The organism is Streptomyces yatensis (assembly GCF_018069625.1).
In the GTDB taxonomy this organism is placed as follows: Bacteria; Actinomycetota; Actinomycetes; order Streptomycetales; family Streptomycetaceae; genus Streptomyces; species Streptomyces yatensis.
This window is the reverse complement of record NZ_CP072941.1, coordinates 1611812-1723648: the sequence shown is the minus strand read 5'-3', so window position 1 is coordinate 1723648 and position 111837 is coordinate 1611812. Positions and strand designations below refer to the sequence as shown.

The 111837-nt window shown below is 72.3% G+C and carries 106 protein-coding genes and 3 pseudogenes (2 of these 109 only partly in view); 52 read left to right on the top strand and 57 right to left on the bottom strand.

Going from position 1 to position 111837, the window contains the following annotated elements:
• The 5 genes and pseudogenes from J8403_RS06435 to J8403_RS06420 form a co-directional block, all read left to right on the top strand.
• Positions 1-390 carry the 3' portion of a glycosyltransferase family 4 protein gene (locus J8403_RS06435; RefSeq protein WP_211122289.1) on the top strand. The gene continues 828 nt to the left of window position 1, outside the view, so the window shows 390 of its 1218 coding nt (coding positions 829-1218); the start codon falls outside the window, past its left edge; it ends in the stop codon at positions 388-390.
• 78 nt (positions 391-468) lie between these two features.
• A complete protein-coding gene (locus J8403_RS06430) occupies positions 469-1308 on the top strand; it encodes an undecaprenyl-diphosphate phosphatase (protein ID WP_211122288.1) in 840 nt (279 codons plus the stop codon).
• The gene (locus tag J8403_RS06425) at positions 1305-2876 is read left to right on the top strand and encodes a hypothetical protein (protein ID WP_246585724.1); all 1572 of its coding nucleotides are present in this window, start codon (positions 1305-1307) and stop codon (positions 2874-2876) included. Before J8403_RS06430 ends, J8403_RS06425 begins: the two co-directional genes overlap by 4 nt.
• Before the next feature lie 57 nt (positions 2877-2933).
• Positions 2934-3011, top strand: a pseudogene (locus J8403_RS43485) (dehydrogenase); the annotation flags it as partial.
• 125 nt (positions 3012-3136) lie between these two features.
• A pseudogene (locus J8403_RS06420) lies at positions 3137-3724 on the top strand (phosphatase PAP2 family protein); the annotation flags it as partial.
• A gap of 87 nt (positions 3725-3811) precedes the next feature.
• Here the strand turns inward: J8403_RS06420 and J8403_RS06415 are convergent.
• Both J8403_RS06415 and J8403_RS06410 read right to left on the bottom strand, forming a co-directional pair.
• A complete protein-coding gene (locus J8403_RS06415; protein ID WP_211122287.1) occupies positions 3812-4495 on the bottom strand; it encodes a response regulator transcription factor in 684 nt (227 codons plus the stop codon).
• Positions 4492-6030, bottom strand: a complete 1539-nt coding sequence (locus J8403_RS06410) for a sensor histidine kinase (RefSeq protein ID WP_211122286.1) — start codon at positions 6028-6030, stop codon at positions 4492-4494. The genes J8403_RS06415 and J8403_RS06410 overlap by 4 nt, the downstream gene beginning before the upstream one ends.
• Before the next feature lie 253 nt (positions 6031-6283).
• On the opposite strand from J8403_RS06410, the gene J8403_RS06405 reads away from it, so the two are divergent.
• The 5 genes from J8403_RS06405 to J8403_RS06385 all read left to right on the top strand — a co-directional run bounded on the left by J8403_RS06405 (position 6284) and on the right by J8403_RS06385 (position 13365).
• Positions 6284-6616 (top strand): plasmid stabilization protein, encoded by a 333-nt coding sequence (locus tag J8403_RS06405; protein ID WP_211122285.1) that lies wholly within the window; start codon positions 6284-6286, stop codon positions 6614-6616.
• Between the two features lie 125 nt (positions 6617-6741).
• Positions 6742-7218, top strand: a complete 477-nt coding sequence (locus J8403_RS06400) for a DUF6098 family protein (RefSeq protein WP_211122284.1) — start codon at positions 6742-6744, stop codon at positions 7216-7218.
• Positions 7219-7354: 136 nt separating this feature from the next.
• Complete coding sequence (locus J8403_RS06395; RefSeq protein ID WP_093466757.1) at positions 7355-7981, top strand: YigZ family protein; 627 nt, start codon at positions 7355-7357, stop codon at positions 7979-7981.
• 174 nt (positions 7982-8155) lie between these two features.
• The gene (locus J8403_RS06390) at positions 8156-9448 is read left to right on the top strand and encodes an exonuclease SbcCD subunit D (RefSeq protein WP_246585723.1); all 1293 of its coding nucleotides are present in this window, start codon (positions 8156-8158) and stop codon (positions 9446-9448) included.
• Positions 9445-13365: an AAA family ATPase gene (locus J8403_RS06385; RefSeq protein WP_246585722.1), complete on the top strand. Its 3921-nt coding sequence runs from the start codon at positions 9445-9447 to the stop codon at positions 13363-13365. The genes J8403_RS06390 and J8403_RS06385 overlap by 4 nt, the downstream gene beginning before the upstream one ends.
• Positions 13366-14181: 816 nt before the next feature.
• Here the strand turns inward: J8403_RS06385 and J8403_RS06380 are convergent.
• Positions 14182-15864 (bottom strand): DUF885 domain-containing protein, encoded by a 1683-nt coding sequence (locus tag J8403_RS06380; RefSeq protein WP_211122283.1) that lies wholly within the window; start codon positions 15862-15864, stop codon positions 14182-14184.
• Between the two features lie 73 nt (positions 15865-15937).
• On the bottom strand, positions 15938-16432 hold the full coding sequence (locus tag J8403_RS06375) for an Lrp/AsnC family transcriptional regulator (RefSeq protein WP_093466761.1): 495 nt from the start codon (positions 16430-16432) through the stop codon (positions 15938-15940).
• A gap of 95 nt (positions 16433-16527) precedes the next feature.
• On the opposite strand from J8403_RS06375, the gene J8403_RS06370 reads away from it, so the two are divergent.
• On the top strand, positions 16528-17832 hold the full coding sequence (locus tag J8403_RS06370; RefSeq protein ID WP_425519884.1) for a trans-sulfuration enzyme family protein: 1305 nt from the start codon (positions 16528-16530) through the stop codon (positions 17830-17832).
• On the opposite strand, the gene J8403_RS06365 is transcribed toward J8403_RS06370, so the two are convergent.
• Together J8403_RS06365 and J8403_RS06360 are read right to left on the bottom strand one after the other, a co-directional pair.
• On the bottom strand, positions 17771-19036 hold the full coding sequence (locus J8403_RS06365; RefSeq protein ID WP_211122281.1) for a GNAT family N-acetyltransferase: 1266 nt from the start codon (positions 19034-19036) through the stop codon (positions 17771-17773). The genes J8403_RS06370 and J8403_RS06365 overlap by 62 nt on opposite strands.
• Positions 19037-19159: 123 nt before the next feature.
• Positions 19160-19693 carry a DUF1990 domain-containing protein gene (locus J8403_RS06360; RefSeq protein ID WP_211122280.1) on the bottom strand — a complete coding sequence of 178 codons (534 nt, stop codon included), beginning with the start codon at positions 19691-19693 and terminating at the stop codon, positions 19160-19162.
• Positions 19694-19890: 197 nt separating this feature from the next.
• Between J8403_RS06360 and J8403_RS06355 the strand changes: the two genes are divergently transcribed.
• A complete protein-coding gene (locus J8403_RS06355; protein ID WP_211122279.1) occupies positions 19891-21489 on the top strand; it encodes an alkaline phosphatase D family protein in 1599 nt (532 codons plus the stop codon).
• A gap of 107 nt (positions 21490-21596) precedes the next feature.
• Here J8403_RS06355 and J8403_RS06350 read toward each other — a convergent pair whose 3' ends face one another.
• Together J8403_RS06350 and J8403_RS06345 are read right to left on the bottom strand one after the other, a co-directional pair.
• Entirely contained in the window at positions 21597-22427 is an 831-nt protein-coding gene (locus J8403_RS06350; protein ID WP_211122278.1) for an alpha/beta fold hydrolase, read from the bottom strand.
• A gap of 184 nt (positions 22428-22611) precedes the next feature.
• Entirely contained in the window at positions 22612-23358 is a 747-nt protein-coding gene (locus J8403_RS06345) for an SDR family oxidoreductase (protein ID WP_211128103.1), read from the bottom strand.
• A 201-nt stretch (positions 23359-23559) separates the two neighbouring features.
• On the opposite strand from J8403_RS06345, the gene J8403_RS06340 reads away from it, so the two are divergent.
• Positions 23560-24306, top strand: a complete 747-nt coding sequence (locus J8403_RS06340; RefSeq protein ID WP_211122277.1) for a GntR family transcriptional regulator — start codon at positions 23560-23562, stop codon at positions 24304-24306.
• Between the two features lie 305 nt (positions 24307-24611).
• On the opposite strand, the gene J8403_RS06335 is transcribed toward J8403_RS06340, so the two are convergent.
• Positions 24612-25832 (bottom strand): ROK family protein, encoded by a 1221-nt coding sequence (locus J8403_RS06335; protein ID WP_211122276.1) that lies wholly within the window; start codon positions 25830-25832, stop codon positions 24612-24614.
• A gap of 148 nt (positions 25833-25980) precedes the next feature.
• Here J8403_RS06335 and J8403_RS06330 point away from each other — a divergent pair, with 148 nt between their 5' ends.
• A complete protein-coding gene (locus tag J8403_RS06330) occupies positions 25981-26421 on the top strand; it encodes a hypothetical protein (RefSeq protein ID WP_211122275.1) in 441 nt (146 codons plus the stop codon).
• A gap of 68 nt (positions 26422-26489) precedes the next feature.
• Positions 26490-26715, top strand: a pseudogene (locus J8403_RS06325) (Sua5/YciO/YrdC/YwlC family protein); the annotation flags it as partial.
• A 5-nt stretch (positions 26716-26720) separates the two neighbouring features.
• Here J8403_RS06325 and J8403_RS06320 read toward each other — a convergent pair.
• A complete protein-coding gene (locus J8403_RS06320; RefSeq protein WP_211122274.1) occupies positions 26721-27578 on the bottom strand; it encodes a hypothetical protein in 858 nt (285 codons plus the stop codon).
• Positions 27579-27772: 194 nt separating this feature from the next.
• Here J8403_RS06320 and J8403_RS06315 point away from each other — a divergent pair, with 194 nt between their 5' ends.
• Positions 27773-28678: a hypothetical protein gene (locus J8403_RS06315; RefSeq protein ID WP_246585721.1), complete on the top strand. Its 906-nt coding sequence runs from the start codon at positions 27773-27775 to the stop codon at positions 28676-28678.
• Here the strand turns inward: J8403_RS06315 and J8403_RS06310 are convergent.
• From J8403_RS06310 to J8403_RS06295, 4 genes are all read right to left on the bottom strand, one after another.
• Positions 28585-29765, bottom strand: a protein-coding gene (locus tag J8403_RS06310) for an IS3 family transposase (protein ID WP_211121232.1) whose coding sequence is annotated in 2 segments (ribosomal slippage) — positions 28585-29478 and positions 29481-29765 — 1179 coding nt in all. Because the reading frame shifts where the segments join, the coding sequence is not laid out codon by codon here. The two genes, J8403_RS06315 and J8403_RS06310, sit on opposite strands and share 94 nt — an antisense overlap.
• 318 nt (positions 29766-30083) lie before the next feature.
• The gene (locus J8403_RS06305) at positions 30084-30848 is read right to left on the bottom strand and encodes a Shedu anti-phage system protein SduA domain-containing protein (protein WP_211122273.1); all 765 of its coding nucleotides are present in this window, start codon (positions 30846-30848) and stop codon (positions 30084-30086) included.
• A gap of 533 nt (positions 30849-31381) precedes the next feature.
• Entirely contained in the window at positions 31382-31993 is a 612-nt protein-coding gene (locus J8403_RS06300) for an ATP-binding protein (RefSeq protein WP_246585720.1), read from the bottom strand.
• Positions 31990-32322, bottom strand: coding sequence for a recombinase family protein (locus J8403_RS06295; protein WP_246585719.1), 333 nt, complete (start codon positions 32320-32322; stop codon positions 31990-31992). Before J8403_RS06295 ends, J8403_RS06300 begins: the two co-directional genes overlap by 4 nt.
• Positions 32323-32552: 230 nt before the next feature.
• Between J8403_RS06295 and J8403_RS06290 the strand changes: the two genes are divergently transcribed.
• On the top strand, positions 32553-33716 hold the full coding sequence (locus J8403_RS06290) for a helix-turn-helix transcriptional regulator (RefSeq protein WP_211122271.1): 1164 nt from the start codon (positions 32553-32555) through the stop codon (positions 33714-33716).
• Positions 33717-33728: 12 nt separating this feature from the next.
• The gene (locus J8403_RS06285) at positions 33729-34448 is read left to right on the top strand and encodes a 5-formyltetrahydrofolate cyclo-ligase (protein WP_211122270.1); all 720 of its coding nucleotides are present in this window, start codon (positions 33729-33731) and stop codon (positions 34446-34448) included.
• A 19-nt stretch (positions 34449-34467) separates the two neighbouring features.
• On the opposite strand, the gene J8403_RS06280 is transcribed toward J8403_RS06285, so the two are convergent.
• The 4 genes from J8403_RS06280 to J8403_RS06265 all read right to left on the bottom strand — a co-directional run bounded on the left by J8403_RS06280 (position 34468) and on the right by J8403_RS06265 (position 38676).
• A complete protein-coding gene (locus J8403_RS06280) occupies positions 34468-35595 on the bottom strand; it encodes a DUF3644 domain-containing protein (RefSeq protein WP_246585718.1) in 1128 nt (375 codons plus the stop codon).
• Between the two features lie 217 nt (positions 35596-35812).
• Complete coding sequence (gene mug / locus J8403_RS06275) at positions 35813-36355, bottom strand: G/U mismatch-specific DNA glycosylase (RefSeq protein ID WP_211122269.1); 543 nt, start codon at positions 36353-36355, stop codon at positions 35813-35815.
• Between the two features lie 8 nt (positions 36356-36363).
• Positions 36364-37797 (bottom strand): adenylosuccinate lyase, encoded by a 1434-nt coding sequence (gene purB / locus J8403_RS06270; RefSeq protein ID WP_211122268.1) that lies wholly within the window; start codon positions 37795-37797, stop codon positions 36364-36366.
• 108 nt (positions 37798-37905) lie between these two features.
• A complete protein-coding gene (locus J8403_RS06265; protein WP_211122267.1) occupies positions 37906-38676 on the bottom strand; it encodes an SGNH/GDSL hydrolase family protein in 771 nt (256 codons plus the stop codon).
• Positions 38677-38742: 66 nt separating this feature from the next.
• Between J8403_RS06265 and J8403_RS06260 the strand changes: the two genes are divergently transcribed.
• Together J8403_RS06260 and J8403_RS06255 are read left to right on the top strand one after the other, a co-directional pair.
• Positions 38743-38973, top strand: coding sequence for a hypothetical protein (locus tag J8403_RS06260; protein WP_246585717.1), 231 nt, complete (start codon positions 38743-38745; stop codon positions 38971-38973).
• A 122-nt stretch (positions 38974-39095) separates the two neighbouring features.
• Entirely contained in the window at positions 39096-39320 is a 225-nt protein-coding gene (locus tag J8403_RS06255) for a hypothetical protein (protein WP_014056689.1), read from the top strand.
• Between the two features lie 62 nt (positions 39321-39382).
• On the opposite strand, the gene J8403_RS06250 is transcribed toward J8403_RS06255, so the two are convergent.
• The 9 genes from J8403_RS06250 to bioB form a co-directional block, all read right to left on the bottom strand.
• A complete protein-coding gene (locus tag J8403_RS06250) occupies positions 39383-40387 on the bottom strand; it encodes a hemolysin family protein (RefSeq protein ID WP_211122266.1) in 1005 nt (334 codons plus the stop codon).
• Positions 40384-41748 carry a hemolysin family protein gene (locus J8403_RS06245; protein WP_211122265.1) on the bottom strand — a complete coding sequence of 455 codons (1365 nt, stop codon included), beginning with the start codon at positions 41746-41748 and terminating at the stop codon, positions 40384-40386. Before J8403_RS06245 ends, J8403_RS06250 begins: the two co-directional genes overlap by 4 nt.
• 82 nt (positions 41749-41830) lie before the next feature.
• Positions 41831-42256 (bottom strand): GNAT family N-acetyltransferase, encoded by a 426-nt coding sequence (locus J8403_RS06240; protein WP_211122264.1) that lies wholly within the window; start codon positions 42254-42256, stop codon positions 41831-41833.
• A 52-nt stretch (positions 42257-42308) separates the two neighbouring features.
• The gene (locus tag J8403_RS06235) at positions 42309-43256 is read right to left on the bottom strand and encodes a TIGR03621 family F420-dependent LLM class oxidoreductase (protein WP_211122263.1); all 948 of its coding nucleotides are present in this window, start codon (positions 43254-43256) and stop codon (positions 42309-42311) included.
• A gap of 137 nt (positions 43257-43393) precedes the next feature.
• Positions 43394-44206 (bottom strand): ABC transporter ATP-binding protein, encoded by an 813-nt coding sequence (locus J8403_RS06230; protein WP_211122262.1) that lies wholly within the window; start codon positions 44204-44206, stop codon positions 43394-43396.
• A gap of 163 nt (positions 44207-44369) precedes the next feature.
• Positions 44370-45053, bottom strand: a complete 684-nt coding sequence (locus J8403_RS06225; RefSeq protein ID WP_211122261.1) for a class I SAM-dependent methyltransferase — start codon at positions 45051-45053, stop codon at positions 44370-44372.
• Positions 45054-45124: 71 nt separating this feature from the next.
• Positions 45125-45829 carry a dethiobiotin synthase gene (gene bioD, locus J8403_RS06220; RefSeq protein WP_211122260.1) on the bottom strand — a complete coding sequence of 235 codons (705 nt, stop codon included), beginning with the start codon at positions 45827-45829 and terminating at the stop codon, positions 45125-45127.
• 102 nt (positions 45830-45931) lie between these two features.
• On the bottom strand, positions 45932-47248 hold the full coding sequence (locus tag J8403_RS06215) for an adenosylmethionine--8-amino-7-oxononanoate transaminase (protein WP_211122259.1): 1317 nt from the start codon (positions 47246-47248) through the stop codon (positions 45932-45934).
• Complete coding sequence (gene bioB / locus J8403_RS06210; RefSeq protein ID WP_211122258.1) at positions 47241-48488, bottom strand: biotin synthase BioB; 1248 nt, start codon at positions 48486-48488, stop codon at positions 47241-47243. Before bioB ends, J8403_RS06215 begins: the two co-directional genes overlap by 8 nt.
• A gap of 169 nt (positions 48489-48657) precedes the next feature.
• On the opposite strand from bioB, the gene J8403_RS06205 reads away from it, so the two are divergent.
• The gene (locus J8403_RS06205) at positions 48658-49863 is read left to right on the top strand and encodes an 8-amino-7-oxononanoate synthase (protein WP_211122257.1); all 1206 of its coding nucleotides are present in this window, start codon (positions 48658-48660) and stop codon (positions 49861-49863) included.
• A gap of 66 nt (positions 49864-49929) precedes the next feature.
• Here the strand turns inward: J8403_RS06205 and J8403_RS06200 are convergent, their stop codons facing one another.
• Both J8403_RS06200 and J8403_RS06195 read right to left on the bottom strand, forming a co-directional pair.
• Entirely contained in the window at positions 49930-50166 is a 237-nt protein-coding gene (locus J8403_RS06200; RefSeq protein WP_093466793.1) for a DUF397 domain-containing protein, read from the bottom strand.
• Positions 50167-50175: 9 nt separating this feature from the next.
• Positions 50176-51045, bottom strand: a complete 870-nt coding sequence (locus tag J8403_RS06195) for a helix-turn-helix domain-containing protein (protein WP_211122256.1) — start codon at positions 51043-51045, stop codon at positions 50176-50178.
• A gap of 278 nt (positions 51046-51323) precedes the next feature.
• Between J8403_RS06195 and J8403_RS06190 the strand changes: the two genes are divergently transcribed.
• Entirely contained in the window at positions 51324-51752 is a 429-nt protein-coding gene (locus J8403_RS06190) for an ATP-binding protein (protein WP_211122255.1), read from the top strand.
• A 6-nt stretch (positions 51753-51758) separates the two neighbouring features.
• On the opposite strand, the gene J8403_RS06185 is transcribed toward J8403_RS06190, so the two are convergent.
• From J8403_RS06185 to J8403_RS06170, 4 genes are all read right to left on the bottom strand, one after another.
• Complete coding sequence (locus J8403_RS06185; protein ID WP_211122254.1) at positions 51759-53009, bottom strand: nucleotidyl cyclase domain-containing protein; 1251 nt, start codon at positions 53007-53009, stop codon at positions 51759-51761.
• Between the two features lie 157 nt (positions 53010-53166).
• Positions 53167-53640 carry a C40 family peptidase gene (locus J8403_RS06180; protein WP_211122253.1) on the bottom strand — a complete coding sequence of 158 codons (474 nt, stop codon included), beginning with the start codon at positions 53638-53640 and terminating at the stop codon, positions 53167-53169.
• Positions 53641-54148: 508 nt separating this feature from the next.
• On the bottom strand, positions 54149-54457 hold the full coding sequence (locus J8403_RS06175; RefSeq protein ID WP_211122252.1) for a hypothetical protein: 309 nt from the start codon (positions 54455-54457) through the stop codon (positions 54149-54151).
• A gap of 5 nt (positions 54458-54462) precedes the next feature.
• Positions 54463-55098 carry an ATP-dependent Clp protease proteolytic subunit gene (locus J8403_RS06170; RefSeq protein ID WP_211122251.1) on the bottom strand — a complete coding sequence of 212 codons (636 nt, stop codon included), beginning with the start codon at positions 55096-55098 and terminating at the stop codon, positions 54463-54465.
• Between the two features lie 81 nt (positions 55099-55179).
• On the opposite strand from J8403_RS06170, the gene J8403_RS06165 reads away from it, so the two are divergent.
• The gene (locus J8403_RS06165) at positions 55180-55494 is read left to right on the top strand and encodes a type II toxin-antitoxin system Phd/YefM family antitoxin (RefSeq protein WP_211122250.1); all 315 of its coding nucleotides are present in this window, start codon (positions 55180-55182) and stop codon (positions 55492-55494) included.
• 48 nt (positions 55495-55542) lie between these two features.
• Here the strand turns inward: J8403_RS06165 and J8403_RS06160 are convergent, their stop codons facing one another.
• Complete coding sequence (locus J8403_RS06160) at positions 55543-56496, bottom strand: M28 family metallopeptidase (protein ID WP_211122249.1); 954 nt, start codon at positions 56494-56496, stop codon at positions 55543-55545.
• A gap of 323 nt (positions 56497-56819) precedes the next feature.
• Between J8403_RS06160 and J8403_RS06155 the strand changes: the two genes are divergently transcribed.
• The 7 genes from J8403_RS06155 (at position 56820) to J8403_RS06125 (ending at position 63761) form a co-directional block, all read left to right on the top strand.
• Positions 56820-57122: an urease subunit gamma gene (locus J8403_RS06155; RefSeq protein ID WP_211122248.1), complete on the top strand. Its 303-nt coding sequence runs from the start codon at positions 56820-56822 to the stop codon at positions 57120-57122.
• A gap of 16 nt (positions 57123-57138) precedes the next feature.
• Positions 57139-57450, top strand: a complete 312-nt coding sequence (locus J8403_RS06150; RefSeq protein WP_211122247.1) for an urease subunit beta — start codon at positions 57139-57141, stop codon at positions 57448-57450.
• Positions 57443-59164, top strand: a complete 1722-nt coding sequence (locus J8403_RS06145) for an urease subunit alpha (protein ID WP_211122246.1) — start codon at positions 57443-57445, stop codon at positions 59162-59164. The genes J8403_RS06150 and J8403_RS06145 overlap by 8 nt, the downstream gene beginning before the upstream one ends.
• Positions 59165-59714: 550 nt before the next feature.
• The gene (locus J8403_RS06140; RefSeq protein WP_211128099.1) at positions 59715-60374 is read left to right on the top strand and encodes an urease accessory protein UreF; all 660 of its coding nucleotides are present in this window, start codon (positions 59715-59717) and stop codon (positions 60372-60374) included.
• Between the two features lie 59 nt (positions 60375-60433).
• The gene (ureG, locus tag J8403_RS06135) at positions 60434-61126 is read left to right on the top strand and encodes an urease accessory protein UreG (protein ID WP_211122245.1); all 693 of its coding nucleotides are present in this window, start codon (positions 60434-60436) and stop codon (positions 61124-61126) included.
• Positions 61123-61980 carry an urease accessory protein UreD gene (locus J8403_RS06130; RefSeq protein WP_246585716.1) on the top strand — a complete coding sequence of 286 codons (858 nt, stop codon included), beginning with the start codon at positions 61123-61125 and terminating at the stop codon, positions 61978-61980. Before ureG ends, J8403_RS06130 begins: the two co-directional genes overlap by 4 nt.
• A gap of 128 nt (positions 61981-62108) precedes the next feature.
• Positions 62109-63761, top strand: a complete 1653-nt coding sequence (locus J8403_RS06125; RefSeq protein ID WP_211122244.1) for an alpha/beta hydrolase — start codon at positions 62109-62111, stop codon at positions 63759-63761.
• 79 nt (positions 63762-63840) lie between these two features.
• Here J8403_RS06125 and J8403_RS06120 read toward each other — a convergent pair whose 3' ends face one another.
• Complete coding sequence (locus J8403_RS06120; protein WP_211122243.1) at positions 63841-64896, bottom strand: NAD-dependent epimerase/dehydratase family protein; 1056 nt, start codon at positions 64894-64896, stop codon at positions 63841-63843.
• Positions 64897-65162: 266 nt separating this feature from the next.
• On the opposite strand from J8403_RS06120, the gene J8403_RS06115 reads away from it, so the two are divergent.
• Genes J8403_RS06115 through J8403_RS06095 form a run of 5 tightly spaced genes read left to right on the top strand, consistent with a single transcriptional unit; the run spans position 65163 to position 69569 of the window.
• Positions 65163-66710, top strand: a complete 1548-nt coding sequence (locus J8403_RS06115; protein ID WP_211122242.1) for a sensor histidine kinase — start codon at positions 65163-65165, stop codon at positions 66708-66710.
• Entirely contained in the window at positions 66703-67122 is a 420-nt protein-coding gene (locus tag J8403_RS06110; RefSeq protein WP_211122241.1) for a roadblock/LC7 domain-containing protein, read from the top strand. The genes J8403_RS06115 and J8403_RS06110 overlap by 8 nt, the downstream gene beginning before the upstream one ends.
• Positions 67119-67481, top strand: coding sequence for a DUF742 domain-containing protein (locus J8403_RS06105; protein ID WP_211122240.1), 363 nt, complete (start codon positions 67119-67121; stop codon positions 67479-67481). Before J8403_RS06110 ends, J8403_RS06105 begins: the two co-directional genes overlap by 4 nt.
• The gene (locus J8403_RS06100) at positions 67462-68112 is read left to right on the top strand and encodes a GTP-binding protein (RefSeq protein WP_211122239.1); all 651 of its coding nucleotides are present in this window, start codon (positions 67462-67464) and stop codon (positions 68110-68112) included. Before J8403_RS06105 ends, J8403_RS06100 begins: the two co-directional genes overlap by 20 nt.
• Complete coding sequence (locus J8403_RS06095; protein WP_211122238.1) at positions 68109-69569, top strand: cytochrome P450; 1461 nt, start codon at positions 68109-68111, stop codon at positions 69567-69569. Before J8403_RS06100 ends, J8403_RS06095 begins: the two co-directional genes overlap by 4 nt.
• A gap of 49 nt (positions 69570-69618) precedes the next feature.
• On the opposite strand, the gene J8403_RS06090 is transcribed toward J8403_RS06095, so the two are convergent.
• The 5 genes from J8403_RS06090 to J8403_RS06070 all read right to left on the bottom strand — a co-directional run bounded on the left by J8403_RS06090 (position 69619) and on the right by J8403_RS06070 (position 74186).
• Positions 69619-69774, bottom strand: coding sequence for a hypothetical protein (locus J8403_RS06090; RefSeq protein ID WP_165449210.1), 156 nt, complete (start codon positions 69772-69774; stop codon positions 69619-69621).
• Between the two features lie 117 nt (positions 69775-69891).
• The gene (locus tag J8403_RS06085) at positions 69892-70842 is read right to left on the bottom strand and encodes a cytochrome c oxidase assembly protein (RefSeq protein ID WP_211122237.1); all 951 of its coding nucleotides are present in this window, start codon (positions 70840-70842) and stop codon (positions 69892-69894) included.
• A gap of 119 nt (positions 70843-70961) precedes the next feature.
• The gene (locus J8403_RS06080) at positions 70962-71987 is read right to left on the bottom strand and encodes a 6-phosphofructokinase (protein WP_078639266.1); all 1026 of its coding nucleotides are present in this window, start codon (positions 71985-71987) and stop codon (positions 70962-70964) included.
• 199 nt (positions 71988-72186) lie between these two features.
• Positions 72187-72915: a type 1 glutamine amidotransferase gene (locus tag J8403_RS06075; RefSeq protein WP_078639265.1), complete on the bottom strand. Its 729-nt coding sequence runs from the start codon at positions 72913-72915 to the stop codon at positions 72187-72189.
• Between the two features lie 32 nt (positions 72916-72947).
• Positions 72948-74186, bottom strand: a complete 1239-nt coding sequence (locus tag J8403_RS06070) for a Mur ligase family protein (protein WP_093466832.1) — start codon at positions 74184-74186, stop codon at positions 72948-72950.
• A 186-nt stretch (positions 74187-74372) separates the two neighbouring features.
• On the opposite strand from J8403_RS06070, the gene def reads away from it, so the two are divergent.
• Positions 74373-74930, top strand: coding sequence for a peptide deformylase (def, locus tag J8403_RS06065; RefSeq protein WP_211122236.1), 558 nt, complete (start codon positions 74373-74375; stop codon positions 74928-74930).
• Positions 74931-74975: 45 nt separating this feature from the next.
• Here the strand turns inward: def and J8403_RS06060 are convergent, their stop codons facing one another.
• Positions 74976-75632, bottom strand: coding sequence for a TetR/AcrR family transcriptional regulator (locus tag J8403_RS06060; protein ID WP_078639262.1), 657 nt, complete (start codon positions 75630-75632; stop codon positions 74976-74978).
• 192 nt (positions 75633-75824) lie between these two features.
• Between J8403_RS06060 and J8403_RS06055 the strand changes: the two genes are divergently transcribed.
• Positions 75825-77051 (top strand): acyl-CoA dehydrogenase family protein, encoded by a 1227-nt coding sequence (locus tag J8403_RS06055; RefSeq protein ID WP_211122235.1) that lies wholly within the window; start codon positions 75825-75827, stop codon positions 77049-77051.
• A gap of 22 nt (positions 77052-77073) precedes the next feature.
• Here J8403_RS06055 and uppS read toward each other — a convergent pair whose 3' ends face one another.
• From uppS to J8403_RS06030, 5 genes are all read right to left on the bottom strand, one after another.
• The gene (gene uppS / locus J8403_RS06050) at positions 77074-77892 is read right to left on the bottom strand and encodes a polyprenyl diphosphate synthase (RefSeq protein WP_211122234.1); all 819 of its coding nucleotides are present in this window, start codon (positions 77890-77892) and stop codon (positions 77074-77076) included.
• 104 nt (positions 77893-77996) lie between these two features.
• Positions 77997-78809 (bottom strand): SAM-dependent methyltransferase, encoded by an 813-nt coding sequence (locus J8403_RS06045; protein WP_211122233.1) that lies wholly within the window; start codon positions 78807-78809, stop codon positions 77997-77999.
• A gap of 65 nt (positions 78810-78874) precedes the next feature.
• On the bottom strand, positions 78875-79480 hold the full coding sequence (locus J8403_RS06040; RefSeq protein ID WP_211122232.1) for a hypothetical protein: 606 nt from the start codon (positions 79478-79480) through the stop codon (positions 78875-78877).
• 173 nt (positions 79481-79653) lie between these two features.
• Positions 79654-79893 carry a DUF397 domain-containing protein gene (locus tag J8403_RS06035; RefSeq protein ID WP_211122231.1) on the bottom strand — a complete coding sequence of 80 codons (240 nt, stop codon included), beginning with the start codon at positions 79891-79893 and terminating at the stop codon, positions 79654-79656.
• 1 nt (position 79894) lies between these two features.
• Positions 79895-80761: a helix-turn-helix domain-containing protein gene (locus J8403_RS06030; protein WP_137968651.1), complete on the bottom strand. Its 867-nt coding sequence runs from the start codon at positions 80759-80761 to the stop codon at positions 79895-79897.
• 278 nt (positions 80762-81039) lie between these two features.
• Between J8403_RS06030 and J8403_RS06025 the strand changes: the two genes are divergently transcribed.
• Positions 81040-82443, top strand: a complete 1404-nt coding sequence (locus tag J8403_RS06025) for an NsdA family TPR-like regulatory protein (RefSeq protein ID WP_211122230.1) — start codon at positions 81040-81042, stop codon at positions 82441-82443.
• A 115-nt stretch (positions 82444-82558) separates the two neighbouring features.
• Here the strand turns inward: J8403_RS06025 and J8403_RS06020 are convergent, their stop codons facing one another.
• A complete protein-coding gene (locus tag J8403_RS06020) occupies positions 82559-83374 on the bottom strand; it encodes an SDR family NAD(P)-dependent oxidoreductase (protein WP_211128097.1) in 816 nt (271 codons plus the stop codon).
• Between the two features lie 610 nt (positions 83375-83984).
• On the opposite strand from J8403_RS06020, the gene J8403_RS06015 reads away from it, so the two are divergent.
• A complete protein-coding gene (locus J8403_RS06015) occupies positions 83985-84410 on the top strand; it encodes an ATP-binding protein (RefSeq protein ID WP_246585715.1) in 426 nt (141 codons plus the stop codon).
• Positions 84407-84916: a hypothetical protein gene (locus tag J8403_RS06010; protein WP_211122228.1), complete on the top strand. Its 510-nt coding sequence runs from the start codon at positions 84407-84409 to the stop codon at positions 84914-84916. The genes J8403_RS06015 and J8403_RS06010 overlap by 4 nt, the downstream gene beginning before the upstream one ends.
• Positions 84917-85180: 264 nt before the next feature.
• Here the strand turns inward: J8403_RS06010 and J8403_RS06005 are convergent, their stop codons facing one another.
• Together J8403_RS06005 and J8403_RS06000 are read right to left on the bottom strand one after the other, a co-directional pair.
• Positions 85181-86047, bottom strand: a complete 867-nt coding sequence (locus tag J8403_RS06005) for an NAD(P)H-binding protein (protein ID WP_211122227.1) — start codon at positions 86045-86047, stop codon at positions 85181-85183.
• On the bottom strand, positions 86040-86462 hold the full coding sequence (locus tag J8403_RS06000) for a nuclear transport factor 2 family protein (RefSeq protein WP_211122226.1): 423 nt from the start codon (positions 86460-86462) through the stop codon (positions 86040-86042). Before J8403_RS06000 ends, J8403_RS06005 begins: the two co-directional genes overlap by 8 nt.
• Positions 86463-86577: 115 nt before the next feature.
• Between J8403_RS06000 and J8403_RS05995 the strand changes: the two genes are divergently transcribed.
• From J8403_RS05995 to J8403_RS05980, 4 genes are all read left to right on the top strand, one after another.
• Positions 86578-87189: a TetR/AcrR family transcriptional regulator gene (locus J8403_RS05995; RefSeq protein ID WP_211122225.1), complete on the top strand. Its 612-nt coding sequence runs from the start codon at positions 86578-86580 to the stop codon at positions 87187-87189.
• 223 nt (positions 87190-87412) lie between these two features.
• A complete protein-coding gene (locus J8403_RS05990; RefSeq protein WP_211122224.1) occupies positions 87413-88267 on the top strand; it encodes a caspase family protein in 855 nt (284 codons plus the stop codon).
• Positions 88268-88365: 98 nt separating this feature from the next.
• Positions 88366-90474, top strand: coding sequence for a SpoIIE family protein phosphatase (locus tag J8403_RS05985; protein WP_211122223.1), 2109 nt, complete (start codon positions 88366-88368; stop codon positions 90472-90474).
• 46 nt (positions 90475-90520) lie between these two features.
• Entirely contained in the window at positions 90521-91666 is a 1146-nt protein-coding gene (locus J8403_RS05980; protein ID WP_211122222.1) for an asparaginase, read from the top strand.
• A gap of 149 nt (positions 91667-91815) precedes the next feature.
• On the opposite strand, the gene J8403_RS05975 is transcribed toward J8403_RS05980, so the two are convergent.
• Positions 91816-92811 carry a GlxA family transcriptional regulator gene (locus J8403_RS05975; protein ID WP_211122221.1) on the bottom strand — a complete coding sequence of 332 codons (996 nt, stop codon included), beginning with the start codon at positions 92809-92811 and terminating at the stop codon, positions 91816-91818.
• Positions 92812-92844: 33 nt separating this feature from the next.
• Complete coding sequence (ligD, locus tag J8403_RS05970; protein WP_211122220.1) at positions 92845-93849, bottom strand: non-homologous end-joining DNA ligase; 1005 nt, start codon at positions 93847-93849, stop codon at positions 92845-92847.
• A gap of 78 nt (positions 93850-93927) precedes the next feature.
• On the opposite strand from ligD, the gene J8403_RS05965 reads away from it, so the two are divergent.
• A complete protein-coding gene (locus J8403_RS05965; protein ID WP_211122219.1) occupies positions 93928-94998 on the top strand; it encodes an ATP-dependent DNA ligase in 1071 nt (356 codons plus the stop codon).
• 115 nt (positions 94999-95113) lie between these two features.
• Here J8403_RS05965 and J8403_RS05960 read toward each other — a convergent pair whose 3' ends face one another.
• Together J8403_RS05960 and J8403_RS05955 are read right to left on the bottom strand one after the other, a co-directional pair.
• Entirely contained in the window at positions 95114-95782 is a 669-nt protein-coding gene (locus J8403_RS05960) for a dienelactone hydrolase family protein (RefSeq protein ID WP_211122218.1), read from the bottom strand.
• 39 nt (positions 95783-95821) lie between these two features.
• On the bottom strand, positions 95822-96607 hold the full coding sequence (locus J8403_RS05955; protein WP_059146221.1) for a sigma-70 family RNA polymerase sigma factor: 786 nt from the start codon (positions 96605-96607) through the stop codon (positions 95822-95824).
• Between the two features lie 162 nt (positions 96608-96769).
• Between J8403_RS05955 and J8403_RS05950 the strand changes: the two genes are divergently transcribed.
• Positions 96770-97363 (top strand): HhH-GPD-type base excision DNA repair protein, encoded by a 594-nt coding sequence (locus tag J8403_RS05950; protein ID WP_211122217.1) that lies wholly within the window; start codon positions 96770-96772, stop codon positions 97361-97363.
• A 77-nt stretch (positions 97364-97440) separates the two neighbouring features.
• Here J8403_RS05950 and J8403_RS05945 read toward each other — a convergent pair whose 3' ends face one another.
• Positions 97441-98409: an alpha/beta hydrolase gene (locus tag J8403_RS05945; protein ID WP_211122216.1), complete on the bottom strand. Its 969-nt coding sequence runs from the start codon at positions 98407-98409 to the stop codon at positions 97441-97443.
• A 572-nt stretch (positions 98410-98981) separates the two neighbouring features.
• Between J8403_RS05945 and J8403_RS05940 the strand changes: the two genes are divergently transcribed.
• Entirely contained in the window at positions 98982-100802 is a 1821-nt protein-coding gene (locus tag J8403_RS05940) for an ABC transporter ATP-binding protein (protein WP_211122215.1), read from the top strand.
• A complete protein-coding gene (locus J8403_RS05935; protein WP_211122214.1) occupies positions 100799-102541 on the top strand; it encodes an ABC transporter ATP-binding protein in 1743 nt (580 codons plus the stop codon). The genes J8403_RS05940 and J8403_RS05935 overlap by 4 nt, the downstream gene beginning before the upstream one ends.
• A 45-nt stretch (positions 102542-102586) precedes the next feature.
• On the opposite strand, the gene J8403_RS05930 is transcribed toward J8403_RS05935, so the two are convergent.
• The 3 genes from J8403_RS05930 to J8403_RS43480 all read right to left on the bottom strand — a co-directional run bounded on the left by J8403_RS05930 (position 102587) and on the right by J8403_RS43480 (position 107154).
• A complete protein-coding gene (locus tag J8403_RS05930) occupies positions 102587-103363 on the bottom strand; it encodes a DeoR/GlpR family DNA-binding transcription regulator (RefSeq protein ID WP_211122213.1) in 777 nt (258 codons plus the stop codon).
• An 87-nt stretch (positions 103364-103450) separates the two neighbouring features.
• Complete coding sequence (gene pdxA, locus J8403_RS05925) at positions 103451-104506, bottom strand: 4-hydroxythreonine-4-phosphate dehydrogenase PdxA (RefSeq protein WP_211122212.1); 1056 nt, start codon at positions 104504-104506, stop codon at positions 103451-103453.
• Entirely contained in the window at positions 104503-107154 is a 2652-nt protein-coding gene (locus J8403_RS43480) for a four-carbon acid sugar kinase family protein (RefSeq protein WP_246585713.1), read from the bottom strand. Before J8403_RS43480 ends, pdxA begins: the two co-directional genes overlap by 4 nt.
• Before the next feature lie 236 nt (positions 107155-107390).
• On the opposite strand from J8403_RS43480, the gene J8403_RS05910 reads away from it, so the two are divergent.
• The 4 genes in view from J8403_RS05910 to J8403_RS43475 are tightly spaced (at most 3 nt apart) and all read left to right on the top strand, a layout consistent with a single transcriptional unit that may run on beyond the window.
• Positions 107391-108965 carry an ABC transporter substrate-binding protein gene (locus J8403_RS05910; RefSeq protein WP_211122211.1) on the top strand — a complete coding sequence of 525 codons (1575 nt, stop codon included), beginning with the start codon at positions 107391-107393 and terminating at the stop codon, positions 108963-108965.
• Between the two features lie 3 nt (positions 108966-108968).
• On the top strand, positions 108969-109898 hold the full coding sequence (locus J8403_RS05905; protein WP_211122210.1) for an ABC transporter permease: 930 nt from the start codon (positions 108969-108971) through the stop codon (positions 109896-109898).
• Position 109899: 1 nt separating this feature from the next.
• Positions 109900-110859: an ABC transporter permease gene (locus tag J8403_RS05900; RefSeq protein ID WP_211122209.1), complete on the top strand. Its 960-nt coding sequence runs from the start codon at positions 109900-109902 to the stop codon at positions 110857-110859.
• Positions 110856-111837, top strand: the 5' portion of a protein-coding gene (locus J8403_RS43475; RefSeq protein WP_246585712.1) for an ATP-binding cassette domain-containing protein. The gene runs 626 nt beyond the window's last position; 982 of the gene's 1608 nt are visible here — the first part of the coding sequence; its start codon is at positions 110856-110858; its stop codon lies off the right edge, out of view. Before J8403_RS05900 ends, J8403_RS43475 begins: the two co-directional genes overlap by 4 nt.

Here is a 111837-nt window from a genome sequence, read left to right as displayed (position 1 = left end):
TCGATCGTCGCCTCCGCCTCCGACGCGGAGTCCTTCGGCATGACGCTGGTCGAGGCGATGCGCTGTGGCACACCGGTGGTCGCCACCGACTGCCCGCTCGGCCCCGCCGAGATCATCAACGAGGGCGTCGACGGCCGTCTGGTCCCCATGGGCGACCGGCAGGCGCTGGCCGCCGCACTGTGTGACCTGATCGCCGACGAACCCGGCCGCCGCCACATGGGCGAGGCCGCCCGCGCCGCGGCCCGCCGCTTCGACCCGGCCCACGTCGCCCACGCCTACGAGGAACTGTTCGGCGACCTCGCCGCCACGCGTTCCTCCCGGGCCTGGCAGCGCCGCAAGGCCCGCTGGCGCAACCGCGCGGGCCGGGCCCTGCGCCGCCTGCGCCGCTAACCCCCCGGCGACCACCCCTCACCGTGCCGGTTCACCCCCGGACACGGCCCGCTCGCTTCACCACAGAAACGGATCCAGATGAGTAGTGCCATCAGCATCGGCCAGGCGACCCTCCTCGGCATCGTCGAAGGCATCACGGAGTTCCTCCCCGTCTCCTCCACCGGCCATCTGAAGATCACCGAAGGGCTGATGGGCATCCCGGTCGACGACACCTCCGTGGTCGGCTTCACCGCCGTCATCCAGGTCGGGGCGATCGCCGCGGTGCTGATGTACTTCTTCAAGGACATCGTGCGGATCGTCTCCGCTTGGGGCCGCGGCCTCGCCCACCGCGAACAGCGGTACCACCACGACTACAAGTTCGCCTGGTGGGTCATCTGCGCCACCATCCCGATCGTGATCGTGGGCCTGGCCGCCAAACCGTTCATCGAGGGCCCGCTCGCCTCCCTGTGGGTGGTCGCCGGTTCCCTCGTCGTCGGGTCCGGTGTGATGTGGGTGGCCGACCAGATGGGCCGTCACAAGCGCGGCGAGGACGACACGAGCTTCAAGGACGCCATGCTGGTCGGCTGCTCGCAGATCCTCGCGCTGCTCTTCCCCGGCTTCTCACGCTCCGGCGCCACCATGTCCACCGCGCTCATCCTCGACCTGGACCGGGTGGCCGCCACCCGCCTGTCCTTCTTCCTCGGCATTCCGGCGCTGACCGGCGCGGGTCTGTACGAGCTGAAGGACGCTGTCGGTGCCGGGGTCGGTGCCGCCCCTCTCGTGGTGGGCACCGCTGTCTCGTTCGTGGTCGCCTACGCCTCGATCGCCTGGCTGCTGAAGTTCGTTGCCAAGCACTCCTTCAATGCCTTCGTCATCTACCGCATCGCGATCGGCCTGCTGCTGTTCGGCCTGCTCGGTACCGGGGTGCTCACCGCGTGATCGTTTCGAGTACGGTCCTGCGACCGCCCCGCCGGCTGCCGTGGCCGGCGCTGGTCGCCCTTGCCTATGCGGTGACCCAACTCGTCTTCGTCGTACCGCACTTGGGGCTGGGCTGGGACGAAACGGTGTACCTCTCCCAGGCCGACCCGCACCGCCCGGCGGCGTACTTCAGCGCCCCGCGCTCGCGCGGCATCAGCCTTCTGGTCGCCCCCGTCCTCGCCGTCACCGACTCCACCACCGCGCTCCGGGTCGTCCTGGCGCTGCTGTCCGCCGCCGCCCTGTACGCGGCCTACCGCGTCTGGCAGCCGCTGCTCGGCCCGAGGCGGACCGCCCTGGCCGCGTTGCTGTTCGCCGGTCTGTGGACCACCCTGCTCTACGGGCCGCAGGCCATGCCCAACCTGTGGGTGGCCCTGTCCGCGGTGGCGGCGGTCGGCTGGTTCCTGCGCGCCACACATCCCCCTGCGGGGCGGCGGGCACCGCTCGGCCTGGGCGCCATGGTCGCGGCCGCCACCTGCTTCCGCTTCTCCGACGGCGTCTGGCTCGCCCTGCCCCTGCTCGCGGCGTGTGCGATCGTCCCGGCCTGGCGGCGCCCGGCACCCGCGCTCGCCGTGGCCGGCGGGTTCGGCGTGGGTGGCGCCGAGTGGATCGCGGAAGCGTACGTACGTTGGGGCGGGGTCGGCGCCCGGCTGCACGCCTCCAGCGCCACCGAGGGCGGCATGGGCGCCCGCTGGGCGGGCGGCATGGCATGGCGCAGCCTCAACGGCCCCCTGCTCTGCCGCCCCTGCCACAGACCACTCGTGCACCCCGAACTCACCCTGTGGTGGCTGGCCCTGCCCATCCTCGCCCTCATCGCCTGCGTCCTGGCCTGGCGTGCCCGGCGCGGCGCGGTCACCGTGCTCCCTGCCGCCTGCGCCTCGGCGCTGAGCATTCCCTACCTGCTGCTCATCGACTACTCCGCGCCGCGCTTCCTCCTGCCCGTCTACGCCCTGCTCTGCCTCCCGCTCGCCACGCTGGCCGCACACGCCGCACGCGCCATCCGCCCACCCCGCGCCCGCGCCCTGGCCGCCGGGCTGGCAGCCGCGCTGCTCGCCCTGCACCTCTCCGCGCAGTACCACGTGCTCGACCGCAACACGGCCGACGCCCGCGCCACCGCCGCCCGCTACCGCACCGCCGCCCACGACCTGCGCCGCCTCGGACTCACCCCGCCCTGCCTGGTCAGCGGCGTCCATGCCCCGCCCATCGGCTACGACACCGGCTGCGCCTCGACCAACGTCCGCGGCAACAACCGCAACACCACCGCACACGCCCTGCTGCACCGCGCCGCCCGAGAACCCACCGCCGCCCTCGCCAGGAACCGCTCCGGCCCTCCCCACTACGCCCGCACCTGGACGCCCAGCCTCCTGCCGGGCACCGGGCTCACGGCCTACCTGCCTTCCCGGTCCCCGGGGCCGAGGCATGACCGAAAACGGCTTCCACGCCCATTCCCGCAGGTCAGACCTGCCACGCATGCCTTCTGGCCAGGCGGCGCGGAGAGACACGGGTCAGTGGTCCTTCAGCAGAAGGTGTAGCAGCGTCACGACACCGGGCCGAGGTCCTCGGTGTCGAACCCGGCAAGGCGTCGAACGGCGATCCGGCTCGCCACCCTGCCGGACGACGGGCCGCGCGGTGGCTTCTTCGACGACGGGGGTGTCGTGCCCTGGTGATATGACGGGCCGGCGTGGCGCTTCCGGGAGCCCGCCGGGGTGTGTCAACCCCGACGAAGGTCAGGTGCCCGTCCTCGCCGTTCGCCAGAGGTGGCGGGCGTTCGCCGTTCCTACGGTCACTGGCCATGGAATCAAGGACGCGATACGGCTTCGGCCGTCGGTTGTCGGCCTCGGTGGCGCTGTGCGCCGCCGGGGCGGGAGCGGTGATGTGGCTGTCGCCCGGTGGGCTGGGCGACGCGGATCGGGTGGAGGTCACGCGCGGCGCCTCGGCGTCGGCGTACCGCGAGGTGACCGATGCGGTGGCCGGGGCGCCCTCGTGGGCGGGGTCGCTGCTGGAGGTGGCCACCGCCGGCACGCTGGTGGCGCTGGGGGTGCTGCTGCTGTGGACGGGGTGGTCGGCCTTCCGGCGCGCGGACGCCTCCGGCGTGGCCGGAGTCGTCCTCACCGGGATCGGCACCGTGGCCGCCTACGCGGCCAGCGAGGCGGTGAAGCTGGTGGTGGACGAGGAGCGGCCGTGCCGGGCGGTACGGGGAGTGGCGGCGTTGGCGGAGTGTCCCGAGGCGGGGGACTGGTCGTTTCCGAGCAACCACGCCACCCTGGCCACCGGGATCGCGGTCGGGCTGACGGTGCTCAGGCCCCGTCTCGCCGCCGTGGCGCTGCCGTTGGCGGGGGTGGCGGCGCTGCTGCGGGTGGCGGTGGGGGTGCACTATCCGCACGATGTGGCCGCCGGTGCGCTCATGGGCGCCGCCGTGGTGGTGGCGACGCTGATCGTGGCGAGTCGTCCGGCCGCTCGGGCGGTGTCAGCGCTGTGCGGACGCCGGTGGGGGAAGGATCCCGGCCTCATGGGCCACCACGGCGGCGGCCGCCCGGTTCTCCACACCCAGCCGGGACAGGATCGAGCTCACATGGGCCTTTACCGTTCCCTCCACCACATGGAGCCGACGGGCGATCTGACCGTTGGACAGCCCGCCGCCCAGCAGGGCCAGCACCTCACGCTCCCGGGCGGTGAGGGCGCCGACCCGCTCGCGGGCGGCGGCGCGGCGGTCGGCAAGGGCTCCCGCGCCGCCGGAGGCGAGATGCGCCACGACGCGGGCCGCGACCTTCGGTGACAGATAGGCGGCGCCATCGGCCACCGCGCGCACCCCCGCGATCAGCTCCTCCGGTTCACCGGACTTGATGAGGAAGCCCGTGGCGCCGCCGCTCAGCGCCCGGAGGATGTAGTCGTCCTCGCCGAAGGTGGTCAGCATGATGACGCCGGTGGCCGGCGCCGTCCGGTGGATCTCCCGGGCGGCCTCGATCCCGCCGGAGGCGGGCATGCGGATGTCGAGCACCGCCACCCGGGGGCGGTGGCGGTGCACCAGCTCCACGGCCTGGTGGCCGTCGCCGGCCTCGGCGACCACGGTGATGTCCGGATCGGTGATGAGCACCGCCCGGATGCCCGCGCGGATCATCGGCTCGTCGTCGGCGATCAGGACCCGGATCATCGGACACCCTTCCCGGTGAAGGCGTCGGCGGTCACCAGGGTGCCGTGCCGGAAACACAGCCGGTAGACGTCCCCGGACCGGTCGTCGAAGGGGTCGGCCGTCATCGCGTAGTACTCGCAGACAAGCCCGGTTCCCCTCGGTTCGGCCGCCGTCGGCCGGTGGCCGGTCTGGCGCTCGGGCAGATACTCCGTGATCCGGTCACGGTCCTGTCCGATGCGCAGCCGGGCGTAGTCGTCCGGGGCCAGCACCGACTCCCGGGCCCTCAGTGTGTCCCACACCCGCAGCGCCCCGATCAGCAGGGCGCCCGCGACCAGGGGCACCATGACGGCCGCGAACAGCGTGCGGCCGAGCCGGCGGCGGGCGCGCCGGTGGTCATCCGCCACCTCGCCGCACCTGTTGCCGGGGGCATCGGTGCCGCACCTGTTGTCGGGGGCGTCGGTGCCGTCGGCGTTGCTGGGGGCATCCGTGCCGTCCGCGTTGCCGGGGGCGTCCGGGGTGTGGGGCGTGGCCTGTGCCGCCCGCCGCGCCGTGGGGGTACGGGGAAACGTGGCGCGGACGGCGAAGCCGCCCGACTCGGGGCCGTAGCCGAAGGTGCCGCCCGCCAGCCCGACGCGCTCGTCCAGGCCGATCAGACCGAAGCCCGCGCCGCCCGAGCGGACGGCGACGGCGGTGGGCGCGGGGCCGTTCGCCACCCGGACCTCGGTCTCCTCCGCCGTGTGCAGGACCCGCACGGCCGCCTCCGCGCCGGCCGCGTGCTTGGCCACATTGGTCAGCGCCTCCTGCACCACACGGTGCACCGCGCGCTCGATGTCCGGCGGCAGTTCGCCGGGCTCGCCGTCGATCCGCAGCCGGACCGTGAGCCCCGCCGCCGACGCCCGCTCGACCAGCTTCGCCACCCCGGCGCCGCCCGGCTCCGGCGGCGCTCCGTCCGGCTCCTGGCGCAGTACGCCGATCACCTCGCCGAGCCGGTCCACGGCGGCCGCCGCCCTGGCCCTGATGTCGCGGGCGGCCTCCCGGTGGCCGTCCGCCAGCCCGGGCGCCAGCTTGAGGGCCCCGGCCGAGAGGGCGATCAGACTGAGCTCATGGCCCAGGACATCGTGCATGTCCTGGGCGATACGGGCCCGTTCCCGCAGCCGGGCCTGCGCGGCGATCAGCCGCTGCTCGCGCTCCAGCCGCGCGGCCCGCTCCCACCCCGCCCGCACCAACTCCCGGTACTGACGGCAGAACCGCCCCACGAACCACGGCAGTACGACCACCCCCGCCACCACCGCCACGAACCGGTCGGCCCAGGTGATCCAGGACGGCACCGCGGCGACCGCCACCACAGCGCCCGCGACCACCCCGACCAGCCCCACCGCCGTGGACCACGTCCGCCCGGGCCGCCACCCCGCCGTGAAGGCGCACAGCGCCGTGGGCACCACCCACCACAGACTGACCACGCTCAACCCGGCGGCGGCGACGGTGGCCGCGAGCGGAAGGTGCCCGGTCCAGCGGGCCGCGGGGCGGCCGGTGAATCCGGTTCTGTGTGTCGTCATGTCCCCCACCTGCGTGATGTCCCCCACCTGCGTGATCAGCCGACTCGCAGAGGTGACCTTACGAAAACCGTGGACCGGCGGACACTGCCGAAAGACCAATCCCCACCTGCGCATCCCGCATGGCATCCGGCCGACGCCCAGGAGACGCATGCTGGTTATGGGGGCGGAAGTGGGGGGAACCCGACTCATGCGCTCGGCAATCATCAACCGCCGACCGCGGCCGACCGAGGGGGCGGAGGGAGAGGAAGAGACCATGCCCGCAGGATCCAGCCGTAAGCGTGAACGGCAGTACGAGCACATCAAGGAAGGCGCCGAGCAGCGCGGTGCCTCCACCGGCCGGGCGAAGGAAATGGCCGCCCGTACGGTGAACAAGGAGCGCGCCCGCACGGGCGAGTCCAAGTCCGCCAGCAAGACCTCGACCAAGGACCCGAAGTCCGCGCCGCAGCGTGGCGGCCAGCGCTCCGGCAACCGGACGGGCCCCAAGGGCCCGACGCGCGACCAGCTCTACAACGAGGCCAAGCAGCGCGGCATCGAGGGCCGCTCGAACATGACCAAGGACCAGCTGGCCAGGGCCCTGGGCCGCTGACCCGGATACCGCCGCCCCTTCCCGCGGTGCGCCGCCCACCCCGCGTCCGACAGCGGGGCCGGGCGGCGTCCGCCTGGCGGGGGCGGGCGATTGGCGGAGACGGCTGCGGGTACTCAAGGGCGATCATGCCAGGCCGGACACTCCCCACCTACACCGCTCTGCACCAGCTCGTGGAGCTGATCGAGCAGGGCGCTCCCGTCTTCGTCCGCTGGTCACGAGGGCCCCAGGCGGACCTGGACGGGAGCGCGGCCAGCCGGGACGGGCTCACCGGCACCAAGCTGCCGGGCCTGTCGGCCAACCCCCTGGCCTTCGAGGAGTGGGCGAAGGATCTCCCCACGCCCCTGTGGGTCGCCCGGCGGCTGTGCGACTACATCCACCTCCGGGACGAGGACCAGGGCCCCGCCGATGTCCACCCCTGGGTGCTCAAGGGGGAGGAGGCCGGCCGGGGGCCGGACAACGAACCCCTGGTCCGCGATGTGGAGCCCGTCGCCTGGATCGCCGAGAGCGTGATCGCCGAGGCCGAGGACGTGGTGGCCCGCCAGCAGGGCGAGTGGGGGCCGTTGCACAGACCGGCCAGGTTCGGCCGCGGTGAAGAAGGCTGAGGCCGGGACGGCACGGCGGGACCAGTCGGGCGACCGTACCCGCGCGACCAGGGCCGTCGGCGACCGCCCACGTGTGTCCAGCCGGCGGCAGCACACACGTGATCGGCGCACAGGGGCCGGGACATAGGGTGGCCTGATGCAGGAGCGGTACCGGACGGTCGCGCGCGAGGGCGTGCACGAGATCGAGATCAACAGATCGCGCTTCCTCTGCACGCTCGCGCCCGCCGCGACCGAGCAGGAGGCGCAGGACGTCATCCAGCGCGTCAGGAAGGAGCACCCCACCGCCACCCACAACTGCTTCGCCTATGTCATCGGCGCGGACGGCGGTGTGCAGAAGGCGAGCGACGACGGGGAGCCGGGCGGTACGGCCGGGGTGCCGATGCTGCAGATGCTGCTGCGCCGCGAGGTCCGGTACGCGGTGGCCGTCGTCACCCGCTACTACGGGGGCGTGAAGCTCGGCGCGGGCGGTCTGATCCGGGCCTACGGCGGCGCGGTCGGCGAGGCGCTCGACACACTGGGCACCGTCACCCGGCAGCGGTTCCGGCTGGTGACCGTCACCGTCGACCACCAGCGGGCCGGAAAGCTGGAGAACGACCTGCGGGCGACGGGGCGGGCGGTCCGTGAGGTCCGCTACGCCGAGGCCGTGACCATCGAACTGGGCCTGCCCGAGGCCGATGTGGACGCTTTCCGCGACTGGCTGGCGGACGCCACCGCCGGCACCGCCGCACTGGAGCTCGGCGGCGAGGCGTACCAGGACACCTGAGAGCGGGCGGTCTCCGGAATCCCGGGAACCGACACGGGTGGGAAATACGAGGTCCGTGAGAGACCGGGCGCCGACCGCGGCTAACGTGGTCGTGCCCGCGCCGTACGCACGCCGCGGGCGTGATGCTGGCCACTGGGGTGGAGGAAGGACAGAAGTGCAGGTCGGAGATCGCTTGTGAGAATGCTGCACACCTCCGACTGGCACCTCGGACGGTCCTTTCACCGGGTCAGCCTCCTTGCCGCGCAGCGGGAGTTCATCGACCACCTCGTCACCACCGTGCGCGAGCGGCACATCGACGCGGTGCTCGTCGCGGGTGACATCTACGACCGGGCCGTGCCGCCGCTGGCCGCCGTCGAGCTCTTCGACGACGCCCTGCACCGGCTCGCGGACCTCGGCGTGCCCACGGTCATGATTTCCGGCAACCACGACTCGGCCCGCCGTCTCGGCGTCGGCGCCGGGCTGATCGACCGGGCCGGCATCCACCTGCGCACCGACCCCGCCGGATGCGCCACCCCCGTCGTCCTCTCCGACGACCACGGCGAGGTGGCCTTCTACGGTCTGCCGTATCTCGAACCCGGCCTGGTGCGCGAGGAGTTGGGCGCCTCCGCGGCCGGTCATACGGCGGTGCTGGGCGCCGCCATGGACCGGGTGCGCGCGGACCTCGCCACCCGGCCGTCCGGCACCCGCTCCGTGGTCCTCGCGCACGCCTTCGTCACCGGTGGCGCGGTCAGCGACAGCGAGCGGGACATCACGGTCGGCGGAGTCGCCTCCGTACCCGCCGATGTCTTCGACGGCGTCGACTACGCCGCGCTCGGCCACCTGCACGGCTGCCAGACCATCACCGAGCGGATCCGCTACTCGGGCTCCCCGCTCGCGTACTCCTTCTCGGAGGCGGCGCACCGCAAGTCCATGTGGGTGGTGGAGCTGGGGACGGCGGGCGAGGCGCCGTCCTGCGAACGGGTGGACTGCCCGGTTCCGCGGCCGCTGGCCCGGATCCGCGGCCGGATCGAGGAGCTGCTGGACGACCCGGACCTCGACCGCCACGAGGAGGCGTGGGTCGAGGCCACCCTGACCGACCCGGTGCGGCCGCATGAGCCGATGGCCCGGCTGGCGCGGCGCTTCCCCCACGTCCTCACGCTGGTCTTCGACCCCGAGCGGCCCCCCGAGGATCCGCTCGCCTCGTACGCACAGCGGCTGCGCGGCCGCTCGGACCGGCAGATCGCCGAGGACTTCGTGGCCCATGTGCGGGGCGGCCGCGGCCCGGACGAGGCGGAGCGCGCGCTGCTCGGCGACGCGCTGGAGGCCGTACGGAGCGAGGCGCACGAGGGCGTGGTGCCCGGTGAGGACAACGGCGCCGGAGCGACGGCGACGGCGCGGGCGACCGCGGGGGCGCGGGCGACCGCGGGAGCGACTGCGGGGGCGCGGGCGGCGACTGCGGGAGCGACGAGGGGGGAGGTGGCGCGATGAGGCTGCACCGGCTCGCCGTCACGGCCTTCGGCCCGTTCGGCGCCATCCAGAAGATCGACTTCGATGAGCTGTCCGCCGCCGGGCTCTTCCTGCTGCACGGGCCGACCGGCGCCGGCAAGACGTCCGTCCTGGACGCGGTCTGCTACGCGCTGTACGGCCAGGTGCCCGGCGCCCGCCAGGGCAACGGGCTCTCGCTGCGCAGCGACCACGCCGAACCGCTGACCCCGACCGAGGTCGTCCTCGAATTCACCGTCGGCGAGCGGCGCCTGGAGATCACCCGGCGCCCCGAGCAGCCCCGCCCCAAGAAGCGGGGCACCGGGATGACGCGGGAGAAGGCGCAGACCCTGCTGCGCGAGTACACCCCGGCCGCCGCGCCCGCCTCCGCATCCGGGCCGGGGCAGTGGAAGGCACTCAGCCGCTCCCACCAGGAGATCGGCGAGGAGATGGCGCAGCTGCTCGGCATGAGCCGAGAGCAGTTCTGCCAGGTGGTGCTCTTGCCGCAGGGCGACTTCGCCCGCTTTCTGCGCGCGGACGAACTGGCGCGCGGCAAGCTGCTGGGCAAGCTGTTCGACACCGGCCGCTTCGCCGCCGTCGAAGAACGGCTGGCGGAGCTACGGCGGGCGGCGGAGAAGCAGGTCGCGGCCGGGGACGAGCGGCTGCTCGCGCTCGCCCACCGGATGGCGCAGGCGGCGGGCCGCACCACGGAGCTCGACGGGCATCCGCTGCCCCAGCCGGCCCCCGGTGAGCCGGGGCTGGCCGACGCCGTCCTGGAGTGGGCCGCCGTCGCCCGCACCGGTGCGCGCGAACGGCGGGACATCGCGCTCTCCGCCGTAGACGCGGCCGAGGCGGCCCACGACGCCGCCCAGCGGGCCGCCGACGCGACACGCGAACGGGCCGAGCTGCAGCGCCGCCATGCCGAGGCCCGCCGCCGGGCGGACGACCTCGAACGGCAGCGCCCCGACCACGACCGGCTGCGCGAGCTGCTGGAACGAGCCCGCGCGGCCGACGCGGTGGTCCCCGCGCTCGACCTGCGCACCGCCGCCGTCCGCGACCACCGCACGGCCGAGGCCGCCGAACGCCAGGCCCGCGCCCGCCTGACCGCCGAACCCGGCCTGGCCGCGACGGCCCTCGCGGCGACCCCGGCGATCCCGGCGATCCCGGACATCCCCGACCAACGCACACCCCCCGCCCCGACGCCATCGCCCGGCACCACCGTGCCCGCACAGGGCACCGCGTCCCCGGACGAGACCACCGGGCACGCGAGTGCGGAAGGTGCCCGGGCCGAGGTGGCTCCTGACGAGCACGCCCCGGGCGACGTGCCGCCGCGCCGGGCGCCGTCCGGTGAAGCGGGAACGTCGGCCACCGACGGACCCGGTCCGCGGGGGCGCCCCCTCGCGCAGGCCGTGAGGGACGGCCGCACGGGAACGGGCGCGCCGGGCTCGGGCGCGCCCGGCCGGGCGGAGGGCGCTGCCTCGTACGGGCCGGACCAGGTGCCGGGGGCAGGTGCGGGCGCGTCGGGTGGGTGCGCCGCCGGCCGGGCTACGGCTGCCGGGAACGGTGCGGTAGATGGGCAGGTCGGTTCCGGGGCAGGAGGGGGCTCCGTCCCGGGTGGGCCGGGCCGGGCGGAGGGCACCCTCGCGGGTGTGCCGGATCGGGCGCCGGAGACTGACCCTTCTGCAGGTGGGTGCGCCACCGGCCGGGTCACCACTGCCGGCGACGAGGGGGCGGGTGAGCAGGCCGGTTCACGGGCGGGTCTGCCGGGTCAGGCGTCGTCCGGCGCTGCCGCCGCCTCGGGCGGGCCTGGCGTGTCGCATGCGCGACCTGGCGGCGGCGAAACCACCGCCACAGGGGCGCGGGATGCGGGCGCCTCGCACCCCACCGCGTACGACGCCGGTCGTGGCGGGGCGGCGGCGGGCGCGGCCCGTGCTGGTGACGGGCCGTATGGGGGGCGGGACGCGCGTTCGCCGGGCTCGGACGCGTCCGCGGTGCTCGGCAAGGCCGATGCCGAGTGGCTGAGGCGGGTTGAGCGGCGGGTGCGGGAGGAGCTCGGGGCGTTGGGGGCCGCCCGGCGGGGGGAGGCGCGGGCGGAGGCCGTGGTCGGCGAGATCGCCGCGCTGGACCGGGAGGCCCGCGCCGACGACGAGGCGATCCAGGAGGCCGCCGAGTGGCTGGCCGGGTGGGAGGAGACCCACCGGGCGCATCAGCGGCGGGTCGAGGCCGCGCAGGAGGCAGCCACCCGGGCCGAGCAGCTCGGCGGGCGGATCGAGCCCGCCGAGCGGCGCCTCGAGGCCGCCCGGCGGCGGGACCGGCTCGCCGGGCAGGAGCGGCAGGCGCGGGAGGAGCTGTTGCGGGCGCGGGAAGGCGCCGCCGCCGCGCGGCAGAACTGGCTCGACCTCAAGGAGGCCCGGCTGCGCGGCATCGCCGCCGAGCTGGCGGCCGGGCTGCGCGCCGGAGAGCCCTGCGCGGTGTGCGGGGCGACCGAGCACCCGGGCCCGGCCCGGCCCGGGGCCGGGCATGTGGACCGTACGGCGGAGGAGACCGCGCTGGCGGACTCCCAGCGCGCCGAGGAGGTCCGCGAGGAGGCCGAGCGCACCCGGAACGCGCTGCGGGAGGCCCACGCGGGCGCGGAGGCCACGGCCGAGGGCGAGGACGCGGCCGAACTCGACCTGACCCTGGCCGAGTTGCGGGCCGCGTACGCCGAGGCCCATGACGCGGCGGCCGACGGGCACGCCGCCCGCGAGGCCCTGGACCGGGCCGAGGGCGAGCACGCACGGCGTACGGCCCAGCGGCAGGAGGCCGAGCGGCGGGCGGCCGCCCGCACCTCGCGCCGCGAAACCCTGGCCCGGGAGCGGGCCGCGCTGCTGGCGGAGCTGGAGCAGGCGCGCGGCGCGGACGCCACCGTCGCCGAGCGGGCGGCGCGGTTCGAGCGGCAGGCGGGGCTGCTGGCCCGCGCCGCCGAGGCGGCGCGGGGTGCCGAGGCGGCCGCGAACCGCCTGAAGGAGGCCGACGCCCGGCTCGCCGACGCGGCGTACCGGGCCGGGTTCCAGACCCCGGAGCAGGCCGCCGAGGCCGTGCTGCCCCCGGACCGGCAGCGCGAGGCGCGCCGCCGTCTCGACGCATGGCAGACGGAGTCGGCGGCGGCCGCGGCCGAGCTGTCCGACCCCAGGCTGCTCGCCGCCGCGCAGGCGCCGCCCGCCGACCCCGCGGCGGCGCAGACGGCGGCCGACGCGGCCACCCGCGCGCTGCGCGAGGTCTCGGCCGCGGACGCCGCGGCCCGCACCCGCTGCGAGGACCTCGACGCGCTCTCCGCGCAGGCGGTGGCCGACGCCCGCCGACTCGCCCCGCTGCGCGCGGACCACGACCGGATCGCCCGCCTCGCCTCGCTCGCCGCCGGCACGTCCACGGACAACGAGCGCAGGATGCGGCTGGAGGCGTATGTCCTGGCGGCCCGGCTGGAACAGGTCGCGGCGGCGGCGAGCGCGCGGCTGCGCCATATGTCCTCCGGGCGCTACACGCTGGTGCACTCCGACGCCCGCTCCGGCGGGCGCGGCCGCTCCGGTCTCGGACTGCATGTCATCGACGCCTGGACCGGCAGCGAACGCGACACCGCCACCCTCTCCGGCGGCGAGACCTTCTCCGCCTCGCTCGCCCTCGCGCTGGGCCTGGCGGACGTGGTCACCGACGAGGCGGGCGGGGTCCGCCTGGACACCCTCTTCATCGACGAGGGGTTCGGCAGCCTCGACGAGCAGACCCTGGACGAGGTCATGGACGTGCTGGACTCGCTGCGCGAGCGGGACCGTACGGTGGGCATCGTCAGCCATGTCGCGGATCTGCGCCGGCGGATCCCGGCACAGCTGGAGGTCGTCAAGGGCCGTGAGGGCTCGGCCGTACGGCATCGGTCGGCCGCCGCGCACTAGGGGGTGGGGGCGTTCGGCGGATCGTGACGCCTGCGGCGGGCTGCTTTCCCTCCCGCCCCTTCCCACAACTGGGGCTCCGCCCCAGACCCCGGTTCGGGGCTCCGCCCCAGACCCCGGTTCGGGGCTCCGCCCCGGGCCCCGGTTCGGGGCTCTGCCCCGGGCCCCGGTTCGGGGCTCTGCCCCAGACCCTGGACCCCGGATCGGGGCTTCGCCCCCGGACCTCGGATCGGGGCTCTGCCCTCGGACCCCGGTTCGGGGCTCTGCCCTCGGACCCCGGTTCGGGGCTCTGCCCTCGGACCCCGGTTCGGGGCTCTGCCCTCGGACCCCGGTTCGGGGCTCTGCCCTCGGACCGCGGTTCGGGGCTTCGCCCTCGGAACCGGATCGAGGCTTCGCCCTCGGACCCCGGATCGGGGCTTCGCCCTAGACCCCGGTTCGGGGCTCCGCCCTCGGACCGCGGTTCGGGGCTCTGCCTCAGGCTCCGGGCCGGAGCTGCGGGCTTCGCCCCAGGCCCCGGACCTGGGCTTCGCCCTAGACCCCGGGCCCGGGTTTCGCCTCAGACTCCGGATCGAGGCTCTGCCCCAGACTCCGGGCCCGGGTTTCGCCTCAGGTCCCGGGCTCGGGTTCGCCTCAGACCTGGATCGGGGCTCCGCCCCAGGGGCCCCGGGCCCGGGCCTCGCCTCAGGTCCCGGAGCGGGGCTCCGCCCCCAGACCCCGGGGTCAGGGGCGAAGTCCCCGCGTGGTCCGCCGGACAGGCTGTAGTGGGCGGGTCGCGCCCGTACGGATGTGGCGCGCCCTCACCCCGACCTCAGCGCAGGCTCAGAGCGCCGACAGCTCCTCCACCAGGTCGTCGAGACCCAGCGAGCCCTGCGACAGCGCCGCCATATGCCACTTCTTGGCGTCGAAGGCGTCGCCGTGCGCCTTGCGGGCCGCCTCCCGCCCCGTCAGCCACGCCCGCTCGCCCAGCTTGTAGCCGATGGCCTGGCCCGGCATGCCCAGGTAGCGCACCAGCTCACTGTCGAGGAACTCCGCCGGACGGCCGCAGTGCAGCCCGAAGAACTCGCGCGCCAGCTCCGGGGTCCACCGCTCACCGGGGTGGAAGGGCGAATCGGCGGGGATCTCCAGCTCCAGGTGCATCCCGATGTCGACGATCACCCGCAGCGCCCGCATCATCTGCGCGTCCAGATAGCCCAGCCGCCGCTCCGGGTCCGACAGGAAGCCCAGCTCGTCCATGAGCCGCTCCGCGTACAGCGCCCAGCCCTCCGCGTTGGCGCTGACCATGCCGACCGTGGCCTGGTAGCGGGAGAGCTGGTCGGAGACGTGTGCCCACTGGGCGAGTTGCAGATGGTGGCCGGGGACGCCCTCGTGGTACCAGGTGGAGACCAGGTCGTAGACGGGGAAGCGGGTCTCGCCCATCGTGGGCAGCCAGGTCCGGCCGGGGCGGGAGAAGTCCACCGACGGCTGGGTGTAGTACGGCGCCGCCGCGCTGCCCGGCGGGGCGATCATCGACTCGACCCGCTTGACCCGCTCGGCCAGGTCGAAGTGGGTGCCGTTCAGCTCCTCGATGGCCTCGTCCATCAGCTCCTGCAGCCACACCCGCGTCTCCTCGACGCCCTCGATATGCGCACCGTGGGTGTCGAGGTGGCGCAGGGCCTCCCACGGGTTGGCGCCCGGCAGGATCTTCTCGGCCTCGGTGCGCATCTCGGCGTGGATGCGGTGGAATTCCGACCAGCCGTAGGCGTACGCCTCGTCCAGGTCGAGATCGGTGCCGTTCCACATCCGGGCCCAGCGGCGGTAGCGCTCGCGCCCCACCACATCGGGGGCGCCCTCGACGGCCGGGGCGTAGGTCTCGCGCAGCCAGTCGCGGAGCGCGACCAGCGCGCCCGTCGCCGCGGCGGCCGCCTCGTCCAGCTCACCGCGCAGCGCGTCCGGCCCCTCGGCGGTGAAGTCGGCGAACCAGCCGCCGTCCGTGCCGATCCACTCCGTCAACTGCTCCAGGACCGTGGCCACCTGCCGGGGCCCGGCCGGCAGGTTCCGCCGCAGCCCCTCGGCGAGCGAGGCGCGGTATCCCTCCAGCGCGGCCGGTACGGCGCGCAGCCGGGCCGCGACGGCCGCCCAGTCCTCCTCGGTCTCGCTGGGCATCACGGTGAAGATGCCGCGCACCGAGTGCAGCGGGGAGCTCAGATTGCTGACCGCGCGCAGCCCCTCATGGGCGTCGTGCACGGCGAGCTCGGCGGTCAGCCGCTCCCGCAGCAGCCGGGCGCAGCGGCGCTCGGCGTCGCTGTCCGCACCGGGGCGCGCCTCGGCCTCGGCCAGCCGGGCCAGGGTGGTGCGGGAGAGATCGGCGACGGCCTCGGCCCCGTCGGGGGAGAAGTCCGGGAGGCGCCGGGAGCTCTCGGGAACGCCCAGGTAGGTGCCGGTGATCGGGTCGAGTTCGATGAGGGCGTCGACATAGCTGTCGGCGACCTGACGGGGCAGCGGAGCGTTCTTGGTATCGGACATGCGGCCCATCCTCGTACGTTCCGGGGTGCGGCGTCAGCACCACGGGAGTGTGACGAGCGGGAACAGAGGTGTGCTACGAGATTGCCGAGCCGTCTCGGGCGGGCGGCAGCAGGGGGCCGCAGCTCCACTGCTGGAAGATCAGCCGGGTCTCGACCCGGGCCACCTCGCGGCGCGAGGTGAACTCGTCCAGCACCAGCCGCTGCAGATCGGCGGTGTCGGCCACCGCGACGTGCACCAGATAGTCGTCCGGCCCGGCCAGATGGAACAGCGCCCGGGACTCGGGCAGCGCCCGGATCCGCTCCACGAACGGGCCGACCAGCTCCCGGCGGTGGGGCCGGAGCTGGACCGAGAGCAGGGCCTCGAGGCCGCGCCCCAGCTTGGCGGGGTCCAGGCGGAGTTCATGGCCGAGGATCACGCCGGAGCGGCGCAGCCGGGTCACCCGGTCCAGACAGGTCGAGGGCGCCACGCCGACCTGGGCGGCCAGATCGCGGTAGGTGGTCCGGGCGTCGTTCTGCAGCAGCCGCAGAATCTGGAGGTCCACCGGATCGAGAACGACGGTTTCGGCCATCGGCCGAACGTAGCACGGGCATCGACCGCGGGCTTCCGGTGGTTGTTCACCCTTCACCCATGGACATCAGGGAGAGCACGGAGACCACGGAGAGCATGGGGACCACGGGGGCCGCGGGGGCCGCGGGGACCACGGGAAGCGCGCCGGGCACCCACGGCGCACGGCACGCCTTCGCCACCGAGGCCGTCCACGCCGGGCGCGAGGACCTTCCGGCCAGGGGACTGCACGCCGTACCCCTGGATCTGTCGACGACCTACCCCTCGTACGACAGCCGCCAGGAGGCCGCCAGGATCGACGCGTTCGCCGCCACCGGCGCCCGGCCGGACGGCCCGCCCGTCTACGCCCGCCTGGACAATCCCACCGTGGCCCGCTTCGAGACCGCCCTGGCCCGGCTGGAGGGCACCGAGAGCGCGGTCGCGTTCGCCAGCGGCATGGCGGCGCTCAGCGCGTGTCTGCTGGCGCGCGGTGCCCAGGGGCTGCGGCATGTGGTCGCGGTCCGCCCGCTGTACGGATGCAGCGACCATCTGCTGGACGCCGGGCTGCTGGGCACCGAGGTCACCTGGGTGGATCCGGCCGGGATCGCGGCGGCGATACGCCCCGACACCGGCCTGGTCATGGTGGAGACCCCGGCCAATCCGACGCTCGCCGAGGTCGATCTGCGGGCCGTCGCCCACTCCTGCGGCACCGTGCCGCTGCTCGCGGACAACACCTTCGCCACTCCGGTGCTGCAGCGCCCGGCCGAGCGGGGCGCGAGCGCCGTCCTGCACAGCGCCACCAAGTACCTCGGCGGCCACGGCGATGTGATGGGCGGCGTGGTGGCCTGCGACGAGGAGTTCGCCCGGGCGCTGCGTCAGGTGCGGTTCGCCACCGGCGGGGTGCTGCATCCGCTCGCCGGATATCTGCTGCTGCGCGGACTGTCCACGCTGCCCGTACGGATGCGGGCCGCCTCGGCGACCGCCGCCGAGCTGGCCCGGCGGCTGGCCGCCGACCCCCGGGTGGCCCGCGTCCACTATCCGCGGATCGGCGGGGCGATGGTCGCCTTCGAGACCCACGGCGATCCGCATGCGGTGATCGCCGGGGTGCGGCTGATCACCCCGGCCGTCAGCCTGGGCAGTGTGGACACCCTCATCCAGCACCCGGCCTCCATCAGCCACCGGATCGTGGCCGAGGGGGACCGCCACTCCTCGGGGATCGGCGACCGGCTGCTGCGGATGTCGGTCGGGCTCGAGGACGTCGAGGACGTGTGGCGCGACCTGGACCAGGCGCTCGACGGCAGCCCGGCCGGGCGCGGCGCCCACCGGGCGCGGCCCGCGGCCCACGGCGACGTCCCGGCCGGTGTCAGCAGTGCGGCAGCGGGGGGACCGGTGCCGGTGCCGGTGCCGGGTCCAGGCGGGCGCTGATCACCAGCGTGCCCTGCTCGATCTGGTAGTCCAGCGGCAGTTCGAGGGCGCGCATCGCGGTCACCATGCCGGTGTTGGCCGACTGGGTGACGGCGTAGACGCTCTCGTAGCCGGTCTCGGCGGCCATCGCGACCAGCCGCCGCAGCAGCTCCCCGCCGACGCCGCGCCGCTGCCACTCGTCCTCGACGATCAGCGCGACCTCGGCCTCGTCCCCGTCCCACAGCAGATGGCCGAGGGCGACCAGCCGCCCGGAGGCGGTGTACGCGGCCAGGGTGCGGCCGAAGCGCGGGCTCAGCAGATGGGCGAGGTAGCGGTCGGCGTCGCCGACCGGCCCGTGGTAGCGCAGCGCGAGCGTCGCGGGGGAGCAGCGGACGTGCATCTCGCGGGCCGCGGCCAGGTCGCCGGCGTCGGCGCGGCGCACGGTGATGGCGTTGCCCTCGGGCAGCGTCAGCACATCGCCGTCGTGCGGGATCCGCGGGCCGAGCCGGGCGTCCAGCTCGACCAGCGCACGGGCCCGGGCGAACTCGGTCGGGGTGAACGGCAGATACGGCCGCTCGATGATGATCGCGCCGCCGGACGGGTCGCGCAGCCGCATCACGGTCTCCTCCAGGACACCTTCGGCGGGCGGGGTGCTCTCCAGGGAGCGGCCGCTGAAGGACTTGGCGGGAACCGAGTGGATGGTGCAGCGGCCGAACAACTGGCGCAGGGCGAGCGGGAGTTCGGCGGCGTCCAGGGCGGTGCGGGTGGCCAGGGTCAGCGCCCGGGTCGGCGCGTCCACCAGGTCGTGGGCGTCGGCCCGCTCGACCCAGGTGTCGCTGCCGCCCGCGGCCGCGACGGCGTCGGTCAGCTCGGCGGCGGGCAGGGCCTCGGGCGCGCGCAGCAGGAATTCGTCCACCGTGCCGTCCGTCAGCGGATGGGTCTGCAGGGCCAGGATGTCGACCTGGTGCCCGGCCAGCGCCGCGCACAGCGCGGCGAGGGTGCCCGGCTCGTCCCGTACGGTCGTGCGCATCCGCCACAGCGTGGTGGCCTCGGGGTCCGTGGTCTCCGGGGCGCCCGCGGCGTGGGCGGTGTGTGCGTCGGCCGCGGGCGAGGGTGAGCTGCCCGGCGGCGCGTGGTCCTGGCGCCGTGACCACCATGCGACCAGCTCGTGCCGCCAGCGGGGGCGGCGCCGGGAAGGGGGCTCGGGGGTCGCTCGAAATGTCATGCAAACACCCTCGCGCAAAGGTGTTGCGTGATCACGAACGGACTGTGACCTATGGGTTAAGGGCGTATCTGATAACAGAAGCTTATTTTGTCCGAAATCAAAAGGTTGAAGTCCGAGGTTCCGTCACTCTACCGCCCACCTGCGCAGTACCCTGCCGCAACGTCGTGCGTACGCCCGCTGGAAGAGCGGCACCAGCGGCCCGCCGGCCCGGCTGAACCAGGAGTCGGGGCGGCTGAACGCCGTCACCGTCAGCACCACCGAGCCATCCGGCTCCAGCTCCACCAGGAACGACTCCTCGCCGCGCTCCGGATGGCCGGGCAGCGTGCCGTACGCGAAGCCGGTCCGCGTCTCCTCCGCGACCGTCCACACCACCTCGCACGGCGCGCGCAGCCGCAGCCGCCCGAACCCCAGGCCCACCACGACCGGGCGCCCCGGGGTGGCGAGCGGATCCGCGGCGCGGATCGACACCCCCACCGCCCGGTGCATCCGCCAGTCCATGACCGCCCGTCCGGCCGCCTCGAACGTGCCCCGCCCGTGGCCGACACGGGTCCGCACCCGCAGATGGTGATAGCCGGCGGGCAGCGGCCACCGCCGGGTGGCGCCCACCTCCGGATAGGTGAGACGGGAGGCCGGGCCGGGGGCGTCGGTGGATCCCATGCCCGTACGGTACGCGGCGCCCTTACGGTGCCCGGCGCGGAAACGTGGCAGCCCTTACGGTGACTTCTCGGGGACGGCGCGCGGGGCACTTCCCCGGTGCGGGCGCCCGGTTATTCACTGGGCGTTCGTAAGGGCGGCATCTTGCACCGATAACAAACACAACAGCACAGCAGTTCTACGAGCAACGGGAGGGCACCATGGGGCGGGAATCCGGCAGAGGGATCGGACGGCGCACGGTACTGCAGGGGTCGGCGGCCGCGTCGGCGGCGCTCGCGGTGCCCGCCGTGGCATCGGCCGCGTCGGCCGCGTCCGGCACGTCCGGCGCGCCCGCCCAGGCGCTGTCGGGGCGTCCGAGCGCCCAGTGGGGCGTTCAGGTGGGCGATGTGACGACGTCTTCGGGGCTGGTGTGGGTCCGCTCCGACCGTCCGGCCCGCATGATCGTGGAGACGTCCGCGACCGAGTCCTTCGCGCGGGCCAAGCGGTGGCGGGGCCCGCTGGTCGGTCCCGGCACCGACTTCACCGGCCGCACCGCACTGCACGGCCTGCCCGCCGGGAGCCAGGTGCACTACCGGGTGCTGCTGGCCGACCCGGAGGACCCGCGCCGCACCAGCGAGGCGGTCCACGGCACGTTCCGCACGGTTCCCGAGCGCCGTAAGGACGTGCGTTTCGTCTGGTCGGGCGATCTGGCGGGGCAGGGCTGGGGCATCAACCCGGACCACGGCGGCTACCGCATCTTCGAGGAGATGCGCCGCCGCGAGCCGGAGTTCTTCCTGTGCAGCGGCGACAACATCTACGCCGACGGCCCGATGACCGAGACCGTCAAGCTGCCCGACGGTTCCACCTGGCGCAACCTCATCACCCCGGAGAAGACCAAGGTCGCCGAGACGCTCGACGAGTACCGCGGCAACTTCCGCTACAACCTCCTGGACGCCGCGCTGCGCCGCTTCCACGCCGAGGTGCCGACCATCACCCAGTGGGACGACCACGAGGTGCTCAACAACTGGTACCCGGGCGAGATCCTGGTCGACGACCGCTACACCGAGAAGAACGTCGACGTGCTGGCCGCCCGGGCGCGCCGGGCGTTCGCCGAGTACTTCCCGATCAGCACGCTGCGGCCGGACGCGAGCGGCCGCGTCTACCGGGTCCAGCACCATGGCCCGCTGCTGGACGTCTTCGTGCTGGACTGCCGCACCTACCGTGACGCCAACTCGCCGAACCGCCAGCCGGAGGACGCCCAGGGCATCCTCGGCGCCGAGCAGCTGAGGTGGCTCAAGCGCGAGCTGTCGCGGTCGCGCGCGGTGTGGAAGGTCATCGCCTGCGATATGCCGCTGGGCCTGGTGGTCCCGGACGGGGACACCGATTTCGAGGCCGTCGCGCAGGGCGACCCGGGCGCCCCGCTCGGCCGTGAGCTGCAGATGGCCGACCTGCTCCGGCACATCAAGCACCGGAAGATCACCGGCACGGTGTGGCTGACGGCGGACGTCCACTACACCTCGGCGCAGCACTACGACCCCTCGCGGGCGGCGTTCAAGGACTTCGCCCCGTTCTGGGAGTTCGTCTCCGGTCCGCTGAACGCGGGCGCCTTCCCCTCGGTCAAGCTGGACGGCACGTTCGGCCCCGAGCAGCCCTTCGTCAAGGCGCCGACCGTGGCGAACGTCTCGCCCGCCGAGGGCTTCCAGTTCTACGGCGAGGTGGACATCGACGGCGACAGCGCCGAGATGACGGTCCGGCTGCGCGAGGACGGCGGCAAGGTGCTCTTCACCAAGGTTCTCCGTCCTGGTCTGGTCGGCCAGTAGCCGTATGCGGCGCGGTCCGCGGCCCCGTGCGGAACACCCACGGGGCCGCGCACCGGGCCGCGACGGGAACAGCGGGAGATCCGGGACGCCGGGCGCGAAGCCGGTCGTCAGCGGCTGCCGTCCAGGATGACGCGGGCGACCAGCGCCGGGTCGTCGTTCATGGGCACGTGGCCGCAGCCGGGGAGCCGGACCAGCCGGGCGCCGGGGATGACCCTCTTGGCGCGGACGCCCTGGCGGCGCGGCAGCACCCGGTCGCGCGAGCCCCAGGCGATGGTGACCGGGATATCGGGGATGTCATGCGTGAACAGCTCGGAGTTTCCGGCGGCGAGCGTGGCGTCGAAGCCGACCGCCTCACGCATCGCCCGCGTCTCCGCGACGACCGCGGCCGGTGAACGCCGCGCGGGCCGGGCGTAGATGGCGCCGGTCAGCGCGGCCCGTCCGGCCGCGCCGCGGGCCAGCCACGCCACCAGCGGCGGCGGCAGCGCCCGCGCACCGGCCCGCATGACGGACAGCACACCGAAGGCGTAGCGGCGCTCGGCCTCGTTCCAGAACTGGGCCGGGGACAGCGCGGTGACGGTCCGTACGAGTCCGAGCCGGCCCAGCTCCAGGGCGAACAGCCCGCCCAGCGAGTTCCCGGCCACGTCGGGGCGTTTGACGCCAAGGGATTCGAAGAGCGCGCCGAGCACCCGTATGACGCCGTCGAGGTCGTAGGGGATGCCGTCCGGGAGCGCGTCCGACGCCCCGAAGCCGGGCAGATCCACGGCGATCACCTCGCGGTCGACCGCGAGGATGTCCAGCACCGGCTCCCATGCCTGCCAGTGGTGGCCGATGCCGTGCAGCAGTACCAACGGCCGCCCCGCGCCGCGCCGTTCGTGCACGACCCGGGCGGTGCGGGGGCCGCCGGGGGTGGCGACGGTAAAGGAGAGGGACGCGGGCATGGGAGAGCTCCTCGCGATCGGCGTTCGGGCAGGCGCGGATGCGGCGTATGAGACAGCATGTCAGCAAGAGTTACCGGGGGGTAGTCCCGGTGCCTGTCCCGGTGCCTGTGCCTACGCCTACCCCTACGCCGAGCGTGCCCGGTGCCCGGTGCCCGGTGCCCGGTGCCCGGTGCCCGCGGCGCGGCTACAGTCCGCCCGCGACCCGCAGCACCGCGCCCGTCGTGTACGACGCCTCCGGCGACAGCAGCCACGCCACCGCGCCCGCGATCTCCTCCGGCTCGCCCGGCCGTCCCATCGGCACCCGCCCCTGGACGCGCCACGGCCGCTCGGGGTCGCCCATCCGCTCGTGGATGTCGGTCAGCGTCATCCCGGGCTGGACGGAGTTGACCCGGATCCCCTCCGCCGCCAGCTCCTTCGACAGTCCGACGGTCATCGCGTCGACCGCCGCCTTGCTGGCCGCGTAGTGCACGTACTCCCCGGGGCTGCCGGTCGTCGCCGCGCCCGAGGAGATGTTCACGATGGCGCCGCCCTGCCCGCCGTGGCGCGTGGACATCTCGCGCGCCGCGCGCCGGGCGCACAGCAGGGCCCCGGTCACATTGACGTCCACGACGCGGCGCATCACCTCGGGTGAGGTCTCGGTGAAGCGGCCCAACGGCCCGGTGATCCCGGCGTTGTTGACCAGACCGGTGATCGGGCCCAGTTCCTCCCGCACCCGGTCGAACATCGCCTCGACCTGCTCCGCGTCGCTGGTGTCGGCCTGGACGACCACCGACCGCACACCCTCCGCGCGCACCGCCGCCGCCCACCGCTCGGCCGCGTCCTGGGCGCTCTCGTAGCCGATGGCGACGCTGTGCCCGGCGCGGGCGAGCCGCACGGCCACCGCCGCTCCGATTCCGCGACTGCCCCCGGTGACCACCGTGACCTGGTCCATGCCCATCCGCTTGCTCAGCTCCCGCCCCGTTACGCATTTCGTTCCGACGGTCACCGACGATAACCGGTCAAAGGATTGGTCTTGACCAAGTTCGCACGCCGCCTTATGGTCACATTGATACTGCAACAACCTTTAATAAAGAAGCGCGCATAACTGTGCAGGCGCGCACGACTGCCGGCCGTCGGAATCAAGGGGGACAGCGTGGGGACCACGCAGCTTGAATCGGTGCCTGAGCCCAAGTACTGGCATCTGAAGACCGTGCTCAGCGACGCGCTCGACTCGGAGTTCGCGGTCGGGGAGATCCTGCCCAACGAGCGTGAGCTGGCAGCCCGCTTCGGCGTCGCCCGTGCCACCCTCCGACAGGCCCTCGAGCAGCTCGAGCTGGAGGGCAGGCTCCAGCGTCGCCGCGGCGTCGGCACCACCGTCGCCCCGCCCCGCGTCGGCGTGGCCGTCGGGGACTACGCCCACGGCTGGACCGACACCTCCGGTGAGGACACCTGGCAGACCGTGGACAGCACCGAGGCCGTGCCGCCCGCCGAGGTCGCCCGGCTGCTGGAGCTCGACCCCGACACCCCGGTCCACCGGGTGCGTCGCACCCGGATGAGCCACGGCCAGCCGCTCGCCGCCGAGCTGCTGTACGTACCGGCCGAGTCCGTCCCCGGCCTCGCCGCCATCGACACCCCCAGCGGGCTGGCCCGCGCCCGCGCCGTGCTGCGCGAGCTGCGCCGGCTGGAGCTGGAGGGCCGTGAGCAGACCGTGGAGCTGGGCTCGGCCCGCGCGGACGACGCCAAGGAGCTCGACCGGCTGCCCGGCGCCCCCGTCCTCCTCGTGACCACCCGCTATGTGGCCGAGGGCCGCACCGCGGCCGTCGCGGTGGCCACCTACCGGGCCGACACCTGCCGGCTCACCTTCGGTGACGCGGCGGGCGAGGAGCTGCTGGCGGGCTGATCCGGGGCTGCCTCGCGTGGTGGGCCCGCCCCGCCTCGTGGGCCCGCCCGGCCTCATGGGCCCGGCCCGCCTCGTGGGCTCGGCCCATGCCATTGGCCCGGCGCATGTCGCGGGTCCGTCCCGCGTCGGGAGCCCGTCCCATGTCGTAGGCCCGCCTCGCGTGGGGGTCGGCGCATGTCGCGGGTCCGGCCCAGGTCGTAGGTCCGGCCCGCGCCGCGCCGCCGCGGCGCACGCACTCCGCAACCGGATACCCGATACCCGATACCCGAAACGGTCCGCCCCGCGTCCCGCGTCAGCGGCTCGCGTCAGCGGCTCGCGCGGCGGGTCGTCACCGTGCTGTCGACCGCGAAGAGCTCCTGTTCCACATGGTCGAGGGCCAGCCGCAGCGCCCCCGTGGTCACCGCCGCCTCGCCGAGCATCGAGAGCGTGACCTCCGGGGCCCGCAGACAGTAGCGGGACAGCTCATCGCGCAGCGGGGCCAGCACACCGTCCAGCCCGGCGGCCCAGCCGCCGACCACGACGACCTCGGGATCCAGCGCCAGCACCAGGGCCGCCGTGTCGTGCACCAGCCTGCGGACGAAGCGGTCCACGGCCGCGCGGGCCCGCGCGTCGCCGTCGCGGGCCAGCGCGAAGACCCGCGCGACCTGCGCCTCGTCCAGTGGGTTCAGCGGCTCCCCGGTCGTGGAGAGCACCTCCTCCGGGGCGGCCTCGCGGCCCAGCAGATGCAGCGCCCCGATCTCCCCGGCGGCGCCGCCGAAGCCGCGGTGGAGCCGGCCGCCGATCAACGACCCGGCCCCCGGGCTCAACCCGGCCAGCACGAAGACCACATCGTCCGAGCCGACCGCCGCGCCCTTCCAGTGCTCGGCCACCGCCGCCGTGTTCGCGTCGTTCTCCACCAGCACCGGACAGCGGAAGGACCGCCGCAGCCGCTCGCCCAGGGGCAGCCCGGTCCAGCCGGGGAGCGCGGTGCACAGATGGACGGTGCCGTCGGCCTCGACGATGCCGGGGCTGCCCACCCCGACCGCGCGCAGCGAGAACCGGGCCACCCCCGCGCGCCGCAGCAGATCCGCGACGGCGGTGCGCACCCGCTCCAGCCGCTCGTCCGCCGACGCCTTCTCCGACACCTCGCGCACGATCGAGCCGAGCGCGTGTCCGTCCAGGTCCGAAAGGAGCGCGGCGACCCGGTGTGCCCCTATCTCTATGCCCAGCAGATGCCCGGCCTCGGCCCGGAAGCGGAAGCGGCGCGCGGGGCGGCCCTGGCGGCGGACGCCGCCCTCCTCGGCGGGCACCTCGACCACAAGCCCGCTGTCGGCCAGCCCGTCGATCACGCCCTCGACGGTGGGCCGGGACAGTCCGGTCACCCGTGTGAGATCGGTGAGGCTCGCGCTTCCGGCACAGCCGCCCGCGTCGTCCGGGCCACCCTCGGTGGCCGTGCCGGACGCGGTCGCCGCGCGCAACGCGTGCAGTACCACGGCGGAGTTGATGCGTCGCAGCAGAGACGGATCCCCGCCGGTGAGCCGCCCCAACGTCGGCCTCCCTCCCAGTGCGTATCTGCCGGATCGTATCCGCTGGACGGGGAGGCGGCGAGTGCCTCCTCCCACCCGGACCGTCCGGCCGCCGAGATGGTCATCTGACGGGCGGCCAGATGTCCGACCCGCACGGTTTACTGACACCATGACCAGTACGGCGGACCATGTGGCCACCATCGAGCAGCTGCGCGTGCGGGACTTCCCCGCGCAGCGGGCCGCCGACGGGCGGGTGGAGAGCGGCCCCGGCTTCCATGTCGCCGACCTCCGCGTCAGCGAGGAGTTCTGGGACGCCGATCTGACCCGGGTCGAGGAAGTGCTGGAGGAGTTCGAGGCCGAGCTGAGCGTGCTGGTCCAGGTGCTGACCTTACGGTGGGGCGCCCCCGATGTCCTCGATCTCGCCGACTCCCTGGAGCGCTCGGCGATGGGCGAGCCCGTTCCGCCCCCGCTGGACACCCTGTGCGGTTACGTCCCCGAGCTGAGCATCTGGCGCCTCGACGGCCGCTGGGTCGGGCTGGGCGTCGGGCAGGGCGACCGCGAGCTGCCGTTCCAGCTGCTGGTGGCGATAGGGGAGGAGGGCACGATATGACATCGTCGGGCTCGGCCGCGTCGGGGGCACGAAACGACCGGGGTGTCCTGATCGCATAGGCTCGGTGGATGGCGAAGTACTTCGATGTGCACCCCGAGAACCCACAGCAGCGCACCATCAGCAAGGTGGCTGACATGATCCGCTCCGGCGCGCTCATTGGCCTACCCGACGGACTCCTGCTTCGCACTGGGATGCCGACTGGGCAATAGTGACGGCATCGGCCGGATCCGGTCGATCCGGAACCTCGACGAGCGTCACCACTTCACGCTGGTGTGCCACAACTTCGCGCACCTGGCGTTTCATCGCTGCCACCCGTGCAGCAGTCCACCGACCATGAGGAGGGTGGAGTACGCATCGGTCTTGGTTGTCTCGGCAACCTCCGGGTGTGCCCCGAGGTCGGCCATGAACTTGAGCGCGCGGCGTACCTGCTCGGCACGCGGCGGGTAGCCGACACGCGTCTTGTTCGACTCCTTGCGGAGATCCTTGGCCGCCGTTTCAACGTCGGCCGTGTCGTGCTCGTCGTCCGCCTTCTTGCCGACGAGCGCAGCAAGGGACTGACGGAGCGCTTCCAGGGTCAGACGCCACTCCTGCTTGAGATATTGCTTCTCGGCGTCGCGGTAGTAGTCGAGAGCCACCTTGAACTCAGACGACCGAGCGGTGTCCGGTGCGTCCAACTCGATCAGAAGCAGTCGGCGGTACTGCATCTGTTCAAGGATCGCCGCCCAGTCGCTCTGGTTCACCTCGCACTCAAGGTTGCCCACCCCGATGCGAGTGAGGTTGCCATCAGTCATGGCGGTACCGGTGAGCTGCAAGCGGAACTTCATCCCGCGCGTGCGGTGCTCCTCAATGACCTGGAGCTGCCGGTGCTCGACGTCGGCCACCAGGACGAAGGTCGTCGTAGCCGCCAAGCTATGCAGAGTGACCGGCGAGTCTTCGACAATGAGGCGTCTCACATAGCCGCTCGATGTCCCAAGACCTTCTGCAAACAACCCACCCTCGAACCACAGCGGCTTCTGTGCCGCCAGCTCATCCCGACAGGAGGCTTCGACGTGGAAGCGAAGCTGCATTACGCCGAGGCCGCTGGAGCCCTGCACCTTCTTAAGGTCGAGCCGCACCGCGTTGTTCGCCCAGCCGATGTTGACCCATGCCTCGTTCATGATCGCCCTCTCGTGTTAGTGGAGACGAACGCTCCAGGATCGGGACAACACGGATGGAGGTCAATTGAGTTGCGACGATGTACGCGCTGTCCGAGCAACCCATGAACGCCTTGACCACCCCCCCGTCGGCTACGCCTGCTTGATCCGCCCAACCTAGCTGCGCAGCAGGCACGGGCTGTGCGGTAATGGCTGCCGTGGATCTCAACTCGCTGCGCAAGCTCGTTGAAGGTCAGCTCCTCCGCATGGAGGGCAACACCTTCCAGGACTGCATGGACCGGCTCGGCCTGGAGCTGTACCCCGGCGACTACCAACCGGTGCGGGCCGCCGGACCGAAGGGCGACACCAAGAACGACGGCTACTGTCCGAAGGCTCGTGTGTTCTTCGCGGCGCACGCCACGCGCGGCGAGCGGATCGACAAGGCCAAGACGAAAATCCGCGGTGACTTGGAAGGCTGTCTCCAAGAGCACCGTGAGGTGAAGGTGTGGCGCTTCCTCACCAACGACACCCTGCCGGGCGAGGTCGACCAGTTCATCGACAACGAGCTTCGCCCGTTGCACCCGAGCGTCACTATCGAGGTATGGGGACTCAAGACGCTCGCTGATGAGATCAGCAAGCTCAAGCGGGCGCAGGTCGACAGGATCATCGACGTCGTCACAGTGGACGAGCCAGAGTTTGAAATCGTGGTGCTCAGCCACATGAAGACGGGACGAGATCTCTGGCCGATCCTCTCCGGCTGCCTTGGGTGGTTGCCCCATGAAGAACCGGACGACTGCACTGACGAAGAGCAGGATCTCATTGACGGTGCCGTTCAAAGCTTCCGGGATTGGAGCGATATCTCAGGAGACATCGAGTTCTCTAGCTCGTCGGTACGAGACGCACAGCGAAGCATCACGGCCATCCTGGACGAGCTTGCAAAGAAGGCACTCGCCCTCTACTCCGCGACGCTGGACAACTACCCTCTTACTGGCGGCCCTGGGACTGCTGCACGATCGGGTGACAGCGGGGTTTATGCAGCCAGAGCTGCGGGTGGGGTCATGATGGTCTCGTACTCGACGGGGGTCAATCGGCCCAGGCGTCGTTGCCGCCGGCGTCGGTGGTAGGTCCGCTCGATCCAGGTGACGATCGCGATCCGCAACTCCTGGCGGGTGGCCCAGACGCGGCGGTCGAGGACGTTCTTCTGCAGCAGTGCGAAGAAGCTCTCCATTGCGGCGTTGTCGCCTGCGGCCCCGACCCGGCCCATTGAGCCGACCAGGCCGTGCCGGGTGAGGACGGCGGCGACCTTGCGGGACCGGAATTGCGATCCGCGGTCGGAGTGCACGATGCATCCCGCAGCGGGGCCGCGGCGGGCGACGGCGGACCCCAGCGCGGCCGCCGCGAGGCGGGACTTCATCCGGCCGTCGATGGAATAGCCCACGATGCGGCCGGAGTACACGTCCTTGACGGCGCACAGATAGAGCTTGCCCTCGGCGGTCGCGTGCTCGGTGATGTCCGTGAGCCACAACCGGTTCGGCCCGTCCGCGGTGAAGTTCCGCCGCACCAGGTCATCGTGGACCGGTGGCCCGGCTTTGGCGTTCTTCCCGCGGCCCCTGCGTTTGCCGAAGGCACTCCACCAGCCGTTGTCCCGGCAGATCCGCCAGGCGGTCCGCTCAGCCATCGCCTCACCGGCGGCGTGGGCCTCGTCGAGAAGGAAGCGGTGCCCGAACTCGGGATCGTCGCGGTGCGCGTCGAACAGGGCGTTGGCCCGGTATGCCTGGGTCAGTTCGGTGTCGGTGGCAGGCTGGGCCAGCCACCGGTAGTAGGGCTGGCGGGCCAGCCCGAGCACCCGGCACGTCACCGCCACCGGCACCCGGTAAGGGGCATCGGCGGCGGCCAGCTCGCGGACGAGCGGGTACATCATTTTGCCGGCAGGTTCGCCTGCGACAGATACGCCGCAGCCCTCCTGAGCACTTCGTTCTCCTGCTCCAGCAGCCGGATCCGCTTGCGGGCCTCGCGCAGCTCGGCCGACTCACCCGACGTCGTTGCGGGCCTGGCGCCCTCGTCGGTCTCGGCGCGGCGCAGCCACTTCGACAACGTGATCGGGTGGACCCCGAAGTCAGCGGCGATCTGCTCCAGCGTGACGCCGGGCTCGCGGTTGCGCGCGACCCGCACGACGTCCTCGCGGAACTCCTTCGGATACGGCTTGGGCACTGCAACATCCTTCCAGGCCGCCTCTCAGCAAGCCAGGTCAGGTGTCACCCAACCCTGCAGCAGTCCCCCTTCGCCATTCCTGGGCACCGTGGCCATCTTCAGGATCGCCCGGGTAGATTGAGCCACACCTACAAGCAGCTGATGAGTGACTGTCCTCCCGGCGTATGAACGCCGGGATCAACACTGCGCTGGCCACGCCTCGTAGATCGGTCCGAACCGCCCGGAACAGTAAGCGCCCCGCGGCCTGAGACTGGCGCGGGGCGCTCATGACAGCAGGAGTGCGGGCGCTAGGTCCGTGCGGCAGTCTCGCGTACTCGACTACTCACGACCGACGGCAATGAAGTGGGTGTGCTCAGAGAGTGCCACTGAACGCCAATACTCCCAGCGTTCGATGACGTAAGCCTTCCTCTCCGCACTCATAAGATCCGTTCGAAGTACCACCTCCGAAGGATCCCTGATGACCTTGCTTATTTCCATCACGTGCTGACCCGTTGAGAAGGTGGGCGGCAGCGAATGTAGGACCCACTGGTCAACTTGGTATGTGAGGGCCGCATAGTCCCCTGCTTCTCGCTCCGGAGCTAACTGATCGTAGGTGAAGTAGAGCTCACGGTCCCGAGGCATGTGGTCACGCTTCTGCCTCATGTAGTCGGGATTGTCGTGGGGTGAAGTGGCCGCCCGAAACTCGGCGTCTCGCCCATAGACGAGAACGAACTGAGGCTCGACTGGGCGGTGCGAGTAGCTGGGTGCGTACGTCTTCGCAAAAATGAGCTGGTTCTCGGGGGAAGAAAACCAAACCTTCCACTCAGTGAGTTGGTCGATCGCTTGAGTGAGTTTGGCAGTCGGAGTCCTCGACCCCTTGTTGAACCAAGCCTTCCGAGGACTCTCAATCTCGATGCAGATCGGGCGGATGGCTCCGGTGTCCAGTCGAACCCACATGAAGTCGGGGAGGCGCGTAGGGCCGAGACCCTTGAGCGGCGGCTGTCGAATCACGGACGAGAACGAAGGTCTGTGATGACCTCCGGGACCGATGTTGTCCGTCGCTCCAGGGAGGAAGCACGGGTGAAGCTCCAAGAACTCCTGCATCTCCCGCTCGCTGGGCGAAGAACTTAGAAGACTCTGCCATCGGGGCAGCAAGGCTGCTCGATACGTATCCCAAGATGTTGCCAGGGGGCGTTCTGGCCTTGTGTCGGTCTCTGCATGGCGGAAGGTGTCCACCGCAGCAGTATGAATGGAGGCGCAAGGGTGAGACTGGAGAACGGCAGTGATCGGGGCGAGTTGACGTGTGACCAGCCTGCTGGGACGCGCACCAACCCGCAGGCGACGTTGATGCCGCCGACCTACCTTGCGCCGGCCACGGACTCTAGAACGGCCCGCGCCAGCGACTACCGCGGGAGGGCAGACTGTGCTGAGCCGAACCGCTCGTCGAGCGCGGTGAAGAAGTCCCGCAGCATGGCGGGTGCTCCGTCGCGCTAGAGTGCACGTCTTCCGAACCTGAAGACCTCGTACCCGTGCATCTCTGGAAGTCCCGAGTTCACTTACGCGACTCGGGGCTTCCTGGTGGGCGAATGTGGGCTGGCTCGCTCCTGGTCGGGACGATCTACCGTCGGCCACGACCGCTAGGTATCACGGATCACGCGCGCCGCGACCATCGCGTCAACCGTCGTTGTCATTAGCACGTCGAGCAGTGCCGAACGTGCCTGGCCTTCAACTGGTCCTTGCGACGCGCGGATGGCGCTGGGCAATATCAGCGGCGTGCGCTCGAAAGGGCGCAGCTCCACAGGAAGTCCGAGCGACAACTCAGCCCACACGACCTTGCCACCGACGCGCGGCCGGTAGACGGCCCAGCGCTTCGCCAGTTGCTCGACGAGCAGTAGGCCGCGCCCGCCCTCCGTCTCACGGCTGGGGTTCTTCCGTACGGGTGCCGCGTCGGTTCGATCCCAGACCTCGACGTACAGGCTGGCTTCGACGGCTCGAAGCTGTATCCCGATGACGTGTTCGGCAGCGGTCTGCCACGCCTTCGGCTCGGGCTCGGTGATGCCACTCGCCTTCACGGCGTTGGTGACGAGTTCGCTCATGATGAGCGTCGCCGTCTCGGCGTGGTCTTCAAGCTGCCAGAGCTTCAGGGTGTGGCGGACGAACATCCGCGAGCAGCCGACAGCCGTAGGTACTGCGGTCAAGCGCAGAGAGGATGCGTACAGAGGGATCGGGTTGACGGTGTCAGCGCTCATGACGCAGCACCCTTCGGCTGTGCGAGGGTGCTTTGGATGACCCACAGCCGCGCGCCCAGCTCGCGTTCGATGTGGTCACGCATTGCAGTTTGCAGACCGGGCAGCCTGGCGAAGTGCCACAAGGACGGCACAATCACGTCCTTGACGTCGTCGGTCTTGAGCGCCTCGACCAAGGCGAAAAAGGCCGACTCATCACGGGCGTCGAGCCGCTCGATGAACAGCCGCTCCAGCTCGAATCCCTCGCGGGTGGCGTAGGTCGCCAACTCCCGTTGGGTCGTTTCGTTTTCGTTTGGGTCGTCACTTACGGCAAGCCGCATGTAGCCGAACATGGCAGGTGGCATCCGCTCCTCCGGGGGACTGGAACGGTTGGCGAGCGGTGGCCCGGGGGTTCTATCCGCCCGCCGACCTCCCAGCCAGAGAAGCGGTTTAACCTGCACCACACCACAGCAAAGGTGCTGCACGTATGACGCATCCGTGTGGCATTCCTAGGTCTGGCCTGCGCAGATGTCCCGTGCGCCGCTACGGTGGTAACTCGCCCCATGTACCGGAAGGATGGGCGATGGCAGCGAAGCGCATACGCCTAGCTCAACGTCGCAAAGCGGCAGGCTTCACGCAGGAGGGGCTTGCCGAGTATCTAGGCGTCGAGCGTTCAACGGTAGGTCGCTGGGAGAGCGCCGACACGGAGCCCCAAGCTTGGATACGGCCAAATCTGGCGCGCGCGCTCAAGGTGTCGAGTCAAGAACTTCAAGCGCTCCTGGCCGACGTGACTGCCACCGACGTTCGGCTCAGTGAGCGGATGACGTATGCCCTGGAAAACCCGGGCTCAGCCGACCTCATGGTTGTCGCCTACCTTCACGAGCAGCTGCGCAAGCTGGATGAGTCCTATGACCAAGAGGCGTCGACAGCGCTGCTTGGTCTGGCCGGTCAGCTTCACGGTCAAGTGCGCTTCCTTCGTGAGAACGCCACCAACCCTCGGGTGCGGCGTGCTCTCTACGCGGTCGAAGCCGACTCCGCGACGTTCATGGGGCAACTGATCTGGGACGTCAGCCAGCGTCGTGACCACCATGTGCCGATCCTGTACTTCAAAGAAGCGGTCGATGCAGCGAAGCACGCCCACGACCCTGCGACCGAGGCGTACGCGACGCTGCGCATGAGCTTCGTTGCGCTCTATGGTGAGAAGAACCCGACGCGAGGCGTGACGCTCGCCGAGCAAGCCGCCGAGGCCGCCAAACCGGTCAGCCCGTCGCTGACTGGTCTTTCGCTTCTTCATGTCGCCGAGGGGTACGCCATGACCGGCGCGCTTACCGAGTGCGAGGAGGCGCTGAAGAAGGCCGAGAGTCAGTTCGACCGCATCCACTCTGACGACGTGGCTGCGCCGTACTGCACAGTCAATGAGTTCAATCGGCTCGCTGGATCGTGTTACCTGTTCCTCGACCTACCGGAACGGGCCGAACCTATCCTCCATATGACCTCGCGGGCGCTGGCGTCCAAGAAGAAGAGCCAAGCCATCGTGTTGGGCAACCTGGCCTTGGCGCTCATCCGCCAAAGCAAGCTGGACGAGGCGGCGAGCGTCATGCACCGCACCATTGATGCCGTCGAGCTGACGCGCGGCGGAGGCGGTCTTAATCTGGCGTTCTCTGCCGGGCGGGAACTGCGGCAGTGGAGGAACGAGCCGTGGGCGCAGGAGATCAACGAAAGGCTGCTTGCCCTCATGGCCATATAGAATAGGTGGGGCGTGACGGACATCGACCAGGCCAAGCAGGCCGTACGCGAGCGGGTGTGGCGACGACTCATTGACGGCGGCGGCGCACCGGCCGACTCATACGGAAAGATCCCAGGCTTTTACGGAACTGATGGGACAGCCGAGCAACTGGCCGGTCTGGGTGAATGGCGGCCGGCGACGACCGTCAAGGCCAACCCTGACTGGGCACAGCTTCCGGTGCGCGTCCGCGCTCTCAAAGACGGTAAGCGGGTCTACATGGCCGTTCCGAGGATGGCTAGTCCGCAGCCGTTCTACTTGCTCGACCCCGAGAGCCTGACACTCCCGCCCGAGGAGGTCGCCGAGAAGAAGGGTGCGGCCCAGGTTGCCCGGCGCGTCGGCGTTGAAGAGGTCGAGCCGATCGACATCGTTGTCTGCGGCAGCGTGGCCGTGAACCGTTCCGGTGCTCGCATCGGCAAGGGTGCCGGGTACTCCGACCTTGAAGTGGCGCTTCTTATCGAAGCCGGCCTGGTAACTGAGAAGACGGTGATCGTTGCGCCCGTGCATGAGCTCCAGATCATCGAGGACGACATCCCCGAGACGGAGCACGACTTCTCCGTGGACTACATCGTCACGCCGGACACCGTAATCCCCTGCCCCAACCGCCGACGGCCACGCGGCTTGGTGTGGGATGACCTCACACTTGAGAAGATCAAGGCGATTCCGGTGCTGGCGCGCCGGAGGGCTGCGCGGTAGGCGCAGCCCCTCCACGAGGTCAGGCAGTCTTCCCGACGGGGCGCTCGTGCGCGGGGTCTGCCTGCCTCGGCAAGGTGGTCACCTTCTTCATGCGCGGCTCCTTGCCGAAGAACTTGCGGTACTTCTCGACCGTGCCGATCCCCTTGATGATCTTCTTTACCCAGGCGTCCGTGTACAGGTAAGTGTTGACCGGTTCGTCGTAGATGCAGTATTTGGCGACGGTGAGGCGCGGGTCGGGAGCATCGGCGGCGGGGCGAACGCCGAACCGCCGCCACATCTCGGTGTGATCGCCATGGAGACTGAAGTGAAATGGCAGCTCGGCCTCAACGCGCTTGGCCACGTCCGACGCGCGGAGCTTCGCCGGGTTCATCGTCTCGACGTGCTTCACCTTGGTGATGACCGTCCCAGTACGACCCGCCTTGGTCATGACCGCGCGCTCGCCGGCGGTCAACTCGTCCAAGTTGACGAAGTTGACCGCCAGGTCGGCATCCGTCTTCTTGCCGACGATGGGCAGCAGCCGCACCCGGTAGTCGTACTTCAGATCATCCAGTATGTCCGAGTCGATGGCCGCCTCGAACTTCGCCACCAGGTCGCGGGTCTTCCTCGGCAGCTTCTTCGCCGCGTCCTGGAGCTGCTCGCGCCCCTCGGCGGTGAGCGTCTGGAGGGCGATCGGGAAGCGGAGCCGATCGGCAAGGCTGAAGGAGGGGCCGAAGTGCGCCACCATCTCCTGTTCGTAGTTCATGACGAGCGCCTGCGCCTTGCCACCTGTGGCGATCTTCAGGTTGTGCTCGTACCGATGCTCCACCTTGTTGCGGAGTGCCACGAAGAGCTCGACGTTCAATCGCACGGGGTTGGCACTGTTGGTGTAGCGCTGCTTCAGGCACCACTCCAGGTCCCACGCCTTCGGCTCTCCGTCGATCAAGATGTATCGACCGGTCTTCGGGTCCTTGTAGTGGTAGTCGATCTTCGCTTTGTGGAACTCCGCGTGAAGCAGGTAGTGCCATGCCTTGTGCATGTGTGTGAGGAAGTCGGAGTAGTTGCCGCTTGAGCAGTTCCACTCGTCAACTGCCTTCAGCGCGTGGCGCTGCGACTCCATGAGGATGTGGTGCCAACGGGCGTATGCCATTCGTGCGTCCTCCGCGTTCATAGGAAGGATCACACTTACGGCCAGCTCAGGACAAGCAGGATTCCCGCGACCCATCAGGAAAGTTAGGGGCATCACGCGCTACAAGACCATTTACGCGGACTAGCCGACCGCCTGTCGCGATCAGCCGCTTCTCACGTGCAAGATCATCCGATGGGTCGCAAGGGAGGTCGGAGAGGAGGAGGCGATATGACTCCCCTCCCTCGGGCTCTGGTGTCCTCTAGCCGTCGGCCTCGGCGGCAGCGCGCAGGCGGCCGTACTCCTCCGCCATGGCGGGCAGCGTCCAGTGCGCGTTGAGCCCGCTGGGGTTCGGCAGGGCCCAGATGCGGGTGTCACCTATCGTGCGCGTCTGCGGGCCGATCTTCGCCTTCTTGTCGCCGAACGCGACCCGGTAGGCGGTGACCCCCGCCACCGCCAGCCAGCGCGGACGCAGCCGGAGCACCTTCTCCGCCAGGATCCGGCCGCCCTCCCGGTACTCCTCGTCGCTCAGCTCATCGGCCCGCGCACTGGCGCGCGCGACCACATTGGTGATGCCCAGGCCGTAGCGCACCAGCTGCGACTGCTCGGACGGATGCAACTGTCGCGGGGTGAAGCCCGAAGCGTGCAGCGCGGGCCAGAAGCGGTTGCCCGGGCGGGCGAAGTGGTGGCCGGTGGCGGCCGTCATCAGCCCGGGGTTGATACCGCAGAAGAGCACCCGCAGACCGTCCCCGACCACATCGGGGACGAGGCGGTCGCGGGCGGCCTCCAGTTCGGCGGGGGTCATCGCCGGCGTCAGAGAATCGAGCCGGGGGTGTAGGCGGCGGCCGCCGGGCGTTCCTTGACGATCTCCTCGATGCGGGCGACCACCGCGCCGACCTGGTTCGCGGCCGCGCCCGTGAAGGAGAGCTTGTCGTCCATCAGCGCGTCGAGACCGGCCCGGTCCAGCGGGATGCGCTCATCGGCGGCGAGCGAGTCGAGCAGCTCATTGCGCTCGGCGCCCCGCTCGCGCATCGCCAGCGCCGCGGCCACCGCGTTCTCCTTGATCGCCTCATGGGCGACCTCGCGGCCCACTCCGGCCCGTACGGCCCCCATCAGCACCTTCGTCGTGGCGAGGAAGGGCAGGTAGCGGTCCAGCTCACGGGCGACGACGGCGGGGAAGGCGCCGAACTCGTCGAGCACGGTCAGGAAGGTCTCCAGCAGCCCGTCGAAGGCGAAGAACGCGTCCGGCAGCGCGACCCGGCGCACCACCGAGCAGGAGACATCGCCCTCGTTCCACTGGTCGCCCGCCAGCTCCCCGGTCATCGAGGCGTAGCCGCGCAGGATCACGGCGAGGCCGTTGACGCGCTCGCAGGAGCGGGTGTTCATCTTGTGCGGCATCGCGGACGAGCCGACCTGGCCGGGCTTGAAGCCCTCGGTCACCAGCTCGTGTCCGGCCATCAGCCGGATGGTCTTGGCCAGCGAGGACGGGGCCGCGGCGAGCTGCACCAGCGCGGTGACGACGTCGTAGTCCAGCGAGCGCGGATAGACCTGGCCGACGGAGGTGAACGCCTGCGCGAAGCCGAGGTGGGCGGCGACCCGCCGCTCCAGCTCCGCCAGCTTCTCCGCATCGCCCCCGAGCAGGTCCAGCATGTCCTGCGCGGTGCCGACCGGGCCCTTGATGCCCCGCAGCGGATAGCGGCCCAGCAGGTCCTCCAGCCGCCCGTACGCCACCAGCAGCTCGTCCGCCGCGGTGGCGAACCGCTTGCCGAGCGTGGTGGCCTGCGCCGCCACGTTGTGCGACCGGCCGGCCATCACCAGCTCGGCGTGGTCGGCGGCCAGCTTGCCGAGCCGGGCCAGCACCGCGACCGTACGGTCCCGTACCAGCTCCAGGGAGAGCCGGATCTGGAGCTGCTCCACGTTCTCGGTGAGGTCGCGGGAGGTCATGCCCTTGTGGACGTGCTCATGGCCGGCGAGGGCGTTGAACTCCTCGATCCGGGCCTTCACATCGTGCCGGGTGACCTTCTCGCGCTCGGCGATCGAGGCCAGGTCGACGGTCTCCAGAACCCGCTCGTAGTCGGCGAGGGCGGCGTCCGGCACCTCGATTCCGAGGTCCTTCTGGGCGCGCAGCACGGCGAGCCACAGCCGCCGCTCCAGCGTCACCTTGTACTCGGGGGACCAGAGGACGGCCAGCTCCGCGGAGGCGTAGCGGTTGGCCAGGACGTTCGGAATGCGCGGCTTACCAGTCACGTGCACAGAGTCTACTGGCCGTCCTCGCAGGCCAGACCGGTGGCCGAGGGACGCCTGCGCAGGGCCCGGGGCGCGGGCCCTGTAGATCAGTGATGCGTGAGCTGCGGATCAGTCCTCGTACGGCAGCAGCTCGGCCCGCTTGGGGGCGCGCCCGTCACCCGAGGAGCGGCCGGTCAGCCGCCTGCCGATCCACGGCCCGAGGTGCTGGCGGGCGAACCGCACGTCCGAGGTGCGGCGGGCTATCCAGCCGACGGGCACCGGGGGCGGCAGGGGCGCGTCCCAGTCGGCCTCCGGCTCATGGCCCAGCGCCTGCCATACGGCCTCGGCGACCCGCCGGTGCCCCTCGGCGTTCAGATGCAGCCGGTCCTCGTCCCACATCCGAGGGTCCCCGACGGCCTGGGAGGCGAACAGGTCCACGACGGTCGCGTCATGCCGAGCGCCCAGCTCGTCGATGACCGAGAACAGCCGCTCCATCCGTGGCTCGAACCGCGCGAACACCGGCCCGCGCCGCCCCGGGCTGCGCATCAGCACCAGCCGCTTGCAGGTGGGCGCCAGCCGCTCGACGGCCTCCTCCAGCAGGGCGCACACCCGGCCCACATCGCAGTTGGGCCGCAGCACATCGTTCAGCCCGCCGACCAGGGTCACCAGATCGGCGCCCATGGCCGCCGCCGGGCCCGTCTGCTCCTCGACGATCTGCCCGATCAGCTTGCCGCGGACCGCGAGGTTGGCGTAGCGGAAGCCGGGGCTGTGGGCCGCGAGCCGCCCGGCGAGCAGATCCGCCCAGCCTCGGTAGGTACCGTCGGGGAGCCGGTCCGACATGCCTTCGGTGAAGGAGTCGCCGACCGCGACAAAACTGCTGTAGGTGATGTTCGTCTGCATGGCGCAGGCGATCCTATCCCGGTGTGCGGGCTGCGTTGACCGCCGACCACGAGCATGATGAGCCGCATGGCGATGACCCACATCTACTTCGAGGGCGGGGCGCGGAACGGGACGACCGCCAGCTGGAATGTGGAGCCCGGCGCGGACATCTACGACGACAACATCTTCCGGCCACCGGAGCTGTACCGGCGGACGAACCGCACCAAGGCCATCGGCCGGGTCGAGTACGTGATCTTCCGCTACGACCCGATGGGCACACGTCCCGGTCCCGGAACCGCCCCGGGCCCTCGCCACTGAGCCTCGTGGGGCCGTCCGGGCGATGCCCTCCGGTTGGCCCGCTTGGACCGCGCGGGGTTCCGCGCGCCGCGTGGCGGGGCAGTCTGGTCGACGTGGATGCCTTCGAATGCGACCGCACGACCATGGCCATCGTCGCCGCCGCGCTCGCCGACGACGGGGAGGGCGCCGCAGCCCTCCTGGAGCCGCTCGAGATGCGCGACGCGTGCCGGGTCGCGGTGCGGCTCGCCGCGATGGCCGCCCATGCGCTGGTGGCGGTGGCCGAGGAGGGCGGCGGGGGACGGGAGGAAGCACTGGCCCACTGGCAGGAGTGCATCATCGCCCATGAGTCCAGACGCACCGAGGAGTGACCGGATACGAGGGGGAGTGACCGGACGCGACGGGAAACGACAGCGCGCGCCCGTATACGTGATCAGGCGACCAGCTCGCGCAGCACGTCCTCCATGGTCACCAGCCCCTCCAGCCGTCCGTCCGCGCCGATGACCGCCGCGAGGTGGGTGCGGCTGTCGCGCATCGCCGTGAGCACGTCGTCCAGCGGCGTAAGGGACCGCACCCGGGGGATCGGGCGCAGCTGATCGGGGCGGAACGGCACATCCCGGGGCCGTGCGTCCAGCGCGTCCTTCACATGCAGATAGCCCAGGATCCGCCCGGAGTCGTCGACCACCGGGAACCGTGAGAAGCCGGTCCGCGCCGCCAGCTGTTCCAGCTCCTCGGGGGTCACCCCGAGCTGCGCCTTGACCACCCGCTCCATGGGCAGCACGACATCCCGCACCCGCCGCCGGCCCAGCTCCAGCGCGTCCCGCAGCCGCTCGGTGGACCGGTCGTCCAGCAGCCCGGCCTCGCTGGAGTCCGAGACCATCCGGGCCAGCTCGGCATCGGAGAAGGTCGCCGCGACCTCGCCCCTGGGCTCCACGCGCATCAGCTTCAGCAGCCCGTTCGCCAAGGAGTTCACCCCGAAGATCACCGGGCGCAGGGTGCGGGCGAGGGCGACCAGGGGCGGGCCGAGCAGCAGCACGGTGCGCACCGGCTCGGCCAGCGCCACGTTCTTCGGCACCATCTCGCCGAACAGCATGTGCAGATAGGTGGCCACGGCCAGCGCGATCACGAACGAGACCGGGTGCACAAGACCCAGCGGCAGCCCCACCACATGGAAGAACGGCTCCAGCAGATGCGCGATGGCCGGTTCCGCGACGGCGCCCAGCACCAGCGTGCACAGTGTGATCCCGAGCTGGGCCGCGGCCAGCAGCGCCGAGAGGTGCTCCAGGGCCCACAGCACGGACCGCGCCCGCCGGTCGCCCTGCTGGGCGTGCGGATCGATCTGGCTGCGGCGCACCGAGATCAGGGCGAACTCCGCGCCCACGAAGAAGGCGTTGAGGACCAGCGTCAGCAGGCCGATCAGCAGCTGGAGGACGGTCATCGGCCCGTCGCCCCCTCGGCCCCGGGCACGCCGCCGTCGCCATCGCTCCCGGCACCGCGCACCGGCGCCCGCAGCCGGACCCGGGCCGCGCGGTGGCTCGTCACCTTGCGCACCTCCAGGGACCAGCCCGCCAGCTCGATGGTGTCGCCGACGGCCGGGATCCGGCCCAGCTCCGTGGCGATCAGCCCGGCCAGGGTCTCGTACGGGCCCGGCGGCACGCGCAGCCCGATGCGCTCCAGCTGATCGAGGCGGGCCGCGCCGTCCGCGTCGTAGAGCAGATGGCCCTCCGTGTCGCGGCCCATCGGAATCAGATGGGGGGTCTCGTGCGGATCGTGCTCGTCGCGGACCTCGCCGACCACCTCCTCGACGATGTCCTCCAGGGTGACGACCCCGGCCGTACCGCCGTACTCGTCGATGACCACCGCCATGCTGCGCTGGGCCGAGAGCCGGTCCAGCAGCCGGTCCACGGTGAGCGACTCGGGGACGAACAGCGGTTCGCGCATCAGATCGGAGACCGGGCGGCGGGGCCGCTCCTCGGCGGGGACCGCCAGGACGTCCTTGATGTGGACGAGGCCGACGACGGTGTCCAGGCTGCCCTGGTAGACGGGGAAGCGGGACAGCCCGGTGGCGCGGGTGGCGTTGGCGACGTCCTCGGCGGTGGCCCGTACGTCCAGCGCCACCACCCGCACCCTCGGGGTCATCACGTTCTGGGCGGTGAGCCCCGAGAGGTTGAGGGTGCGCACGAACAGCTCGGCGGTGTCCTTCTCCAGCGCGCCCTCCTTGGCGGAGTGGCGGGCGAGGGCGATCAGCTCCTGCGGGCCGCGCGCGGAGGCCAGCTCCTCGGCGGGCTCCAGGCCCATCCGGCGCACGGTGCGGTTGGCGGTGTTGTTGAGATGGCTGATCAGCGGGCGGAAGACGGAGCTGAAGACGCGCTGCGGGGTGGCCACGGCCTTGGCGACCGGCAGCGGCCGGGAGATGGCCCAGTTCTTGGGCACCAGCTCGCCCACGACCATCAGCACGACGGTCGACAGAAAGGTGCCGAGCACCAGCGCGGTCGAGCGGACGGCCGACTGGGGTACCCCGATCGCGGTGAGCGGCCCGGCCAGCAGGGCCGCGACGGACGGCTCGGCCAGCATGCCGACGACCAGATTGGTCACGGTGATGCCGAGCTGCGCGCCGGAGAGCTGGTAGGTGAGGCTGCGCACGGCCTTCAGCGCCCCGGCCGCGCCGCGCTCCCCGCGTTCGGCCGCCCGTTCCAGCTCGCTGCGCTCGACCGTGGTCAGCGAGAACTCCGCCGCGACGAAGGCGCCACAGGTCACCGCCAGGAGGAGCGCCACGGCCAGGAGGAGGACTTCGGTCATCGGTTCACCTCCGTTTCATGATCCGCCAGAGACCGGCGGAATGCAGCCCCCGCGCGGCCGCGCCGGGGACGGCCGCGCCGGGTCAGGGGCACAGCTGCTTGACCCAGCGGCTCCACTGCGGCTGGCGCTCATAGCCCGCCGCGCTCCACGCCTGGTGGGCGAGCCCGTTCTCGTTGAGCACCATCGCGTCCCCGCGCCGTCCGCCCAGGGCCGCGAACCGCTCCTCGGCCGCCGCCAGCAGGGCCGTCGCCACGCCCCGGCGGCGGTGCCCGGGGTGGACGGCCAGCCGGTACAGATGGCAGCGCCAGCCGTCGAAACCGGCGATCACGGTTCCGGCGAGCTCCCCGTCCCGCTCGGCCAGCAGCAGCGACTCCGGGTCGCGGTCGAGCAGCCGGGCCACCCCGTCCCGGTCGTCGCTGATGCTGGTGCCCTCCGCGGCCTCCTTCCAGAAGGCGAGCACGGTGTCGAGGTCGGCGGGGGCCGCGGCCCGTATCCGAAGATCGTTCATGGCCGCATCCCATCATCGGGCGGACCGCGGCGTCGACGGGAATTCCGTCCGGTCAGCTGCCGTGCAGTTCCTCGATCACCGGGGCGAACGCCTCCATGTTGTGCTCCAGGACGGTGAAGTACGAGAAGCCGAAGCGCTCGCGGTGGGCCCGCAGCTGCTCCGCCATCTCCTTGGCGTCGCCCAGCAGCAGCGCCGGGTGCTCCAGCAGCTGGTCCTCGGTGAGGCCCGGTGCGTACGCGGACAGCTCACGCACCTTGGCGCGCCGGTCGGCGCTGGGCCCGGCCATCTGGATGAGGTAGTTCAGCTCGATCGCCTCGTCCGGCCCATCCAGCTCGATCGCCTCACCCGGCTCGTCGGCCTCCTCCGGCGCCCGCCCCGCCTCGGCGGCGAAGCGGCGGAAGGCGCCCACCCGCTCCTCCAGCGCCTCGGGGCTGATCAGCTGCAGGGCGCCCTGGGGTTTGCCGGGGGCCTGCACCGCCCCGGTGAACGCGGCGATGTCCGCATGGCGCGCGGCCAGCCGCAGCAGCCGGTCTCCGTTGCCACCGAGCAGCAGCGGCGGGCGCGGGGACTGGGCGGGCCGCGGCCGGTGCTCGGCATCGGTCAGCAGACGCTCCAACTCGGTCACGGTACGCACCAGATGGTCCACCCGCTCGCGTGGTGAACCGAAGGGCAGCCCGGCGCTGTCGTGCTCGGCCTGGACATAGCCGGCGCCCAGGCCGAGCTCCAGCCGGCCGTCGGTCAGCGCGTCGCAGGTGGCCACCTCCCGGGCGAGCAGCGCGGGGTTCCAGAAGCCGGCGTTGAGCACGAAGGTGCCCAGCCGGGGACGCTCGGTCGCCTCGGCGGCGGTGGCCAGCGCCGGGAACGGGGCGGGGTGGCCGAGGTGGTCGGGGGTCAGCAGCACGTCGTAGCCGAGCTGCTCGGCGTGGCGGCACTTCGCCCGCCATGCCTCGGCCGATTCAAGGGTGAGCAGATTGACTCCGAAGCGGAACGGCCTTGCCATGAGCCCTCCTTGAGCGCGGATACCGCGAACGTATCCGAGATCGGCGCCGTTCGAACTCCCCCGTCCGCACTCTCGCTCACGCGCCCTCGTTCACCGATCCGGCCGATCGGGCACCGGCCGGGGACGGTGCCCGGGGCTCAGCTCAGCGGGTCGGGTTCCGGCTCGGCCCCGGGCGTGGCCCTGGTGAAGATGTGCATCCGCTCCAGCACCGCCTCGGCCGTGGGCCGCTCCATCCGGTCCACGATCCGGCCGTCGGCGAGGAAGAGCACCAGATCGGAGTGGGCGGCGGCGCTCGGGTCGTGGGTGACCATGACGACCGTCTGGCCCAGCTCGTCGACGGCCTCCCGCAGAAAGCGCAGCACCTCCAGGCCCGACCGGGAGTCCAGGTTGCCGGTGGGCTCGTCCGCGAAGATCAGCTCGGGGCGGGAGGCGAGCGCCCGGGCGCAGGCCACCCGCTGCTGCTGCCCGCCGGACAGCTGGGCGGGCCGGTGCCGCAGCCGGTCGCGCAGCCCGAGGGTGTCGATGACCCGGTCCACCCACTCCCGGTCGGGCTTGTGGCCCGCGATGTCCATGGGCAGGGTGATGTTCTCGGCCGCGTTGAGCGTGGGCAGCAGATTGAACGACTGGAACATGAAGCCGATCCGGTCGCGGCGGAGCTGGGTCAGCTCCTTGTCGCCCAGGCCGGTGATCTCGGTGTCGCCCAGCCAGGCCTGGCCCGACGAGACCGTGTCGAGACCGGCCAGACAGTGCATCAGGGTGGACTTGCCGGATCCGGACGGGCCCATCACGGCGGTGAACCGGCCCCGTTCGATCTCCACGTCCACCGCGTCCAGCGCGAGCACGGCCGTCTCGCCGCTGCCGTACGCCTTGGTCAGGGACCGGGCGCGGGCCGCCGCACGGGCGCCGCCCTCCGCGAACCCGTCCGTCTTCGTTGCCGCCGGTGTGGACACGATGCCTCCCCGTATCGGAACGTCGTGCCCTCGATGGTAGGGACCCGGCCGCCGATACGCCCACCCGTGGACGCGGACGTACAGGAATGCGACGACGGACGGGAACGCGATGCCCGGTGGACGGGAACGCGATGCCCGGCGGACGGGGACGTGACGCCCGGGGTTACGGACGCGAAGGCGACACCGGGCGGCGCGCGGCGCCCAGCACGCACGGGGACGTCGGCAGGGTCAGGCCCCGCTCGGGGATGCGCAGCCGGCGGTGGCCGATCGGCTCGAAGCCCGCGGCCTCGATCTCCGAGCGCACCTCGCGCGCCGTATGGCAGCCGCCGAACATCAGCGGCCACACCGTGCGGTCCAGCGCCCGCTGGGCGGTCGCCAGGACCCGCCCCTCGGCGCGCCCGTGCTCGAGGAAGCGCAGCTCACCGCCGGGCCGCAGCACCCGCAGCAGCTCGGCGAGCGCGCGCCGCACATCGCGCACCGAGCACAGCACCAGACACGCCACCGCCGCGTCGAACGCCTCGCTCTTGACCGGCAGCGCCTCGGCGACGCCCGGCACCACGTCCACCGGCACCCCGGCCCGCAGCCCCGCCCGGGTGGCCAGCCGCCGCAGATGGCGCTCGGGTTCGATGGCGACCACCTCGGAGACGGCCTCGGGGTAGTGGGGGAAGTTCAGCCCGTTGCCCGCGCCGATCTCGATGACCCGGCCGGACAGCCCGGCCAGCAGCTCGCCGCGCAGCTCACCGACCCCCGCCCGCTCATCGGCCAGTGGGCTCATTCTGGCGTAGCAGCGGGCGAAGAGCGGGTGGTGGACGGCGTCACGCGGGGACGTGCGACGGCATACGGGCATGGGAGCTCCCTCCTGTCCCAGGTACGGACGATGGAACCGGTACCGGGATTCTGCCCACGCGGGGGGCCTCGCTACGCGGCCAGCCGCGCCGCGTCCCAGCTCCCGTCCAGCCGGGGCGCCAGCCAACCGGGCGCCTGGGCGCGGAAGTCGGCGGGCGGAAGGGCCGGGGCGCCCTGGGGGATGGCGCCCAGCAGCGGGACACCGGACGATTCCGGCAGATCGGCCACATTGCAGCGGGAGGCGAGATCCGCGGCGGCGGGCCAGCTGCCGATGACGACGCCGGGGCACTCCAGCCCGCGGGCGCGCAGCGCCTCGGTGGTCAGGGTGGTCGCGTTGAGCGTGCCGAGGCCCGCGTGGGCGACCACGAGGACGGGCGCGCCGAGCAGCCGGGCCGCGTCGGCGAGCGTCGCCCCCGTCTCGTCGAACCGTACGAGCAGCCCGCCCGCGCCCTCGACCAGCACCAGGTCGTGCTCGGCGGCCAGCTTCTCGGCCGCCTCCGCCACCTCGTGCGGCCGCACCGGCGGTCGTCCGGCGCGGCGGGCGGCGGTGGCGGGGGCCAGCGGCTCGGGGTAGCGGGCGAGTTCGAGCAGGGTCACCGCACCGGCGAGCCGGGCCACCTCGGCGGCATCGCCCGGTTCGCCCTCCGCGACACCGGTCTGGGCGGGTTTGAGCACCGCCACCGAGCGGCCGCGTGCGAGCGCCGCGGCGGCGACGGCCGCCGTGCTGACGGTTTTTCCGATTTCGGTGCCCGTGCCGGTGACGACCAGTACTGACATCTTCGTTTCCGTTGCCTTTCGCTTTCGTTTGTGCTCCCGGCCCGCCCCGGTGCGCGGTCGGTCCCTGTGGGTGGGAGGCCGACCGCGAGCGGAGCGTGCGGGTCAGACGGCCGCGGCAGCGGCCGCCCGTACCGCCGTGCAGATCCGGGCCAGATCGTGGTCGCCCGTGATGTACGGCGGCATGGTGTACAGCAGATCGCGGAACGGGCGCAGCCATACGCCCTCGCGCACCGCGGCCCGCGTCGCCGCCGCCATCCCCGCGTCGTCCATCGGACGGTCCAGCTGGACGACGCCGATCGCGCCGAGCACCCGCACCTCCCGGACGCCCGGCAGCTCGGCCGCCGCCGCGAGACCGTCCCGCAGCCCGGTCTCGATCCGCTTGACCTCCTGCCGCCAGTCGTAGGAGAGCAGCAGGTCGATCGAGGCACAGGCGACGGCCGTGGCCAGCGGATTGCCCATGAACGTCGGGCCGTGCGCGAGCACCGGCACCTCGCCGCGCGAGATGCCGTCCGCCACCCGCGGGGTGCACAGCGTGGCGGCCAGGGTCAGATAACCCCCGGTCAGCGCCTTGCCCAGACACATCACATCGGGGCACACCCCCGCGTGCTCGGCCGCGAAGAGCGTGCCCGAGCGGCCGAAGCCCGTGGCGATCTCGTCGAACACCAGCAGCACATCGTGCTCGTCGCACGCCTCGCGCAGCACCCGCAGCAGCGCGGGGGAGTGGAAGCGCATCCCGCCCGCGCCCTGGACCACCGGCTCCACGATCACCGCGGCCAGCTCATGGGCGTGACGGGCCACCAGCTCGCGTACGTGTGCCTCGTACGCCGGGTCGGGGTCCGCGTCGAACCCGGGCGGCGGCGCGTCCGCGAAGATCTGCTCGGGCAGCACACCGGACCACAGCCGGTGCATTCCGCCGTCCGGGTCGCACACCGCCATCGGCTGCCAGGTGTCGCCGTGGTAGCCGCCGCGCCAGGTCAGCAGCCGCCGCTTGGCGGGGTGGCCGAGGGAGCGCCAGTACTGCAGGCACATCTTCACCGCGACCTCGACCGACACCGAACCGGAGTCGGCGAGGAACACATGGCGCAGCGGCTCCGGCGTGATCTCCACCAGACGGGTGGCCAGCCGGACGGCGGGCTCATGGGTGAGCCCGCCGAACATCACATGGCTCATCCGGTCCAGCTGACCCCGCGCGGCGTCGTTGAGCGCCGGGTGGTTGTAGCCGTGGATGGCGGACCACCACGACGACATCCCGTCCACCAGCTCGCGGACGCCCTCCACCGGCTCGGCCAGCCGCAGCCGGACCCCGGCCGCGGACTCCACGACCAGGGGGTCCTGGCGGCCGGGCATCGGGCCGTACGGATGCCAGACGTGCTGCCGGTCCAGCGCCCGCAGCTCGGCCGGGGTCAGCGGCTCAGGCATTGGGCGGCAGATCCGTGCCCGCACCGCGGCGGCGCACCGCGACCAGATCGGCGTGGGACCCCTCCGCGGCCGCCGGGGTGGAGACCGTGGCGCCGGCCGCCGGGGTGGAGACCGCGGCGCCGGCCGCCGCCTGGGCGGGTACGGCGTCGGCGGGTGCCGCGTCACCGCACGGGCCGCAGCCACCGCCCTCCGCGCCGTGGCCGCCGCAGCCGGAACCGGCGGCCGCGAGCGCATCCGCGCGGTGCTTGGGCAGCGTCGTGGTGTCGGTGCCCTCCACCTCGAAGCCCGCGTCGGCGATCATCGCCAGATCGTCCTTGCCCGCCTGGCCCTCGGTGGTCAGATAGTCGCCGAGGAAGATCGAGTTCGCCAGGTTCAGGGCCAGCGGCTGCAGCGTCCGCAGATGGATCTCGCGGCCGCCCGCGAGCCGCACCTCCACGTCCGGGCAGACGAACCGCACCATCGCCAGGATCCGCAGACAGCGCTGCGGGGTGAGGTTCCAGTCCCCGGCCAGCGGGGTGCCCTCGATCGGGATGAGGAAGTTGACCGGCACCGAGTCCGGGTCCAGGTCGCGCAGCGAGAAGACCACGTCGACCAGGTCCTCGTCCGACTCGCCCATGCCCGCGATCAGCCCGGAGCAGGCGGACATCCCCGCCGCCTGGGCCTGCTGCACGGTCGAGATCCGGTCGGCGTAGGTGTGGGTGGTCGTGATGTCGCCGTAGGTCGCCTCGGAGGTGTTGAGGTTGTGGTTGTACGCGTTCGCCCCCGCGTCCTTCAGCCGCGCCGCCTGGCCGTCGGACAGCAGCCCCAGACAGGCGCAGATCTCGACGTCCTGGTGCTCCTCCTTGATGGCGGCGATGGTCTTCGAGACCCGGTCCACGTCGCGGTCGGTCGGACCGCGTCCGCTGGCCACCAGGCACACCCGCTTGGCGCCGCCGGCGACCCCGGCGCCCGCCGCGGCGGCCGCCTGCTCCGGCTTGAGCCAGGTGTACTTGAGGATCTCGGACTTCGAGCCCAGCCGCTGCGAGCAGTAGGAGCAGTCCTCGGGGCACAGCCCCGACTTCAGGTTGACCAGATAGTTGAGCTTCACCCGCCGCCCGAACCAGGCGCGGCGCACCTTGCCCGCCGCGGCCACCACATCGAGCAGCTCGTCATCGGAGGTCGCCAGGACGGCGAGTGCCTCTTCGCGGGTCGGCGATTCGCGCCGCAACCCCTTGTCCACCAGCGTGTTCAGCAGGTCCATGGCGACGATCCTTTCCTACCCCACCGCTCCCGGCCAAGGAGGGACCGTACAAGACGCGCGGATCGAGGTGTGGGTATTGCCACACCATGACCTGGCATGGAGGGGGCTACGTTCTATCCGGACCCGACAGTCGGTGCCCTTGACGAGGCCACGGAAGGCGAGGCAGCCGATGCCCCAGGACCGCCCGGACGACGCGTTCGCATGGATCGACGCACAGCGGGAGCGGCGCGACCGGGCCGGGCTGGTGCGCCGGCTCAGTCCCCGGCCCGCCGACTCCCCGCTGCTCGATCTGGCGAGCAACGACTATCTGGGGCTGGCCCGGCACCCGGAGGTGACGGCCGCCGCGGCCGCGGCGGCGCAGCGCTGGGGCGCGGGGTCCACCGGATCGCGCCTGGTCACCGGCTCGACCGAACTGCACACCACACTGGAGCGGGAACTCGCCGGCTTCTGCGGTTTCGAGGCGGCCCTGGTCTTCTCCTCCGGTTACGCCGCCAATCTGGCCGCCGTCTCCGCGCTGAGCGGCCGGGATGCCCTGGTCGTCTCCGACGCGGGCAATCACGCCTCGCTCATCGACGGCTGCCGGCTCTCCCGCGCCGAGGTCGCCGTCGTCCCGCACGCCGACCCGGAGGCCGTGCGCAAGGCACTGGGCGCGGCCGAAGAAGAAGCGCGGGAGCAGGCCGTCGAGGAGACCGGAGCGGTCCCCGCGCGCCGGCGCGCCCTCGCCGTCAGCGACTCGGTCTTCTCCGTCGACGGCGACGCCGCCCCGCTGGCCGCCCTCGCCGGGGCCTGCCGCGCGTACGGCGCGGCGCTGGTGGTGGACGAGGCGCATGGCCTCGGGGTGCTCGGCGAGGGCGGGCGCGGCGCGGTGCACGGGGCCGGGCTCGCGGGCGCGCCGGACGTGGTGGTCACGGCCACCCTCTCCAAGTCGCTGGGCAGTCAGGGCGGTGTGGTGCTGGGGCCCGCCCGGGTGATCGAGCACCTGGTGAACACCGCACGCACGTTCATCTTCGACACCGGGCTCAACCCGGCGGCCGTGGGCGCGGCCCTGGCGAGCCTGCGGCTGCTGCGCCGGGAGCCGGAGCGCGCCGCCCGCGTCCGTACGGTCGCCATGGGGCTCTACGGACGGCTGACCGCCGCCGGGCTGGCCGCGGTGCGGCCGGACGCGTCGGTGGTCTCGGTGCGGGCCCCGTCGCCGGAGCGGGCGGTGCGCTGGGCCGCGGACTGCCGCGCGGCCGGGCTGCTGGTGGGGTGCTTCCGCCCGCCGTCCGTCCCCGACGGCATCTCGCGGCTGCGGCTGACGGCGCGTGGGGACCTGACGGAGGAGCAGGTCGAGAAGGCGGTCGACGTGATCGTGAAGACCGCGCCGACCGCCTGATGGCTCACTGACGGGAGGGTGAACGGATCAGCCGTTCACCGGCGGAACAGATACTTCACTGACGGATCAGCTTCCGGTTCCGGCCGAGCGGGAGGTGCCGGAGCCGAGGCCGTCGTCCTTGAGCCCCTCGAGGAAGGAGACCCAGGTCGACGGGGTGAACAGCAGGACGGGGCCCGCCGTGTTCTTCGAATCGCGCACGCCGAGCCGGTCAGACCCCAGCAGGGCCGTCTCGACGCAATTGTTCATGCCGACGCTGTAGCTGCTGCGCAGCCAGTGGACGGACTTGGCGGACATACTGGACATGGTGCCCCCTCAGGCGCCGCCCCCGATTTTGTTGATGAAGGACAACGATTCCTCAGGTGTCAGGGCGCGGGTCCGCAGTACTTCGAACGCGGCGCTGTACGCCCGGAGGTCTTCTTTCCGCTCCAGATAGAGGCTACTCGTCAGGTGGTCGAGAACTACTACGTCCAGGTCACTAATGTGCGGAAAAGAGAAAATAATGAAAGGACCTGTCATACCAATGGGCATTCCGATAGAGAATGGCAGCACCTGCAGCCGCACCTGAGGCAATGCGCAAAGATTGGCCAGATGGCTCAATTGCGCCGTCATCACCCCGGGTCCGCCCACCTCACGCCGCAGCGCCGCCTCGTCCAGCACCGCGTGCAGCCGCAGCGGCCGCTCGCCGTGCAGCACCGACTGGCGTGCGATCCGCACCTCCACCAGCGAGTCCACCTGGGGCCGCGGCAGATCCGGGAGCGCCGCGAGGGTCACCGCCCGGGCGTAGTCCGGGGTCTGCAGCAGACCCGGCACCACCGTGGTCTCCAGGGTGTACGCGTCCGACGCCTCCGCCTCCAGGCTGATGAAGTCCCGGTAGGCGGGCGGCAGTAGATCGCGGTACGCGTACCACCAGCCGCGCCGTGACCCCTCCGGATCCGAGGCGCCCCCGCGGCACAGCGCCTCCAGCAGGGCGCGCAGCTCCGGGTCGGCGACCTCGTAGACCTCCAGCAGCCGCGCCACATCCGAGGGCTTGGCCCCGCTCCGGCCGGTCTCGATCCGGCTCACCTTCGACTGATGCCAGCCCAGCCGGAGGGCGACCTCACCGCTGGTGAGTCCGGCCAGATCCCGCTGGCGGCGGAGTTCCGCGCCGAGCTTGCGACGGCGCACCGCCGGGCCGTACCGCATGAGTTCTCCCTCCCGCCCTTCCCCTTGCCGGCGCGTCACCCACAGCGCGTGTCGCACCAGTGGCCCAGTGTGCCCTCCAAATCCGGTTTTCCGTAGCAGAGTTCACCGCTTTGGGCGACAGATATATGCATAACTCGGTGGATCGCCCCCGTTGCGGCGGGCATCGGTGGCACTCTGACGCGTAGAGCCGTCAGGGCAGCCCACGACTTCACCGGCTTCGCAGCTCCACCTTCCAACGCGTCCGCAGCCGCGCCCCGACGGGAAAGGGACAGGCCGTCATGGCAGACCATCAGGAAGCATCCGTCACTCTGCCGAGCGCACCGGCGTCGGTTCCCGCGGCACGTGCCTATGTCACGGACGTGCTCGCCGAATGGGGGCTCGGACAGGAGGGGGAGGCCGCCGACACCGTGCGGCTGATCGTCTCCGAGCTCGCCACCAACGCCGTGGAGCACACCGTGGGCCAGTCGCCCACCTTCACCGTCGACCTACGGCTCGACCGCGAGCAGCGGCTGGAGATCGGGGTCACCGACAGCCATCCCAAATGGCCCAGATGGCTGCCGCTGGCCACCCAGCAGGACAGCGGCCGCGGCATGGTCATCGTGCGCTGTCTGGCCGCGGAGTCGGGCGGCGAGGTGTTCGTCACCCCGACCGCGGACGGCGGCAAGACCGTGTGGATCGCCCTGCCGTGGACCGTGCCGGTCCGCTGAACCCGCTCACAGCACGCGCTGGGCCTGCCCCTCCGAGGCCCGCGCCTCGGCCAGCTGACGGATCCGGGTGAAGACCCGCCCGGCGGCCGGGCCGATCAGATAGTGCGGCATGTCGCCGCGCTCGATCACCCCGTACCGGCTCGTGCCCATCAGGTACGAGGAATACAGGATCAGCCCGCTCGGCCGGTGCATATCGACGGTCAGCGCCGAGAAGCCGGGGAACTCGTCGGTCTGATAGACGTGCAAGCCCTCCGCCTCCGCTCCATAGCGCTCCTTGAAACGGCCGAACCGCTCCAGCGAATCCTTGATCTTCCGCGTCATGTCCTCCTGGTACTGACGGGAGAGCGTGGCCGCCGCGTCCGAGGACGGATCCAGCAGATAGCAGCGGTACGTGCCGCCCCGCCGCAGCAGCCCGAGGATCGCGTCGCGGAAGTGGGCCGGACGCTCGGTGGTGACCAGCCGGCCGGAGGAGGTGCGCAGCGCCGTCCCCATGTCGAGGACCTCCTCGCCCGCCGCGTCCAGCAGCCGCGCCTTCTCCTGGGGGCTCGGCCGCTCCGGATAGGCGTGCACCGGGGAGCCGTCCGAAAGCCCCCGGCCCGCCAGCCACGCCTTGGCCGCCCCGCCCGGGCCGCCGTCGCCCGCCATCAGATAGACGTCCTTGCCCTCATGGCTTCCCACATGGGCGAACAGCTCCGCGTACGGCCCCGCGGTGCGGTACACATCCTCCGAGACCGCCAGGCAGTCCGCCGGAGTGGCCTTCTCCAGATGCGCGGCCAGATTGATGTCGGGGGAGTGGATGGTGCCGGTCCGGCCCTCGCCGGTGTGGCGTATCGCCCCCTTGTGCAACGCCATGCGCACATGCAGCTCCCCGTCCACCCCCGCCCGCGCGAACTCGTCCCGCAGATGGCGCAGATCCAGGGTGAGAAAGGTGCGGGCCGCCTCCAGTGCGACATCGCGGGCCACGCTCTCGCAGTCGTCGTGGACCGCGAAGAAGCCCCCGTCGCCACGCCAGCTCCACAAGTCGCTGCGGGCACAGCGCCGCTGCGCCGAGAGCTGCCCGATCCGGGCGCGCATCCGCTCGCGCAGCAGATCGAAGGCGTGGGCGGCGCGGTCCCTGGGGTTCGAGCGGACGATCGTCGAATACCCGGAGGTGTCGACGAAGAGCAGATACACCTGGTCGTAGGTGCGGTCGGCCTGGAAGGGCTCGCCATGGAAGGGCTCACCGTGAAAGGGCTCACCGCGGAAAGGCTCGTTCATGCCGGCACCGGACCGCGCTCGACGCCGCCGCGCTCGCCGCGGAACCCATCGTCGTCGGGATACGCCATGCGATGCCTCCGGTGGTCGACGGGGCCGGTCCACAGCGGTGTGGCCCGGCCCCGTCAACCTACCCACGGTCACTGACACCTACGGCGGGTCAGCGCACATGTCCGTACCAGACCTTCTTGGTCCAGATCCGCTCCAGCCGCACCACCGTGCCGGTCTTGGGGGCGTGCCAGATCCGGCCGCCGCCCGCGTACACGCCGACGTGGTAGACCCCGCTCCCGGAGTGGAAGAACACCAGGTCCCCGCCCTTGCGGGAGCCGGCCTTGATGTGGCGGGTCCGGTTGTACTGCGCGGCCGCGGTGCGCGGCAGCCGCTTCCCGGCCCGCTTGTAGGCGTACTGCGTCAGCCCGGAGCAGTCGAAGCGCTTGGGCCCCTCCGCGCCGTACTTGTACGGTGCGCCCTTCTTCGACGCCGCGATCCGCAGCGCCTTGGCCGCGGCGGTCGTGGCCTCGGCCTCCGTTGGATAGCCCGGGGTCGCCACGGTGCCCCCCACAGCGGCGACGGTGAGGGCCGAGACGGCGCTCGCTCGCGAGAACATCCTGGGGATACGTATGTGCGCAGACATCACGCGCCACCCTTCGTGAGCCGACTCCGCCCCGGTGTGGTGGCGGAGTCCTGTCGTCCCCTGGGATGGTCACGCAGCCGCGGCGCCGCTTCCGACTCGAGAGGGCGCGGTGTGACGGTGGTCACTGCGGGGCCGTTCGGGTGGTGCCGGCCGCCCCGCCCCACCTCCGTGACCTGCGCGAACGGCCGGGTCGGGGCGTGGTGGGGCGGACGGGGACGCGGACCCGGGACGCCCGCGGGCCGCAAGCCGGCCCGGCCCGGGCCGCCGGAATCCGACTCCGCCGTTCGGGCGACGGCGGGGCGGCCCCGGCGGGTGACGGCTCCGCGCTCCCGACGGGCGACGGCTCCGCGCTCCCGGCGGGTGACGGCCGGGCGCCCTCGACGTGTGACGACTGGGCGCCCCCGACGGGTGACGCCCCCGCGCTCCCGGCGGGCGAGGCTCCGCACTGTCGACAGGCGAGCCGCGCACCCCTCGACGGCGACAGTCCCGCACCCCGGACGGGCGCGTCTCAGGCGCGCAGCGCCGGGGGCAGCGTGACCCGCGCCGCGCGCCGCTCCCCGTCCAGCACCCGCAAGGCCCGGGCCAGGGTCGCGGTGTGCAGCTCGCTCTCCCCGCGCTCATGCATCAGCGCCAGCGCGTCCCGCAGCGCGGTGGCCTTCCCCACCAGGGCCTGGGCGGCCCGCAGACCGCCATAGGTGTCGCTGCCGCGCGCCGGGTTGATCCGGCCCAGCAGATCGACCACGTCCAGATAGCCGTCCACGACGTTCCCCTCCGCGCGGGTGAGCGCGGGCAGCGGGGGCAGCTCCGGTGGCAGCACCGCGCTCACCTCGCCCGCGACGGCGTGCCCGGAAGCTTACGGCTCTGGGTGACCTGGTCCACCAGCCCGTACGCCACCGCGCCCTCGGCGTCGAAGATCTTGTCGCGGTCGATATCGGCCCGGATCCGCTCGGCGCTCTGGCCGGTGTGCCGCACCAGCATCTGCTCGAGCGTCTCCTGGGTGCGCCGCAGCTCATTGGCCTGGATCTCGAGATCGGAGGTGGTGCCCTCGACCGGCTCGGCGAACGCGGCCTGGTGGATGAGGATCCGCGCCCCCGGCAGGGCCAGCCGCTTGCCCGGGGTGCCGGCGGCCAGCAGCACGGCGGCCGCCGAGGCGGCCTGGCCCAGGCAGATCGTCTCGATGTCGCAGGAGATGAAGTGCAGGGTGTCGTAGACCGCCGTCATGGCCCCGAACGAGCCGCCGGGCGAGTTGATGTAGAGCGAGATGTCCTGCTCGGGCGCGGCGTGTTCGAGATGGATCAGCTGCGCGATCACATCGTTGGCGGCGGTGTCGTCGATGGGGGTGCCGAGGAAGACGATGCGCTCGGAGAGCAGCTTGGAGTACGGGTCCATGGTGTGCGTCCCCGAGCTGGTGCGCTCGGTGAACTCGGGCAGGACATAGCGCGCGGTCGATCGTTCCATCGCGTCACCTCTCGGCGTCGGGCGTCGTGGGCTTGGCTCCGTAAAAAATGTACAGGATGTACATCCCGATATGATGGGAGCATGGCTTACGAGATTCCGGTGACGCAAGCCCGTGCAGAGCTCGCGGAGCTGATCAACCGCGTGGTGTACGGCGGCGAGAGGGTGGTCGTCACGCGCCACGGGAAGCCGCTTGTCGCCCTGGTCTCCGCCGCTGACCTGCGGCGGCTGGAGGAGATCGCGGCGGGCGCGGAGGAGCGCGCGGAGGAGCAGGTGATCAGCACCGTGTCATCGATGCGCCCCACCTCGTCCGCTCCGGGCGAACGGCGGCGCTTCGGCATCGCGGCGGAACACAACGGCCCGGACGCCGGGGATCGGCGTCCGGGCCGCGAGGAGTGACGGACGGGACAGGACCGGCTCAGCGCCGGTCGGGTGCGGGGACGCTCGTCAGGAGCTGAGCGTCCAGATCGCGTTGGCGATGGCGTCGGTGTTCAGGTCCAGCGCCTTGTCGTCGATGTTCGACGTCTTGTCGCAGGCGGAGTGGTAGCACGGGTCGAACGCCTCGCCCGCCTTGCCGCCCCACTTGTCGGCCTGCTCCTGGCTCATGGTGGCCTCGGCGCCGGTGAACAGACCGCCGACCCGCACCCCCGCGTCCTTGAACGGGGCGTGGTCCGAGCGGCCGTCGCCCTCGGTCTCCGGGTCGGTGGAGATGTTCTTCGCGGAGTACCAGTCGGTGAAGACCTTCTCCAGCTCCGGGTCGTCGTCATAGACGAAGTAGCCCGGGTTGGGGGAGCCGAGCATGTCGAAGTTGAGATAGGAGTCGATCTTCGACTTGTCGTCGTCCGCCAGGCTGTCGACGTAGTGCGTCGAGCCGACCATGCCGTCCTCCTCGTCGCCCCACCAGGCGAACCGCAGGTGGTTGGTGGGCTGGAGGTCGGCCTTGGCCACGGCGAGCGCGACCTCGAGGATCGCGGCAGAGCCGGAACCGTTGTCGTTGATGCCGGGGCCGGCCTCGACCGAGTCGAGATGGGATCCGGCCATCACCACCTTGCCCTCGTCGCCGCCCTTCCAGTCGGCGATGAGGTTGTAGCCCTTCTTGCCGCCGGAGGTGAACTCCTGCACGGAGGTGGTGAATCCGGCCTCGTCCAGCTTGCCCTTGATGAAGTCCACGGACTTCTGGTAGCCGGGCCGGCCATGGGCGCGGTTGCCGCCGTTGGCGTCCGCGATGGACTGCAGTTCGCCCAGGTCGGCCTTGACCGCCGCGACGTCCACGTCGGGGGCGGCGGCCTGGTTGGTGACGGTGGCCCCGGCGCCGGAGGCGCCGGTCAGCAGGGCCGCGGTGAGCGCGGCACCGGTTGCCGCCGCGAGGGTCCCGCGGCGAAATGACACTATTCGCTTCACAGTTGGGCTCCGTTGTGATGTGGGGGGTTGGAGCGGAGCAGGTGAATCATGGTGGTGCGGTGATGAGAATCGGGGCTACGCGGCGGGGCCGTCAAGTGCGATAGGCGGACACAGGGGTCCGCCGAGCGGAAATCGGGTGCCGGGCCGGAGCCTGTCCGAGACCCGCCCGACCGGCTTGACCAGCGGCGATGGGGACTGATCAGTTAACGCTGACGAAACGCCACGGAACTAGCCTGCTCAGGCCGGGTGCGAGCCGCCCCGGTCCGCGCTGAGCGGGTGGTTTCCGCCGGGCGGTACGAAGATGAGGGGATGAGGTGGGAAGCATGCATTTGACCCCACATGAGCAGGAACGTCTGCTCATCCATGTGGCCGCCGACGTGGCCGAGAAGCGACGGGGCCGGGGCGTACTCCTCAACCACCCCGAGGCGACGGCGCTGATCACCGCCCACATCCTGGAGGGGGCCCGGGACGGCCGCGGTGTCGCCGAGCTGATGGCCTCCGGCCGCCAGGTGCTCACCCGCGACGAGGTCATGGAGGGCGTCCCCGAGATGCTCCACGACGTCCAGGTCGAGGCCACCTTCCCCGACGGCACCAAGCTGGTCACCGTCCATCAGCCGATCGCCTGAGGGGAGGGGCGTATCCGTGATCCCCGGAGAGATCCTGCACGCCGATGAGCCGGTGACCCTCAACGAGGGGCGGCCCGTGACCCGTCTCACCGTGCTCAACGCCGCCGACCGGCCCGTTCAGGTCGGCTCCCACTACCACTTCGCCGAGGCCAACCCCGGCCTCGACTTCGACCGCGCCGCCGCCCGCGGCAAGCGGCTGGACATCCCCGCGGGCACCGCCGTGCGCTTCGAACCGGGCATCCCCGTCGAGATCGACCTGATCCCGATCGCGGGGGAGCGGATCGTGCCGGGACTGCGCGGGGAGACGGGAGGACGGCTCGATGGCTGAGCTCCACCGCGCTGCGTACGCCGATCTCTTCGGGCCCACCACCGGGGACCGGATCCGGCTCGCCGACACCGACCTGTTCATCGAGATCGAGGAGGACCGTAGCGGCGGGCCCGGCCGGGCCGGGGACGAGGCGGTCTTCGGCGGCGGCAAGGTGATCCGCGAATCCATGGGCCAGTCCCGCGCCACCCGCGCCGAGGGCACCCCCGACACCGTGATCACCGGCGCCGTCGTGCTCGACCACTGGGGCGTCGTCAAGGCGGATATCGGCCTGCGTGACGGCCGTATCACCGGCATCGGCAAGGCCGGTAACCCCGACACCATGGACGGCGTCCACCCCGACCTCGTCATCGGGCCCGAGACCGAGGTCATCGCGGGCAACGGCAGGATCCTCACCGCGGGCGCCGTCGACGCCCATGTCCACTTCATCTCCCCGACCCTCGTCGACCAGGCGCTCTGTTCCGGGATCACCACCCTCGTCGGCGGCGGCACCGGCCCCGCCGAGGGCACCAAGGCGACCACCATCACCCCCGGCCCCTGGCATCTCGCCCGGATGTTCGAGGCGCTGGAGGGATATCCGGTCAACATCGGACTGCTCGGCAAGGGCAACACCGTCTCGCGCGAGGCGATGTGGTCCCAACTGCGCGGCGGAGCCCTCGGATTCAAGATCCATGAGGACTGGGGGGCGACCCCCGCCGCCATCGACGCCTGCCTCGGCGTCTGCGAGGAGAGCGGCGCCCAGCTCGCCATCCACACCGACACCCTCAACGAGGCGGGCTTCGTCGGCGACACCCTCGCCGCCATCGCCGGGCGCTCCGTCCACGCGTATCACACCGAGGGCGCGGGCGGCGGGCACGCGCCCGACATCATCACCGTGGTCTCCCAGCCGCATGTGCTGCCCAGCTCCACCAATCCGACGCGCCCGCACACCGTCAACACCGTCGAGGAACACCTCGACATGCTGATGGTCTGCCACCACCTCAACCCGGCCGTCCCCGAGGACCTCGCCTTCGCCGAGTCCCGCATCCGGCCCAGCACGATCGCCGCCGAGGACGTGCTGCACGACCTCGGCGCGATCTCGATCATCTCCTCCGACTCCCAGGCCATGGGACGGATCGGCGAGGTGGTGCTGCGCACCTGGCAGACCGCGCATGTGATGAAGCGCCGGCGCGGCGCCCTCCCCGGCGACGGCCGTGCCGACAACCACCGGGCGCGTCGCTATGTCGCCAAATACACCATCAACCCGGCGGTGGCCCAGGGCCTCGACGGGGAGATCGGCTCCATCGAGACCGGGAAGCTGGCCGATCTCGTGCTGTGGGACCCCGCGTTCTTCGGCGTCAAACCGCAACTGGTGATCAAGGGCGGCCAGATCGCCTACGCGCAGATGGGCGACGCCAACGCCTCCATCCCGACCCCGCAGCCGGTCCTGCCGCGCCCCATGTTCGGCGCGCTCGGCCGCGCGGCGGCCAGGGGCTCGGTCAACTTCGTGACGTCCGCGGCGCTGGAGGACGGGCTGGTGGACCGGCTGGCGCTCGATAAGCGGTTCGCCCCGATCCGCTCCACACGAGGGGTCACGAAGGCGGACATGCGGGAGAACGACGCCCTGCCGCGGGTCGAGGTCGACCCCGACACGTTCACGGTGACGATCGACGGCGAGCCCGTGGAACCGGCTCCGGCGACGGAACTTCCCATGGCCCAGCGGTACTTCCTCTTCTGACGGGGCCGTCATGACGACGAACGAGATCCCGGCGCGGACTTCTGGGGACGGCGGTGGTCCGACCACGGGTGGGGGGCTGCCGCAGGGGGACTTTCCCCCACCCCGCCCCTTCCCGCAACCAGGGGGCGCCGCCCCCTGGGCCCCCGGCGACCCGCCGCCGGACGGGCCGCATCCGGCCCGCCAGGCGGCGGAAGACATGCCCGCCGGGCGAGCGGCGGGGGTGGGGCCACGGGCCGCGCAAGGGTGGCCCGCGGGCGGGAGCGTGGGCCCCGGCGGGGCTGAGGGCGAAGCTCGTGGTGGGGTCCGGGGCGACTCCGCCGGCGGGGTCCAGGGCGAAGCGTCCGGTGGGGTTCGCAGCGAAGCCCGCGGTGGGGTCCGGGGCGAGGGCCCCGACAGGGTCCGAGGTGAAGCACTCGGTGAGGTCCGGGTCGATACCCTCGGTGGGGATCAGAGCGAAGCCCGCGGTGGGGTCCGGGGCGACCCCGCCGGCGGGGTCCAGGGCGAAGCGTGCGGTGGGGTTCGCAGCGAAGCTCGTGGTGGGGTCGCCGCGCTGCTCATTCTTGCCGACGGTCGGTTTCCGGCCGGGGGTCATGCCCACTCCGGCGGGGCCGAGGCCGCCGTCGCGGCGGGCCGGATCCGTGATGCGGCCTCCCTGGAGGCGTTCTGCCGGGGTCGGTTGCACACCGTCGGGCTCACCGCGGCCGGGCTCGCCGCCGCGGCCGCCGCCGGGCTCGATCCGCTCGCGCTGGACGAGGCGGCGGACGCCCGTACCCCCGCCCCCGCACTCCGCACCACCGCCCGGCGGCTCGGGCGTCAGCTGATGCGTGCCGCCCGGGCCACCTGGCCCTCGCCCGAGCTGGACGCCCTCGCCGCCGCCCGGCCGCGCGGGGCGCATCAGCCCGTGGTGCTCGGACTCACCGCGCGCGCCGCCGGACTCGGGCCGTCGGACGCCGCGTACGCCGCCGGGTACGAGGCGGTGAGCGGGCCCGCGACCGCCGCCGTACGGCTGCTGAGCCTGGACCCCTTCCACGCCACCGCTGTCCTCGCCCGCCTCGCCCCCGAGCTCGACCACGTCGCGGCCCGCGCCGCCGAGGCGGCGCGGCGCGCTCTCGACGACGGCCCGGGCGTGCTGCCCGCCGCCTCCGCACCCCTGCTCGACATCGCCGCCGAACAGCACGCCACCTGGTCCGTACGTCTCTTCGCCTCATGACCGAGGCAGTTGGCCGCGACCCGTACCCCCCACACCCCCGTCGGAACACCGGAGCCGTCATGCATCTCGACCACGCGGACACCTACCCCCCGCGCCACACCTACGGCACCGCCGACCCCCACCGCCCCGACGGCACCCACCGGGCGCTGCGCATCGGCCTCGGCGGGCCGGTGGGCTCCGGCAAGACCGCGACCGTCGCCGCGCTGTGCCGGGAGCTGCGCGACCAGCTCTCCATCGCCGTCGTCACCAATGACATCTACACCCGCGAGGACGCCGAGTTCCTGCTGCGCAACGCCGTACTGCCCGCCGAGCGCATCACCGCCGTGGAGACCGGCGCCTGTCCGCACACCGCGATCCGCGATGACATCTCGGCCAACCTGGAGGCGGTCGAGGAGCTCGAGGAGACCGTGGGCCCGCTCGATCTGATCCTCGTCGAGTCCGGCGGCGACAACCTCACCGCGACCTTCTCCAAGGGCCTGGTCGACGCGCAGGTGTTCGTCATCGATGTCGCGGGCGGCGACGACATCCCCCGTAAGGGCGGCCCCGGCGTGACCACGGCCGATCTGCTCGTCGTCAACAAGACCGACCTCGCCCCGTACGTCGGCTCCGACCTGGAGCGCATGGCCCGCGACGCCAAGGCCCAGCGCGGTGAACTCCCCGTCGCCTTCACCTCCCTGGTCGCCGAGGACGGCGTCCGCCCCGTCGCCGACTGGGTCCGCGCACGCCTGGCCGCGTGGCCGGCGGCGGCATGACGCCCGCCCCGGACACGGGGCGCGGCTCGGGCAGCTCAGATGCGGGGCGCGCCCCCGCCGCACCGTCCACCCCCAACACCTCACCCGCCCCGGCCACCGCCGTACACGCCACCGCCCGCATCCTCGCCGAGGCGGATGGGCGCGGTGGCACCGCGTTGCCCGTGCTCGCCGGGGGTGGCCCGCTCGCGTTGCGGCGTACGCGGGCCGTGGGTGGGGAGGCGCGCGTGACCGTGGTCGGGGCCATGAGCGCGCCCCTCGGTGGGGATCGCATCGCCCTGGAAGCGACCGCCGGACCGGGCGCCCGGCTGTACATCGGTTCCGCCGCGGCCACCATCGCCCTGCCCGGGCGGACGGGGCAGCCCGCCCACTACGAGATCCGGCTGACCGTCGCCGACGGCGCGACCCTGCACTGGCTGCCCGAGCCACTGATCTCCGCCCAGGGCAGCGATCTGCGCATGACCACCCGTGTCGAACTCGCCCCCACCGCACGCCTGGTGCTCCGCGAGGAGCAGATCCTGGGCCGTACCGGCGAGCCTCCGGGCCAGCTGACGGCCCGCCTCACCGTCCACCGCGCCGGGCGGCCCCTCCTCGACCAGGAACTCTCCTACGGCCCCGGTCCCGGACCCGGCGCCCTCGGCTGGGACGGCGGCGCCGTACTCGGCGGTCACCGCGCGGTGGGCCAGCTCCTCGTCGTCGACCCGTCCTACGCCACCGGCCCGCTCGCCCCCCGCGCCCTCACCGGGACCGCCGTCCTCACGCCCCTGACCGGCCCCGGCGCCCTGGCCACCGCCGTGGCGCCGGACGCGCTCCACCTCCGCCGCGCCCTCGACGAGGCGGCCGCGGCCGTGGGCTGATGTTCACGTCTTGATAAAGAAACGGCGGTTTGCCCTGTACTCGGCGGTAAGCAAGACAGAAGAATCCTGCCTGACACTCTGTGATCATCGCCGCTCCAGGCGGCGCAACAAAGCAGGGGGATTACTACGTGAGACGCACAGCACTCTTCGGCGTGGCCGGTGGTGTGATCACCGGGGCGCTGATAACCGGTGCGCTGGCCGCCCCCACGGCTGGGGCCTCGGAGCGGACGCCCGGTGGGGCCGCCGAGGCGCGTGGCGTGGCGGTGGCCGCGGCCAAGGCCGCGAAGAAGGGCATCGACTGGACCGACTGCCCGGCCGACTGGGGGCTGGCCAAGCCCATCCAGTGCGGCTACGTCACCGTGCCGCTCGACTACGCCAAGCCGAACGGCCGCACCATCAAGCTCGCGGTGGACCGGATCGGCAACACCGGCTCCGCCTCCGAGCGGCAGGGTTCGCTGATCTACAACCCGGGCGGGCCCGGCGGCTCCGGGCTGCGCTTCCCGACCCGGGTCACCACCAAGAACCCGCTGTGGGCGAAGACTTCGAAGGCGTACGACTTCGTCGGCTTCGACCCGCGCGGCGTGGGCCACTCCGCGGCCATCTCCTGCGTGGACCCGCAGGAGTCCGTCAAGGCGCCGAAGCTGGACCCGGTGCCCGACAGCGAGGCGGACAAGCGGGTCCAGCGCAAGCTGGCCCGGGAGTACGCCGAGGGCTGCAACGAGCGCAGCGGCTGGATGCTGCCGCATATGACGACGCCCAACACCGCCCGTGACATCGACGTCATCCGGGCCGCGCTCGGCGACAAGAAGCTCAACTACCTGGGCGTGTCCTACGGAACGTACATCGGCGGCGTCTACGCGACGCTCTTCCCGACCCATGTGCGCCGGCTGATCGTGGACAGCGTGGTCAACCCCTCGCGGGAGAAGATCTGGTACCAGGCCAACCTGGACCAGGACGTCGCCTTCGAGATGCGCTGGAACGACTGGAAGGCGTGGGTCGCCAAGAACGACGCCGCCTACCACATCGGCGACACCCCCGCGAAGGTCCAGAAGCAGTGGGAGACGCTGCGCGCGGCCGCCAAGAAGAGCCCCATCGGCGGGGTCGTGGGCCCGGCCGAGCTGCTCGGGCTGTTCCAGAGCGCTCCGTACTACGACTCGTCGTGGGCCACCGTCGCCCAGGTGTGGAGCGACTACCTCGCCGGCGATGAGAAGGCGCTGGTCGAGGCCGCGGGCCCGGACATGTCCGACACCGCGGGCAACATCGCCGCGGAGAACGGCAACGCCGTCTACACGGCCGTCGAGTGCGCCGACACCAAGTGGCCGACCAGCTGGGCGAAGTGGGACCGGGACAACACCCGGCTCCACCGCGACTACCCCTTCCTGACCTGGTCCAACGCCTGGATGAACCTGCCGTGCGCCACCTGGGGTGCCAAGCAGCACACCCCGCTGGAGGTGGGGGCCGCCAAGGGGCTGCCCAAGACGCTGATCGTGCAGAGCACCCGTGACGCCGCGACCCCGTACGAGGGCGCGGTGGAGCTGCACAAGCGGCTGAAGGGTTCGCGTCTGGTCACCGAGAAGGACGCCGGTTCGCACGGGGTCACCGGTCTGGTCAACCCGTGTGTCAACGACCGGGTGGACGCCTACCTGCTCAAGGGCACGGTGGACGCCAAGGACGTGACCTGCGCTCCGCACGCCACGCCGGTCCCCGCGAAGGCGGGTGCGTCCGCGAAGGCCGCCAAGGACGCGAAGGCGGCCAAGGAGGCCGCCGCCCTCGTCAAGTAGTCGACGAGTAGCGGTAGGTGGTGAAGGGCCGGGCCCGTGCGTTCCCCGCACGGGCCCGGCGCCGTTTCCCCCGCAGTGATCAGGGCGCGTGGCCGGCGCCGCGCAGCCACGCGTCCTCGGCCGCGTAGTCGAAGAGATCGGCCATCGGGTCGTAGGCGGCCGCCATGTCGGGGAAGGCGGTGCGCCAGTCCGGGGCGGCCGCCAGCCGGTCCGCGAGCCAGGCGACGGTCGCCGGCAGCGATTCCATATAGCCGGTCACCGGGCGGTAGCCCAACTCCCGTTCGGCGGCGGACATGTCGTAGACCAGCGGATGGGCCAGGCTCCAGGGGGTGCTGCCGATATGCGGATGCGGCGGCTCCCCGTCGATCAGCACCAGCTCGCCGCGCACCCCCAGCACCGCGTCCACGGCGGTGGCGATGTCGGCGACCGTCGGGGCCTGTGGATCGCCCGCGTTGAGCACCCGTGAACCGGGCCGGTGGGCGGCCAGCCGCACCAGCTCCGCGATGTTGTCGACATGCACCGGATGGAACCGGCTGCGGCCGCCGTACGCCAGGATCCGCACCGGCCGTCCGTCCAGCGCCCGTTTGACGAAGTACAGCTCACGGGGCGTACGGCAGTGCGGGCCGTGGATCGCCCCCGCGCGCAGCAGGGTCGTCGGCAGCCGGTCCCCGGCGGCCAGCAGCTCCCGCTCCAGCGTGACCTTACGGCTGCCGTAGCCCGCGCCCGGCGGGACGGTCCGCTGGGACTCGGGGAGCGGCACCGGATAGCGCGGGGCGCCGTCGGGCCGGTCCTGGGTCCCGAAGCCCCGGCCCTGGTCGTCCTCGTACACCGCCCCGGTGGACATCACCACCGCCGATCCGATCCGGTCCGCGAGCCCCAGCAACTGCCGCGCGTGCGCCTGCCCGTAGGCGACGCAGTCCAGCACCACATCGCAGCCGTCCCCGATCAGCGCGGCCACCGCGGCGTCGTCGTCCCGGTCCACCGCCACGCTCACCACGGACGCGGGCCAGCTCTCGTCGCGGCCCCCGCCGCGCGAGGCCGCCCGCACCCGCCATCCCTCGGCGGCGAGCGCGCGCACCGCCGCCCGGCCGATCTGCCCCGTCGCCCCGATCACACATGCGCTGCCAATGGTCATGCCGGGACGCTACGGGCCCGGCCGCCACGCTGCCCAGACTCCTTAGCCACGAGCAGATTCGCCCGTGGCGCGATCATTCACGGTCAAACAGTGAGTACAAGATGATCGCTTTTTCGCGCTCTTTGAATTAGCCGTGATGCATTTCGAAGAAAAAGGCATATTCGATTCGCGCGTCGGCGAAACCGCTAAGCTCCAGGGCCCATGACGGGCAGGCTCACCGCCCGCATTTCGCACGCATCTTCTCTCCGCTGTTCTTAAGGATGTCCATGGTTTTCGCCGGCACCTCATCCGGAGGCCGACGGCCCGCCTCCACGCTCGTATGGGTCATCCCTCCCGCCGCGATGGCGTTCTGCGCGGCCCTGGCCGTCGTCGTGGTCCCGTCCGGGGCGCGGGCCACGGTCGCCTGGTGCGGGGTGGCGGCGACATTCGCGGTGGCCCTGGCGGCGGCCGAGGCGATGCGCCGCGGCCGGCTGATCACCACGCTGCGCACCCGGCTCACGGCCCAGGAGACCCAGCTGCGGCAGCGCCTGGTGGACCAGGAGACGGCGATCCGGCGGCTGGCCCGGGAGCTGCTGCCGGTGGCGGTGACCCGGCTGCAGCGCGGTGCCATGGTGGACGAGGCGATGCGGGCCATCGACCACGCGCCCCGCCTCGACCCGGACTTCGACGCCACCCACGAGCTTCTGCTGCGGTCGGTGCTGGAGACCGTACGGGCCGAGGAGGACCTGAGGGACGCGGGCCAGCGGGCCTTCGTCAACATCGCTCGCCGGGTGCAGGCCATCGTCCACCAACAGGCCCAGGACATGCGGGAGATGGAGGACAAGCACGGCGCCGACCCGGACGTCTTCGAGGACCTGCTCCACCTGGACCACGGCAACGCCCTCATCGGCCGGCTGGCGGACTCCATCGCGGTCCTGGGCGGCCAGCGCCCGGGCCGTCAGTGGCAGAAGGAGGTGCCGCTGTTCAATGTCTGCCGCGGCGCCATGTCCCGCATCCTCGAATACGAGCGGGTGGATCTGCACTCGGTGGCGGACGTCGCCATCGTCGGGCCCTCGGTGGAGCCGCTCATCCACGCCCTCGCCGAACTGCTGGACAACGCCACCCGCTACTCGCCGCCCAAGACCCGGGTGCATCTGACCGCGATCGAGGTGCAGTCCGGGGTCGCGATCGAGATCGAGGACGCCGGGGTGGGCCTGTCGGAGGAGGCGCGCAGGCGCACCGACGCGGTCCTGGTCCAGGCGGCGACCGGTTTCGACCTCAACGACCTGGGCGAGACACCGCGGCTGGGTCTGGCCGTGGTCGGCCGGCTCGCCGTGAAGTACCGCTTCCAGGTCTCGCTGCGGCCCTCGGCGTACGGCGGGGTGCGTGCGGTGCTGGTCGTACCGCAGGACATCATCTGCCCCACCCCCGCGCCCGGCGGCGCGATCGCCCGCGCGGCCAAACTGCCCCCGCCCAAGCCCATCAAGCGGGCCACGCCCCTGCCGTCGCCCACCCGGACCAGCCCGATCGCCCAGGGCCGCCCCGGCCCCGGCTTCCGGCAGAACGGCGCCGGACTCCCGCAGCGCCGCCGCCGGATGCCCGTGGTCAACCCGCCCATCAGGGTCGACTCCGGACCCCCGGCGGCGCCCCCCGCGCCCCGTGAACCGGCCGGGCCGCCCGTGCAGCCGGGGATCTGGCTGGACGCCTTCACCAAGGGGCTCAATGGCGAGCCGATCCCGGCGGCCGACGCCGGTACGGCCGTGCCGGACACCCGGAAGCACCCCGGCACCCCGGATACCCCGAACACCCCGCTCCCGTCAGACAAGGATGAGTAGGCAAGTGACGCAACCGCGGTTCAACATGGACTGGATGCTCCGGGACCTGGCCTCCAGCGTTCCGCAGACCCGCCACGTGGTCCTGCTGTCCTCGGACGGCCTGTGCATGGCCCAGGTCGGTACGGACAAGGACACCGCCGACCGGCTGGCCGCCGCCTGCGCCGGGCTGCAGAGCCTCTCCGGTGCGATCGCCACCGAATTCCCCGACGGGGACGGGCGGATGCGGCTGGTCGTCATCGAGGTCGACGGCGGCTTCTTCTATCTGATGGCGGCCGGCGTCAGCTCGTATCTGGCGGTGCTCGCCGAGGACAGCGTGGACGCCGGACTGATGGGCCAGTGCATGAGAGACCTGGTCGCACGGCTCGGCGAACACCTCAGCAGCCCGCCGCGCGTCGACGGACGGGTGACATGAGCGAGCCCGCCAAGGCGTGGGACGAGGGCGGCCCCGAGCGGCTCTACACCGTCAGCCGGGGCCGCGCCCTGCCCGCCCCCCGGCAGCGGCCCGTCGAACTCGTCAGCCTGATCGTGGCGCGCGCCGAACCGGAGCCGGGGATGGCACCCGAGAGCGCCGCCGTGCTGAGGATGTGCCCGTTTCCCCTGTCGGTGGCGGAGATCTCCGCGTATCTGGTCCTGCCCGTCTCCACCGTCACCGTGATCCTCGCGGAGCTGCTGGGGGACGGCCGGGTGGAGGCCAGGGCGCCGGTCCCGGCAGCCGTGCTGCCCGACCCTGAACTGCTGCGGGCGGTGATGCATGGACTACAGAAGCTCTGAGCCATCCGGGGAATCCGCGGTATCCGGGGAGATCGTCGGTCCGCGCAGCGAGGACACACTGCCGGCCTCCGCGGCCGCCGCCGTCAAGGTGGTGATCGTCGGAGGGTTCGGGGTCGGCAAGACGACCATGGTCGGCTCGGTGAGCGAGATCCGCCCGCTGACCACCGAGGAGACCATGACCCAGGCCGGGGTCGGCGTCGACGACATCGCCGGGATCGAGCGCAAGACCGAGACCACCGTCGCGATGGACTTCGGCCGGATCAGCCTCAACGAACGGCTGGTGCTCTATCTGTTCGGCACCCCCGGCCAGGAGCGGTTCTGGTTCCTGTGGAACGGCCTCTTCGAGGGCGCCCTCGGTGCCGTGGTCCTGATCGACACCCGCCGTCTGGAAGTCAGCTTCGACGCGGTCGGGCGGCTGGAGGAGCGCGGTGTGCCCTTCGTGGTCGCGGTCAACGCGTTCCCCGAGGCCCCCGTCCACCCCATGGCGGAGCTGCGCGCCGCCATGGACCTGCCCGACTCCGTACCGATGATCGACTGCGATGCCCGTGACCGGGCCTCCAGCCGCGACACCCTCCTCACCCTCGTGCGCCACCTGCAATCCCTTCACACCGTGACCCCGGAGACACCGTGACCTCTCACCCCGACGACCCCGGCACCGGGACGGCCGACCTGCCGCCCACCCGGTGCCCCGTCCACCCCGCGCTGTCCGACGCCGGGCTGGTGGACCTCCTCGGGCCCGAGAACGAGAAGGACCCGATGGGCCTGTACGAGCGGCTGCGGGCCGAGCACGGCCCGGTGGCCCCGATCGTGCTCGACGGTGGGATACCGGCCTGGCTGCTGCTGGGCTACCGCGAGAACCTGGAGGTGTCCCGCACCCCCTCCCGCTTCTCCCGCGACTCCCGCCACTGGCACGCCTGGAAGGACGGGCGGATCACCGCCGACTCGCCCCTGCTGCCGGTGGTCGGGTGGCAGCCCATGTGCACCTTCGCCGACGGCGACGAGCACGAGCGGCTGCGGGCCGCGCTCACCGAGTCCATGGGGCGCCTGGACCGCCGGGGCATCCGCCGCCACGTCACCCGCTTCACCCATCAGCTGGTCAACGACTTCTGCGCCCACGGGGGCGCCGAACTGGTCACCGCCTTCGCCCAGCAGCTGCCCATGCTCGTCCTCACCCAACTCCTCGGCATGCCCGACGAGTACGGCCCCCGGCTGGTCGAGGCCACCCGGGACCTGATGAAGGGCACCGAGACGGCCCTGCGCAGCGACGCGTATGTCACCGACGCCCTCCAGGGCCTGGTGGACCGCAAGCGCGCCGACCCCGGCGAGGATCTGGCGTCCTGGCTGCTGGCCCACCCCTCCGGCCTCACCGAGGAGGAGGTGGTCCAGCATCTGCGGCTGGTGCTGCTCACCGGCAATGAGACCACCACCAATCTGATGGCCAACACGCTGCGCATGGTCCTCACCGACCCGCGCTTCCGCGCCTCCCTGGCCGGTGGCCATATGACCCTGCCGGACGCCATCGAGCATGTGCTGTGGAACGAGCCCCCGCTCACGGTCGTCCCCGGCCGCTGGGCCACCGGGGACACCGAGCTGGGCGGTCAGCGGATCCGGGCCGGGGACATGCTGCTGCTGGGGCTGGCCGCCGGAAACGTCGACCCGGCCATCCGCCCCGACATCGCCGCGCCGATGTACGGCAACCGGTCCCATCTCGCCTTCAGCGGCGGCCCCCATGAATGCCCGGGGCAGGACATCGGCCGCGCCATCACCGACACCGCCATCGACACCCTGCTGCTGCGGCTGCCCGACCTCCGGCTGGCCGTCGACGAGTCCGAGCTGACCTGGCTCTCGTCCTGGATCTCCCGCCATCTCGTGGCGCTGCCGGCGGAGTTCATGCCCCGCCGCCCCGAGCCGGAGAGCATGGAGGACCCCGCCGCGACCCTCTTCGCCCCCCGGCCGCGCCTGCTGCCCGAGGAGGAGGCTCCGGAAGCGGTCCCCGAGGAGCCCGGGGCGACGGATCCCGGGCGCGTCCCGTGGTGGGTGGCGTTATGGCGGTGGCTGCTGGGCAGGCCCTCGGGATCCGCTCCGTAGGGATGACGGCGGCCCGCCGCCCTCCGTAGGGATGACGGCGGCCCGCCGCTCAGCCCCGGGCGACCACGACCCCCACGGTCAGCAGGCCGAGCACCACCCAGCTGAACCACAGCCAGCCGTTGCTCCCCAGGGCCACGGTGTAGGCCGTCACCAGCACCAGGCCCCCCACCGTGGCCACCGTCATCGTCTTAGCGGATCCGGGCATCCCCGACCTCCTCACGGCGGTCCTGACGCCCCTTCGCCAGGACCCGGGCCGCTCGGGGCCCGGGTCCATGGTCTCGCGGTCCGGGGCCCCGCCGCTAGCAGGCTGCGGGTCCCGCCCTCACTGGCTCCGGGACTGGAGCGAGGCCAGATAGGCGTTGTACGCCGCGAGCTCCTGGTCGCCGTCCCGGTCCGCGGTGCGGTCGATGCGCCGCGCCTGGCGCTGCTCGGACTTGTACCACTGGTAGACCAGCGCCACCAGGACGATCACCGACGGGATCTCGCTGAAGGCCCAGGCGATCCCGCCCGCCCAGGTCTGGTCCGACAGCGCGTCGATGCCGAGCGAGGCGGGCGGGTGCTCGTACACCCCGACCATGGGCTCGGACGCCATCATCAGCGCGATGCCGAAGAACGCGTGGAACGGCATGCCCGCGAACAGCTCCAGCATCCGCATCACATAGCCGGGCCGGTGCGGCCCCGGGTCCACGCCCATGATCGGCCAGAAGAAGACCAGGCCCACCGCGAGGAAGTGGACCATCATCGCGATATGCCCGGCCTTGCTCCCCATCAGGAAGTCGAAGAGCGAGGTGAAGTACAGCGCGTACAGGCTCGCGATGAACAGCGGGATGGTGAACGCCGGGTGGCTGATGATCCGCGTATAGCGGCTGTGCAACAGCGCGACCAGCAGCTCCCGGGGCCCCTTGCGGCCGCGCCCGGCCGCCGGGAGGGCCCGCAGGGTCAGCGTGACCGGCGCGCCCAGCAGCAGCAGGATCGGCGACACCATGCTGATGATCATGTGCTGCACCATATGGACGCTGAACATGACCATGCCGTAGTCGTTCAGCTTGGTGCACATCGCGACCGCGATGGTCAGCACCCCGAGCGCGAAGGAGACCAGGCGCCCCACCGGCCAGGCGTCACCGCGCCGCCACAGCCGCGCGGCGCCCCAGCCGTAAAGACCGAGCGCCAGCACACAGCCGACCAGGAAGAACGGATCGCCGCCGAACTCCAACCCGCGCGACAGCGTGAACGGCGGCAAATCCATCATCATGCCGTGCCCGCCGTGATCCATCCGGTGCTCCCCTTTTTGCGCCTAAACCGGCGCCGCTCTCGCGGACCTGGTTGCTCGCCGTAAGGGTTGCGCAATGGACGGCCGCGGTGGGAGTCGGCATTAACCGGTTTGTGTCGTCCCTACAGTACGCACTCGGCCTCGGCGTACCGCTCGGCGGGGACCGTCTTCAGCCGCTCCACGGCCGCGGCCAGCGGCACCAGGTCGATATCCGTGCCGCGCAGCGCCGTGATCGTGCCGAAGGCGCCCCGGTGGGCCGCCTCCACGGCGTGCCAGCCGAAGCGGGTGGCCAGCACCCTGTCGTACGCCGTCGGGGTGCCACCGCGCTGCACATGGCCGAGGATGACCGCCCGCGCCTCCTTGCCGAGCCGCCGCTCCAGCTCGACCGAGAGGTGGCGGGCGATGCCCGCGAAGCGCTCGTGGCCGTAGACGTCCTTGCCGCCGGCCTCGTAGTCCATCGTGCCCTCGCGCGGCTTGGCGCCCTCCGCCACCACCACGATCGCGAACTTCTTGCCCGCCTCGAACCGCGCCCCGACGGTCTTGGTGAGCTCCTCGATGTCGAACGGGCGCTCTGGGACGACGATGGCGTGGGCGCCCGCGGCCATGCCCGAGTGCAGCGCGATCCAGCCGGTGTGCCGCCCCATGACCTCGACGATCAGCACCCGCTGATGGGACTCGGCGGTGGTCTTGAGCCGGTCCAGGGCCTCGGTGGCGACCCCGACCGCGGTGTCGAAGCCGAAGGTCACATCGGTGGAGGCGATGTCGTTGTCGATGGTCTTGGGCACGCCGACGATCGGCAGCCCGGCGTCCGAGAGCAGCCGGGCGGCTTTGAGCGTGCCCTCCCCGCCGATGGGGATGACCGCGTCCAGGCCGAGCTCCGCCACATGCCCCTTGGCCCGCTCCACGCCGTCCCGCAGATGCTCGGGGCGTACCCGGGTGGAGCCGAGGATGGTGCCGCCGAGCGCCAGGATGCCGCCCACGGCGTCCAGGTCGAGCTTGCGGTAGTCGGCCTCCAGCAGGCCCTTCCAGCCGTCGTGGAAGCCGATCACCTCATCGCCGTGGTCGACGGTGGCGCGGTGGACGATTGACCTGATGACCGCGTTCAGGCCGGGGCAGTCGCCGCCGGACGTGAGCACACCAATGCGCATGGCACGCATACCTCTGTCTGAGCTGGGGGCCGACGGCCGGACCGCGTCGTCCGGCGGGACCCCGCCACCTTACAAGCGGCCGGGCGGCGGGGGCGCGGTCGTCCGTCGGATGTCCGCCATGCGGGCACCCTTCGCCCGAGTGGCGGCGAAGTGGCGCCCGGGCGGCGTCCGAGTGGCGCTCGGGCGAGCGGGCCGTGGCTCAGGCGGGCTGGGACGCCGCCGCGATCCGCTCGTTGCGCAGCGCGTCGTACCACTGGTCGTTGACCGGCGGCAGCGCGTTCACATCGAGGGCCAGCTTCAGCAGGTGGTCCGCGATATGCGGGTTGCGGGCCATCACCGGGCCGTGCATGTACGTCCCGAAAACGGTGTCGTTGTAGGCGCCCTCGAAACCGTCGCCCGTGCCGTTGCCGTTGCCGAACCGGACCCGGGCGAAGGGGCGGGCGGTCGGGCCGAGGTGGGTGACGCCCTGGTGGTTCTCGAAGCCGGTCAGCGGGGGCAGCCCGAGCCGCTCGTCGATGTCGGCCAGCACGTCCCCGACGCACCGGGCGCCCTCGCCGCGGGTGCTGACCACGTCCAGCAGCCCCAGGCCCTGCTGGCGCTGCCCGAGGTCGTTGATGAACTCATGGCCGAGGATCTGGTACCCGGCGCACACCGAGAAGACGATCGCCCCGTTGGCGACCGCGCGGCTCAGCCCGCCGTCCCGGATCAGCCGCTCGGCGGCCAGCCGCTGCGGGCGGTCCTCGCCGCCGCCGATCAGATAGACGTCCCCGGAGGTGGGGATCTGCTGGTCGGAGCGGACGTCCAGCCGGGAGACCTCCAGCCCGCGCTGCCGCGCCCGGCGCTCCACCACCAGGACGTTGCCCTGGTCGCCGTACGTGCTCAGCAGGTCGGGGTAGACCCACACCAGACGCAGGCCGTTCTGGCTCATGCTTCGCATCTTCGTGCCTCTCGTACGGGGGGTCAGTTGCCGACCCGGCGGCGCAGGTCCTGGAACGCGGTGTAGTTGGCGATGGTCTCGATGCGGCCGGGCGGGGAGATCCGCACCGCCTCGTCCGCGTCCGCGCAGACCCGGAAGTCCAGCCCGGCGACCTCCAGGCGCACCGCGAGGTCCAGCTTACGGTCGCCGATCACGCAGATCGGGTGCCCGGCGAGCCGGGTGTAGTCCACGTCCCACAGCCAGGAGGTGTCGGTGCCGTCGGCGCCGCGGGCGTTCACCGAGAGGATCACCGGAGTGGGCGGCGGGTCGATCAGCGAGAAGGTCTCCAGCCAGCCGGCCGGGTTCTTCGCCAGCAGCAGCCGCATCTGGCGCTCCTGGAAGGTGACCACGTCATACCGGCCGGCCACGGCCTGGACCTGGTACATCCGCTCCAGCGCGACCTGCGGGGGCACCCCGAAGGCGGCGGCGACGGCGGCCGAGGTGGCCGCGTTGGCCTTGTTGGCACGGCCGGGGAGCTGGAGGTGGATCGGCCAGGCCGCGCCGTGCGGGTCCAGGACGTAGTCGCCGTTCAGCGCCCAGCTGGGGACCGGACGGCGGAAGCCGCACTCCGCGCAGACCCAGTCGTCGCCCGGGCGCTGCAGCACACCGCCGCAGGACGGGCAGGACCAGGCGTCGTCCTTCCACTCCTGCCCGGCGGCGACCCACACCACATTGGGGCTGGAGGAGGCGGCCCAGACGATCAGCGGGTCGTCGGCGTTGGCGATCACGATCGCCTTGGTGCCGGTCAGGCCCTCGCGCCACTTCTCGGCGAGCATCCGGGTCTCGGCGGCGCGGTCGAGCTGGTCACGGGAGAGGTTGAGGAGCGCGATGGCCTTGGGCTCGGTGTCGCGCGCCACACCGGCGAGGTACTTCTCGTCGACCTCGATGACGCCGTAGCGGGCGTCGGAGCCGCCGGCCAGGGCCGAGGTGATACCGGCCGGCATATTGGCGCCCAGCGCGTTGGAGACGACCGGACCGGCCGCCCGCAGCGCCTCGGCGATGAGCCGGGTGGTCGTGGTCTTGCCGTTGGTCGCCGACACCAGGATCACGTCCAGGTGCTGTGCCAGCCTGCTGAGCAGATCGGGGTCGAGGCGCAGGGCCACCTTGCCGCCGATCACCGATCCACTGCCGCGGCCCGCGGCCTTGGACACCGCCGCCGCGGCCCTGCCCGCCGTCACGGCCAGCTTGGCACGTGGCGACAGCGGCTCTGAGTTGCCTGCCATCGTCTCTCGATCCTCCTCGTATACCGGCGCCGCACCTGCCCCCCGAGGCGCCGGTGGTACGCCCCCTCCGCGCCGCATCGCCAGCCGGGAGGCCACGGTCGGGTAGCAGCCTATCGAGATCCGGCGGCTGTCCCGAATTCCGTCACCCGCGCAGGACACTTCCCCGGCCCCGTAGGCTTGGCTGCCATGCGACATGGCGTGATACCGGGCAGCCGCGGAGCGGTGCGGCCCATGCGGTTCCTCGGCGATCCGGGGCTGCGCGCGCCGTGCGCGGAGGTCACGGCGTTCGACGCCGAGCTCGCCCTGCTGATCGAGGACATGTACGCCACGATGTACGCGGCGCACGGGGTGGGGCTCGCCGCCAATCAGATCGGTGTGGGGCTGCGGGTCTTCGTCTTCGACTGCCCGGACGACGAGGACCACCGCCATCTGGGGCATGTCGTCAACCCCCGGCTGGCCGCGGCCGACGGGGTGACGGTGCGGGGGCCGGAGGGCTGTCTGTCGCTGCCGGGCATCGAGGCGGGCACCCCGCGCTTCGACCGTGCGGTGATCGAGGGCGTGACGATGACCGGGGAGCCGGTGCGGATCGAGGGCACCGGCTTCTTCGCCCGCTGTCTGCAGCACGAGTGCGACCACCTGGACGGCGGGCTGTTCCTCGACCGGCTCTCCGGGCTGCGGCGGCGCAGGGTGCTGCGGGCGGTCCGCCGGGCGCCCTGGGCGGCGTCGGCTGGCGCCGGGGCGTAGGGCATCCGGCCGGACCGCGGCGGGGTGCGAGCGGAGGCCGGGGGCTCAGAAGCCCGGTGCGCCCACCCGGTCGTCCGCCAGCGACAGCCGTCCCCACAGCAGATCGGTGAGATGGTGCACCAACTGGCCGCGTGCGCACGGGCGGTCGCGCAGCCACCAGTCGCCGGCCGCGTGCATCATGCCGACGATCCCGTGGCCCCAGACCCGGGCCACCTCGTCGCCGCCGGGTCCCAGATCCAGCCGCTCGGCGATCACGGTGGCGAGCTCCTCGCCGAGCCTGCGCAGCAGCGGGGCGGAGTGGTGGCCGACGTCGAAGCCCTGCTCGGGCTCCTGCTGGCCGTGGTCGGCCGGGTGCATCAGGAAGCGGTACACCTGGGGCCGTGCCTCGATCGCCGCCAGATAGGTGTCCAGCGTGGCCTCCACGCGGTGCCGGCGGTCCTCGGCGGGCGCGTCCAGGGCCGCGCGCAGCGAGGCGAGCAGGGCGTCGGTGTGGCGCTTGGCGAGCGCGCGGTACAGGCCGCCCTTGTCGCCGAAGTGGCGGTAGAGAATGGGCTTGGTGATGCCCGCTTCGGCGGCGATGGCGTTCATCGAGGCTTCTGGTCCGTCGCGCAGCACCACCCGGTCCGCGGCCTCCAGCAGCTCCTTGCGCCGTTGCTGGGCCGTCGTGCGCTGGTCGTCGCGCTGGCTGGTCCCGGTCCGCATGCGTTGCCTCCCCGCCCCCGATGTCGTACTCGCGCTCTCGCGCCTCGCGTTTCCCGGCGCGATCGCGCTCCGCGCTCTGCGCAACGTAACACCCGCGGGGGTCGCGGGGCCCGCGTGCCCGGGGGAGTTGACATCGTCTACTGGACGGTAACAGACTGCGGTTACCGCAGGTAATAAGCACGTGGAGGGGTCATGGCGGAGTTCTCGTTCGAGCTCGACGACGATCAGAAGGCGGTGCGCGACTGGATCCACGGCTTCGCCGCGGACGTCATGCGCCCGGCCGCCGCCGAATGGGACGAGCGCGAGGAGACCCCCTGGCCGATTATCCAGGAGGCCGCCAAGATCGGCCTGTACTCCCTCGACTTCTACGCCCAGCAGTACTTCGACCCCACCGGCCTCGGCATCCCCATGACCATGGAGGAGCTGTTCTGGGGCGACGCGGGCATCGCGCTGTCCATCGTCGGCACCGGCCTCGCCGCCGTCGGCGTCCTCGCCAACGGCACCGAGGAGCAGATCGGCACCTGGATCCCGCAGATGTACGGCGACGCGGACGACGTGAAGGTGGCCGCCTTCTGCTCCTCCGAGCCCGACGCCGGCTCCGACGTCGGCTCGATGCGCACCCGCGCCGTCTACGACGAGGCCAAGGACGAATGGGTGCTGAACGGCACCAAGACGTGGGCCACCAACGGCGGTATCGCCAATGTCCATGTGGTGGTCGCGGTCGTCGACCCCGAACTCGGCTCCAAGGGCCACGCCTCGTTCATCATCCCGCCGGGCACCCCCGGTCTGTCCCAGGGCCAGAAGTTCAAGAAGCACGGCATCCGCGCCTCGCACACCGCCGAGGTGGTCCTCGACCAGGTGCGGGTGCCCGGCAGCTGCCTGCTCGGGGGCAAGGAGAAGCTGGACGAACGCCTCGCGCGCGCCCGGGAGCGGGCCAAGACGGGCGGGGAGCGGCTGAAGAACGCCGCCATGGCCACCTTCGAGGCGTCCCGCCCGGCCGTCGGCGCCATGGCGGTCGGCACCGCCCGCGCCGCGTACGAGGTCGCGCTCGACTACGCCAAGACCCGGCAGCAGTTCGGCCGCCCCATCATCGACAACCAGGGTGTCGCCTTCCAGCTCGCCGACATGCGCACACGGATCGACGCCGCGCGACTGATGGTGTGGCGCGCCTCGTGGATGGCCGTGACCGGCAAGCCCTTCGACTCGGCCGAAGGCTCCATGTCCAAGCTGTTCGCCAGCGAGACCGCCAAGCAGGTCACCGCCCAGGCGGTGCAGATCCTCGGCGGCAACGGCTTCACCCGCGAGTACCCGGTCGAGCGGATGCACCGCGACGCCGCGATTTACACCATCTTCGAGGGCACCAGCGAGATCCAGCGCCTGGTCATCGCCCGCACCCTCTCCGGCGTCCAGATCCGCTGAGCCCAGCCGCCGGCCCGAGCCGCTAGGGCGGGCCCACGCCCGCCCCGAAGCGCCGTTTTCGGGTGGCGAACGCGGCCAGCAGCGCGCGGAGCTCCTCACCGGTGAAGTCGGGCCACAGGGTATCGACGAAGAAGAGCTCCGCGTAGGCCGCCCGCCAGAGCATGAAGTTGGAGATGCGCTGCTCCCCGGAGGTGCGCACCAGCATGTCGATGTCCGGCAGATCGGCATGCGGCAGATGGCGGGTGAACAGGGCCTCGTCGATGAGCCCGGGGTCCAGCGCGCCGTCCGCCGAGGCGCGGGCCAGACAGGTGGCGACGTGGGCGATCTCCTCCCGGCCGCCGTGGTTGAAGCAGAAGGCCAGCGTCATCGCGCGGTTGTCGCGGGTATCGGCCTCCGCGCGGCGCAGCGCGGCCAGCGTGGCCCGGGGGAGCCGGGCCTCCGAGCCCAGCCAGCGCAGCCGCACCCCCCGCTCGCCGTAGCCCCGGAAGACGTCCGCGAGCTGGGCGGTGAGCCGCATCAGGGCGGCCACCTCGCCGCGCGGGCGGTTCCAGTTCTCGGTGGAGAAGAAGAACAGCGACAGATGTTCGATGCCCTCTTCCAGAGCCGTGTCCACCACCCGCGGCAGCGCCAGCACCCCCGCCTGATGGCCCCGGGTGCGGGAGAGGCCGCGCAGGGCGGCCCAGCGGCCGTTGCCGTCCATGATGATGGCCAGGTGCCGCGGCCGCCCCGGTGACTCGTCCTGGGGGCCGCGGCGTTGCCGTACGACGGCGGGCGCACCGTCGATCGACGCCCGCAGCAGCCGCTTGACGGAGGGCACTCTCCAGGCTCCGACCTCGAACACCCACGCGTCCCTCCGCCTAGCTTCCCGGCGCCGTGTCTGACGACGCGACGGGGGCGGGGGTTACCTCCCCGGTGGCCGAACCATTCGTTTGGTCGTCACGGCCGTCACGGCTTGCGGGCCACGCCCCCGTGGACATCGGTGGTCTCGATGTCCGTCTCGGAGGGGCCCGGCCGCCACAGCGGACACGACACGATACCGGGCTCGATCAGCTCCAGACCCTCGTAGAAGCGGCTGATCTGCGCGACGCTGCGCAGCACATAGGGAACGGCGCCGGTGTCGTCGTAGCCCTGCTGTGCCTCCTTGAGCGCCTGGTCGGTGTCGGTGCTGTCGTAGTGCACGAAGTAGCTGCCGGACGGTAAGGCGTCCTGCAGCCGCCGCACGACCGACACCGCCTCGTCGTAGTCCTGGATGTGGCCGAGGATGCCCATCAGCATCAGGGCGATGGGCCGGTCGAAGTCGAGCGTCTTCGCCGCGGCCTCCAGGATCCGCTCGGGCTCGTGGAGATCGGCGTCGATGTAGTCGGTCACCCCCTCCCGGGTGCTGGTGAGCAGCGCCTGGGCGTGCCGGAGCACCAGGGGGTCGTTGTCCACGTAGACGATGCGGGCCTCGGGCGCCACCCGCTGGGCGACCTGGTGGGTGTTGTCGTAGGTGGGCAGCCCGGTGCCGATGTCCAGGAACTGCCGGATCCCGCACTCGCCCGCCACATGGGTGACGGTGCGGATGAGGTACGCGCGCGAGGCGCGGGCCATGGTCTCGATGTTCGGGGCGACCTCCCGGTACTCGTCACCGGCGATCCGGTCGACCTCGTAGTTGTCCTTGCCGCCCATCCAGTAGTTCCAGATCCGGGCCGAATGCGGCACCGTGGTGTCGATCTTGTTCAGGGCCTGCTGGTCCGGGGTGGACGAGCCGTCTGTCATGGAGCCATCTCCTGCCGTGCGTGTGCGGTTCGCGGGGCACCAACGTAAGCCCGGTGCGGGGGAGTTCAGCGACGCTGGGCGCAGAACGGCACGGGGGAGCGGATGCGCGGGAGGGGCCGGGCGAACGAGGAGACCGGCGGCTCGGGCGCCGCCTCGCCGTGGCCCGGATCCGGATCCGGGCCACCGTCCGCGGCCGGCCGCTCCTCGACGGTGAGGACCGGGGCGTGCTCGGCGAGCGTGGAGAAGGCGTGGTCATAGCCGGTCACCGCCGCCCCGATCTCCGTGAGGGCCGCGGCCGAGGCGCCGCGCGCGGCCAGCCGGTCCTCCAGCACCGGCACCGGGGCCGTCACATGGACGAAGGCGCCGCGGCGCTCGGCCACCGCCTCGGCGAAGTCGAACGCCTGAATCCAGGTCACCCGGGAGTGGCCACGGCGCAGCGGCCCGTAGACGAGCTCGCCGACCAGCCCGGCGTCGACCGCGAGCGCCCCGCCGTGCAGGAGGAGTTCCCGGTACGGCCGGACCGGGTCGACATGCGGGAGGTCGGGGGAGGCGCGGGTGACGGTGTAGCCGTGCCGGCGGGCGAGCCCGGCCAGCAGCGCGTCCCTGCCGACCCCGTCGCAGCCCTCGACGATCAGCGTGCGGTGCTGTGCCACCGCATGGTCGAGGTTCATTTCCGGCATCCTGTCGGTCCCATAGCTCTCAGCTCTGCGAGGGGGGACGACGCCGCCGCCCGCCACGGCGTCTTCAGTGTGCGTGGCGGGACGGCGGGGACGGGAGTGCGGTGCGGGGTTGTGCGGTTGTGCGGGCGTAGTGGTTTTCGAGGGATCGCCCGTGCGTGGCCCCTCTAGGCGATGAGGAAGTCCGCTCCGCCGGACTTCGCCGCCTCCAGGAAGGACGCCACCTCCGAGCGGGTGTAGATCAGCGCGGGCCCGGCCGGGTCGGTGGACTGGCGCAGGGCGACCCGCCCGTCCGGCAGCCGCTTGGCCTCGATGCAGGTGCCGCCGTTGGACCCGCTCCAGGGCTTCTCCCAGCCCTCCGTGCCCAGGTCCGTGGCCGGCATTCCGCTGTAGACGGGGTCGTGCATCTCAGTGCTCCTTACGCAGTTCGGCCAGGATGGTGCTGGAGTCGCCGATCCGCTCGGCCTGGACCGCCATCCGGTCCAGGACCTCGAGATAGGCGACGACTTCGGCCGGCTTGTCCACATAGACCGCCCCGGTGAGGCTCTCCGTGTAGACCACGTCCGGCAGTTCGGAGAATCCGAAGCGGAAGTAGTGGAAGGGGCCGAAGGCCCCGGGGTGCGGCCCCGCCGCGAACCGCATGATCTGCAGCCTGACCTTGGGTATCTCCAAGGTGCCGATCAGGTGGTCGATCTGGTCGCGCATCACCCGTGAGCCGCCCACCGGGCGGCGCAGCACCGTCTCGTCGAGGATGGCCCAGATGGTCGGCGCGTCCGACTTGGTGAGCAGCTCCTGGCGCTGGACGCGCAGGGCGATCCGGCGCTCCAGCTCCTCCTCGGTGTCATGGGGGAAGCCCATGCGCAGCACCGCTCGGGCGTAGTCCTCAGTCTGGAGCAGCCCGGGGACGTAGTGGGGCTCGTACGCCCGGATGACGGTGGCCTCACTCTCCAGGCTGACGTAAGCGCTGAACCAGTCCGGAAGCACATCGCGGAACTGATGCCACCAGCCCGGCTGGTTGGCCTCCCGTGCCAGGGCGAGGAAGTCCTCCATCTCCGGGCCGCGGACGCCGTAGTTCCGCAGCAGCTCCTTGAGATACGGAATCTTGAGACCGACTTCCGCCTTCTCCATCCTGCGCACGGTCAACGGGGTGACCTCGATGGCTTTCGCGGCTTCCTCGAACGACACCTTCGCCCGCTCGCGCAGATGCCGCAGGCGTTTGCCGAGGACTCTGCGCAAAACGGTGGGGGCGGCGCCGGCCGGCCGTGCCTCGCTCACGTCCCGCCTCCCGGGGGAAGGGCTGTCATATGCCTGCACAGTGTGCCACGCGTTGGATGACACTGACAGAGCGAGTCAATCGGTTTGAAATTATCAGAACGATGGTTGCGGGGTGATGGCTTCACCACGCATAGTGAGCACGTGACCCATCTCACCCTCTATGGCGAGGGCTCCCAACCACCCATGTCCACAACGTCGTTGAGTTGTCCGGCCAGACGGTCGGCGCCGAGCGATGGGGAACCCGCAGATCGCCGTGGCTCGAAACAGGGACGGTCACGGTGACGCATCACGCACAGCCGGTAAGCGGGCGCCAAGGCGCCGTGGTCAACGTCGGGTTGGCCGCGGCTCTGAAGGAATCCGGGTGCTCCTACGCCTCATTGGCCCTGCGGGTCAATGAACTGGGCCGTAGGCAGGGGCGCGAGTCGAACTACGACAAGGCGTCCGTCACCCGCTGGCTGCAAGGCGGACAGCCGCGTGGCACCACGCCGGAGCTGATCGCCGCCGTGCTCTCCCACCGGCTCGGCAGGCCCGTGGCCCCCGCCGAGCTGGGGTTCATCTCCGACCGACAGCGCCCGGTCGTGGCTCGCGCGCTGGCCTACCGGGAGGACGTAGCAGAAACCTTGCACACGCTCGCCGAACTCGGCTCCACCGACATATCCCGCCGCAGCCTGCTGGGTGCGGTGCCCTTCGTCGCCGGCGCACTGGTGACCCCGCAGCGCGAATGGCTGCTGTGGCTGGTCGAGAACCAGGACACCGCCCGGCTCGCACCCGCGGCCGAAGGCGGCCGCGTCGAACAGGTCCACGCGGCGATCAACATGTTCGACGAGATGGACAATCGCTTCGGCGGCGGCCAGGTCCGCGCCAGCATCGTGCTCTATCTGTCGACCGAGGTCGTCCCCATGCTCCAGCAGCGCGGCGCACCCCCCCAGGAGCGGCGCCAGCTGTTCACCGCCGCCGCCAAGCTGGCCGCCATGGCCGGCTGGAGCAGCTATGACAACGCCGAATACGGCCTGGCCCAGCGCTATATGACCCAGGCGCTGCGGCTGTGCGCCGAGGGCGGCGACCGGGTCCTGGGCGGTCAGATCCTGGCCGGCCTGTCCCATCTGGCGACCAACCTGGGCCAGCCCGAGGCGGGGGTCGAGTTGGCCCGGGTCGGTGTCGCCACGGCCAAGCACGCCGGAAGCCCGCTCGGGCTGATGCGGCTGCACGCCATGGCCGCCCGGGGCTACGCCGCCCTGGACCAGCCCCGGGAGGCGTCCAAGTCGCTGCGCGCGGCCGACGCCCAGCTGGAGGCCAGCCAGGGCTCCGAGCAGGAGTCGCCCTGGGTGCGCTTCCTCGACCACCACTATCTGGCGGCCGAGGCGGCGCTGTGCTTCCGCGACCTGGGCAATGCCACCGAGGCCGAGCACGCCGCCGCCGAATCCGTGCGCGCCAACGCCGACCGGCGCCGGCGCCAGGCCATCAGCAGATCCGTGCTGGCGACGTCCTACCTCCAGCAGAACCGGCTGGACGAGGCCGTCGGCACCGCGGGCGAGGCGCTGGACACGCTCAGCGGGGTGCACAGCGAGCGCTCCATCCAGGCGCTGCGCGACTTCCGCACCCGGTTGCGGCCACACCGCGGGGAGCCCATGGTCCGGGAGTTCGAGCAGCGCTCGCGGACGGTGCTCGGCGTGGCCGCCTGAGGCTCCGGGCCCCGGGGCTTCGCCCCGCCCGGGGCCACGGCGAAGTCTCCGGCCGCTCCGCGTGAGCGGCCGGTGACGTGTCCGGAGCGCCTCCGCTCGGGGGAGCGCCGGGGGGTCAATACCCTCCCGGCGTGGGGGCGTTCTGGGCTCGGTCGACGGGCAGATGCGCACCGGAGACCCCACTGGAAGCGTCCGAGAGCAGGAACGCCACGACCTGGGCGACCTCCCGCGGGGTGACCAGTTCACCGCGTGGCAGCTCGGCCGTGAACCGGGCGTATGCCTCGGGCTCTTCGGTGCGCATCCGGTCCCACCGCTTCCCGGGGATCAGCATGGACCCCGGGGAGACGGCGTTCACCCGGATCCCGTCCGGGCCCAGCTCGCGGGCGAGCGAGGCCGCGAGATGGATCTGGGCGGCCTTGGCCGCCCCGTACTGCGCCTGGGGTCCCGGCTTCCAGCCGGAGATGGAGGCGATCACCACCACGGAGCCGCCGCCCGCGCGGCGCAGATGCGGCACCGCGGCCTTCACCAGCCGCGCCGTATGACCCACGTTCATCTCCCAGGTCAGCGACCAGTCCCGGGGACCGGCGTCCTCGATGCCGCGGCCGCGGGCGCCACCGGCGCAGGCCACCACGCCGTCAAGACCGCTGAAACGTATCCCCGCCGCATCGACGAACTCCTCCAGCGGCCCCGGCTCGGTGACGTCCAGCGTACGGGTGAACAACTCGCCATGGCCCTCGGCGCTCAGGGACGCCGCGAGCGCCCGCAGATCCTCCGGTGTCCGCGCACAGGTGGCCAATCGCGCCCCACCGGCGGCCAGGAGTCGTACGATCTGTTCACCCAGCCCCCGGGAGCCGCCGGTCACCAGGACCCGTTTGGCGTCCACGCCGGACCGTTCCCCCGGGCCGAGCCGCCCCTCGCGGCCGTCGCTCACGCTTGCCACGTCCGGACCGTACAGCCCGAACCACTACGCCCGTACAACCGGACAACCCCCATGCCCTCTCGCCCACCGGCCGGTCCAACCGTTTGTCTACATGAACGGCGACCGACGGCGCTTTGCGCTGCCTTCGAAGGAGGAACCATGCCGGTATCCGGCACTCACCGCGACCGGGCCGTCTCCGTCCGTGGCAGCTGGTCCAGGCGGGTCGGGTGGGGTGTGCGCACCACCTGTCACCAGCTCAGATGCCAGGCGGTCGGTCGCCAGAATGCGCTTACCCGCTCACCGGGGCATCAACCGCTCCATGGGCCCGTATGCCACCACAGCCCGCAGACCGACGAGGAGCGTGAGGACCGACACCGTGAGCCGATCCTTTCCAGGGCTGTCGCACAGGCCGGCGTCGGCCGATGAGGAGAGCGAGACGATGGGCGCGAGCCATGGCATCGCGGTCTCCGCGGACCGCCCGCGAACCGATCCGGTTACCCGGCCGCGAGCTGATCCGCTTACCGGGCCGCGAGCCGATCCGGTTACCGCGCCGGGAGCCGATCCGGTTACCGGGCCGGCCGCCGCGGCGATCCCCGTCCCCTGCACTGGAGGGGAGAGGACGGTGATCCCGCTGGACACCCGCCGGCTCTTCCGGGCGGAGTTCCCCGCCCTTCCCGACCGCGCCGCCGCCGTACGCCGGATGGTCGCCGGGCATCTGCGCGACTGGCGGCTCGGCGCGATCGTGGACCATGTCGTCCTCGCCACCAACGAACTGTTCGCCAACGCCGTGGAGCACGGCAGCTCCGGCCCCGCCGACACCGTCACCGTCACCGTCTCGCTGGAACGCTTCGGCCGTGAGCTGCGGGTGGAGGTGGCCGACGGCTCGCCCGTGATCCCCGTCGCCCGCAAGCCGGAGCCGACCGAGGAGTCCGGACGAGGACTGGCCATCGTCGAGGACCTCGCCCTCGACTGGGGCACCGAGCCGCCCGACCCCGGAGGCCGGGGGAAGAAGGTGTGGTTCACCCTGCCGCTGGTGACCAGCTCATGAACGCGGGGGCGCGCGGTGACCGCCGGATGCGGGTCACCGTGGAGGCCGACGCGGCCGAATGGCTGCTGGCCGCGAGCGACGACCCCGGGCGGGTGCGGGTGCAGTGGGCCAGCGGCGGCGGCCTCGCCGATCTGCCGGTGGGCCCCGTCTTCGACCTGGTGCGGATGTGCGACGACATCGGCACCGCGGTGATCCAGGTGCTGCGGCGGCGCGACGCGGTGGGGCCGGTGATGCTCGCCACCGCCAGCCATGTGCTCTCCTTCCTCGTGCCGCCCGGATCGGCGGCCGAGTGGAAGGGCTGGCTGGCCGGGACGGCGTACGCCCGCCGCCGCGCGGTGGCCGCGGCCGGGCCCGGCCGGGTGCTGCGCTGCCCCAGGCCCGGCTGCGTCCGGCAGGGCCATGTCTGGCTGATCCGGCCCGGCGGCCCGCTCACCGACAGCCGTACCCTGCGCGCCGCCCTGGAGGAGGCCATCGACCGGCCCGTCCCGGATGCGCTGTTCCGCTAGGGCCTGTCCGGTGGACCTCGGCGCCCGCCGACATCGGCGAGGGACGCCGCGGGCCCGTGGCGGTCCGCCGGACAGGGATGACGGGGTGCCAAGCGGCCTCGATGACGTCCGGTGCGGTTCGGGTGGGCCCCGAAGGGGCGCGGGGCGGTATCGATATACCGCTCCGCCGCGGCTGTGTCGATATGCGGCTCCGCCGCGTCGGCGACCGGCCACGACACGGCCGCGGAGGAACGACCGCACCTCGCGGCACTTCCCGCGGAGCGCTCAGGCGGCGGGCGCCGGGGCGAAGGCGGCGCGGTGTGCCTCGGCGAAGGCGCGGAAGGAGCGGGGAGCGCGTCCCGTGACCCGCTGGACGGTGTCGGTCGTCCGGTCCTCCGCGCCGTGCCGGATGTCCTCGTCCAGCCCGGCGAGCACCGCGGCGAACTCCGCCGGTATCCCCATCGCCTCCAGCCTCTTCCGCAACTCCCCGGCCTCCACCGCGGCATGGCGGACCGGCCGCCCGGAGACCTCGGTCACGATGCGCGCCGCCTCCGCGTAGCCGAGCGCCTCGGGGCCGGTGATGACGTGGTCCGTGTTGTGCGGGCGGTCGTCCAGCAGGGCCCGGGTGGCGACGGCGGCGATGTCCCTCGCGTCGACGAAGGCCACCCTGCCGTCCCCGGTGGCGGTGACGATCTCGCCGTCGCCGCGGATGGCGTGGGCCACCGCATGGTCACCGGTGAAGTTCTGCATGAACCACGAGGGCCGCAGCACCGCCCACTCCGGAACGGTCTCCTTCACCAGCGTGTGCAGCGCGCCGAGGCCCGTGGGCGCCTCGGGGACCGCGGAGGAGCTCAGCAGCACCACCCGCCGTACGCCCTGGGCGACAGCGGTGTTCAGGAACGGCTCGACCATGGGCCGCGGCTCGGCCACCCCCAGGGGCGAGACGAGATAGATCCGCTCCACGCCGTCCAGCGCCGCCGCATGGCCGGCCGGGTCGTGCCAGTCGAACCGGACGGTCTCGCCCGCCCCGGCCGCGGCCTCGGGCCGCCGGGTGGCGGCCAGCGCCCGCACGCCCTGGGCGCGCACCATCCGCAGCACCTCGGAGCCGGTGTTCCCGGTGGCGCCGAGGACCAGAACAGTGGGTTCAGTCATCGGTCCGGTCCTCCTCGGCACCGAAGCCGACCTCGCTGAGCATCAGCGGGTTCCAGTAGTCGCGGTACGAGGCGATCTCGCCGTTCCGGACGGTGATGACGGCGATGTACGAGGGGCGCAGCGGACGGCCGGACGAAACGGCCACGGCGTCCATCGAGAACTCCACGATCAGCACCTCGGGGTCCTCGGTGCGGTGGATGACCTGATGTGCGACGCCGCGCAGATCGATGTGGTCGGCGTAGTCCCGCACATATGCGCGCACGGCCTCACGCCCTTCCAGCAGGCGCGGCCGGCCGGCCGGAGCGAAGGGGAACTCCATGGTGCCGTCGACGGCCCACAGGTTCGCGAATCCCATCATGTCGTGGTCGAGCAGCAGTTCCTTCGCCCGCTCGAACACCTTGATGCGGTCGTCCATGACCTACTTCTTTCTCACAGGGGAATGTCATCACCAACGGACGGAACGGTACCGTCCCGTCCGTCCATCATAGAACGAGACGGTACCGTCCCGTCCATCTGTTAACCTCGAAGCCATGTCGGACACCAACCGGCGCCCCCCGAGCGGCGCCGCCACCCTGCGTGCGGACAAGACCGCCGCCATCGCCGAGGCCGTTCTGGACGAACTCGCGGAGCACGGATACGGCCGGCTGTCGATGGAGGCCGTGGCCAAACGGGCCGGAGTGGGCAAGAGCGCCCTGTACCGGCGGTGGCCCTCCAAACAGCGGATGGTCATCGCGGTCGTATCGGAGCTGAGCGTCGCCCTGGTCGAGGAGCCCGACACCGGATCCCTGCGCGGCGATGTGCTGGCCGCACTGCACGCGGTCGCCGACTGGCTGACCCATCCGCGGTTCTCGCGGATCCTGCCGGACCTGATCGCCGAGGCGCAGCGGGACGAGGAGCTGTTCCAGGCCCTGGCCCGCTGCGTCGGCGAGCCGCGGCGCGCCCGCGCCATCGGCATGCTGGACCGGGCGGCCGAGCGCGGTGAGCTGCCGCGGGACCTCGACCGCGAGCTGGCGCTCGATCTGCTCGGCGGGCTGGTCTACTGGCGCGTCTCGGCCCGTGGGGCGGCCCTGGAGCCCGGCTACTTCGAGCGCGCCGCCGATATGGCGCTGCGGGCCCTGGGCGCCCGGCCGCACGGGGAGTGACGGCCGGGGCGGGGCCGTTGGGCGCGCGGGGCGCCACGTCGGCGGGGCGCCTCCGCTGACGGATGTCTCCTCCGGTGGGGCTCCTCCTCGGCCAGGGGGCGACTCCCGAGGGGCTCCTCCTCCGGATGGGCCGGAGAACGGGCATGGCGGTGCGCGGCCCCGCATCATCGCTTAGTGACGAGCGGTGGTGAGCCGCCGCGCGTCCTCGACCCTAGGAGCCCCCATGTCAACCGGCCTCTCCGTCCATATCGGACTCAACCAGGTCGACCCCGCCGCCTACGACGGCTGGAGCGGTGAGCTGGGCGCCTGCGAGCAGGACGCCGTCGACATGGCCGGGATCGCCGACGCCGCGGGGTTCGATGTGACCGACCCGCTGCTGAGCCCGGCCGCCACCGCGGAGACCGTCACCGCCACCCTGGAGGCCGCGGCCGGGCGGCTGGCCGAGGGGGACATCCTCTTCCTCACCTACTCGGGCCACGGCGGTCAGGTGCCCGATCTCAACCACGACGAGACCGGGGACCGGCTGGACGAGACCTGGGTGCTCCACGACCGGCAGCTGGTCGACGACGAGCTCTTCGAGCTGTTCGGAAAGTTCGCCAAGGGGGTGCGGATCTGGCTGCTCTCCGACAGCTGCCACAGCGGCACCGTGGCCCGGCGGCTGCCCGAGCTGCTCAGCGCCCAGGAGCTCGACCGGCGCTTCAGCACCGCCGACCCCGCGGAGGTCGGCCGCAGGATCCGGGCCATGCCCCAGTCGGTGCAGTCCGCCGTCTACCGGCGCGACCGGGACGCCTACGACCGCATCCAGAACACCCGCACCGCCAAGGACCTCGCCAGAATCGACGCCAGCGTGCTGCAGATCTCCGGCTGCCAGGACAACCAGACCTCCGCCGACGGAATCGTCAACGGCCTGTTCACCGCCACGCTGCTGGAGGTCTGGCGGGGCGGTGCCTTCGCGGGCAGCTACCGCGGACTGCACCGTGAGATCGTCAAGCGGATGCCGCCCGACCAGACGCCCCACCTCTTCCAGGTGGGCGCGCCGAACTCCGCCTTCGCCCGGCAGCGGCCCTTCACCATCTGATCCGGGATCTGTAGCGTGCCCGCGTCATACCCGTGTGCGGTGGCCCGCCGGGCGAGGTATGACAGTAGGAGGGCACGGCGAGCCGGTGAGGTGCCGGTATGACCACGCATGACCCTGTTGACCAGGAGGACGAGGCGGGTATCGGCAGCATGGCGACCGCCCCGGGAGGAGTGCTCGATCTGCTGCGGGTCGCCGCCGTGGCGCTGGACGTCGAGGGGCGGATCGCACTGTGGAGCCCGGAGGCTGAACAACTGTTCGGTTACCGCGCGGCCGAGGCGCTGGGGCGCCGCGCGGACAAGCTGCTGGTCCACCCGAAGGACCGGCGCGCGGCCGTGGAGCTCTTCGCACGCGTACGGGCGGGCGACACCTGGGCCGGCGTCTTCCCGGTCCGCCGCCCGGACGGCTCCACCCTGAAGGTGGAGTTCCGCACCATGGGCCTGCGCGACGCCCACGGCGAGGGCTACGCGCTCGGGCTGGCCGCCGACGAGGGGACCGTACGGCGGCTGGAGACCGATCTGGCCGTGTCCGGCTTCCTGATCGGACAGTCGCCGGTGGGGCTCGCGGTGTTCGACACCGAGCTGCGCTGGCTGCGCGCCAACCCGGCCCTCCAGCAGATGAACTCCATCACCGAGCCCCAGGTGCGCGGCCACCGCCTCGGGGAGGTGCTGCCCGGGCTCGACGTCGAGGCCATCGAGGCCGCGATGCGGCATGTGCTGGAGTCCGGTGAACCGCTGCTGGACCAGCAGAGCATCGGCCGGACCCCGGCCGACCCCGACCATGACCACGCCTGGTCGGAGTCGTACTACCGGCTGGAGGACCCCAGCGGCCGGATCCTCGGCGTCGCCGTCTCCATCATGGACATCTCCCGGCGCCACCGGGAGACCAGCGAGATCGCCGAGGCGCGCGAGCGGCTGGCCGTGATCGCCGACGCCAGCGTCCGCATCGGCACCACGCTGGATCTGCGGCAGACCGCCCAGGAACTCGCCGATGTGACCGTGCCCCGGCTCGCCGACCTCGCGGCCGTCGACGTCCTGGACTCCGTGGTGCACCGCGAGGCCACCCCCCGGGTGTGGGCCGACGGCTCCGCCCGCTTCCGGGCGCTGGCCGTCGCCGCCGGCTACCCCACCGACGCCGTCCACGCGGCGGACCCGGTCGGCGAGATCGCCCGCTACGAGCCCACCCGGCTGATCACCCAGTGCGTCCGCGAGGCCCGGCCGATCCTGGTGCCGCACGTGACCGAGCAGGACGTCCGGCGGATCGCCCGGGACGACGACGCCGCCCGGGTGCTGCTGCGCGAGGGCGTGCACTCGTACATCGCCGCCCCGCTGATCGCCCGCGGCAGTGTGCTCGGCACCCTCAGCCTGCACCGCACCATCAACCCCAGGCCGTTCGACGAGGAGGACCTCACCCTCGCCTGCGAACTGGCCATCCGCGCCGCCCTGTGCATCGACAACGCCCGGCTCTACGCCCGCGAACGCGACGCCGCGCTCACCCTCCAGCGCAGCCTGCTCTCCCAGCAGCCGCGCGACCTGGACGGCCTGGAGATCGCCTCCCGGTATCTGCCCGCGGTCAGCGCCGCCGGCGGCGACTGGTTCGATGTGCTGCCGCTCCCGGACGGCCGGGTCGGGCTGGTGGTCGGCGACGTGATGGGCAAGGGCATCCACGCCGCGGCGATCATGGGCCAGCTGCGCACCGCCACCCGGGCCTTCTCCCGGCTCGACCTGCCCCCGGCCCAGGTGCTGTGCCATCTCGACGAGATCACGCCCAGCCTGGGGGAGTCCATCGCCACCTGTCTCTACGCGGTCTGCGATCCGCGCACCGGGCGGTGCGAGATGTCCACGGCCGGCCATCTGCCGCCGGTGCTGGTGCATCCCGGCGGGGACGCCGAACTCATCGACATCCCCACCGGCGCGCCGCTGGGCGTCGGCGGCGTCCCCTTCGCCTCGGTGGAGCGGGAGCTGGCCGAGGGGGCGCTGCTGGCCCTGTTCACCGACGGCCTGGTGGAAAAGCGCCATCAGTCCCTCGACGTCGGACTGCACACCCTGGTCCAGCTGCTGCGCCGGCACCAGGGCCCGCTGGAGCGGATCTGCGACCAGGTGCTGGCCGCGCTGCACGGGGCGCCGGACGACGATGTGGCCCTGCTGCTGGCCCGGCTGCGCCGCCCTCGCCTGCCGGAGACGTCCGTGGTTACCGTGGAAAGTGGCTGAACAAGGGCCGACACAGCACCCACCCCATCGATGAAACGACGTCCCGATGGCTCAGCTCGCCCGCCGCTTCACCGTAGTGACCGCCCTGGCGGCCGTCGCCCTGGGGACCACGGCCTCCCTCGCCGGTGCCACGGAGCCGGACCCCAGGCCCACCCCCAAGGTCGCGGTCATCGGCACGGGAGGCACCATCGCGGGCGTCAGCAAGTCCAAGGTGTCCTTCGACGACTACGAGGCGGGGAAGCTCCGGGTGTCCCGGCTGGTCAACGACCTCAGGCCCGAGGTGAACCGGATCGCGGACGTGACCACCCAGCAGTTCGGCAACAAGGACTCCAACAACTACACGATCGCCGAGTACCGCCGCCTCACCGCCGCCGTCGACCACGCCCTGAAGTTCAACGACGGGGTGGTGGTCACCACCGGCACCGACACCATGGAGGAGTTCGCGTACTGGCTGGACCTGACCGTCCGCAGCGACAAGCCCGTGGTGCTCACCGGCTCCATGCGGCCCTGGACGGTGATCGGCTCCGACGCCCCGGCCAACCTCTACAACGCCATCCACCTCGCGGCCAGCGGGCGCACCACCTGCTTCGGCGCCGTGGTGATGCTCAACGACCAGATCCACGCCGCCCGCGAGGTGCGCAAGTCCGACACCCTGCGGCTGAACGCGTTCAGCAGCGGCAGCAGCGGGGAACTCGGCGTCATCGACCAGAACCACATCCGCGTCGACCGGGCACCCGCCCGGGTCGAGCAGTGCGGCAAGCCCGGCTGGAAGACCCCGTTCGACCTCGACCGGATCGCCCGGCGGCCGCTGCCCAAGGTCGATATCGCCTACAGCTACCAGGGCGCCGGACCCCAGGCCATCAAGGCGTTCGCCGACGCCGGGGCGGCCGGGATCGTCACCGCGGGCACCGGGGCGGGCGGACTCTCCCCGGCCATGACCGAGGCCCGGGACGACGCCGTCAAGAACGGGGTGGTCATGGTCTCCGCCTCGCGCACCGGCTCCGGCGCGGTCTACGACCCCGATGTCCACGGCGTCATCGGCGCCCAGGACCTGACCCCGCAGAAGGCCCGGCTGCTGCTGCTTCTCTCGCTCGCCACCACCCACAACGAACATCGGATCCAGACCTGGTTCCACACCCTGGGCACCGGCCAGTTCACGGTCCGCCACCAGGGGGTGTCCGACGGGCCGTGACGCCCGCGGCGGGCTGTTCCCCTCCCCGCCCCTTCCCTCAACTGGGGCTCCGCCCCAGGCCCCGGGGTCGGGGGCGAAGCCCCTGGCAGCGGGAAGGGCGAGGGGAGGGAAGTATCGATGCGCGCGGCTCCGCCGCGGCCCGCCCGACCCTAGGGGCGGGCCACGCTGCCCCGGAAGGTGGAGCGGTAGGCGCTCGGTGACACCCCGAGGGCGGTGTGCAGATGCTGCCGCAGCGAGGCGGCGGTGCCGAAGCCCGCGTCCGCCGCGATCCGGTCCACCGGCAGATCGGTCTCCTCCAGCAGCTGCCGGGCGCGCTCGAGGCGCCGCTGGGTCAGCCACTGCACCGGGGTCATCCCCACCTCCTCGCGGAACCGCCGGGAGAAGGTCCGTACGCTCATCGATTCCCGCTCGGCCAGCTCCCGCAGGGTCGGCGGTCGGTCGAGCCGGGTCAGCGCCCAGGCGCGGGCCGCGCCGGTGGAGCCGCCGCGCTGCTCCGGCACCGGCCGCCGGATGAACTGCGCCTGGCCGCCGTCGCGATGCGGCGCCACGACCGAGCCGCGGGCGACCTCGCCCGCCACCGCCGCGCCGTGGTCGCACCGGATCATATGCAGGATCAGGTCGATACCGGCGGCGTCCCCGGCCGAGGTCAGCACCTCGCCCTCGTCCGCGTAGAGGACGTCCGGATCGAGCGCGACGGCCGGGAACAGCTCCCGGAACCGGTCGACCTCCTGCCAGTGGGTCGTCGCCCGGCGGCCGTCCAGCAGCCCCGCGGCCGCCAGCACGAACGCCCCCGTGCAGATCGAGGCGATCCGGGCGCCGGGGCGGATCCGGGCGAAGGCGCCGGTGAGCGGGGCGCCCAGACGGCCCTCGGTCTGGGGCTCGTCCGGTTCGTTGGCGGCCGGGACGAGCACGGTGTCGGCCTCGCCCAGCGCGTCCGGGCCATGGGCGACCCGCATCGTGACATCGGAGTCGGTGCGCACCTCACCGGGGACCAGTGCGCAGGTCACCACCTCGTACAGCGGCTCGCCGGCGGCCGATACGGCCCGGCCGAACAGCCGGTGCGCCATGCCCAGCTCGAACGGCAGCAGCCCGTGGCGCACCAGCACCGCCACCCGATGGCGGCCGGGATGAGCGAAGACGGACATGGCGCGATTCTCGCAGACGCGCGAATCCGGCCATCACTTCTTGGCCCGGCTCGGCTGCACCCGCTTCGGCTCGCCCGCCATCTTCGGATGCTCCGGCGGATAGGGGAGGTCGCCGAGCCCATGCTCCCGCTCGTCCCGCGTGGCCAGCTCCAGCACGGACTCCAGCCGGAAGGCGTGCTCGTCCATGTCCGCGTGCACATCGCCCAGCTCGCGGTAGCGCACCGGCATGGTGGCCAGGTCGAAATCGCGCGGCCGGGCGTCGGGGACCTCCTCCCAGCGCAGCGGCGCGGAGACCGGGGCATGGGGGCGGGGGCGCACCGAGTAGGCGCTGGCGATGGTGCGGTCCCGGGCGGTCTGGTTGTAGTCCACGAAGATCTTCCGGCCGCGCTCCTCCTTCCACCACTTGGTGGTCACCCGCTCCGGATCCCGCCGCTCCAGCTCCCGCGCGATCGCGATCGCGGACCGCCGCACCTGCGTGAAGGTCCACTCCGGCGCGATCGGGACGAAGACGTGCAGCCCCCGGCCGCCCGAGGTCTTGGGCCACCCCCGCAGCCCCAGCCCGTCCAGCACCTCGCGCAGCTGCTGCGCGGCCCGTACCGCGTCCTCGTAGTCGGTGCCCGGCTGGGGGTCGAGGTCGATCCGCAGCTCATCGGGGTGTTCGGTGTCCCCGCGCCGGACCGGCCACGGATGGAAGGTCAGGCTCCCCAGATTCGCCGCCCACACCACGGCCGCCGTCTCGGTGGGGCAGATCTCGTCCGCGTGCCGCCCGCTGGGGAAGGAGATACGGCCGGTCGGAATCCACTCCGGGAGGTTCTTCGGGGCCCGCTTCTGGAAGAACGACTCCCCGTCGACCCCGTCCGGATAGCGCTCCAGCGTCGTCGGCCGGTCCCGCAGCGCCCGCAGCGCGCCCTCGCCGACCGCCAGGTAGTAGCGGGCGAGGTCCAGCTTGGTGAACCCGCGCTCCGGGAAGTACACCTTCCCGGGGTTGGTCACCCGCACCGTGCGACCGCCGACCGTGAGCTCCACCGACTCTGCCATACGGCCACGCTAGGCCCGCCCGCCCGGGGCCGCCTCCCGGCGGGCGCTGGGTCCGTCGCAGGAGCACAATCGGACATCATGGACCTTCCGGTGATGCCTCCCGTCGAGCCGATGCTGGCCAAGGCCGTGGCCACGATCCCGCCCGGGATGCGGTACGAGGGCAAATGGGACGGCTTCCGGGCCATCGTCTTCCGCGACGGGGACGAGATCGAGATCAGCAGCCGCACCACCAAGCCGCTCACCCGCTACTTCCCCGAACTGGCCGAGGCGCTGCTCGAAAACCTGCCCCCGCGCTGCGTCCTCGACGGCGAGATCGTCATCGTGCGCGGCGGACGGCTGGACTTCGACGCCCTGCTGGAGCGGATCCACCCCGCCGACTCCCGGGTGCGGATGCTGGCCGAGACCACGCCGGCCAGTTTCGTGGCGTTCGACATCCTCGCCCTCGGCGACGCCTCGCTGATGGAAGCCCCGCTCAGCGAACGCCGCGAGGCACTGACCGAGGCGCTGCGCGACGCCGCGGACCCGGTGCACCTGGCCCCCTGCACCGACGATCTCGACGTCGCCCGGCAGTGGTTCGAGAGTTACGAGGGCGCGGGGCTCGACGGTGTCGTGGCCAAGAGCCCCGACCTGCGCTACCGCCCCGGCGAGCGCGTGATGGCCAAGGTCAAGCACGAGCGCACCGCCGACTGTGTGGTGGCCGGGTACCGCGTCCACAAGTCCGGCCAGGGAGTGGGCTCGCTGCTGCTCGGCCTGTACGACGCCACCGGCCGGCTCCAGCACGTGGGCGTCAGCGCCGCCTTCACCGCGCGCCGCCGCCAGGAGCTGCTGGCCGAGCTGGAGCCGCTGGCCATGGAGACCGTCGAAGGCCACCCCTGGGCCGACTGGGCGCGCGAGGAGGCCCACGCCAAGGGCCGGATGCCGGGCGCGCCCAGCCGCTGGACCGGGGTCAAGGATCTGTCGTGGCTGCCGCTGCGCCCGGAGCGGGTGTGCGAGGTGGCCTACGACCACATGCAGAGCGGCCGCTTCCGGCACACCGCCCGCTTCCGGCGCTGGCGCCCGGACCGGGAGCCCGGCCAGTGCACCTACGAACAGCTGGAGGAGCCGGTCTCCTACGATCTGCGGCAGGTGCTGGGGTCGGCCGACGGGTAGCGGCTGTCCGTCAGCGCCCGCCGCCTACGGGGTGTCCGCCCGGTGGCCCGGATGCGGGAAGGGGCGGGGAGGGGAACAGCCCGCCGCAGGCGTTCCCCCAGCCGCGCCACGCGCGTCAGCGCTTGCCGCCCCGGGCCGGGTGCCTGGCCATCCGTACGAACCAGTCACGCGCCGCCTCGGCGGCCTCCTCCAGGGTTCCGGGCTCCTCGAACAGATGGCTCGCGCCGGGCACCACATGGATCTCGTGCGGGGCGGCGAGCATGGCGGCCGCCTGCTGGTTGAGCCGCAGCACCTCGTGGTCGTCACCGCCCACGATCAGCAGCACCGGCGCCCGCACCCGGTTCAGCGCACCGCCCGCGAGATCGGGCCGGCCGCCGCGGGAGACCACGGCCGCCGCCCGCTCCGGCCGCTCCGCGGCGGCCGTCAGCGCCGCCGCCGCTCCCGTACTGGCGCCGAACAGCCCTACCGGCAGCGCGGAGGTGGCCGGGTGCTCGCCGAGCCAGTTCATCGCGGCCACCAGCCGCCGGCTCAGCAGGGGGATGTCGAAGCGCAGTTCGGCGGTGATCGCGTCCACCCGCTCCTCGGCGTCGGTGAGCAGATCGAACAGCAGGGTGGCCAGATCCGCGTCCTGCAGCACCCGGGCCACCGCGCGATTGCGCGGGCTGTGCCGGGAGCTGCCGCTGCCGTGGGCGAACGCGACGACGCCGATGGGCTGGTCGGGAAGGGCCAGATCGCCCACGAGCATGGCGTCGTCCGCGGCGATACGGGCGGTCTCGGAGCGCATCGGCCACCTCCTGCCGGGGTTGCGGGGCTGGGCTTGCGGCTAGGCGTAGGCCATGAGCCCTTGCCGCAGCTCGCTGTAGAGCCGGGAGAGCCTGCGGGATATGTGCATCTGCGAGAAGCCCAGGATCTCACCGATCTGACTCTGCGAAAGCCCGGCGAAGAACCGCAGATAGAGGACGTAGCGGTCCTGCTCCGACAGCTCGGCGATCAATACCCGCAGCGCCTCGCGGTTGACGACGCGTTCGATCGCGGCGTCGTCCGCGCCCACCGTCTCGGCGAGCAGCCGCTCCTCGGCGCCCTGGACCGCGGCGTTGAGGGACAGCGGGGTGCAGGAGGCACTGGCCTCCAGTCCCGCCTTCACATCCTCCTGGGGCATACCGGTGCGGAGGCAGATCTCATGGATGGTTGGGGTGCGCCCGCCGAGCTCCTGCTCCAGCGCGTCGCGCGCGGAGCGGGTGCGGGAACGGACCTCCTGGATGTTGCGCGGGATGTGCAGCGTCCACAGATAGTCGCGGAAGTGGCGCTTGAGCTCACCGGTGATGACGGGGATCGCATAGGAGGGGAAGGCATGCCCGAGGTCGGGGTTGTAGCGGTCGACGGCCTTCACCAGGGCCAGCGAGGCGACCTGGGTGAGGTCCTCCATGTTCTCGCCCTTGTTGCGGAAGCGCAGCGCAAGGCGTTTGGCGACGGGCAGCCAGGCGCAGATGATCGCCTCGCGCAGCGCGTCGCGCTCAGGTCCGGACGGGAGCCGGGACAGACGCAGGAAGGCACCGCCGGTGTCGGGAGTGTCGTCATGGCGTCGTTGGCGAGTCGCGGTTGCTGACATGGTCACTCGCCTCCGTGTTCCGATGTCACGGCGGTTCGCCACCAGATTCGCATGCGCCCTAACACCTCGCAATTCGACCAAATTGGTGACGGTGTGCACGCCTTTGGGTGGTATGCGCGTTTCATCTGGTTCGTTGCGATGGTGGCGGGGTATGGCCAGGGGATGAACACACGCCTTCGTCTCGCCCAGCAGTCCGAGGCGGACGCCCTGCTCGAGCGCGACCCACTTGCCCTGATGATCGGGATGCTGCTCGATCAGCAGGTGCCCATGGAGTGGGCGTTCTCCGGTCCGTACACCATCGCGGGGCGTCTGGGCAGGGACCGGCTGGACGCCCAGGAGATCGCCGCCCACGACCCCGAGCGGTTCGCCGCGCTGCTGTCGGAGAAGCCCGCCGTGCATCGCTACCCGGGCGCGATGGCCGGGCGCATCCAGCAGCTGTGCGGATATCTGGCCGAGCACTACGACGGCGACCCGACCGCCATGTGGCGCGATGCCGCCTCCGGTGCGGAACTGCTCCGGCGGCTGAACGAACTACCCGGTTTCGGCAAGCAGAAGGCGCAGATCTTCCTCGCGCTGCTGGGCAAGCGGCTGGGGGTGCGGCCCAAGGGCTGGCGGGAGGCCGCCGGGGCCTACGGCGAGGAGGGCTCGTATCGCTCGGTGGCCGATATCACCGGGCCCGAGTCGCTGGACAAGGTCCGCGCCCACAAGCAGGAGCTCAAGCGGCAGGCCAAGCAGGCCAAACAGGCCGAGGGCTGAGCGGGAGGCTGAGCGGGGGTCCTCTTGGCGGTGCCGGGCACTGGGCGGTGGCGGACTTCAGGCGGTGGCCAGGCTTCTCAGGCGGTGCCCAGCGCGTCCCGCAGGGTGTCCACGGCCAGGGTGAGCGCGGCCCGTGCGGCCCGCGTGTCGCGGAGCGCGTCCAGCATCACGAAGTCATGGATGATCCCCTGCATCCGCAGGGCGGTGACCGGCACCCCGGCCTCCCGCAGCTTGGCCGCGTACGCCTCGCCCTCGTCGCGCAGCACATCCGCCTCGCCGGTGATGACGAGGGCGGGCGGCAGCCCGGTGAGCTGGTCGGGGGCGGCGCGCAGCGGGGAGGCGGTGATCTCGGAGCGGTGCGCCGGGTCGGTCGTGTACTGGTCCCAGAACCACTTCATCGCCTCACGGGTGAGGAAGTAGCCCTCGGCGAACTCCTCGTAGGAGCCGGTGTCGAAGGCGGCGTTGGTCACCGGGTAGAAGAGGACCTGCCGCACCAGTGACAGATCGCCGCGCTCCCTGGCGAGCAGGGTGAGGGCGATGGCCATGTTGCCGCCCACCGAGTCCCCGGCCACCGCGATCCGGGAGGCGTCGAGCCCCGCGCCCTCGCCATGGGCCACGATCCACTGACCCACGGCGTAGCTCTGCTCCAGTGCCACCGGGTAGTGGGCCTCGGGGGAGAGGTCGTACTCGGGGAAGACGACCGCGGCGCCCACGCGGACCGCCAGCTCCCGGACCAGCCGGTCATGGGTGTGGGCGTTGCCGAACACCCAGCCCGCGCCGTGGATGTAGAGAATCACCGGCAGGGTGCCGACGGCATTCGGAGGGCGGACGATCCGCGCCTTGACGCCGCCCGCCGGGATGCCGCCGACGCTGATCCACTCCTCGTCCACCTCCGGTTTGGGCGCCTCACCGGACTGCACCTCGTCGAGCGTGCGACGGCCCTCCGCGGGCGTCATCTGGTACGGATACGGCGGTTTGGCGGTGGCCTCGGCGAACGCCGCGGCGGCGGGTTCGAGGACGGGCCGGGCCGGAGCGGTGATGGACATCGGATTCTCCTTTTCCGGTCCTATTCCGTCCGACGATCTCACCTCGGCCGCCGCGGCACCCACCGCTGTTACGCCACCCGGGCCTCCGTCGGACCCGGGTGGCCCATCGACGGCATCACCTGATCGGGCCCGGAGCGGGTGACGGATCGGGGACCGGGTCGGGGCCCGGCGGCTTGGGCACCGGATCGGGTGTCGGGCCCGGTGCGGGGCCGGGTGTGGGGTTGGGCGGCGGCTCGGGCGGAGGGGTGGGAATCGGGTCCGGCGGCGGCCCCGGAGGCGGTCCGGGCACGGGGCCCGGTGCGGGACCCGGCTCGGGGCCGCCCGGACCGGGCGACGGGGTCGGAGACGGCGGCCCGGGATCTCGCTGCGTCGGATGGATGAGGGTCGGGTCGGTCTGCCGTGCCACGGTGTCCTCCAAAACTCGTCGGCTGGTGGCCACGTCGTTTCCGGGGCGGGTGCCCCGGTCCCCCGGGATGTACGCATGGACGCGGCGCCGAACGCGCGAACGGCGGGGAAGGCGGGCGATAATTCCTCCGCCCGGCGGAAGCGGCGTCGCTAGCATCGCGCTCGTCATGCGACGTTTTCCTGATCCGGATCCCGGAAATCCAGACCATCGCTCACCCATATCCTATCTGTTATGGCTTGCCGCTTATCAGCGCAATGCCATATTCCTTGGCGCTCTCTATGGAATTGTCCATGTGCTGGCCCAGGCCCTGGTGCCCGCCGCCGTCGGCAAGGCCATCGACGCCGGGATCATCGCCCGTGACCAGCACGCACTCCTGTGGTGGGGTGGTGCGGTGGTGGCCCTCGGGACGATTCAGGCCGCCGCCGGAATTCTGCGCGACCGCGCCGCCCTCACCACTCGGCTGGGCGCCGCCTATCGCACCGCACAACTCATCGCACGCCAGGCCGCCCGGCTGGGGGCCACCTTGCCGAAACGGGTGGCCAAAGGCGAGATCGTGAATGCCGGAGTGGCCGATATCGGCCGGCTCGGGGAGGCGCTCGCCGAAACCGCCCGGGGCAGCGGCTCCGTCGTCGCCATCGCCGTCGTGGCGGCCATCCTGCTGCACACCTCCTGGCAGCTGGGCCTGGTGGTGCTGCTCGGGGTGCCGTTCATGGTGGGGACGGTGTCCCTGCTGATCCGCCCGCTGCACCGGCGCCAGCAACGGCTGCGCGAACAGCAGGCCGAGCTGACCGGCCGCGCCGTGGACATCGTCGGCGGGCTGCGGGTGCTGCGCGGCATCGGCGGCGAGGAGGTCTTCGCCGACCGCTATCGTGCCGACTCCCAGCGGGTGCGCGCCGCGGGGGTGGCGGTGGCCCGGGTGGAGGCCCTGCTCGAGGGCGCCAAGGTGCTGCTGCCCGGGCTGCTGACCACCGTCGTCGTCTGGCTGGGCGCGCACTACGTGGCGAGCGGGCGGATGGGCCCGGGCCAGCTCGTCGCCTTCTACGGCTACGCCGTCTTCCTGGTCGATCCGCTGCGCCGGCTCACCAACGCGGCCGGCCGGCTGACCCAGGGGCATGTGGCCGCGCGCCGTATCACGGCGTTTCTCGCGGTGCGGCCCGAGTTCGCCCTGGTGGCGGCCGACCCCGCTCCGTGCCGCGGAATCGCGTCGCACGACGGAACCAGTCCGTACGAGGGACCGGCTGCGTACGCGGGACCCGCTCCGTCCGCGGGGCCCGCCCCGTGCGACGAACCCGCCCCGCACGAGGGACGCCCGTACACGGGACCCGCCCCGCTCGCCGACCCCGTCTCCGGGCTGATCGTGGCACCGGGCCGGTTCACCGCCGTCGCCTGCGCGTCCCCCGCCGACACCGCCACCCTCGCCGCGCGGCTGGGCCGCTACACCGACTCCACCGTCACCCTCGGGGACACCCCGCTCGGCGATCTGCCCCCGGACGAGATACGCCGCCGCATCCTCGTCGCCGACAACGACGACCGCCTCTTCGCCGGTCCGTTGCGCGAGGAGCTCCGCGGCCGGGGGAGCGACGCGGAGCTGGCCCGGGCCGTCGAGGCCGCCTGTGCGCGGGACATCGCCGAGGCGCTCCCGGACGGGCTCGACGACCTCGTCGCCGAGTCCGGGCGCAACTTTTCCGGCGGCCAGCAGCAGCGGCTGCGCCTGGTGCGCGCGCTCATGGCCGACCCGGAGGTGCTGATCCTCGTCGAGCCCACCAGCGCCGTCGACGCCCACACCGAGGCCCGTATCGCGCGCGGGGTGAGCGACCTGCGCGCGGGACGGACCACGCTGGTGTTCACCACCAGCCCCGTCGTCCTCGACCGGGCGGACCACGTCGTCTACGTACAGAGCGCGAAGGCCGTCGCCCAGGGTTCGCACGGCGATCTGCTCACCGATGTCCGCTACCGGTCCGTCGTGGCGCGGGAGGAGTCGGCATGAGCACCCACACCCCGCTGCCGGTCGCCCCGGCCCGCGACACCCGCGCCTACGCCCGGCGGCTGGCGCTGCGCCACCCGCGCGAGCTCACCGCCGTGCTCGTCCTGTACGCGCTCGCCGCGGGCTGCGGACTGGTGGGCCCCCGGCTGCTGGGCGATCTGGTGGAGGACACCCGCGACGGCGGCGGCGCCATCACCCGTACGGCGCTGCTGATCTGCGCGTTCGTCATCGCCCAGGCGCTGCTGACCCATGCCGCGACGTATGCCGCGGCGCGGCTGGGCGAGAAGGTCCTGGCCGCGTTGCGCGAGCGGTTCGTCGCCGATGTGCTCGCCCTGCCGCCGGCCACCGTCGAACGGGCGGGCGCGGGCGATCTGGTCACCCGCACCATCCGGGACGTGGAGGTGCTCGCGGGCTGTGTCCGCCGCGCGGTCCCCGCCACCATGACCGCCCTGGTCACCATCGCCGTCACCTTCGGTGCCCTGGTGGTGGTGGGCCCGCTGCTGGCGTTCCCCTGTCTGATCGGGGTCCCGGTGCTGTGGGTCGCGGCCCGGTGGTTCTTCGGCCGGTCGCGCGAGGCGTTCCTGCGCCAGAGCGCGTCCTACGCCCGGATCACCGAGGGCCTCACCGAGACCGTCGAGGGAGCCCGTACGGTCGAGGCGCTGGGCCTGGCCGGGCGGCGCGCGGAGCGCACGGACCGGGACATCGCCGGGTCCTACGCGGCCGAGCGCCATACGATCGGCCTGCTCACGGTCTTTCTGCCGGTCATCGACACCGCCTATCTGCTGCCGGTGGCCGCGACCCTGGTGCTCGGCGGCCTCTTCGCGCTCCACGGCATGGTCTCGCTCGCCGCGGTCACCGCGGCCACCCTCTACGTCCAGCAGCTCCTGACCCCGGTCGACACGGTGCTGTACTGCCTGGGCGACCTCCAGGCGGGCGCCGCCTCACTGGCCCGGCTGCGGGGCGTCCACCGCGCCCCCGGGCCCCGAGCCGACGCACCCGCCACGGCCGCGCCCCGGCATCGGGGCCTGGCACTGCGCGGAGTGCGCTACGCCTACCGGGACGGCAGGGATGTGCTGCGCGGGATCGACCTGGAGATCGAGCCGGGGGAGCGGCTGGCGGTCGTCGGGCCGTCGGGCGCGGGCAAGTCCACCCTCGGCCGGCTGCTCGCCGGGATCCACGCACCGCGCACCGGCTCGGTGACGGTGGGCGGGGTGCCGCTCACCGCGCTCTCCCCGGACCGGCTGCGGGGCCAGGTGGCCCTGGTGACCCAGGAGACGTATGTCTTCTCCGGAACGCTCCGGGAGAATCTCCTCATCGTCAGGCCCGAGGCCGCCGACGCCGAGCTGGAGCGGGTGCTGGACGCGGTCGGGGCCCGGGAGTGGGCCCTGGAGCTGGGGCTGGACGCGCGGGTGGGGGCGGGTGGCGCGGCCCTGGCTCCGGACCGGGTCCAGCAGCTCTCCCTCGCCCGGCTGGTGCTGGCCGATCCGCACACCCTGGTACTGGACGAGGCCACCTCGCTGCTCGATCCGCGTGCGGCCCGCCGACTGGAGCGCTCCCTTGCCGCCCTGCTCGAGGGGCGCACCGTCGTCGCGATCGCCCACCGGCTGCACACCGCGCATGACGCCGACCGGGTGGCGGTGATGGAGGACGGGCGGATCAGCGAACTCGGCCCGCACCACGAGCTCGTGGCGCGCGGGGGTGCGTATGCCGCGCTGTGGGAGTCGTGTCACGGCCGCACGTGATGGGGGCGCGGCCCACGGACAGTGGATCGACGGCTTCGTGGGGGGCTACTCGCCCCCGACGACCGTGACCTCGACCCCCTGGGCCCGCAGCGCCCGGATTTCGTGGGGGTCGGCGCCGTCGTCGGTCACCAGCGTCCAGCCGGGCGGCAGCCGCACCCAGGTGTGGAACGGGCGGCGGCCGATCTTCGCGGAGTGCGCGAGGACGTACACCGCGTCCGCCCGGCGGGCCATCAGCTCCTTGAGCCGGGTCTGGCTCAGATCCGCCTCGCAGATGCCGTGTTCGGCCGTCACCCCGTCGGCGCCCAGGAACACCCGGTCGAAGGTCATGCGCTCCAGGGCCGACTCGGCGAGTGGGCCCAGGAAGCTCTGGCTCAGCGTCCGGAGCGTCCCGCCGAGGCATTCCACCCGTACGGTGTCCACATCGGCGAGCTCCTGCAGCGCGGTGAGCCCGGTCGTGGCCACCGTGAGCCCTTCGGCGGTGCGCAGCTCATGGGCGAGCGCGCCGACGGTCGAACCGGCGTCGAGCAGCACCGTCTCCCCGGTGCGGATCGTCGACGCCGCCCAGCGCGCGATGGCCCGCTTGGCCTCGAACGCCTCGCCGGTGCGCTGGCGCAGCGACGCCTCCGGGTGGGCGACCAGGGCCATCGCCCCGCCGTACGTCCGCGCCAGCCGCCCGTCGGCGGTGAGCTGGGCGAGGTCGCGGCGGATGGTGGAGGCGGTCACACCGAAGGTGCGGGACAGCTCCTCCACGCTGGCCAGACCCGTGGTCGTGGCGAGGTGGACGATCTGGTCGCGCCGGGCCCGCGCTCCGTTCACCGGCATCTCTCTCGCGTCTCTCGCGTTCCTCAACGTGGGCTGGGCCTCGCGTTTCCTCGACTGGGGCTGGGCGTCGGCGACAGGGGCCGGATGTCAGCGGGTGGGGGACGGAGCCATCTCGGCGGCCTGCCGCAGCGCCTCGATCATGCTACCGGCGTCGGCCGTGCCCGTTCCGGCTATGTCGAAGGCGGTGCCGTGGTCGACGGAGGTGCGGATGACGGGCAGACCGACGGTCAGATTGACCCCGGCCTCCAGGCCCAGCACCTTGACCGGGCCGTGCCCCTGGTCGTGGTACATCGCCACGATCAGGTCGTAGTCACCGCGCCCCGCCAGGAAGAAGGCGGTGTCGGCGGGGAGCGGGCCGCGGGCGTCGATGCCGTCGGCGCGCAGCACCTCCAGCGCGGGCACGATCTTCTCCTCTTCCTCGCCGTAGCCGAACAGCCCGTTCTCCCCGGCGTGCGGATTGATCCCGCACACCCCGATCACCGGTTCGGGGGTCCCGGCGCGGACCATCGCCTCATGGCCACGGCGCACGGTGCGCTCGACCAGACCCGGCTCGATCTTCCGCACCGCGTCGATGAGGCCGATGTGGGTGGTGACGTGGATGACCTTCACCGTGGGGGTGGCCAGCATCATCGACACCTCCTCGACCCCGGTGAGCTGGGCCAGCAGTTCGGTGTGGCCGGGGAAGACATGGCCGCCCGCGTGCAGCGCCTCCTTGTTGAGCGGCGCGGTGCAGATGCCCTGCACCTCACCGTTCATGGCGAGTTCGGCGGCGGTCCGTACGTAGTGGTAGGCCGCGTCCCCGGCCACCGGGGAGAGCCTGCCCCAGGGCAGCTCGGCGGGGAGCAGCCCGAGGTCGACGACGTTGATCCGGCCCGGGGTGAACGCCGCGTCGGCGGGCGCGGCCACGGCGACGATCTCGCACGCGAGATCGCGCAGCCGCGCGGCCTGCCGCAGCCGCTCCGCGTCCCCGATGACCACCGGACGGCAGCGCCGCAGGGTGTCCGGGTCCAGCAGCGCGGGGACGATCACCTCGGGTCCGATGCCGGCGCCGTCGCCCATGGTGACCGCGATGAGCGGAAGCGGGGCGGGATCGGCGTCCGCACCGGCGGCCCCGGTGGGGGCGAGGTTGGTGGAGGGGTTCATGGGGTGGCCTTCCGTTCCATCGGGTGGGGGCGCAGCGCCTGGACGATCTGGCGCAGGGAGTCGGGGTCGCCGAAGCTGCCCGGTCGAGTCACGACGGACCGCCCGTCGGGAGTGGAGAGATGAACGGCCCCGTGGTGCACCTGTCCGACCGGATCGAGCTCGGTCACCGCCAGGGCATCCAGCACTCGGCGCGCCGTCTCGCCGCCGGTCAGCACGAGGTCGACGGCGCCGCGGTGCGCGGCGACGGCGTCGCGGATGGTGCGGGCGAGGCCGAGCACCAGCCGTCGGGCGGACACGGGCCGGGGCCGCAGGCCGGCCCCGTCGGCAGGATCTTCGGCCGGGCTGGCGTCTGGGTCTGTGCTCGGGCTTGCGTCCGGGTCTTCGGTCGGGCCGGCGTCCGTGGTTGTGCTCGGGCTTGCGTCTGGGTCTTCAGTCGGGCCGGCGTCCGTGGTTGTGCTCGGGCTTGCGCCCGGGCCTGTGCGGTCGGTCGCGCCGCGGGACGGTGACGGTGTGGCGGGCTGGGGCCCGGGTGCTGGGCTGGGTGGCGGGACGGGCACGTCGGCAGGCGCGACGGCCGCGTGCTCCGCACGGGGAGACGGAATGGGCACCGCGCCCGTTGCCGACGCGATGGCTTCGGCCGCCGCGCTGTGCGTCGGCGCCGGGCCGGGGGCTACCGGCGAGGAACTGGGCGGGGCGGCGAGAGAGACGACCGTGACCGGGGCGGTCAGCGGGGGCAGCCGCAGCGGGGAACCGTCCGACAGCAGCCCCGCGAGCGGGAGTCGGTGGTGCGTGGCCCCGTCCTCGACCAGACGCCGGATCTGTTCGGCGGCCGCGGGCTCGGCCGTGCCGACGACGACCAGTACCGGTCGCCCGGTGTCCGCCGAGGGCGCTGCGGCTCCGGCCGCCGAGGCGGCGTCACCCGCTGGTGCGGTGGCGGGGCCAGTCGGGGGCGAAGTGGCGGGGTCGGCAGCCGGAGCCGCTGTGGTGGAGCCGGCCGGGGTTGCGGCGGTGTCGGCGCCCGGAGTCGCTGTGGTGGCGGGGGCGGCTCCGGCGTTCGCTGAGGGGAGCGCCGTTCCGGGGGCCGACGCGGCTACCCCCGCCGGTCTGGTGCTGGCCGGTGCGTTGGCGGCGGCCGGAGCCGTCATGGGGTCGTCGTCGGCCGGGCCCGTGGTGGCGGGGCCAGTCGGGGTCGGGTTGACGGTGTCAGCGACCGGAGCGGCTTTGGGGTTGGTGGGGTTCGTGCTGGCGGGGCCCGTCGGGGTCGGACTGGCCGTTTCGGCGGCGGGAGCTGTGGCGGTGGTGGTGGCAGCCGGCACCGTGGCGGTCGGGCCCCCGCAGGGGTCGGTGGCGGCCGGAGCCGCGGTGGGGTTGGTAGCGGCGCCCGTGGTGGCGGGGCCGGTCGGGGTCGGACTGGCCGTTTCGGCGGCGGGAGTTGTGGCGGTGGTGGTGGCAGCCGGCACCGTGGCGGTCGGGCCCCCGCAGGGGTCGGTGGCGGCCGGAGCCGCGGTGGGGTTGATAGCGGCGCCCGTGGTGGCGGGGCCGGTCGGGGTCGGACTGGCCGTTTCGGCGGCGGGAGTTGTGGCGGTGGTGGTGGCAGCCGGCACCGTGGCGGTCGGGCCCCCGCAGAGGTCGGTGGTGGCCGGTGCCGCGGTGGGGTTGGTGGCGGCGGGGCCCGTGGTGGCGGGGCCAGTCGGGGTCGCACTGGCCGTGGCGGCGGTGGTGGCAGCCGGGACCGTGAGGGTCGGGGTGCCGGTGGGGTCGGGGGCGGCCGGATCCGTGGTGGCGGAGGCGGCCGCGCCCGTGGCGGCCACCGCCGTCGACGCCGCCGTGGCCTGGGCGGTAGCCGGAGCCGTCGTGGCGGGAAGAGCCGTTGTCAGGTGGCGGCCGAGGGCCACGGCCAGGCCTCCTGAGCCGACCAGTCGTATCCGGGGGCCCTCGGCGAGCGATGCCTCGACGACCGCGTCGAGATCGGCGTCCGTCTCCGCGTCGCAGATCGCCACCCGCCCGGCCGCCACGGCCGCGCGCAGCGCGGCCAGCAGCGCAGGCGGGGACGCCCGTACCGTCGTCAGCGGGATCAGCGCGGTCGGCAGGCCGCCGAGTGCCTGGGCCACCGAAGCGGGTGGGGGCGCGGTTTCGGCGCGCCACGCCTCGCCCTCGTGGAGCGCCACCCCGCCGATGTGGACCACCCCCGAGCGCACCACGCGCCCGGCGATCGGCAGTGCGGGGGCGAGCACCACGCCCGCCCCGCCCTCGGCGAGGGCGGCGATCTCGGCGGCGACATTGCCCCGCAGCAGCGAGTCGATCTTCTTCAGTACGAGGGTTTCCCCGCCGGTTTCCCCGCCCGTGCCCCGGCCCGTGTCCCCGCCCGTGCCCCGGCCCGTGTCCCCGTCCGGCAAGGACATCCGCAGCGCGTCGCGAACCGCCTCGGCCGCCTCGGCGGCCGGTCGGTAGCGGGAGTCGAGGTCCAGGACGGTCGCCTCGCCGGGATGGAGCACACTCCCGCTCACCGCGTCGGGCACGGGCCTCCTCTCGGGCCGCCCCACCAGCACAACCCGACTGCGTGTTGTGCGCGAGCAAAGCGCGGCTGCCACCTCCGCGGCGCCCGACAGGTCATCCGCGATGGCCAACAGCCTCCGGTTGGGTGTCATGTCCACCGGCACCTCCTCGAACGACCGTGACGGACGGAGCGATCCGATGGCGTGGACATCGTCTCCGTGGTGCCGATGATGGCATACGTTGCGCGAAGTGCGCGAGGAGTATTGCGTAAAGCGCGCAGCCATGTCACGGTGACCGCCGCGACACTTTGACCCGTACGGCCGTCATCCGGGCGCCACACGGGTCGAGCGATCCGGTCGCTCGCCTCAGGAACGCCGAGAGGTCAACGATGACCCGTATCCCCTTCGGCCCGGCCCTCAGCCGCCGGTCCGTGCTGCGCCTCGGAGCAGGCGCCTCAGCAGGTATCGCCCTCGCCCCGCTGACCGGGTGCGCGGGCCCCACCGGTGCCCCCGGGCCCGGCGCCATCAGCCTCGGGCTGAACCGCTCGCTGGTCAGCCTGGACAACAAGCTGAACCAGTTCGACGCGGCGGTCACGGTGCAGCGCGCGGTGCGCCAGGCGCTGACCCGGATCGGCAAGGGGCTCCGGCCCGAGCTGGTGCTCGCCGACCGCTTCGCGATGACCGGGCCCACCACCTGGACGGTGCGGCTGCGCCAAGGAGCCCGCTACTCCGACGGAACTCCGGTCACCGTCAAGGACGTCTCGACCGCGCTCAGGATGTACGCGGGCGTCAACGGCTCGTTCATCGTCGGCCTCTTCCCCGAGATGCCCACCGTCGAGCCGGTCGACGAGCGCACCTTCCGTCTCCACACCAAGCGCCCGGTGCCCATCCTCGACCAGTTGATGGCCAACATCCTGATCAGCCCGGCCGCGCGGAACCGGGCCGAGGAGCTGTCCGGCGGGGTGGGCTCCGGCCCGTACGTGGTCAGCTCGGCCAACTCCGGCACCGGTGAGTACACCCTGGACGCCAACCCCCGGTACTGGGGGCGGCGCCCCACCGTGGACCGGGTCCGGGTGCGCTTCGTCCCCGAGGAGTCCAGCCGGGTGGTCGCCGTGCGCAGCGGTGAGCTGGATGTCATCGACACCATCACCCCCGACTCCGCCGAGCAGCTCAAGGGGCTGCCGGGGGTGCGTCTGGACCGCACCTCGGGCACCCGCGTCAACCAGCTGTTCTTCAACTTCCGCAAACCGCGCGGACATCCGCTGGCCGACGCCCGGGTGCGCGAGGCGCTCAGCTACGCCATCGACGGCCAGGCCCTGGTGCGCGATGTGCTCACCGGCTCCGCCCAGCAGGCCGAGGGCGTCATCCCGCTCGCCCTCAAGGGCTCGGTGCGCACCGGCCGTTACGTCCATGACCCCGGCCAGGCCCGCAGGCGCCTCGCCGCGCTGGGCGCGAGCGATCTCAAGGTGAAGATCATCTGGGAGTCCGGCGAGTTCCCCGCGGACACGTCCGTGATGGAGGCCGTGCTGGAGATGCTGCGCGCGGTCGGCGTCCGCGCCACCCTCCAGCAGTTCGAACCGGGCGGCGACATCCAGCAGTGGCGGCAGGGCCGCCGGGGCGACTGGGACGTCCTCGGCAACGGCTTCTCCGTCCCCACCGGCCACGCCTCCACCAGCCTCCAGGGCATGTACGGCGGCACCGCGGAGAAGGAGCGGACCCGGGACACCTACCAGGGCTATGTCTTCCCGAAGATCGCCGCCCGGCTGGCCGACGCCTCCGCCGAAACGGACGAGAAGACGCGGAACACCAAGCTCGCCGCCGTCCAGCGGCAGATCTGGGACACCCGCCCCTGCCTGTGGGCCTTCGTCCCCGATGTGGTGCTGGCCCGCCGCACCCGGGTGCGCGATGTGCGCCTGCTGCAGCTCAACTCCTACGACCTCGCCGCCGTGCGTCTGGAGGGCTGAGCCGTGACGCGCTATCCGATACGCCGCCTGGGCCAGAGCGTCCTGACCGTCTTCCTGACCCTCTCCACCGTCTTCGTCCTGGTCCGCATGGCCCCCGGCGACCCCGCCGCGGCCCTGGCCGGGCCCAACCCCTCCAGCGCCGACCTCGCCCGGATCCGGGAGCAGTTCGGCCTCGACCGCGGACTGCTCAGCCAGTACGGGCTCTTTCTGCGCGATCTGTTCACCGGCGACCTCGGCACCAGCTACTCCTTCCACGCGCCCGCCCTGGACGTGGTGCTCGACCGGGTGCCCTACACCATCACCCTCTCCCTCTCCGCGATCGCCCTCACCGCGCTGGTGGCCGTGCCGCTCGGCGTATGGATGGCCCGCCGTGCCGACACCAAGCGTGAGCTGGGCGCCAATGTGCTGACCATCGCCGGGCAGTCCATGCCGGACTTCTGGATCGGCGTGATGCTGCTGACCCTCTTCGCCGTGGCCGTCCCGGTGCTGCCCGCCTCCGGCTTCACCACCTGGGGCGGACTCGTCCTGCCCACCGTCACCGTGGCGATCCTCCAGATGGCGCTGATCTCCCGGCTGGTCCGCCGCGAGATGGTCGCGGCCCTCGCCGCGCCGTACGTCACCGTCGCCCGCTCCCGCGGGGTTTCGAACCGCGTACTGACCTGGCGCTACGCCATGGGCAACTCCGCCATCCCGGTGCTCACCGCGCTCGGCACCCGCTTCGCCGCCATGCTCAACGGCGTCGTGGTGGTCGAGGTGGTCTTCGGCTGGCCCGGTGTCGGCTCGCTGGTCGTCCGCGCCCTGGAGACCCGCGACTATCCGCTGATCCAGGCGACCGTCCTGGTCACCGCCGCCCTGGCGGTCCTCGTCCAACTCCTCATCGACCTGGCCTACCCGCTGCTCGATCCGCGGGTACGCCTGGGAAAGGCGGCCTGAGATGAAAGGCGCCCTCGAAACCCCCGCCGAACCCCCGGCCCCCGCCGAACCCCCGGCCCCCGCGAAGTCCGGCCCCGCGCCCCGGCCCAGCGCCGTCACCGCCAGGGACCTGGCGCGCGCCACCGCCACCCGGCGCCGCCGCAGCGCGAGCCTGAAACTGTGGGCGGGCGCGGTGTGCACCCTGCTGGTGGTGGTTCCCGTCGCCCTCGCCCAGGTGCTGCCGCTGCCCGGCGCGGGCGACCAGGACCTCTCCCGGCGCCGGCTGGCCCCGCTGACCGACGGCCATCTCCTCGGCACCGACCAGCTCGGCCGCGATGTGCTCTCGCGGGTGCTGCACGGCGGCCAGGTCTCGCTGTCGATCGGTGTGCTCGCCGTCGTCGTCTCCGGCCTCATCGGCATCGTCGCGGGCGCCGCCGCCGGGTACTACGGCCGCTGGGTGGACGCCGTCGTCTCCCGCCTGCTGGAGGCCCAGATGTCGCTGCCGCTGCTGATGATGCTGCTGCTCGTGGTGGCCCTCTTCGGCCCCTCCGTCACCGTCATCACCTGCGTCATCGCGATCGCCCAGTGGCCCGAGGTGGCCCGGCTGACCCGGTCCCTGGTGCTGGTCGAGCGGGAGAAGCCGTATGTGGCCGCCGCCCAGGTGCTGGGGCTGCCCCGGATCGCCATCCTGGCCCGCCACATCATCCCCAACATCGTCCGCCAGGCCTCGCTCGTGGTCCTGCTGCTGCTCGCCCAGGCGGTGCTGCTGGAGAGCGCGCTGAGCTACCTCGGCGCGGGCCCCCAGCGGCCGTTCGCCACCTGGGGCCGGATCATCTCCGACGGCCAGGACTACATCACCACCTCCTGGTGGCTGGTGACCCTGCCCGGCCTCGTCATCGTGCTGCTGGTGGTCGGGGTCAATCTGCTGGGCGACGGACTGCGCGACCGTACCCGCCGACGTGCGACGGAGGGCTCCCGATGAGCGAAACCCGCGACACCGACGGCGCCAACGGCGCCCGCGACACCGACGGCACCGACGCCGCCCGCGACACGAATGGCGTCGACGGCGCCCGCGACACCCGCGACACCGATGGCGCCCGCGACACCGATGGCGCCCGCGACGCCAATGGCGCCCGCGACGCCAACGGCGCCCGCGACGCCAACGGCACTGACGGCGCCCGCGGCATCCGCGGCGCCCGCGATACCAACGGCCTCCGCGACATCGACGGCGCCAGCGGCTCCCGCGACATCGACGGCGCCGACGCTGCCCGCGACACTGACGGCGCCCGCGGCACCGACGGCACTGACGGCGCCCGCGGCATCCGCGGCGCCCGCGATACCAACGGCCCCCGCGACACCGACGGCGCCAGCGGCTCCCGCGACGCCAACGACACCGACGCCGCCCGCGACACCGACGGCACTGACGGCGCCCGCGGCATCCGCGGCCCTCGCGACACCAACGGCCCCCGCGATACGGACGGCCCCCGCGACACCGACGGCGCCGACGGCACCCGCGAGACCAACGACACCAACGGCACCGACGGCCCCCGCGGCACCGACGCCGCCCGCGACACGAACGGCGCCGACGGCGCCCGCGACACCCGCGGCGCCCCCGACACCAACGGCACCCCCGACCCCCGCGACACCCGCGCCCCGGACCCCCTGGTGGAGGTCGAGGACCTGCAGATCGAGCTGATCACCGACCGCGGGGTGGTGCGCGCGGTCGACGGGGTCGGCTTCACCATCGGCCCCGGCGAGACGGTGACGATCATCGGCGAGTCCGGCTCCGGCAAGTCCACCACCGCGATGGGCCTGCTGCGGCTGCTGCCCGACGGGCTCGCCGTCCTCTCCGGGACGGCCCGGATCTTCGGCGCCGACGTCATCGCCGACCCCAAGGCGGCCGGGCGGATCCGCGGCCGCGGGGTGTCCCTGGTCCCGCAGGACCCGATGACCGCGCTCA

Excerpts from the sequence above, each read along its gene's own strand:
- J8403_RS06240 (WP_211122264.1), bottom strand. The coding sequence starts at position 42,256 with ATGAACGATCTTCGGATACGGGCCGCGGCCCCCGCCGACCTCGACACC.
- J8403_RS06430 (WP_211122288.1), top strand. The coding sequence starts at position 469 with ATGAGTAGTGCCATCAGCATCGGCCAGGCGACCCTCCTCGGCATCGTC.
- J8403_RS06405 (WP_211122285.1), top strand. The coding sequence starts at position 6,284 with ATGCCCGCAGGATCCAGCCGTAAGCGTGAACGGCAGTACGAGCACATC.
- J8403_RS05900 (WP_211122209.1), top strand. The coding sequence starts at position 109,900 with ATGAAAGGCGCCCTCGAAACCCCCGCCGAACCCCCGGCCCCCGCCGAA.
- J8403_RS06045 (WP_211122233.1), bottom strand. The coding sequence starts at position 78,809 with ATGACAGACGGCTCGTCCACCCCGGACCAGCAGGCCCTGAACAAGATC.
- J8403_RS05910 (WP_211122211.1), top strand. The coding sequence starts at position 107,391 with ATGACCCGTATCCCCTTCGGCCCGGCCCTCAGCCGCCGGTCCGTGCTG.
- J8403_RS05945 (WP_211122216.1), bottom strand. The coding sequence starts at position 98,409 with ATGTCCATCACCGCTCCGGCCCGGCCCGTCCTCGAACCCGCCGCCGCG.
- J8403_RS06085 (WP_211122237.1), bottom strand. The coding sequence starts at position 70,842 with ATGGATCACGGCGGGCACGGCATGATGATGGATTTGCCGCCGTTCACG.
- ligD (WP_211122220.1), bottom strand. The coding sequence starts at position 93,849 with ATGGCAGAGTCGGTGGAGCTCACGGTCGGCGGTCGCACGGTGCGGGTG.
- J8403_RS06295 (WP_246585719.1), bottom strand. The coding sequence starts at position 32,322 with ATGTTCGGCTACATGCGGCTTGCCGTAAGTGACGACCCAAACGAAAAC.
- J8403_RS06010 (WP_211122228.1), top strand. The coding sequence starts at position 84,407 with ATGAACGCGGGGGCGCGCGGTGACCGCCGGATGCGGGTCACCGTGGAG.
- J8403_RS05975 (WP_211122221.1), bottom strand. The coding sequence starts at position 92,811 with ATGTCCGTCTTCGCTCATCCCGGCCGCCATCGGGTGGCGGTGCTGGTG.
- J8403_RS06330 (WP_211122275.1), top strand. The coding sequence starts at position 25,981 with ATGACCAGTACGGCGGACCATGTGGCCACCATCGAGCAGCTGCGCGTG.
- J8403_RS06155 (WP_211122248.1), top strand. The coding sequence starts at position 56,820 with ATGCATTTGACCCCACATGAGCAGGAACGTCTGCTCATCCATGTGGCC.
- bioD (WP_211122260.1), bottom strand. The coding sequence starts at position 45,829 with ATGTCAGTACTGGTCGTCACCGGCACGGGCACCGAAATCGGAAAAACC.
- J8403_RS06400 (WP_211122284.1), top strand. The coding sequence starts at position 6,742 with ATGCCAGGCCGGACACTCCCCACCTACACCGCTCTGCACCAGCTCGTG.
- J8403_RS43480 (WP_246585713.1), bottom strand. The coding sequence starts at position 107,154 with ATGACACCCAACCGGAGGCTGTTGGCCATCGCGGATGACCTGTCGGGC.
- J8403_RS06035 (WP_211122231.1), bottom strand. The coding sequence starts at position 79,893 with ATGCACGACCCCGTCTACAGCGGAATGCCGGCCACGGACCTGGGCACG.
- J8403_RS06280 (WP_246585718.1), bottom strand. The coding sequence starts at position 35,595 with ATGAACGCGGAGGACGCACGAATGGCATACGCCCGTTGGCACCACATC.
- J8403_RS06100 (WP_211122239.1), top strand. The coding sequence starts at position 67,462 with ATGGACTACAGAAGCTCTGAGCCATCCGGGGAATCCGCGGTATCCGGG.
- J8403_RS06345 (WP_211128103.1), bottom strand. The coding sequence starts at position 23,358 with ATGGACCAGGTCACGGTGGTCACCGGGGGCAGTCGCGGAATCGGAGCG.
- J8403_RS06365 (WP_211122281.1), bottom strand. The coding sequence starts at position 19,036 with ATGACATTTCGAGCGACCCCCGAGCCCCCTTCCCGGCGCCGCCCCCGC.
- J8403_RS06305 (WP_211122273.1), bottom strand. The coding sequence starts at position 30,848 with ATGCAGGAGTTCTTGGAGCTTCACCCGTGCTTCCTCCCTGGAGCGACG.
- J8403_RS06145 (WP_211122246.1), top strand. The coding sequence starts at position 57,443 with ATGGCTGAGCTCCACCGCGCTGCGTACGCCGATCTCTTCGGGCCCACC.
- J8403_RS05935 (WP_211122214.1), top strand. The coding sequence starts at position 100,799 with ATGAGCACCCACACCCCGCTGCCGGTCGCCCCGGCCCGCGACACCCGC.
- J8403_RS06245 (WP_211122265.1), bottom strand. The coding sequence starts at position 41,748 with ATGACCGAAGTCCTCCTCCTGGCCGTGGCGCTCCTCCTGGCGGTGACC.
- J8403_RS06115 (WP_211122242.1), top strand. The coding sequence starts at position 65,163 with ATGGTTTTCGCCGGCACCTCATCCGGAGGCCGACGGCCCGCCTCCACG.
- J8403_RS06170 (WP_211122251.1), bottom strand. The coding sequence starts at position 55,098 with ATGGAACGATCGACCGCGCGCTATGTCCTGCCCGAGTTCACCGAGCGC.
- J8403_RS06180 (WP_211122253.1), bottom strand. The coding sequence starts at position 53,640 with ATGTCTGCGCACATACGTATCCCCAGGATGTTCTCGCGAGCGAGCGCC.
- ureG (WP_211122245.1), top strand. The coding sequence starts at position 60,434 with ATGCATCTCGACCACGCGGACACCTACCCCCCGCGCCACACCTACGGC.
- J8403_RS06320 (WP_211122274.1), bottom strand. The coding sequence starts at position 27,578 with ATGAACGAGGCATGGGTCAACATCGGCTGGGCGAACAACGCGGTGCGG.
- pdxA (WP_211122212.1), bottom strand. The coding sequence starts at position 104,506 with ATGAACCCCTCCACCAACCTCGCCCCCACCGGGGCCGCCGGTGCGGAC.
- J8403_RS05985 (WP_211122223.1), top strand. The coding sequence starts at position 88,366 with ATGACCACGCATGACCCTGTTGACCAGGAGGACGAGGCGGGTATCGGC.
- J8403_RS05990 (WP_211122224.1), top strand. The coding sequence starts at position 87,413 with ATGTCAACCGGCCTCTCCGTCCATATCGGACTCAACCAGGTCGACCCC.
- bioB (WP_211122258.1), bottom strand. The coding sequence starts at position 48,488 with ATGGACCTGCTGAACACGCTGGTGGACAAGGGGTTGCGGCGCGAATCG.
- J8403_RS06300 (WP_246585720.1), bottom strand. The coding sequence starts at position 31,993 with ATGAGCGCTGACACCGTCAACCCGATCCCTCTGTACGCATCCTCTCTG.
- J8403_RS06350 (WP_211122278.1), bottom strand. The coding sequence starts at position 22,427 with ATGCCCGCGTCCCTCTCCTTTACCGTCGCCACCCCCGGCGGCCCCCGC.
- J8403_RS06395 (WP_093466757.1), top strand. The coding sequence starts at position 7,355 with ATGCAGGAGCGGTACCGGACGGTCGCGCGCGAGGGCGTGCACGAGATC.
- J8403_RS06200 (WP_093466793.1), bottom strand. The coding sequence starts at position 50,166 with ATGTCCAGTATGTCCGCCAAGTCCGTCCACTGGCTGCGCAGCAGCTAC.
- J8403_RS06070 (WP_093466832.1), bottom strand. The coding sequence starts at position 74,186 with ATGGCAGGCAACTCAGAGCCGCTGTCGCCACGTGCCAAGCTGGCCGTG.
- J8403_RS05955 (WP_059146221.1), bottom strand. The coding sequence starts at position 96,607 with ATGTCAGCAACCGCGACTCGCCAACGACGCCATGACGACACTCCCGAC.
- J8403_RS06005 (WP_211122227.1), bottom strand. The coding sequence starts at position 86,047 with ATGACTGAACCCACTGTTCTGGTCCTCGGCGCCACCGGGAACACCGGC.
- J8403_RS05965 (WP_211122219.1), top strand. The coding sequence starts at position 93,928 with ATGGACCTTCCGGTGATGCCTCCCGTCGAGCCGATGCTGGCCAAGGCC.
- J8403_RS06290 (WP_211122271.1), top strand. The coding sequence starts at position 32,553 with ATGGCAGCGAAGCGCATACGCCTAGCTCAACGTCGCAAAGCGGCAGGC.
- J8403_RS06090 (WP_165449210.1), bottom strand. The coding sequence starts at position 69,774 with ATGCCCGGATCCGCTAAGACGATGACGGTGGCCACGGTGGGGGGCCTG.
- J8403_RS06215 (WP_211122259.1), bottom strand. The coding sequence starts at position 47,248 with ATGCCTGAGCCGCTGACCCCGGCCGAGCTGCGGGCGCTGGACCGGCAG.
- J8403_RS06370 (WP_425519884.1), top strand. The coding sequence starts at position 16,528 with ATGGGGACCACGGGGGCCGCGGGGGCCGCGGGGACCACGGGAAGCGCG.
- J8403_RS06265 (WP_211122267.1), bottom strand. The coding sequence starts at position 38,676 with ATGCAGACGAACATCACCTACAGCAGTTTTGTCGCGGTCGGCGACTCC.
- J8403_RS06375 (WP_093466761.1), bottom strand. The coding sequence starts at position 16,432 with ATGGCCGAAACCGTCGTTCTCGATCCGGTGGACCTCCAGATTCTGCGG.
- J8403_RS06205 (WP_211122257.1), top strand. The coding sequence starts at position 48,658 with ATGCCCCAGGACCGCCCGGACGACGCGTTCGCATGGATCGACGCACAG.
- mug (WP_211122269.1), bottom strand. The coding sequence starts at position 36,355 with ATGACCCCCGCCGAACTGGAGGCCGCCCGCGACCGCCTCGTCCCCGAT.
- J8403_RS05960 (WP_211122218.1), bottom strand. The coding sequence starts at position 95,782 with ATGCGCTCCGAGACCGCCCGTATCGCCGCGGACGACGCCATGCTCGTG.
- J8403_RS06255 (WP_014056689.1), top strand. The coding sequence starts at position 39,096 with ATGGCCATCGTCGCCGCCGCGCTCGCCGACGACGGGGAGGGCGCCGCA.
- def (WP_211122236.1), top strand. The coding sequence starts at position 74,373 with ATGCGACATGGCGTGATACCGGGCAGCCGCGGAGCGGTGCGGCCCATG.
- J8403_RS06055 (WP_211122235.1), top strand. The coding sequence starts at position 75,825 with ATGGCGGAGTTCTCGTTCGAGCTCGACGACGATCAGAAGGCGGTGCGC.
- J8403_RS06060 (WP_078639262.1), bottom strand. The coding sequence starts at position 75,632 with ATGCGGACCGGGACCAGCCAGCGCGACGACCAGCGCACGACGGCCCAG.
- J8403_RS06105 (WP_211122240.1), top strand. The coding sequence starts at position 67,119 with ATGAGCGAGCCCGCCAAGGCGTGGGACGAGGGCGGCCCCGAGCGGCTC.
- J8403_RS06225 (WP_211122261.1), bottom strand. The coding sequence starts at position 45,053 with ATGCCCGTATGCCGTCGCACGTCCCCGCGTGACGCCGTCCACCACCCG.
- J8403_RS06165 (WP_211122250.1), top strand. The coding sequence starts at position 55,180 with ATGGCTTACGAGATTCCGGTGACGCAAGCCCGTGCAGAGCTCGCGGAG.
- J8403_RS06250 (WP_211122266.1), bottom strand. The coding sequence starts at position 40,387 with ATGACCGTCCTCCAGCTGCTGATCGGCCTGCTGACGCTGGTCCTCAAC.
- J8403_RS06360 (WP_211122280.1), bottom strand. The coding sequence starts at position 19,693 with ATGGGATCCACCGACGCCCCCGGCCCGGCCTCCCGTCTCACCTATCCG.
- J8403_RS05950 (WP_211122217.1), top strand. The coding sequence starts at position 96,770 with ATGAACACACGCCTTCGTCTCGCCCAGCAGTCCGAGGCGGACGCCCTG.
- J8403_RS06385 (WP_246585722.1), top strand. The coding sequence starts at position 9,445 with ATGAGGCTGCACCGGCTCGCCGTCACGGCCTTCGGCCCGTTCGGCGCC.
- J8403_RS06075 (WP_078639265.1), bottom strand. The coding sequence starts at position 72,915 with ATGAGCCAGAACGGCCTGCGTCTGGTGTGGGTCTACCCCGACCTGCTG.
- J8403_RS06040 (WP_211122232.1), bottom strand. The coding sequence starts at position 79,480 with ATGAACCTCGACCATGCGGTGGCACAGCACCGCACGCTGATCGTCGAG.
- J8403_RS05930 (WP_211122213.1), bottom strand. The coding sequence starts at position 103,363 with ATGCCGGTGAACGGAGCGCGGGCCCGGCGCGACCAGATCGTCCACCTC.
- J8403_RS05940 (WP_211122215.1), top strand. The coding sequence starts at position 98,982 with ATGCGACGTTTTCCTGATCCGGATCCCGGAAATCCAGACCATCGCTCA.
- J8403_RS06410 (WP_211122286.1), bottom strand. The coding sequence starts at position 6,030 with ATGACGACACACAGAACCGGATTCACCGGCCGCCCCGCGGCCCGCTGG.
- J8403_RS06260 (WP_246585717.1), top strand. The coding sequence starts at position 38,743 with ATGGCGATGACCCACATCTACTTCGAGGGCGGGGCGCGGAACGGGACG.
- J8403_RS06130 (WP_246585716.1), top strand. The coding sequence starts at position 61,123 with ATGACGCCCGCCCCGGACACGGGGCGCGGCTCGGGCAGCTCAGATGCG.
- J8403_RS06000 (WP_211122226.1), bottom strand. The coding sequence starts at position 86,462 with ATGGACGACCGCATCAAGGTGTTCGAGCGGGCGAAGGAACTGCTGCTC.
- J8403_RS06110 (WP_211122241.1), top strand. The coding sequence starts at position 66,703 with ATGAGTAGGCAAGTGACGCAACCGCGGTTCAACATGGACTGGATGCTC.
- J8403_RS05995 (WP_211122225.1), top strand. The coding sequence starts at position 86,578 with ATGTCGGACACCAACCGGCGCCCCCCGAGCGGCGCCGCCACCCTGCGT.
- J8403_RS06415 (WP_211122287.1), bottom strand. The coding sequence starts at position 4,495 with ATGATCCGGGTCCTGATCGCCGACGACGAGCCGATGATCCGCGCGGGC.
- J8403_RS05980 (WP_211122222.1), top strand. The coding sequence starts at position 90,521 with ATGGCTCAGCTCGCCCGCCGCTTCACCGTAGTGACCGCCCTGGCGGCC.
- J8403_RS06355 (WP_211122279.1), top strand. The coding sequence starts at position 19,891 with ATGGGGCGGGAATCCGGCAGAGGGATCGGACGGCGCACGGTACTGCAG.
- J8403_RS06120 (WP_211122243.1), bottom strand. The coding sequence starts at position 64,896 with ATGACCATTGGCAGCGCATGTGTGATCGGGGCGACGGGGCAGATCGGC.
- J8403_RS06235 (WP_211122263.1), bottom strand. The coding sequence starts at position 43,256 with ATGGCAAGGCCGTTCCGCTTCGGAGTCAATCTGCTCACCCTTGAATCG.
- J8403_RS06380 (WP_211122283.1), bottom strand. The coding sequence starts at position 15,864 with ATGTCCGATACCAAGAACGCTCCGCTGCCCCGTCAGGTCGCCGACAGC.
- J8403_RS06195 (WP_211122256.1), bottom strand. The coding sequence starts at position 51,045 with ATGCGGTACGGCCCGGCGGTGCGCCGTCGCAAGCTCGGCGCGGAACTC.
- J8403_RS06080 (WP_078639266.1), bottom strand. The coding sequence starts at position 71,987 with ATGCGCATTGGTGTGCTCACGTCCGGCGGCGACTGCCCCGGCCTGAAC.
- J8403_RS06190 (WP_211122255.1), top strand. The coding sequence starts at position 51,324 with ATGGCAGACCATCAGGAAGCATCCGTCACTCTGCCGAGCGCACCGGCG.
- J8403_RS06185 (WP_211122254.1), bottom strand. The coding sequence starts at position 53,009 with ATGAACGAGCCTTTCCGCGGTGAGCCCTTTCACGGTGAGCCCTTCCAT.